The 115,343-nt window shown below is 30.3% G+C and carries 120 protein-coding genes and 3 pseudogenes (1 of these 123 running past the window's edge); 27 read left to right on the top strand and 96 right to left on the bottom strand.

The genetic code is table 11. The features are described from left to right. From HMPREF2578_RS06565 to norA, 6 genes are all read right to left on the bottom strand, one after another. Window positions 1-1,936, bottom strand: partial view of a PTS fructose transporter subunit IIABC gene (locus HMPREF2578_RS06565; protein WP_019834924.1) — the 5' portion only. 35 nt of this gene lie to the left of the window's left edge; 1,936 of the gene's 1,971 nt are visible here — the first part of the coding sequence; the start codon lies at window positions 1,934-1,936; the stop codon falls past the left edge of the window. Window positions 1,937-1,941: 5 nt separating this feature from the next. Then, window positions 1,942-2,862 carry a 1-phosphofructokinase gene (gene pfkB / locus HMPREF2578_RS06560; RefSeq protein WP_019834923.1) on the bottom strand — a complete coding sequence of 307 codons (921 nt, stop codon included), beginning with the start codon at window positions 2,860-2,862 and terminating at the stop codon, window positions 1,942-1,944. 10 nt (window positions 2,863-2,872) lie between these two features. After that, window positions 2,873-3,619 (bottom strand): DeoR/GlpR family DNA-binding transcription regulator, encoded by a 747-nt coding sequence (locus HMPREF2578_RS06555; RefSeq protein WP_048682600.1) that lies wholly within the window; start codon window positions 3,617-3,619, stop codon window positions 2,873-2,875. A gap of 147 nt (window positions 3,620-3,766) precedes the next feature. Further along, the gene (gene ybaK, locus HMPREF2578_RS06550; protein WP_172457931.1) at window positions 3,767-4,222 is read right to left on the bottom strand and encodes a Cys-tRNA(Pro) deacylase; all 456 of its coding nucleotides are present in this window, start codon (window positions 4,220-4,222) and stop codon (window positions 3,767-3,769) included. Between the two features lie 145 nt (window positions 4,223-4,367). Continuing rightward, window positions 4,368-4,853: a hypothetical protein gene (locus HMPREF2578_RS06545; RefSeq protein WP_049382110.1), complete on the bottom strand. Its 486-nt coding sequence runs from the start codon at window positions 4,851-4,853 to the stop codon at window positions 4,368-4,370. Between the two features lie 167 nt (window positions 4,854-5,020). After that, window positions 5,021-6,184, bottom strand: coding sequence for a multidrug efflux MFS transporter NorA (gene norA, locus HMPREF2578_RS06540; protein WP_061544168.1), 1,164 nt, complete (start codon window positions 6,182-6,184; stop codon window positions 5,021-5,023). Window positions 6,185-6,568: 384 nt separating this feature from the next. On the opposite strand from norA, the gene HMPREF2578_RS06535 reads away from it, so the two are divergent. Beyond that, a complete protein-coding gene (locus tag HMPREF2578_RS06535) occupies window positions 6,569-7,186 on the top strand; it encodes a DUF1361 domain-containing protein (RefSeq protein WP_019834919.1) in 618 nt (205 codons plus the stop codon). 129 nt (window positions 7,187-7,315) lie between these two features. Here HMPREF2578_RS06535 and HMPREF2578_RS06530 read toward each other — a convergent pair whose 3' ends face one another. The 3 genes from HMPREF2578_RS06530 to HMPREF2578_RS06520 all read right to left on the bottom strand — a co-directional run bounded on the left by HMPREF2578_RS06530 (window position 7,316) and on the right by HMPREF2578_RS06520 (window position 10,176). Next, window positions 7,316-8,689: a cryptochrome/photolyase family protein gene (locus tag HMPREF2578_RS06530; RefSeq protein ID WP_049379643.1), complete on the bottom strand. Its 1,374-nt coding sequence runs from the start codon at window positions 8,687-8,689 to the stop codon at window positions 7,316-7,318. A gap of 141 nt (window positions 8,690-8,830) precedes the next feature. After that, window positions 8,831-9,130 (bottom strand): hypothetical protein, encoded by a 300-nt coding sequence (locus HMPREF2578_RS06525; RefSeq protein WP_019834917.1) that lies wholly within the window; start codon window positions 9,128-9,130, stop codon window positions 8,831-8,833. Window positions 9,131-9,252: 122 nt separating this feature from the next. Next, window positions 9,253-10,176 (bottom strand): CobW family GTP-binding protein, encoded by a 924-nt coding sequence (locus HMPREF2578_RS06520; RefSeq protein ID WP_019834916.1) that lies wholly within the window; start codon window positions 10,174-10,176, stop codon window positions 9,253-9,255. Between the two features lie 222 nt (window positions 10,177-10,398). Between HMPREF2578_RS06520 and HMPREF2578_RS06515 the strand changes: the two genes are divergently transcribed. Next, entirely contained in the window at window positions 10,399-10,836 is a 438-nt protein-coding gene (locus tag HMPREF2578_RS06515; RefSeq protein ID WP_002449577.1) for a global transcriptional regulator MgrA, read from the top strand. Window positions 10,837-10,951: 115 nt separating this feature from the next. Here the strand turns inward: HMPREF2578_RS06515 and HMPREF2578_RS06510 are convergent, their stop codons facing one another. Then, complete coding sequence (locus tag HMPREF2578_RS06510; protein WP_019834915.1) at window positions 10,952-12,619, bottom strand: amino acid ABC transporter ATP-binding/permease protein; 1,668 nt, start codon at window positions 12,617-12,619, stop codon at window positions 10,952-10,954. Next, window positions 12,603-14,246, bottom strand: a complete 1,644-nt coding sequence (locus tag HMPREF2578_RS06505) for an ABC transporter ATP-binding protein/permease (RefSeq protein WP_019834914.1) — start codon at window positions 14,244-14,246, stop codon at window positions 12,603-12,605. Before HMPREF2578_RS06505 ends, HMPREF2578_RS06510 begins: the two co-directional genes overlap by 17 nt. Before the next feature lie 286 nt (window positions 14,247-14,532). Here HMPREF2578_RS06505 and HMPREF2578_RS06500 point away from each other — a divergent pair, with 286 nt between their 5' ends. From HMPREF2578_RS06500 to HMPREF2578_RS06485, 4 genes and pseudogenes are all read left to right on the top strand, one after another. After that, a complete protein-coding gene (locus HMPREF2578_RS06500; RefSeq protein ID WP_019834913.1) occupies window positions 14,533-15,402 on the top strand; it encodes an undecaprenyl-diphosphate phosphatase in 870 nt (289 codons plus the stop codon). Between the two features lie 141 nt (window positions 15,403-15,543). Beyond that, a pseudogene (locus HMPREF2578_RS06495) lies at window positions 15,544-15,996 on the top strand (hypothetical protein); the annotation flags it as partial. A 23-nt stretch (window positions 15,997-16,019) separates the two neighbouring features. Next, a complete protein-coding gene (locus HMPREF2578_RS06490) occupies window positions 16,020-16,481 on the top strand; it encodes a YaiI/YqxD family protein (protein ID WP_049382107.1) in 462 nt (153 codons plus the stop codon). Then, window positions 16,478-17,044, top strand: a complete 567-nt coding sequence (locus tag HMPREF2578_RS06485; RefSeq protein ID WP_017175980.1) for an LOG family protein — start codon at window positions 16,478-16,480, stop codon at window positions 17,042-17,044. The genes HMPREF2578_RS06490 and HMPREF2578_RS06485 overlap by 4 nt, the downstream gene beginning before the upstream one ends. Before the next feature lie 228 nt (window positions 17,045-17,272). On the opposite strand, the gene HMPREF2578_RS06480 is transcribed toward HMPREF2578_RS06485, so the two are convergent. The 4 genes from HMPREF2578_RS06480 to HMPREF2578_RS06465 all read right to left on the bottom strand — a co-directional run bounded on the left by HMPREF2578_RS06480 (window position 17,273) and on the right by HMPREF2578_RS06465 (window position 19,267). Then, complete coding sequence (locus tag HMPREF2578_RS06480; RefSeq protein WP_017175981.1) at window positions 17,273-17,818, bottom strand: GNAT family N-acetyltransferase; 546 nt, start codon at window positions 17,816-17,818, stop codon at window positions 17,273-17,275. A 100-nt stretch (window positions 17,819-17,918) separates the two neighbouring features. After that, window positions 17,919-18,215 carry a hypothetical protein gene (locus tag HMPREF2578_RS06475; RefSeq protein WP_049420405.1) on the bottom strand — a complete coding sequence of 99 codons (297 nt, stop codon included), beginning with the start codon at window positions 18,213-18,215 and terminating at the stop codon, window positions 17,919-17,921. Between the two features lie 154 nt (window positions 18,216-18,369). Further along, complete coding sequence (locus HMPREF2578_RS06470) at window positions 18,370-18,747, bottom strand: SA0632 family lipoprotein (protein ID WP_017175983.1); 378 nt, start codon at window positions 18,745-18,747, stop codon at window positions 18,370-18,372. A 67-nt stretch (window positions 18,748-18,814) separates the two neighbouring features. Beyond that, a complete protein-coding gene (locus tag HMPREF2578_RS06465) occupies window positions 18,815-19,267 on the bottom strand; it encodes a GNAT family N-acetyltransferase (protein WP_019834911.1) in 453 nt (150 codons plus the stop codon). 122 nt (window positions 19,268-19,389) lie between these two features. Here HMPREF2578_RS06465 and HMPREF2578_RS06460 point away from each other — a divergent pair, with 122 nt between their 5' ends. Further along, complete coding sequence (locus HMPREF2578_RS06460) at window positions 19,390-20,079, top strand: DUF1129 family protein (RefSeq protein ID WP_017175985.1); 690 nt, start codon at window positions 19,390-19,392, stop codon at window positions 20,077-20,079. A gap of 185 nt (window positions 20,080-20,264) precedes the next feature. Here HMPREF2578_RS06460 and HMPREF2578_RS06455 read toward each other — a convergent pair whose 3' ends face one another. The 3 genes from HMPREF2578_RS06455 to HMPREF2578_RS06445 all read right to left on the bottom strand — a co-directional run bounded on the left by HMPREF2578_RS06455 (window position 20,265) and on the right by HMPREF2578_RS06445 (window position 23,036). Beyond that, a complete protein-coding gene (locus HMPREF2578_RS06455; RefSeq protein WP_017175986.1) occupies window positions 20,265-21,485 on the bottom strand; it encodes a sugar efflux transporter in 1,221 nt (406 codons plus the stop codon). A 46-nt stretch (window positions 21,486-21,531) separates the two neighbouring features. Further along, complete coding sequence (locus HMPREF2578_RS06450; protein ID WP_017175987.1) at window positions 21,532-22,386, bottom strand: LysR family transcriptional regulator; 855 nt, start codon at window positions 22,384-22,386, stop codon at window positions 21,532-21,534. Window positions 22,387-22,478: 92 nt separating this feature from the next. Continuing rightward, complete coding sequence (locus HMPREF2578_RS06445) at window positions 22,479-23,036, bottom strand: ribonuclease FAU-1 family protein (protein ID WP_017175988.1); 558 nt, start codon at window positions 23,034-23,036, stop codon at window positions 22,479-22,481. Window positions 23,037-23,250: 214 nt separating this feature from the next. Between HMPREF2578_RS06445 and HMPREF2578_RS06440 the strand changes: the two are divergent. Next, window positions 23,251-24,354 (top strand): annotated as a pseudogene (locus HMPREF2578_RS06440) (5-methyltetrahydropteroyltriglutamate--homocysteine S-methyltransferase). 93 nt (window positions 24,355-24,447) lie between these two features. On the opposite strand, the gene HMPREF2578_RS06435 reads toward HMPREF2578_RS06440, so the two are convergent. From HMPREF2578_RS06435 to HMPREF2578_RS06415, 5 genes are all read right to left on the bottom strand, one after another. Next, window positions 24,448-24,939, bottom strand: coding sequence for a cupin domain-containing protein (locus HMPREF2578_RS06435; protein WP_017175991.1), 492 nt, complete (start codon window positions 24,937-24,939; stop codon window positions 24,448-24,450). Continuing rightward, window positions 24,939-25,655 carry a YebC/PmpR family DNA-binding transcriptional regulator gene (locus HMPREF2578_RS06430; protein WP_017175992.1) on the bottom strand — a complete coding sequence of 239 codons (717 nt, stop codon included), beginning with the start codon at window positions 25,653-25,655 and terminating at the stop codon, window positions 24,939-24,941. The genes HMPREF2578_RS06435 and HMPREF2578_RS06430 overlap by 1 nt, the downstream gene beginning before the upstream one ends. A 143-nt stretch (window positions 25,656-25,798) precedes the next feature. Continuing rightward, window positions 25,799-26,158 (bottom strand): transcriptional regulator, SarA/Rot family, encoded by a 360-nt coding sequence (locus HMPREF2578_RS06425; protein ID WP_070436490.1) that lies wholly within the window; start codon window positions 26,156-26,158, stop codon window positions 25,799-25,801. 149 nt (window positions 26,159-26,307) lie between these two features. After that, window positions 26,308-28,446, bottom strand: coding sequence for a helix-turn-helix transcriptional regulator (locus HMPREF2578_RS06420; RefSeq protein WP_070508324.1), 2,139 nt, complete (start codon window positions 28,444-28,446; stop codon window positions 26,308-26,310). Between the two features lie 302 nt (window positions 28,447-28,748). Continuing rightward, entirely contained in the window at window positions 28,749-29,417 is a 669-nt protein-coding gene (locus HMPREF2578_RS06415) for a Bax inhibitor-1/YccA family protein (RefSeq protein ID WP_017175995.1), read from the bottom strand. Between the two features lie 445 nt (window positions 29,418-29,862). Between HMPREF2578_RS06415 and HMPREF2578_RS06410 the strand changes: the two genes are divergently transcribed. Continuing rightward, window positions 29,863-30,645, top strand: coding sequence for a CHAP domain-containing protein (locus HMPREF2578_RS06410; protein ID WP_017175996.1), 783 nt, complete (start codon window positions 29,863-29,865; stop codon window positions 30,643-30,645). 69 nt (window positions 30,646-30,714) lie between these two features. Here HMPREF2578_RS06410 and HMPREF2578_RS06405 read toward each other — a convergent pair whose 3' ends face one another. The 7 genes from HMPREF2578_RS06405 to HMPREF2578_RS06375 form a co-directional block, all read right to left on the bottom strand. Continuing rightward, entirely contained in the window at window positions 30,715-31,719 is a 1,005-nt protein-coding gene (locus HMPREF2578_RS06405) for an inorganic phosphate transporter (protein ID WP_017175997.1), read from the bottom strand. Window positions 31,720-31,733: 14 nt separating this feature from the next. Next, window positions 31,734-32,351, bottom strand: a complete 618-nt coding sequence (locus HMPREF2578_RS06400; RefSeq protein WP_002449132.1) for a DUF47 domain-containing protein — start codon at window positions 32,349-32,351, stop codon at window positions 31,734-31,736. 261 nt (window positions 32,352-32,612) lie between these two features. Then, window positions 32,613-34,502: an FtsX-like permease family protein gene (locus tag HMPREF2578_RS06395; RefSeq protein WP_017175998.1), complete on the bottom strand. Its 1,890-nt coding sequence runs from the start codon at window positions 34,500-34,502 to the stop codon at window positions 32,613-32,615. Further along, window positions 34,492-35,253: an ABC transporter ATP-binding protein gene (locus HMPREF2578_RS06390; protein ID WP_017175999.1), complete on the bottom strand. Its 762-nt coding sequence runs from the start codon at window positions 35,251-35,253 to the stop codon at window positions 34,492-34,494. The genes HMPREF2578_RS06395 and HMPREF2578_RS06390 overlap by 11 nt, the downstream gene beginning before the upstream one ends. A 253-nt stretch (window positions 35,254-35,506) precedes the next feature. Beyond that, window positions 35,507-36,547 carry a sensor histidine kinase gene (locus tag HMPREF2578_RS06385; RefSeq protein ID WP_048683078.1) on the bottom strand — a complete coding sequence of 347 codons (1,041 nt, stop codon included), beginning with the start codon at window positions 36,545-36,547 and terminating at the stop codon, window positions 35,507-35,509. Then, the gene (gene graR, locus HMPREF2578_RS06380) at window positions 36,540-37,214 is read right to left on the bottom strand and encodes a response regulator transcription factor GraR/ApsR (protein WP_017176001.1); all 675 of its coding nucleotides are present in this window, start codon (window positions 37,212-37,214) and stop codon (window positions 36,540-36,542) included. Before graR ends, HMPREF2578_RS06385 begins: the two co-directional genes overlap by 8 nt. A gap of 14 nt (window positions 37,215-37,228) precedes the next feature. Next, window positions 37,229-38,152, bottom strand: a complete 924-nt coding sequence (locus HMPREF2578_RS06375) for an NAD(P)H-binding protein (protein WP_017176002.1) — start codon at window positions 38,150-38,152, stop codon at window positions 37,229-37,231. A gap of 93 nt (window positions 38,153-38,245) precedes the next feature. On the opposite strand from HMPREF2578_RS06375, the gene HMPREF2578_RS06370 reads away from it, so the two are divergent. After that, window positions 38,246-38,752, top strand: coding sequence for a GNAT family N-acetyltransferase (locus HMPREF2578_RS06370; RefSeq protein WP_017176003.1), 507 nt, complete (start codon window positions 38,246-38,248; stop codon window positions 38,750-38,752). Between the two features lie 134 nt (window positions 38,753-38,886). Here the strand turns inward: HMPREF2578_RS06370 and HMPREF2578_RS06365 are convergent, their stop codons facing one another. The 12 genes from HMPREF2578_RS06365 to HMPREF2578_RS06310 form a co-directional block, all read right to left on the bottom strand. After that, complete coding sequence (locus tag HMPREF2578_RS06365) at window positions 38,887-39,954, bottom strand: YkvI family membrane protein (protein ID WP_049415468.1); 1,068 nt, start codon at window positions 39,952-39,954, stop codon at window positions 38,887-38,889. Between the two features lie 268 nt (window positions 39,955-40,222). Then, window positions 40,223-40,726 carry a hypothetical protein gene (locus tag HMPREF2578_RS06360; protein WP_017176005.1) on the bottom strand — a complete coding sequence of 168 codons (504 nt, stop codon included), beginning with the start codon at window positions 40,724-40,726 and terminating at the stop codon, window positions 40,223-40,225. 115 nt (window positions 40,727-40,841) lie between these two features. Beyond that, window positions 40,842-41,222, bottom strand: a complete 381-nt coding sequence (gene dhaM / locus HMPREF2578_RS06355; RefSeq protein WP_017176006.1) for a dihydroxyacetone kinase phosphoryl donor subunit DhaM — start codon at window positions 41,220-41,222, stop codon at window positions 40,842-40,844. A gap of 221 nt (window positions 41,223-41,443) precedes the next feature. Then, complete coding sequence (locus HMPREF2578_RS06350) at window positions 41,444-42,235, bottom strand: ABC transporter ATP-binding protein (protein WP_017176007.1); 792 nt, start codon at window positions 42,233-42,235, stop codon at window positions 41,444-41,446. 185 nt (window positions 42,236-42,420) lie between these two features. After that, a complete protein-coding gene (locus HMPREF2578_RS06345) occupies window positions 42,421-43,254 on the bottom strand; it encodes a YitT family protein (RefSeq protein ID WP_070508323.1) in 834 nt (277 codons plus the stop codon). Between the two features lie 514 nt (window positions 43,255-43,768). Further along, a complete protein-coding gene (locus HMPREF2578_RS06340) occupies window positions 43,769-45,001 on the bottom strand; it encodes a NupC/NupG family nucleoside CNT transporter (protein ID WP_070508322.1) in 1,233 nt (410 codons plus the stop codon). A gap of 282 nt (window positions 45,002-45,283) precedes the next feature. After that, the gene (locus HMPREF2578_RS10860; protein ID WP_079118803.1) at window positions 45,284-47,455 is read right to left on the bottom strand and encodes a bifunctional glycosyltransferase/CDP-glycerol:glycerophosphate glycerophosphotransferase; all 2,172 of its coding nucleotides are present in this window, start codon (window positions 47,453-47,455) and stop codon (window positions 45,284-45,286) included. Between the two features lie 154 nt (window positions 47,456-47,609). Next, entirely contained in the window at window positions 47,610-49,337 is a 1,728-nt protein-coding gene (locus HMPREF2578_RS06330; protein WP_070508321.1) for an ABC transporter ATP-binding protein, read from the bottom strand. Window positions 49,338-49,643: 306 nt separating this feature from the next. Beyond that, on the bottom strand, window positions 49,644-50,042 hold the full coding sequence (gene tagD / locus HMPREF2578_RS06325) for a glycerol-3-phosphate cytidylyltransferase (RefSeq protein WP_070508320.1): 399 nt from the start codon (window positions 50,040-50,042) through the stop codon (window positions 49,644-49,646). Window positions 50,043-50,147: 105 nt separating this feature from the next. Beyond that, window positions 50,148-51,212: a glycosyltransferase family 2 protein gene (locus HMPREF2578_RS06320; RefSeq protein ID WP_017176013.1), complete on the bottom strand. Its 1,065-nt coding sequence runs from the start codon at window positions 51,210-51,212 to the stop codon at window positions 50,148-50,150. Then, a complete protein-coding gene (tarB, locus tag HMPREF2578_RS06315) occupies window positions 51,209-52,303 on the bottom strand; it encodes a teichoic acid glycerol-phosphate primase TarB (protein WP_025987151.1) in 1,095 nt (364 codons plus the stop codon). The genes HMPREF2578_RS06320 and tarB overlap by 4 nt, the downstream gene beginning before the upstream one ends. 222 nt (window positions 52,304-52,525) lie before the next feature. Next, the gene (locus HMPREF2578_RS06310; protein ID WP_017176015.1) at window positions 52,526-53,338 is read right to left on the bottom strand and encodes an ABC transporter permease; all 813 of its coding nucleotides are present in this window, start codon (window positions 53,336-53,338) and stop codon (window positions 52,526-52,528) included. Between the two features lie 314 nt (window positions 53,339-53,652). Between HMPREF2578_RS06310 and tagH the strand changes: the two genes are divergently transcribed. Next, window positions 53,653-54,447, top strand: coding sequence for a teichoic acids export ABC transporter ATP-binding subunit TagH (gene tagH, locus HMPREF2578_RS06305; protein WP_017176016.1), 795 nt, complete (start codon window positions 53,653-53,655; stop codon window positions 54,445-54,447). Window positions 54,448-54,494: 47 nt separating this feature from the next. Here tagH and tarA read toward each other — a convergent pair whose 3' ends face one another. Then, the gene (gene tarA / locus HMPREF2578_RS06300; protein WP_017176017.1) at window positions 54,495-55,253 is read right to left on the bottom strand and encodes an N-acetylglucosaminyldiphosphoundecaprenol N-acetyl-beta-D-mannosaminyltransferase TarA; all 759 of its coding nucleotides are present in this window, start codon (window positions 55,251-55,253) and stop codon (window positions 54,495-54,497) included. A gap of 178 nt (window positions 55,254-55,431) precedes the next feature. On the opposite strand from tarA, the gene HMPREF2578_RS06295 reads away from it, so the two are divergent. Beyond that, window positions 55,432-56,175: a M50 family metallopeptidase gene (locus HMPREF2578_RS06295; protein WP_019834901.1), complete on the top strand. Its 744-nt coding sequence runs from the start codon at window positions 55,432-55,434 to the stop codon at window positions 56,173-56,175. 41 nt (window positions 56,176-56,216) lie between these two features. Here HMPREF2578_RS06295 and HMPREF2578_RS06290 read toward each other — a convergent pair whose 3' ends face one another. The 10 genes from HMPREF2578_RS06290 to HMPREF2578_RS06245 form a co-directional block, all read right to left on the bottom strand. After that, window positions 56,217-56,864 carry a metal-dependent transcriptional regulator gene (locus HMPREF2578_RS06290; RefSeq protein WP_070508319.1) on the bottom strand — a complete coding sequence of 216 codons (648 nt, stop codon included), beginning with the start codon at window positions 56,862-56,864 and terminating at the stop codon, window positions 56,217-56,219. A 189-nt stretch (window positions 56,865-57,053) separates the two neighbouring features. Next, a complete protein-coding gene (locus HMPREF2578_RS06285) occupies window positions 57,054-59,093 on the bottom strand; it encodes a cation:proton antiporter (protein ID WP_017176020.1) in 2,040 nt (679 codons plus the stop codon). A 193-nt stretch (window positions 59,094-59,286) separates the two neighbouring features. Continuing rightward, window positions 59,287-59,787, bottom strand: coding sequence for a Na+/H+ antiporter subunit G (locus HMPREF2578_RS06280; protein ID WP_017176021.1), 501 nt, complete (start codon window positions 59,785-59,787; stop codon window positions 59,287-59,289). Then, the gene (gene mnhF2, locus HMPREF2578_RS06275) at window positions 59,762-60,064 is read right to left on the bottom strand and encodes a Na+/H+ antiporter Mnh2 subunit F (RefSeq protein WP_017176022.1); all 303 of its coding nucleotides are present in this window, start codon (window positions 60,062-60,064) and stop codon (window positions 59,762-59,764) included. Before mnhF2 ends, HMPREF2578_RS06280 begins: the two co-directional genes overlap by 26 nt. Further along, window positions 60,061-60,543 carry a Na+/H+ antiporter Mnh2 subunit E gene (gene mnhE2 / locus HMPREF2578_RS06270; protein ID WP_017176023.1) on the bottom strand — a complete coding sequence of 161 codons (483 nt, stop codon included), beginning with the start codon at window positions 60,541-60,543 and terminating at the stop codon, window positions 60,061-60,063. Before mnhE2 ends, mnhF2 begins: the two co-directional genes overlap by 4 nt. Continuing rightward, window positions 60,540-62,039, bottom strand: coding sequence for a Na+/H+ antiporter Mnh2 subunit D (gene mnhD2, locus HMPREF2578_RS06265; protein ID WP_049415487.1), 1,500 nt, complete (start codon window positions 62,037-62,039; stop codon window positions 60,540-60,542). The genes mnhE2 and mnhD2 overlap by 4 nt, the downstream gene beginning before the upstream one ends. Then, window positions 62,029-62,376, bottom strand: a complete 348-nt coding sequence (gene mnhC2 / locus HMPREF2578_RS06260) for a Na+/H+ antiporter Mnh2 subunit C (protein ID WP_002448875.1) — start codon at window positions 62,374-62,376, stop codon at window positions 62,029-62,031. The genes mnhD2 and mnhC2 overlap by 11 nt, the downstream gene beginning before the upstream one ends. Continuing rightward, complete coding sequence (mnhB2, locus tag HMPREF2578_RS06255) at window positions 62,373-62,798, bottom strand: Na+/H+ antiporter Mnh2 subunit B (protein ID WP_002455676.1); 426 nt, start codon at window positions 62,796-62,798, stop codon at window positions 62,373-62,375. The genes mnhC2 and mnhB2 overlap by 4 nt, the downstream gene beginning before the upstream one ends. Then, entirely contained in the window at window positions 62,785-65,187 is a 2,403-nt protein-coding gene (locus HMPREF2578_RS06250) for a DUF4040 family protein (RefSeq protein WP_049379659.1), read from the bottom strand. Before HMPREF2578_RS06250 ends, mnhB2 begins: the two co-directional genes overlap by 14 nt. Window positions 65,188-65,201: 14 nt before the next feature. Beyond that, window positions 65,202-65,759: a tyrosine-type recombinase/integrase gene (locus tag HMPREF2578_RS06245; protein WP_048683106.1), complete on the bottom strand. Its 558-nt coding sequence runs from the start codon at window positions 65,757-65,759 to the stop codon at window positions 65,202-65,204. Window positions 65,760-65,901: 142 nt separating this feature from the next. Here HMPREF2578_RS06245 and HMPREF2578_RS06240 point away from each other — a divergent pair, with 142 nt between their 5' ends. The 5 genes from HMPREF2578_RS06240 (at window position 65,902) to sarA (ending at window position 69,245) form a co-directional block, all read left to right on the top strand. Then, a complete protein-coding gene (locus tag HMPREF2578_RS06240) occupies window positions 65,902-66,108 on the top strand; it encodes a sigS mRNA-stabilizing protein SroA (RefSeq protein ID WP_002448893.1) in 207 nt (68 codons plus the stop codon). A 32-nt stretch (window positions 66,109-66,140) separates the two neighbouring features. After that, a complete protein-coding gene (locus tag HMPREF2578_RS06235) occupies window positions 66,141-66,362 on the top strand; it encodes a DUF2922 domain-containing protein (RefSeq protein WP_017176027.1) in 222 nt (73 codons plus the stop codon). Window positions 66,363-66,542: 180 nt separating this feature from the next. Then, the gene (locus HMPREF2578_RS06230; RefSeq protein ID WP_049434576.1) at window positions 66,543-67,469 is read left to right on the top strand and encodes a DMT family transporter; all 927 of its coding nucleotides are present in this window, start codon (window positions 66,543-66,545) and stop codon (window positions 67,467-67,469) included. A gap of 270 nt (window positions 67,470-67,739) precedes the next feature. Further along, a complete protein-coding gene (locus HMPREF2578_RS06225; RefSeq protein ID WP_228452098.1) occupies window positions 67,740-68,555 on the top strand; it encodes an efflux RND transporter periplasmic adaptor subunit in 816 nt (271 codons plus the stop codon). A 315-nt stretch (window positions 68,556-68,870) separates the two neighbouring features. Then, a complete protein-coding gene (sarA, locus tag HMPREF2578_RS06220) occupies window positions 68,871-69,245 on the top strand; it encodes a global transcriptional regulator SarA (protein ID WP_002448898.1) in 375 nt (124 codons plus the stop codon). Window positions 69,246-69,491: 246 nt separating this feature from the next. Here sarA and HMPREF2578_RS06215 read toward each other — a convergent pair whose 3' ends face one another. From HMPREF2578_RS06215 to HMPREF2578_RS06135, 18 genes are all read right to left on the bottom strand, one after another. After that, window positions 69,492-70,307, bottom strand: coding sequence for an alpha/beta fold hydrolase (locus HMPREF2578_RS06215; protein ID WP_049413752.1), 816 nt, complete (start codon window positions 70,305-70,307; stop codon window positions 69,492-69,494). Window positions 70,308-70,465: 158 nt separating this feature from the next. Next, window positions 70,466-71,182 (bottom strand): hypothetical protein, encoded by a 717-nt coding sequence (locus HMPREF2578_RS06210; protein ID WP_019834891.1) that lies wholly within the window; start codon window positions 71,180-71,182, stop codon window positions 70,466-70,468. A 205-nt stretch (window positions 71,183-71,387) separates the two neighbouring features. After that, a complete protein-coding gene (locus HMPREF2578_RS06205; protein ID WP_070508318.1) occupies window positions 71,388-71,894 on the bottom strand; it encodes an SA0570 family protein in 507 nt (168 codons plus the stop codon). A gap of 132 nt (window positions 71,895-72,026) precedes the next feature. Continuing rightward, window positions 72,027-72,821, bottom strand: coding sequence for an alpha/beta fold hydrolase (locus tag HMPREF2578_RS06200; RefSeq protein ID WP_017176033.1), 795 nt, complete (start codon window positions 72,819-72,821; stop codon window positions 72,027-72,029). Further along, window positions 72,822-73,526 (bottom strand): HAD family hydrolase, encoded by a 705-nt coding sequence (locus HMPREF2578_RS06195; protein ID WP_017176034.1) that lies wholly within the window; start codon window positions 73,524-73,526, stop codon window positions 72,822-72,824. Between the two features lie 58 nt (window positions 73,527-73,584). Continuing rightward, on the bottom strand, window positions 73,585-74,541 hold the full coding sequence (locus tag HMPREF2578_RS06190) for a FecCD family ABC transporter permease (RefSeq protein ID WP_070508317.1): 957 nt from the start codon (window positions 74,539-74,541) through the stop codon (window positions 73,585-73,587). A 190-nt stretch (window positions 74,542-74,731) separates the two neighbouring features. Further along, window positions 74,732-75,652, bottom strand: a complete 921-nt coding sequence (locus tag HMPREF2578_RS06185; RefSeq protein WP_048682710.1) for an ABC transporter substrate-binding protein — start codon at window positions 75,650-75,652, stop codon at window positions 74,732-74,734. Window positions 75,653-75,855: 203 nt separating this feature from the next. Then, on the bottom strand, window positions 75,856-76,359 hold the full coding sequence (locus tag HMPREF2578_RS06180; RefSeq protein WP_049413747.1) for a DUF805 domain-containing protein: 504 nt from the start codon (window positions 76,357-76,359) through the stop codon (window positions 75,856-75,858). Between the two features lie 75 nt (window positions 76,360-76,434). Beyond that, entirely contained in the window at window positions 76,435-77,196 is a 762-nt protein-coding gene (locus HMPREF2578_RS06175; protein ID WP_049413745.1) for a MerR family transcriptional regulator, read from the bottom strand. Between the two features lie 90 nt (window positions 77,197-77,286). Then, window positions 77,287-77,934, bottom strand: coding sequence for an endonuclease III domain-containing protein (locus tag HMPREF2578_RS06170; protein WP_070508316.1), 648 nt, complete (start codon window positions 77,932-77,934; stop codon window positions 77,287-77,289). An 80-nt stretch (window positions 77,935-78,014) separates the two neighbouring features. After that, complete coding sequence (gene argS / locus HMPREF2578_RS06165) at window positions 78,015-79,676, bottom strand: arginine--tRNA ligase (protein ID WP_070508315.1); 1,662 nt, start codon at window positions 79,674-79,676, stop codon at window positions 78,015-78,017. Then, window positions 79,673-80,089 carry a YwiB family protein gene (locus HMPREF2578_RS06160; RefSeq protein ID WP_017176040.1) on the bottom strand — a complete coding sequence of 139 codons (417 nt, stop codon included), beginning with the start codon at window positions 80,087-80,089 and terminating at the stop codon, window positions 79,673-79,675. The genes argS and HMPREF2578_RS06160 overlap by 4 nt, the downstream gene beginning before the upstream one ends. A 369-nt stretch (window positions 80,090-80,458) precedes the next feature. Further along, on the bottom strand, window positions 80,459-80,599 hold the full coding sequence (locus HMPREF2578_RS11140; protein ID WP_017176041.1) for a hypothetical protein: 141 nt from the start codon (window positions 80,597-80,599) through the stop codon (window positions 80,459-80,461). Between the two features lie 546 nt (window positions 80,600-81,145). Further along, on the bottom strand, window positions 81,146-81,652 hold the full coding sequence (locus HMPREF2578_RS06155) for a YwhD family protein (RefSeq protein WP_070508314.1): 507 nt from the start codon (window positions 81,650-81,652) through the stop codon (window positions 81,146-81,148). A 72-nt stretch (window positions 81,653-81,724) separates the two neighbouring features. After that, a complete protein-coding gene (locus tag HMPREF2578_RS06150) occupies window positions 81,725-83,029 on the bottom strand; it encodes an HD domain-containing protein (protein ID WP_172952303.1) in 1,305 nt (434 codons plus the stop codon). A 57-nt stretch (window positions 83,030-83,086) separates the two neighbouring features. Then, on the bottom strand, window positions 83,087-83,563 hold the full coding sequence (locus tag HMPREF2578_RS06145) for a GNAT family N-acetyltransferase (protein WP_002488589.1): 477 nt from the start codon (window positions 83,561-83,563) through the stop codon (window positions 83,087-83,089). 94 nt (window positions 83,564-83,657) lie between these two features. Further along, window positions 83,658-84,194, bottom strand: a complete 537-nt coding sequence (locus HMPREF2578_RS06140) for a flavodoxin family protein (protein ID WP_017176045.1) — start codon at window positions 84,192-84,194, stop codon at window positions 83,658-83,660. A gap of 148 nt (window positions 84,195-84,342) precedes the next feature. Next, entirely contained in the window at window positions 84,343-85,278 is a 936-nt protein-coding gene (locus HMPREF2578_RS06135; RefSeq protein ID WP_017176046.1) for an aldo/keto reductase, read from the bottom strand. A 156-nt stretch (window positions 85,279-85,434) separates the two neighbouring features. Here HMPREF2578_RS06135 and hypR point away from each other — a divergent pair, with 156 nt between their 5' ends. Then, window positions 85,435-85,875 carry a redox-sensitive transcriptional regulator HypR gene (gene hypR, locus HMPREF2578_RS06130; RefSeq protein WP_002488600.1) on the top strand — a complete coding sequence of 147 codons (441 nt, stop codon included), beginning with the start codon at window positions 85,435-85,437 and terminating at the stop codon, window positions 85,873-85,875. Then, window positions 85,862-87,184 carry a hypothiocyanous acid reductase MerA gene (merA, locus tag HMPREF2578_RS06125; protein ID WP_017176047.1) on the top strand — a complete coding sequence of 441 codons (1,323 nt, stop codon included), beginning with the start codon at window positions 85,862-85,864 and terminating at the stop codon, window positions 87,182-87,184. The genes hypR and merA overlap by 14 nt, the downstream gene beginning before the upstream one ends. A gap of 61 nt (window positions 87,185-87,245) precedes the next feature. On the opposite strand, the gene HMPREF2578_RS06120 is transcribed toward merA, so the two are convergent. From HMPREF2578_RS06120 to pta, 6 genes are all read right to left on the bottom strand, one after another. Next, window positions 87,246-87,587 carry a YuzB family protein gene (locus tag HMPREF2578_RS06120; protein WP_017176048.1) on the bottom strand — a complete coding sequence of 114 codons (342 nt, stop codon included), beginning with the start codon at window positions 87,585-87,587 and terminating at the stop codon, window positions 87,246-87,248. 176 nt (window positions 87,588-87,763) lie between these two features. Next, window positions 87,764-88,840: a phosphomevalonate kinase gene (locus HMPREF2578_RS06115; RefSeq protein ID WP_017176049.1), complete on the bottom strand. Its 1,077-nt coding sequence runs from the start codon at window positions 88,838-88,840 to the stop codon at window positions 87,764-87,766. Window positions 88,841-88,852: 12 nt separating this feature from the next. Beyond that, a complete protein-coding gene (gene mvaD / locus HMPREF2578_RS06110; protein ID WP_070508313.1) occupies window positions 88,853-89,836 on the bottom strand; it encodes a diphosphomevalonate decarboxylase in 984 nt (327 codons plus the stop codon). A gap of 4 nt (window positions 89,837-89,840) precedes the next feature. Further along, the gene (gene mvk / locus HMPREF2578_RS06105; RefSeq protein ID WP_048761238.1) at window positions 89,841-90,764 is read right to left on the bottom strand and encodes a mevalonate kinase; all 924 of its coding nucleotides are present in this window, start codon (window positions 90,762-90,764) and stop codon (window positions 89,841-89,843) included. Window positions 90,765-91,176: 412 nt separating this feature from the next. Then, entirely contained in the window at window positions 91,177-92,013 is an 837-nt protein-coding gene (locus HMPREF2578_RS06100; RefSeq protein WP_029376812.1) for a lipoate--protein ligase family protein, read from the bottom strand. Beyond that, the gene (gene pta / locus HMPREF2578_RS06095; RefSeq protein ID WP_070508312.1) at window positions 92,013-93,002 is read right to left on the bottom strand and encodes a phosphate acetyltransferase; all 990 of its coding nucleotides are present in this window, start codon (window positions 93,000-93,002) and stop codon (window positions 92,013-92,015) included. The genes HMPREF2578_RS06100 and pta overlap by 1 nt, the downstream gene beginning before the upstream one ends. Before the next feature lie 170 nt (window positions 93,003-93,172). On the opposite strand from pta, the gene hemQ reads away from it, so the two are divergent. The 3 genes from hemQ to HMPREF2578_RS06080 all read left to right on the top strand — a co-directional run bounded on the left by hemQ (window position 93,173) and on the right by HMPREF2578_RS06080 (window position 95,587). Beyond that, on the top strand, window positions 93,173-93,922 hold the full coding sequence (gene hemQ / locus HMPREF2578_RS06090; protein WP_002488567.1) for a hydrogen peroxide-dependent heme synthase: 750 nt from the start codon (window positions 93,173-93,175) through the stop codon (window positions 93,920-93,922). Window positions 93,923-94,354: 432 nt separating this feature from the next. Next, on the top strand, window positions 94,355-95,122 hold the full coding sequence (locus tag HMPREF2578_RS06085; RefSeq protein ID WP_029376813.1) for a threonine/serine exporter family protein: 768 nt from the start codon (window positions 94,355-94,357) through the stop codon (window positions 95,120-95,122). 12 nt (window positions 95,123-95,134) lie between these two features. Then, on the top strand, window positions 95,135-95,587 hold the full coding sequence (locus HMPREF2578_RS06080) for a threonine/serine exporter family protein (RefSeq protein ID WP_002448879.1): 453 nt from the start codon (window positions 95,135-95,137) through the stop codon (window positions 95,585-95,587). 56 nt (window positions 95,588-95,643) lie between these two features. On the opposite strand, the gene HMPREF2578_RS06075 is transcribed toward HMPREF2578_RS06080, so the two are convergent. The 4 genes from HMPREF2578_RS06075 to HMPREF2578_RS06060 all read right to left on the bottom strand — a co-directional run bounded on the left by HMPREF2578_RS06075 (window position 95,644) and on the right by HMPREF2578_RS06060 (window position 98,596). Beyond that, entirely contained in the window at window positions 95,644-97,113 is a 1,470-nt protein-coding gene (locus tag HMPREF2578_RS06075; RefSeq protein ID WP_002488598.1) for an APC family permease, read from the bottom strand. Window positions 97,114-97,183: 70 nt separating this feature from the next. Then, the gene (locus HMPREF2578_RS06070; protein ID WP_095324338.1) at window positions 97,184-97,552 is read right to left on the bottom strand and encodes a DUF423 domain-containing protein; all 369 of its coding nucleotides are present in this window, start codon (window positions 97,550-97,552) and stop codon (window positions 97,184-97,186) included. Window positions 97,553-97,585: 33 nt separating this feature from the next. Continuing rightward, window positions 97,586-97,936 (bottom strand): DUF5327 family protein, encoded by a 351-nt coding sequence (locus HMPREF2578_RS06065; RefSeq protein WP_070508311.1) that lies wholly within the window; start codon window positions 97,934-97,936, stop codon window positions 97,586-97,588. Next, complete coding sequence (locus HMPREF2578_RS06060) at window positions 97,937-98,596, bottom strand: uracil-DNA glycosylase (RefSeq protein ID WP_002488583.1); 660 nt, start codon at window positions 98,594-98,596, stop codon at window positions 97,937-97,939. A gap of 141 nt (window positions 98,597-98,737) precedes the next feature. Here HMPREF2578_RS06060 and thiD point away from each other — a divergent pair, with 141 nt between their 5' ends. Both thiD and vraX read left to right on the top strand, forming a co-directional pair. After that, on the top strand, window positions 98,738-99,568 hold the full coding sequence (thiD, locus tag HMPREF2578_RS06055; protein WP_002455702.1) for a bifunctional hydroxymethylpyrimidine kinase/phosphomethylpyrimidine kinase: 831 nt from the start codon (window positions 98,738-98,740) through the stop codon (window positions 99,566-99,568). A gap of 437 nt (window positions 99,569-100,005) precedes the next feature. Beyond that, window positions 100,006-100,167 carry a C1q-binding complement inhibitor VraX gene (gene vraX / locus HMPREF2578_RS11135; protein WP_017176053.1) on the top strand — a complete coding sequence of 54 codons (162 nt, stop codon included), beginning with the start codon at window positions 100,006-100,008 and terminating at the stop codon, window positions 100,165-100,167. A 241-nt stretch (window positions 100,168-100,408) separates the two neighbouring features. On the opposite strand, the pseudogene HMPREF2578_RS11320 reads toward vraX, so the two are convergent. From HMPREF2578_RS11320 to hxlA, 13 genes and pseudogenes are all read right to left on the bottom strand, one after another. Then, window positions 100,409-100,534: pseudogene (locus HMPREF2578_RS11320) on the bottom strand (hypothetical protein); the annotation flags it as partial. A 98-nt stretch (window positions 100,535-100,632) separates the two neighbouring features. Next, window positions 100,633-100,896, bottom strand: coding sequence for a hypothetical protein (locus HMPREF2578_RS06050; protein ID WP_019834876.1), 264 nt, complete (start codon window positions 100,894-100,896; stop codon window positions 100,633-100,635). Next, the gene (locus HMPREF2578_RS06045; RefSeq protein WP_016931405.1) at window positions 100,886-101,266 is read right to left on the bottom strand and encodes a hypothetical protein; all 381 of its coding nucleotides are present in this window, start codon (window positions 101,264-101,266) and stop codon (window positions 100,886-100,888) included. Before HMPREF2578_RS06045 ends, HMPREF2578_RS06050 begins: the two co-directional genes overlap by 11 nt. After that, the gene (locus HMPREF2578_RS06040) at window positions 101,235-102,380 is read right to left on the bottom strand and encodes a thiolase family protein (RefSeq protein ID WP_070508358.1); all 1,146 of its coding nucleotides are present in this window, start codon (window positions 102,378-102,380) and stop codon (window positions 101,235-101,237) included. Before HMPREF2578_RS06040 ends, HMPREF2578_RS06045 begins: the two co-directional genes overlap by 32 nt. Continuing rightward, complete coding sequence (locus tag HMPREF2578_RS06035) at window positions 102,380-103,762, bottom strand: AMP-binding protein (protein WP_070508310.1); 1,383 nt, start codon at window positions 103,760-103,762, stop codon at window positions 102,380-102,382. The genes HMPREF2578_RS06040 and HMPREF2578_RS06035 overlap by 1 nt, the downstream gene beginning before the upstream one ends. A gap of 119 nt (window positions 103,763-103,881) precedes the next feature. Next, the gene (locus tag HMPREF2578_RS06030) at window positions 103,882-107,172 is read right to left on the bottom strand and encodes a CapA family protein (protein WP_070508309.1); all 3,291 of its coding nucleotides are present in this window, start codon (window positions 107,170-107,172) and stop codon (window positions 103,882-103,884) included. A 346-nt stretch (window positions 107,173-107,518) separates the two neighbouring features. Further along, window positions 107,519-108,208 (bottom strand): hypothetical protein, encoded by a 690-nt coding sequence (locus HMPREF2578_RS11130; protein ID WP_218085015.1) that lies wholly within the window; start codon window positions 108,206-108,208, stop codon window positions 107,519-107,521. Continuing rightward, window positions 108,205-108,459, bottom strand: a complete 255-nt coding sequence (locus tag HMPREF2578_RS11125) for a hypothetical protein (RefSeq protein ID WP_176743741.1) — start codon at window positions 108,457-108,459, stop codon at window positions 108,205-108,207. The genes HMPREF2578_RS11130 and HMPREF2578_RS11125 overlap by 4 nt, the downstream gene beginning before the upstream one ends. Window positions 108,460-108,494: 35 nt before the next feature. Continuing rightward, window positions 108,495-108,746, bottom strand: a complete 252-nt coding sequence (locus tag HMPREF2578_RS06020; RefSeq protein ID WP_256275852.1) for a hypothetical protein — start codon at window positions 108,744-108,746, stop codon at window positions 108,495-108,497. A 163-nt stretch (window positions 108,747-108,909) separates the two neighbouring features. Next, on the bottom strand, window positions 108,910-109,239 hold the full coding sequence (locus HMPREF2578_RS06015) for a hypothetical protein (protein ID WP_141743933.1): 330 nt from the start codon (window positions 109,237-109,239) through the stop codon (window positions 108,910-108,912). Beyond that, on the bottom strand, window positions 109,229-109,420 hold the full coding sequence (locus HMPREF2578_RS06010; protein WP_070508307.1) for a hypothetical protein: 192 nt from the start codon (window positions 109,418-109,420) through the stop codon (window positions 109,229-109,231). Before HMPREF2578_RS06010 ends, HMPREF2578_RS06015 begins: the two co-directional genes overlap by 11 nt. A gap of 543 nt (window positions 109,421-109,963) precedes the next feature. Continuing rightward, a complete protein-coding gene (gene hxlB, locus HMPREF2578_RS06005) occupies window positions 109,964-110,512 on the bottom strand; it encodes a 6-phospho-3-hexuloisomerase (protein WP_070508306.1) in 549 nt (182 codons plus the stop codon). Window position 110,513: 1 nt separating this feature from the next. Then, window positions 110,514-111,146, bottom strand: coding sequence for a 3-hexulose-6-phosphate synthase (gene hxlA, locus HMPREF2578_RS06000; protein WP_002455709.1), 633 nt, complete (start codon window positions 111,144-111,146; stop codon window positions 110,514-110,516). Window positions 111,147-111,331: 185 nt separating this feature from the next. Between hxlA and HMPREF2578_RS05995 the strand changes: the two genes are divergently transcribed. From HMPREF2578_RS05995 to folE2, 3 genes are read left to right on the top strand one after another with little or no spacing between them, the layout of a single operon-like run. Next, window positions 111,332-111,694 (top strand): YojF family protein, encoded by a 363-nt coding sequence (locus tag HMPREF2578_RS05995; protein WP_002488035.1) that lies wholly within the window; start codon window positions 111,332-111,334, stop codon window positions 111,692-111,694. A gap of 13 nt (window positions 111,695-111,707) precedes the next feature. Continuing rightward, window positions 111,708-112,373, top strand: a complete 666-nt coding sequence (gene bshB2, locus HMPREF2578_RS05990) for a bacillithiol biosynthesis deacetylase BshB2 (protein ID WP_049382087.1) — start codon at window positions 111,708-111,710, stop codon at window positions 112,371-112,373. Between the two features lie 27 nt (window positions 112,374-112,400). Beyond that, complete coding sequence (folE2, locus tag HMPREF2578_RS05985) at window positions 112,401-113,279, top strand: GTP cyclohydrolase FolE2 (protein ID WP_070508305.1); 879 nt, start codon at window positions 112,401-112,403, stop codon at window positions 113,277-113,279. 51 nt (window positions 113,280-113,330) lie between these two features. Here the strand turns inward: folE2 and HMPREF2578_RS05980 are convergent, their stop codons facing one another. Both HMPREF2578_RS05980 and HMPREF2578_RS05975 read right to left on the bottom strand, forming a co-directional pair. Further along, entirely contained in the window at window positions 113,331-114,947 is a 1,617-nt protein-coding gene (locus HMPREF2578_RS05980; RefSeq protein ID WP_070508304.1) for a poly(glycerol-phosphate) alpha-glucosyltransferase, read from the bottom strand. 133 nt (window positions 114,948-115,080) lie between these two features. Beyond that, a partial coding sequence (locus tag HMPREF2578_RS05975; protein WP_141743931.1) for an LPXTG cell wall anchor domain-containing protein occupies window positions 115,081-115,343 on the bottom strand: 263 nt, incomplete at its 5' end.

Genomic DNA, 115,343 nt, shown 5'->3' with positions numbered 1-115,343 from the left:
GTTCTGTTAATTTTGGTTTCAGTAAACCATAAAGTACTGCTGAAACAAGTGTACCTATAATTAAAGCAATGATAGTTTGGATGATATGACTAAAGTCTGTTGCTGCTATAACGATGATACCACCATGTGGTGCATTAATTCTTGAACCAAGTCCTAATGCAATCGCTCCAGCAACACCTGAACCGACCATCATTGATGGAATCACACGTAATGGGTCAGCAGCTGCAAAAGGTATAGCACCTTCTGTAATGAATGATAGACCCATAACATAGTTAGGTACGATTGAGCCACGTTGCTCTTTTGTAAATTTACGTTTAAAGATAAACATTGCTGTGGCAATTGCCAATGGTGGAATCATACCACCAACCATTGCTGCTGTTATTGGTGCAGCATTACCTTCAGTTAAAGCTGCTGTCGCAAATACATAGGCCGCTTTATTGAATGGACCTCCCATATCAATTGCCATCATAGCTCCAATAACTAGTCCTAATAGCATAATGTTAGAACCAGATAAACTATTTAAACCATTTAATAATAGATTGTTTAACCATGCTGCAGGTGGATTAAATACATAAATCATTAATAATCCAGTAATCGTCACACTTAATAGTGGATAAATTAATGTTGGTTTTAAACCTTCAACTGCTTGAGGTAAATTACGAGTAATATATTTGATACCTTGTGTTAAATAACCCGCTAAGAAACCAGCAATAATACCACCGATAAATCCAGAGCCACCAGAAATTGCTAACATACCGCCAACTAGGCCAGCTGCAAAACCTGGTTTATCTGCAATACTACGAGAAATGAAACCAGCTAAGATTGGAATAATTAATGCAAAGGCACTCTTATTACCAATATTCCACAATTGTTCTGCAAACGCATTATGTTCAGGGCTTTTTGGATCAAATGAGTTGGCACCAAATAAGAATACAATCGCCATTAAGATACCACCAGCAATAACAAGTGGTAACATATTAGAAACACCATTCATTAAGTGTTTATAAAATGCTTTACCTGGACTTAATTTTTCATCATTACTATCTTTATCTGTATTTTTTTGTCCACCATGTGCTTTAAATGGTTTTCTACTTGTATCAAGTGCTGTATTGATTAACTCTTCAGGACGTTTAATCCCGTCTGCTACTGGAACCTCAACTACATTTTTACCATCGAAACGATCTGTTTCTACATGAACATCGGCAGCTACAATAATCCCAGTTGCACGTTCAATATCTTGTTGAGTTAAATGGTTTTTAATACCACTTGAACCATTTGTTTCAACTTTTATTTTAACTCCCATTTTTTCTGCTTGTTTTTTCAAAGCATCACGGGCCATATACGTATGTGCAATACCTGTTGGACACGCTGTTACAGCTAAAACGTAAGATTCGTTAGCATTATCATTCGCTGATGCACCAGTTGTTGCTTGTGCTTCAGCCTCTTGCTCTTGAGCTTCTTTTTCTTCTTCTTTAGTCGCTTCGTCATCAGCATTATCAATAATACGAAGTATTTCTTCTTCTGAATTAGCCTGTAATAAATTTTCTCTTACTTTATCGTCCATTAAAATACCTGACAATTTAGCTAATGCATCTAAATGTGTTTGTGCACCACCCTCTGGCGCTGCAATCATAAAGAATAAATGTGCAGGTTGGCCATCTAAACTTTGATAGTCCACACCTTCTTTTGATTTACCAAAAGCAATCGCAGGTGATTTCACTGCTGCTACTTTAGCATGTGGAATGGCTATTCCTTCACCAATTCCCGTTGTGCTTTGTGACTCACGATTATGAATCGCTTCCTTAAATTGAGCTATATCACTTAATTTACCAGCTGAATCTAATTGATTAACTAATTCATCAATGACGCCATTTTTATCACTAGCTGATAAATCCATAGCAATTGTTTCTTTAGTAAGTAATTCTGTTATTCTCATCTCTATCACTCCCCATCAAGTACAGAAATTGTAACTTGTGACTTGATTTTTTCTATATCTTCTTTTAATGCTAAGTCATCATTAAATGCTGTAGCCGTACCTGAAGCTACTGCTTGGCGAAATGCTTCTTCAAGTGAGAGTCCCGACTCAAGACCCGCTACCATACCTGCAACTGTACTGTCACCAGATCCTACTGTATTTACAACTTCACCTTTAGGATTTTGGGCTTTAATACTTCTTGTCTCATCAACATATATGGCACCATCTCCACCTAAAGAAATAATGACAGATTGAGATCCATTTTTTACTATTTCTCTACCATACTTAACGACATCTTGATCAGATTTAATTGTGACATCAAACATTTCTTCTAATTCATCTTTATTCGGTTTAATAAATAAAGGATGATATTCTAACACTGTATTAACTAAATCTCTTTCAGCATCCACTACTAATTTTGCACCTGTTTCTTGAGTGATTTTTGCAATTTGAGCATAAGCATCACTCGGAATACTTTTTGGAACACTTCCTGCTACAATGACAGTGTCCTCTTTAGAAGTATGTCTAATCTGATTTAATAATGCTTCAAACTGATCAGAAGTCACATTCGGACCAGGTGCATTAATTTCAGTTTCATCGCCAGATTTTAATTTAACATTAATACGAGTATCTTCATTTACTTTAATAAACTCCGTATTAATATCGCTTTGTTCCAAGATACTAGAAATAAATTCCCCAGGAAAACCTCCAGCAAATCCTAATGCCGTAGACGAAACATCTAAGGTTTTCAACACGCGAGAAACATTAATACCTTTTCCTCCAGCAAATTTGTATGTTTCTCTAGCTCTATTAAGTCCTTTTAGCTCAAATCCATCAGTAAACATGATGTAATCAATAGAGGGATTAAATGTCACTGTATATATCATAATTAACCTCCTAAAAATGGTATTTCTCTTTGTATTCGTTGTAGCGATTATGATGACGTAATTGCTCAGATACGATGTACTCAACATGGCAAGATTTGGTTGAGACATGCGCAAAATATATTTCATCTAATTTTGAATGGTCTAATAAAACATAAGATGTGGTTGCTTGATGTATTGCTCTTTCTTTAATTAATGCTTCTTTTTCATCCGGTGTGGTTAATCCATGATTCAAATCTAAGCCATTCATACCTATGAAAGCTTTATCAAAACAATAACGTCTTAAAACTTCAAGGGCACTTGCTCCTACAGTAGCAAAAGTGGTAGCTTTTACTTCTCCACCAATCATCAAAGTTTTAATACCTCGCTGAAGTAATCTTTCAACGTGAGACAATCCGTTTGTAACCACTACGATATCTTGTGCTTTTATAAATGGAATCATCTCAATTGTAGAAGAACCTGCATCCATAAAAATACAATCATTATCTTCAATGAGCAAAGCTGCCTTTCTTCCAATTTCTTTTTTTTCTTTTAGATTTGTAGACAGTTTTTCAGATAAAATGGGTTCTTGATTTCTATGACTATTAAGTGTCGCACCACCATGAACACGTTGAAGACGTCCAAGTTGTTGTAACTTTGATAAATCTCTTCTTATAGTTGAAGCACTACAACCTGTTCGTTCAATTAACTCTTGGAGTGATAAAAAATCTTTTTTCTTAAGTTCTTGTAAAATTAAACTTTGTCGTTTTTCAGAGATCATCTTTAACACTCCTTTACAACTTTTATTATAGTGTTCGCGCTTACATATTTCAATCAAAAATTATCAAAAACGTTCAAAAACGTTCAAAAAATCGAAAAATTAACAGAGTGTTCACAATGTATATCATTGCTCACTCTGCTAATACATTTAATGTTGAGTAATACGCGCTGTTTGTGCCTGTGTAACTGCAATTAAATCATTAGGTTCAAGTATAATTTGCATGCCTCGTTGACCACCACTCACATTGATTTTGTCTCGTGATAAAGCTGACTCATCAATAATCGTTGGAAACGAATGTTTCATTCCTATTGGAGAACACCCTCCTCTTATATAACCAGTAACTTTTTTTAAATCATCCATCGGCATCAAATTAAGTTTCTTTTCACCTATGACATGTGCCGCTTCTTTTAAGTCTAATGTTTCACTGACTGGTATAACACATACAAAATGATCATGATTAGCATTTTCTAATACTAATGTTTTATAAACGTCTTTCACATTCGCATGCACTAATTCCGCAATTGTTTCTCCATCTAAATGTTCTTCACCTATTTCAAATGTATTTACTGAATAATTAATCTTGGCTCTATCAAGCATTCTCATTGCATTAGTTTTCTTATGTTTCAATGTAACACCTCATTTATCTTCTTTATATATCCCATTTTACTACTCTTTTTGACTAATAAAAAATAGAGTAAGATAGAAATCTTTAGATTTCACTTTCCTACTCTAATCTTACTTTACATTTTTATTTAACATTATTTACAGAAATGATCTCAACTTTACCCATTTTATTAATTGTTATATCTTCAGCTTTTTTGTTTTTTGGATACGCTTCAAAAGTGATGGATTGATTAGTTTCATTCAAACGCTCTAACTTTACAGGCTCTTTATAATTTTGTTGCATATAATTTTCAGCTATCGTTTTACATTCCTCTGTTGAATATAAATATTTTTCTTGAGCTTTCTCATTTAACCTATAGTTAACGTTTTGATTTTGACGAATGTCTGCTTTGCGTTGTGTTTGATCTTTCTCAGAAGCTTCGGCGGTGTGATTGCTGTTTATATTTAATATATTTTCAGTTTCGACAATACTTCCAACTTTTGAAAAAGTAGAAATTGTTCGATGTACCTTAGCTAAGGCATTTTGATTCGTTGCGATAAATAATAGAAATGCCAAACAAATTGATAAAATGATAGCTACCACACTTAACAATATATTTTTTAAATTCATCTCCTTACCCACACTTCTCTTTGAATTTTTTTATATCTTAACATACAAATATAGATAAAATAATTCAATAGAAGGCAATTTAAAATAATTGTAATCTTTGTAACAGTTATATTACCTAACGACTTTTTATTGTTACATTTCTATTATATAAAATATATAAAACTTATTTAATCACATCCGCTACGATTTAACTTTAAATTTTTCTCTATGAAAATAATTACTATCCCAAATAACATTACAATAATAGACATATATAAAGGAAATTCAATATTAACATCAAATAATGAACCTGCTACCAATGGGCCTACAAAATTACCCATACTTGTAAATGTAGAATTAAGTCCTCCAGCAAAACCTTGTCGATTACCCGCTATATTTGAATAATAATTAGTTAGCGCTGGTCGAATTAAATCAAATCCAATAAAGACAATAAAACTAATTAACATAATTGACCAGTAACTATGAGCGATTATAAGACTAAATATAACAATGACAGAATATAATAATGCCCAAGTAATAAATGTAAGTTCAGTGGTATATCTCATAAATTTATCAAAAAAGAAAATTTGGAATACTGCTCCTGCAACACCACCACCTACAATAGCAATTGAAATATCGCCAGGTGCGTAGTTTGCTTTCGCTGAAGTATATAGAGAAAATAACGTCTCAAAAGAAGACAAACCAAAAGCAAGTACAAACGTTAAGATAATTGGAGTAATAAAAACACCCCATTGAATTTTAGAAAGTTCTTTTGTTTCAAAGTGAATATGATGACTTTCCACTGTATTTTGTGGTTGTCGAATCAATATTACAGATATAACAAACGCCATAACACCTAGTGCACCTGCAAAATAAAATGGAAGACGATGTGATACTTCTGCTAAAAAACCACCAATTCCTGGTCCTAAAATAAAACCAGAGTTAATAATTGCAGACATATAACCAAAATTTTTTGCTTTATCTTTAGCTTTAGAAATATCTGCAATCATTCCTGTTACACCAGGCATTACCATCCCTGCACTAAAACCTCCAAGTATTCTTGATACTATTAGAAGTATAAAAGAATGACTCATAGCAAATAAGAACTCAGAGATCGTAAAAAATACTAATCCTAAACAAATAATTAATTTTTTACCCAATTTATCAGCTAAACTTCCTCCAAAAGGAGAAATAATCATTTGGGACAATGAGAAAATGGCTACTAAAATTCCTAAATCGCTTCCTTTTAATCCTAAATCTTTCAAATATACTGGAAGAACAGGAATAACAAGGCCAATTCCAACGAATATTAAAAATATATTAAAATATAATGTAAATAATTGCTTTTTCATATAAGACCACCTCTCTTTTATCTATAATTAAATACTCTTAATGAAATTCATCTAATTCATATTCTGAGAAAAGTTAAAAATTCTAAATTTTTCATTTAGATACTATTATATATTATTTTTTATTTTAAAATATACCATCTTACTTACTTAATAGTTATTCAAAGTATTTTACATTTATGTTATGTATAATCAAATTATCTTAATGATACATATGACATCACGTATTTAAAATTATTGAGATTCTTTTCTTACAGATTACACATCCATTTTACAATTATTAATGCTTCTCTAACTTTAATTATTCTACCTTCTTTTTTCTTGATTACTTCGCCTTTAACCTTTACTATAATAATTCAACTAAATCGTTAGAAAGTAGTGCATATTATGACTTCACGTTATATTGCAAGAATCTATTTTATTATTCTTTTTGTAATATCTTTATTTGAAACACGTGTATTTAACTTTGTAAGCTTGAATTTATTTTTAGCTTACATTCCACTTGAATTATGTTTCTTATTAGATTTATTTAAACCTAGAAAAAAATTTGAATGGCCTATATTTATTATTTTTGCTCTTATTTTTATTTTATTAGTACCCAATACATTTTATATGGTTACTGATCTTATTCATCTTAATCAGTTTACATTTGATTTTTACGTTCAACTTAATTTAACAGAATGGTTATACTTTACTTTCTTACTGTTAAGTGTATTTTTTGCGATTTATTGCATGGCTCTCATATTTGTTCATTTATCTCATTTCACTTCAAAGCTATGGTTAAATCGATGTTTATTAATAACACTTATGTTTTTAAATGGTTTAGGAATATTTATGGGTAGATTTTTGAGATTTCATACTGTTCATTTAATTACCCGTCCCTTTACTATTATCACAGAAGTCATTCGTGCCTTAAATGGTAGTAGTTTAATATTTATTTCATTAATGATGCTACTTCAATTTGTCATTTTATTATTCATTAAAGGGATAAGAATGGCACATTGATATATTTCTATTTAATACAGTTTATTCATGTAGAAAAATTTTATAAGACGTTTAGTTATGTATTTAAAAAAGCTAGGGGTTGAAACATGAACTCAATGTGAACTCTGTTTCCTTCCCCTAGCTCTTTTTTTATATATTTTTAAATATTGTCATCACATATTCGCGCGCAACTTTATGATCTACAATTGGTTTAGGATAATCTTCACCTAATTGTATTCCTTTTTTTACTAATTGTGTTTGATATTGAAATGGGTGATGTAAGAATTTTGCGGGCACATTATCGAATATAGGAATATATTTTTTGATATATAAAGCGTCTTTATCAAAACGTTCACTTTGTCTAGTAGGATTAAACATCCTAAAATACGGCACAGCATCTGTCCCAGTTGAAGCTGACCATTGCCAACCATGTACATTTGAAGCTGCATCATAATCGATTAATTTTTTTCTAAAATAATCTTCGCCCCAAGCCCAATCAATAAACAAATCTTTAGTTAAAAATTGAGAGACTACCATCCGCATGCGATTATGCATAAATCCTGTCTCATTTAATTCATTCATAGCAGCATCAATAATAGGAAAACCAGTTTTACCTTCACACCAGCGATTAAACTCTTCTTTGTTATAAGACCATTGTATAGTACGGTATTTTTCATTAAATGCTTCATGTGCACTATGAGGATATTGAGCCATAAGAACATAATAAAACTCACGAAACATTACTTCTCTAATAAAACTTTCGTAATTATTTTCATTTTCCTCATATCGTTCTAATAAATCTGTAATAATTTGTTTAATATCTATCAGACCATATGCTAGAGCAATACTCAATTGACTAGTGAGTACTTCTGGAAGATACTCTCTATCCTTTTTATAGTTTTGAATACTATGATTTAAATAATCCTGCCAATTGTTTAACGCTTGATCTTCTGATTGTCCATCATGATGATAATCATTAGTTATAGTTTGTTGTGATTGGCTACATTTATTAGCGATATCACTTAAATGATATTGATACGAAGAATGCTGTCTAAGTTTTGAACGGTGTGCTTTATAAAAACTTGTAAATACTTTATATGGTTGTCCTTGCTGATTCATCGTGTTACTTGGCTTAAAATAATGATTAACGTTAATAGTTATTACGGATATATCGTGCTTTTTAAACGCTTGTTTTAAGTGTCGAATATCATATCTTTCTTGATGATAACTCATGATATCGCCCGCCATAACTATTTCTTTAATATCATGTTCAGTACAAAACATACCTAGTTCACTGTAATTGATGACATATGGCTCTATATGATGTTCTTTCAACTGATATAAAAATTTTTCTAAAGTGCCATAATAATAGTTTGCTTTTTTATCTGTACCTTCCTCTTCAAATGTTTCCTTAGGAATTATAAGATAACATTTATCAATGTCATCTTTTTGTTGATTAATATATTCGAATAATGGATTATTATTTATTCTAAATACTCTATTGAGAATGACGCCAATATTCATACTTTCACTCCTAGCCTGAGGATTTGTTAATAATTTAACTACCCTATTTATCTTAAAATTAAAAGGAGTGACTACAGAATTCAATACAAATTCTAAAGTGACTCCTTTTACTTGATTTATATGAGGTGATTCATACTTTTATTAACCAAATATTTCTCGATTAAGTCCAAAAACGTATAATAAAGTAAAGAAAGTTGCTGCACTTAAAATAGTTAAAATTAGCGTTAATATGAGTGTACGTTTGTACTTATTAATAAATGCGATAAATAATATTCCTAAATTATAAGCAAAGAACAATCCAAATAGTGTCATTGTGATTTTTATATTTGTAAAAAAGATATTTAACAATAGAATAATAATTGCAAAAATTAAATATGGGATTGTAATCCACTTAAACTCAAAGCGAATTTGTTTAGTACGTTTATCTTCATTATGATTCATTAATATATCCTCCTTATTCTATTATAAATGATTTATTTTTTTATTCTCATGACAAGACTGTGACATATTTATTAGAAATTTAGAATACTCATAACCACTCACATAAAAATTAAGGAGTCATTTTAAGTAAATTGAATCATTTCTAATTGGTTTTTCAAACGTGTTGTATCAAGCATTTCACCAATAATAACAATCGTTAATGGCACTTCTCTATCAGTTATTCCATAAGTAGGTAATCCCATTGAAAATTGGAATTCGTATATTGCATCCAATTGATCTTTAAATTTTACAAATCCTTTTAATCTGAATACTTCATCTGGCAAACGCATTATAAATTGGTAAAATAATTGTCGATCAATAGGAGCGCTAAACGTATATTTCATAGATTGTACATTATGATGGTGGACATGAACATGCCTATTAATATCAGTAGATTTATTTTTCACTACTACGTCATCTAATTTACTATATGTAGTCACGTAAATCGTTGCTTTATTATTAATAGAAGCCAATTGTTTTTTTATATTTTCTAATTCTACTTGTGTCACTAAATCCATTTTATTAAGAATAATTACATCACTATATTTAATTTGTTCTTCCATTAACTCATTCGTTTCTGCCGTATATTTCATTCTATTATTAAATCTTAACGCATCAACAAGGCCTATTATTTTAGGAATTTCCACGTCATTAACTATTGTTGGATCTTGACACGCTGCAAAGACTTCTAAAGGATGTGCAATTCCAGTCGATTCAATAAGAATGTGTTGACTTACACCTTCTTTAATCAGTGATTGTAACTGTAATACTAAATCATTATTTAAGTCACAACATACGCATCCATTGATTAATGATTTTACAGTAATATCTTCTTCGATAAGTAAACTATCAACGTCAAAAGAACCGAATTCATTCATAATAATTGTTATTTTCTTATCTTTTTTTAATAATTGGTGTATATAATTATTCAAAAATGTAGTTTTACCACTTCCTAAAAAGCCATTAATAATTGTAATAGATATTTTTTTATTTTTATTATTTATCATTTTAAAAACTCATTTCTATATAAAATGTATTTGAAATTAATATTATAAAAATGTACGTTAGATTACACTTGATTAAAATATCGTTTTCTTCTAAAATTTAAGCATACTTTAATTTTAGCATGGCATTGAAATGAAGTGTGTGATAATTTATATTTTACACAACATAGACGAACTTTAATCCGAAATAAAGAGAAACGGATAAATGTCTGGAGGAGAACTTTAATGTCTGAACAACACAATTTAAAAGAGCAACTTTGTTTTAGTTTGTACAATGCACAAAGACAAGTAAATCGCTACTATTCAAACAAAGTCTTTAAAAAGTACAATCTTACCTACCCACAATTCTTAGTTTTAAGCATTTTATGGGAAGAATCGCCTGTAAATGTTAAGAAAGTAGTCACTGAATTAGCTTTAGATACAGGTACAGTATCACCCTTACTAAAAAGAATGGAAAACGTTGATTTAATTAAACGGGAACGTTCTGAAATTGACCAACGTGAAGTATTTATTCATCTTACTGAAAAAAGTGAAAATATTAAACCTGAACTAAGTGATGCATCTCAAAAAGTTGCCATTGCTTCTTCTTTGAGTAACGATGAAGTCCATGAACTTAATCGTCTATTAGGTAAAATTATTACTGCTTTTACCGAAAACAAATAATGTGACATGCTAGTACTAAACTAATTAAAGTTATTCATTTCAAAATGTAATTTATATATTTATCAATAGTGAAAAACCTGAGATCATTCTTTAAAGCTATCTCAGGTTTTTTATTTTATAATGTATTAATATGAATCATGCGATTTAAATACCCCTTATTTTGACTTAATGATACATAATCTCCGTACTCAACAACCTCACCTTCAACCATTACGATAATGGTATCGAAATATGGAAGTAAGTCTAAATCATGTGTAGCAACAACTAATGTTTCTGCTCGCTTGTTAATTTCTTTCATTACATTGTTCGTATTATCTTCATCAAGCGCTGTAGTTGGCTCATCTAATAGCCAAATGTTAGACGATTTTAAAAATAAACGTGCTAAAGATAAACGTTGAATTTCACCGCCAGATAAAGAAGTTCCATCTAAAGTCAATTGAGTGTTCAAATTTAAGTAACTTAAATTCAACATATTTAAGACATCGATTAAGTTTTCATCTTTTTGATTAGATAATAAATTTTCTCTGACAGTACCATCAAATATTTGTTGAGATTGTAATAACGCATTGATTTCATTATATCTATCGTTTTCATTAATTTGAGTAATAGGTTGACCATACAACTCAACACTACCTTCTTCTGTTTCATATAAACCACATAGCAGTTGCATTAACGTACTTTTTCCTGAACCAGAAGGTCCAATGATAGCTACTTTTTCACCTTTATGGATGGTTAAATTAATATCGTTTAATACTAATGTTTCTTGATTAAAATATTTAAAGTTTAGATTAGAAATACTAAATACAGGTTCTTGTTTTGTCTGTACATTTAACTTAGGTGTAGTTATCGAAGAATTAAACACCTCATTAATATCCGTTAATGCTTGATCTGTATCTGCCTTATAATAAGCAAAATTACTCATTGGAATAGCCTGTTCGAACAAAGTTAAAATCATTAATATCATACTCGTTACATATATAACATCTAAATATCCATGTTCAATTTGTATCACGACTAAAGCTAAACTTAAAAAAATCGTTACAATAGAAATGAGATTCAATATATAATCATAAAATGTTAAAAATCGATTTTCTTTAGCTTGTAACCTATCATAATATTCTAATGATTTAACGACTTTCTTTTTATATGCATCTTGTTGATTAAAAGTAATTAACTCTTGATAACCCGCTTTATAATCATAAAACTCAGCCAACATTTTTTGTTCATGAGTAGTAACTTGTTGTTTAAGTATACGTACACGCTTAGCACTTAACCATGGTATAATCCATAAATAAAATAGCATACTTATGACAATTAATATAGCATGAGCAATACTAAAATAAATTAATGCAACAGCAGCAATTAGCGCAGTTAAACCTATTACAAAAGGGGGATAATATACACGTAAATATATATTTTGCAGTGACTCCACCTTATTAACCATTCTTGAGATTAAATCGCTCGATCTAAATTTACGATAAATATTAGGCACTCTTGGAAAAAGTTGCTTTACAAACTGTACTCTTATATTCCTTAACATTGTAAATGTAGTTCGATGGGATAATAATCTTTCAACATATCGCGTAATAGCACGTAAAAATCCAAATAATTTTACAGAAACGACAAGTATCATCAATGCGTAAATAGGCATGCCTAGTGCACTTTGAGTTACCATATATCCACTTAGGAAGAACATTGTAAGTGCTATTAGGCTTCCAGTAATGCTGACTAATATAGCTAAAAATAAATCTTTATCTAAATGAAATTTAATATGTGGTTTCATCTTTATTCACCACCTTATTTAATTGCGTAGAAATTTGATTATCATCTTTAATAAGATGACCTTCTTTTACATATAAACGTCGTGTTGCACGACGTATAGTCGAATTACGATGCGCGATTGTAATTGTAGTAGCATGCTTAAAGTTATGCTCTAATGTTTGTTGAACAATACGTTCAGTTTCAATATCTAAACCTGTAGTAGGCTCGTCAAATATTAGAATACTTGGACGTAGTAATAGTACTCTACAAAGTTCTATTCTTCTCATTTGACCTCCAGATAACATTTCCCCACCTTCACCAATTACAGTGTGAATTCCTTTATTTAAGCTTAAAATCTTTTCTTTAAGTCCTACTGTTTCTAAAGTTTGTAAAATTTTTTCATCTGAAACCTCATTAAACATTGTAATATTATCTTTAACAGACGCCGAAAAAATATATGGATGTTGGTTTAACATACCTATATCTGTAACTTCAGAATTAAATATAATACGACCTTTTGTAGGTGTTATCATTTGCTTAATCAGATTCGCTAGTGTGGATTTTCCAGCACCACTGGGACCAACAATTGCAATGTTTTCTCCTTGATTGATTGAAAAAGTTATATCTTTTAATGCATATAGGGTCGTATTAGGGTATTGATAACTTACTTTATCGAAGTAAATTTGATTTTGCTGATTCTGATTTATGGTAGGCGTGTTAATATTTGATTCTTCAATATTATTTAAAAAATCAAAAATAATATCACTTGCTCCTTCACTTTGTTTACCAGTATGGAAGGCTTGACCTAAATCTTTAATTGCATTGTAAAATTCTGGTGCTAAAATAATCGCAATTACAGCAATTTTAAAATTGATATGGTGAAACACGACTAAACTTAACGTCGCTTCTAGTGCAATTAAACCAATACCTAACATACTTATAAACTCAAGCATAAGACCAGATAGAAATGCACTTTTCAAAATTTTCATCGTTAAATCCCTAAAGTGTGTGCTCTCTCTATAAATACGATTTTCCGTCTCCGTTGTTCGTCTAAATAGTCTTAAAGTAATCAAACCTTTAGCTATATTTAAAAAGCGTTGGCTGAATTGATTTAAATACATCATTTGTTCTTTAGATTCGTCTCGTGTTTTCAAGCCAAAAATAATATAAAACAATGGAATAAATGGTGCAGTAACCGCCATAATAATAGCAGTATTAAGATGTATAAAACACATTACACTAATAATGACGAGTGGTATGAACATAGATTTAAACACTTGCGGCAAGTAATTATTAAAAAAGGGTGTAATTCCATCTATAACTTCAGTTAAAATGTTTGTTTGTACGCCAATTGAAGCTTTAGACTTACTTGTTATTATTTTTTGACGAAGGTCATGTTTAACTTTGTAAGCTAAAATATCCCCTAATCGTTGATTCAACATATTAAACGTTACTCTCAAAATTAATACAATTAAAATAGTAAATAACAATGAATAGATAGATGAAAGCTTGTGGTACAAGACTTGATTCAAAAACTCAGCAATTCCAATATTTTGAATCACTACACATATGGCTAACAATACACTAGTCATTCCCATAAAAATTGGAAATAATTTATATTTAAAGACTAAACTCATTAAATTTTTCAACTTTCTTCACCTAATGCTTTATTATAGAAGCTTGATCACAAATAATCATTTAATTGATTTCAAAGTTAAGTGACAATATTATGTCATTTCTTTGAATTCATCATCTTCCACACAATACAACAAAATAATATTTTATTTCAAAACAACATGACATTATTGTCATATACACCAGTAATTATTAGTAAATTATTATTTCAATATGCTATGATAATAAAGTGAATTTTTTAAAATAAAATATTTAGCATAAATAAAAGTTCATTTTTTACATAAAAGAAAGAGGTTACTTATGATAATTATTGAATTTATTAAGGCGTTAATTTTAGGTATTGTAGAAGGTCTTACTGAATTTGCTCCTGTTTCATCTACTGGACATATGATTCTTGTAGATGATATGTGGTTAAAATCGTCTCAATTTTTAGGTTCTCATTCAGCTTTTACTTTTAAAATTGTCATTCAACTAGGTTCTGTTTTTGCTGCTGCATGGGTGTTCCGTGAACGTTACTTCGAAATGTTACATATTGGAAAATACAAACACGTTGCTCATAGTGAGGGAATGCGTTCTAAACCTCGCCGATTGAACTTACTTCATGTATTAATAGGTATGATTCCAGCTGGAATTTTAGGTGTTCTTTTTGATGACTTTATTGAAGCGCATTTATTTAGTGTACCTACTGTAATGATTGGTTTATTCATTGGCGCTATTTATATGATTATTGCTGATAAATACAGTACTAAAGTAAAACATCCGCAAACAGTCGATCAAATTAATTATTTACAAGCATTTGTCATTGGTATTTCTCAAGCAGTCGCAATGTGGCCTGGTTTCAGTAGATCTGGATCAACAATTTCTACTGGGGTATTAATGAAACTCAATCATAAATCTGCTTCTGATTTCACATTTATTATGGCAGTCCCAATTATGTTAGCAGCAAGTGCATTATCATTACTTAAAAATTATCAATATATTGATCTTGCACATGTCCCATTTTATATCATTGGATTCTTAGCAGCATTTATTGTCGGTTTAATCGCTATTAAAACGTTCTTACATTTAATTAATAAAGTGAAGTTAGTACCATTTGCGATTTATCGAATCGTATTAGTTATTTTCATTGCTATTCTTTATTTCGGATTCGGTATTGGTAAAGGAATTTAATGATATGACACTAAAATTCTTTTTGAATTTTAGTGTTTTTTTATAAAAATTTTAAATCACTATTTTAATCCAGTGCAATCGTTTGAATTCCTGTATCATAGGGTAATGAAAGAGAAAGAAAATTTTATGGAGGCAACGAGTATGGACAAAAAACAAGTTATTAAAACAGTAATTAACGTGTTACCGATATTTATCGTACCACTAGTTGTAGAACGTAAAAAAATCAAGTCTCATCCAGATGTTCAAAAAGCTTCGCATGCAACTTCACATGCTACACATACAGTAGCAAATAAGGCATCTGATGTTAAAGATTACTTTGGTGATAAAAAACAAGAGTTCGATAATAAGCGCGAACTCAAAAAAATTGCTAAAGAAAATGACCCTAAATATATTAAGAAAAAAGGATCAAAATTAGCTAAAAAGAACCATAAACAATCTTCTAAATTAGAGAAAAAGCTTCAAAAAAATATTGATAAACGTCATAAAGAAGAAGAAAAAATTCAAAAACATAATGAAAAACAGCGAATTAAAGAAATGAAGAAATATGATAACTATAATGCCGACAGTATTATCACTCAAGATAAAGTGTTACATTCAGAAAAGGCTACAAATAAATAATGACAACCATATTTGTTGATGGTGATGCTTGTCCAGTCGTTAATGAAATTATTGATTTAACAGCTGAGACAGGCTTTTTTGTTACGATTTTACGGAGCTTTAGTCATATTTCTCATTCTCATTATCCAAGTCATGTAAATATATTATACGTTGATGATGGACCAGATGCAGTGGATTACAAAATTATACAACTTGTAACAACTAGCGATATTGTGATTACTCAAGATTATGGATTAGCTAGTTTGTTACTAAAGAAAGCTAGAATTATAATGCATCATAAAGGATTTATCTATAACGAAAATAATATAGATATATTACTTCAACAGCGTTATAATAATGCACAAATTAGAAAACAAGGTGGACGTCATAAAGGACCCTCCCCTTTTTCAAAAGCAGACCGACAGCATTTTTGTGATGTTTTTCAAACCTTACTTAATCAATTAATGGAGGATACAAAATGAAACGTATAGCAGTATATTGTGGAGCAAGTAAAGGGAATAATCCTATTTATGTTAAAGAAGCATATCAATTAGGAAAATATATGGCTGAACAAGGTTATGAACTCATTTTTGGAGCGGGTTCAGTAGGTATCATGGGCGCTATTCAAGATGGCGTACTAGATTACGGAGGCCGTGCAATTGGAGTGATGCCTAAAATGTTAGATGAACGTGAAATTACAAGTCAAAAAGTAAGTGAGCTCATTCTTGTAGACTCAATGCACGAACGCAAAGAAAAAATGACTGAATTAGCAGATGCTTTTGTTATGGCACCAGGAGGAGCTGGTTCTCTTGAAGAATTTTTCGAAATGTATAGCTGGGCACAAATTGGTATACATCAAAAACCAATCGGTATCTTTAATTTAAATGGATTCTTTAATCCGCTTCAAATTTTGATTGATCATATGATTGAAGAAGGTTTTATCGATAAAAAATATAAAGAGTTAGCACCTTTATATGATACTAAAGAGGCTCTAATTGATGGATTACTTAATTATAAACCTCTTGGTGTTAGAACCTATGATTGATTAATATTATAAAAAAAGATGGGCCAACGAATTCAGAAAGAATTCGTTGGCCCATCCTAATTTCGGCACCAAATGTAGAGACTTTCGTGTTGAGTGTTTCTATATTTGCGTCTAGGACTAGAAATAAATTTGTTTTTTATCGTCACATTTTTAATGTAGTCCATAACTTTTAATATGCTAAAAACCTCTAGGGTTTCTATTTATCTTCTAGTATTTATTTATTAATATTTATATGTTTAACTTTTTTTGATATCTTACATGTCTTTTAAGTGGATGATATTTACTTAGGTCAGGTAGTTCAAAATAATCAAATAATGACATCCCAATTTTTTCCATTACTTTTCGAGAGGCCAAATTCCCCTCAGCAGTAAGACTAAATACTTCTTCTATGCCTTTTTCTTTTGCATACTCTAAAACAGCCATAGCACCTTCAGTAGCAATACCATTCCCCCATACTTCAGGGATAAGTCGCCATCCAATTTCATATATAGGTAAATTTTCAAAAGGATATTTACTATCTTTTGGTAAGTAGTTTAACCCTATATATCCTAGCCATGCTCCTGTCTCTTTAAGCTCAACAGCAAACAGCCCAATTCCTTTTTCTTTTAAAATATCATCCATTCGTTGCATATCTAATTCTGAACGTCTATAACTTAATAGACTTGGAAAATAGCGTCTTACCTGAGGATTTGCATTCATTTTTTGAAAAGATAATAAATCTTTTTCTTCCCAATCACGCAATCTCAATCTTTCTGTTTCTATATAAACAACCATTTATCCACACTCCATTACCCAAATACAATTATGAAAAAAGTGTGACATGGAGTATATAACCATAACACACTTCGTTTCGTTCATTTTGATTAAAAAATTATTAATTTTTTGAAATATAACTTATTAATTCGATATGTACTGGAATTTCTTTTAACTTATTACGTTGATTTTTAGGTGCTACAAATGTTGCATCGATATAATCATTACGATGATTAAGTTTAAAAGTAGCTACAAAAGTATCACTTTCTGATTCAAAATTTGGCAAGTGTGCTACAACACGTTTAATGTCTCCAGTTGAATGAGTTACTGTACGTCCAGTAATATTTTCAATCTCTTTACCTAATTCTGGAAGTGTAAGGTCACGTCCCTCTAGAATTTGAAAATCATGTTCATGCATAGTTATCTCTCCAATACTATAAATTATGTGCTGAATTTTATTATTATATTTTTAAACTTTATTTTCAAATATATGGATATTATATTCAAAATGTATTTAAATACTATTACCCTTCTTATTCTATCGCCAAACCTGCAGCTTTTTAAAACCGATATTAGTTGTTCTCTGTAGACGAACTAGAGCTTGTATTATTACTTGATTGTTCACTATTTGAGTCACTACTTTGTTCTTCAGTACTACTAGAACTTTCATTTGATAAATTCGTTTGACTTGAGTTATCCTTTTTGGATTTTTCAGTTTCTTGTTTAACTGATTCTTTGGCAACAGAACTATCTACTTCTTTTTGTAACTTTTCTCGTTGCGCATTGAGCTTTTCTTTTTGTTTCTCTAGATTATTTTTTTCATTTTTTAAATCTTTATTTTCTTTTTCTAGCTGTTTAATATCATTTTCTAAAGATACTTTTTCTTCACTTTTACCACATGCTGACAATATTAAAGTCGCTAATAGTAAAAGTACAATCCACTTCTTCATATATTTCTCCTTTAAATATATATCAATAACACTTATTTTAACATGAAATATGGCATGATTCATTTTATTATTTTAAGTCTTTTCGCATTTTAACATGAGTTATATCATATCCTTGTTCACGATTGATATGAATCATTTGTTCATTATTCGCATCCACTGTGCTTTCGATAGAATGTGCATCTTTTTCTATCGCCCATTGTTCTAATGCCAATTTTAAATTAGTAGCTATCCCACTGTTTCGACAATGAGGGTGTGTATATAACATTTCAATCGTTACCACTTTCGTACTCGTTTCAAAATGACCCCAAATGAAAGCAGAAGGTTCTCTAAAATCATGTTTTGACTCAATAACATAAATAATATCTTGGTTCATGTTTAATCTTCTCTCAATCATTTCTTGTCTTAAAGCTATAGAGAGCGTTGTAGCATGATAATTTAATCCACTTTTTTCTAAGTAATATTCATGAATACTTGCAATATTCTCAATTAATTGATCATCAGTAATTGAAAGACTTCTCATTTTATATTCTTCCTATTTATACATTATATTCTTTACATAACTATGATATGATTATTCATATTTAATATATAATAATCAACTTTTAAAACTTTTAAACATTTTTATTTTTAAGGGGATAATAAATGAAATCGACTGCAACATTAGCCCGCGAAAACAACGTGAAATCCATGCGTTTAAATAATACGGATCGAGAAATCTTTGAAAACTATATGACTTATATTAGATCAGATTTACGTGTAAATCCGCATGATAGTGAACTCATGCTCAATCGTATTTTGAAGGAGTTACTTGCCGCAGAAAATGATGGAACTTTAGCTCTTGAATTTTTCGATCATGACCCAAAAGCACACGCTAAAAAACAACTTAAATCCCTACCAAATGAAACATTTAAAAATATTGTTAAATCTATTTTTAGAAATTTTATCTTTTTAATGGGTATATTCTTTTTCTTTAAGGGGTTTATCGGTTTTTTTGTTCCTGATAATCATAATGAAGTATATTTATATACCTTTCCTATTACGCTCATCATTGGTTTAACTATTATATTTCTCTTTATTTTAGTCGTTTTTAAAACTGTTCAATTACAGTGTTTTAATAATTCGCATTGGATTTGGTGGTTTAATTACTGTATTATTGCATTACTAGTAGTAGCACTATTTTATGTATTTTTTATTCCACAGTCATTTTTAGCATATGGACCTAGTATTCAAATTAATAATTGGGCATTTATTATCATTTCTATAATTATTACACCTATTGCTTTCTATATAGAACATCATTTTGTTGATGAAGATTCAAATACTGTGTTATAAAAATATGAAATAAGAGCCTAGAACATTATTCTCAAAAACATAACAACTCTTTGAGCTACATATAAATTAAATAATTATAAAAAAGACCCTTTTTCTATTATTTCAATAGAAAAAGTGGTCTTTTTCATTTGTCGAAGGATTTAAAGTCCCAGACTTTTATTTTCATACATAATCATTTCTTTTAATTATTGTATATTCATAGTTGAGGATGTAAACTTTTGATCTTTAGTGAACAATATTAAAATCATACCAATAAAAATAGATAAGGCAGAAACATAAAAAACGTTTTCTAATCCAACCCAATGACTCATTACGCCACCTAATAAATTTCCACATAATTGTCCTATTACCATTGCATTAGCAAATAAAGTCGACGCATAACCAGGAAAGTCAGGTAGTATATCTTGGAAATAACTAATACCCAGTCCTAATAAAATCGCTAAATAAAATGCTAAAAATACTTGTCCTATCATCATCATATATATATTTTCAAATATACCAATACTAAAATAAAATAGACCACCACTTATGGCTCCTAGTATAAGCAAAGTGCGTGTAGATAATTTGGATGCTAAAATCCCTAATATAACCATAAAAGGCACCTCTAAGCCAGCACATAAACTTGCTAAAGTACCTACATAACCTTCTCGTTCTTTCAAATATTCTGTAACGAATAATGGCATATTCATTGTATACATCCACTGACCAATATGTAGAAGTATAAAAGCAATAAATGGAATAAATAAAGCTTTATCTTTTAACATATTAGGTGCAGTTATTTCAATACTAGCAGTATCTTTAACTTGTTCGTTTATAGTCAGATTTAAATCTTTATAAAAGAATATTTGTAACAACAGTGTAAATAATAAAATGATAACTGTGCCGCCAAATAGCCCTGCGTAGCCCATAAATTGAATGAGATATGCACCAATGAGTGGACCAAATAAAAAGCCAAAAGAGAACATTGATCTTAAGACAGTATTAGCAAATTTTGCATTATTTCTGGATGAAGACGCATTAATAGATTCTCTAGCGGATGCATATAATTGGGGCATTGCAGGTGCGAATAATCCTTGAAATATCGCATATACTATAATAAATAGCCATATATGATGGATGTAAAAATATATAGAAAAACTAAGTGCTCCCATAAATAGTGCACAAATAATAAGTATTTTCCGATTAAGATGATGTGTATCTGAAAATCTAGCAACAATCGCATTTACAGTAAATTGACTGACTGCAGCCAAAGCTAAAAGAACACCAAACTGATTTGTCGACATTCCTAGTTCATTTGTTGCGAATAAAACAAAGTATGGCACTGTAATGGCAATACCCATTCCTAAGAGCATCATATTAATAAGAAATAATTTATAGTTTTTAATATGCAATAGTGCTGAAAACATATATTATACCTCTATTCTTCTTTTAAATTGCAATATTGATTAACTATTATTTAGTAAAATTAAGCATTAAAGAAACAAAAGCATCAACTTGTGGTAGTTGCAATATACTACTATCATAACTCATATACGTTGAGCGGATTAACGGAAGACCATCAATGTTGACTTTTTCAAATTCAAATACGTGATGATCAATATTCTTCATCATTATTTCTGGAAGAATAGTTACTCCTACACCACTTATTAGCATTTCTTTACATGTTGCCACTTGATCTACTGTAATGGTAGCATGATAATCTTGTCCAAATTTTTCACTATACCAATGATTAATTTGATTGATATATATTGGATCTGCTTGAAATTCAATAAATGGTAACTTTGACACATCTTCATGACGTTCTTTTGGATAAATAAAATAATGTTCATCATCAAATAAATGGATATTTTTTAAATTCATTACTTTATTCCCTCTGGTAATTAAAAGGTGATAATCTCTATGATTAGATCTAATTTGCTCTGTTGAACCCACTTGAACTTGTATTTCTACATTAGGAAATTGTGTATTATACAAACTCAATACACGGGGCAATATTGTTTGTCCAATTAAAGATGAACATCCTATAGATATGGTTCCATTTACTTCCCCTATATGTGCTTGTATTTTATCGAAAAACATTTTTTCTCGATTCAACATATCACGTGCATGTTCGATAATCATTGCACCTTCTGTAGTAGTAATTAATTGTTTTTTAGTACGAATAAATATTTCTACTCCAAACGCATGTTCAATTGCTTTTAAGCGTTGCGTGACTGCTGGTTGTGATATATATAAAATTTCAGCAGCTTTTCTTAACGTTTTCGTCTCATCTAATGTAATTAGTAATTGATAATCTTCAATTTTCATAGCTTCCCCCTTATGTTTATCCACGAATACGGCTATGATGGTAAATAAAATTGATACTATTTCATTATTGTTTTAGTATTAAAGAAATATAATTACGCTTTCTTATGCTTATTTAATTTACCTATCATCTTTTTATAACAATGCATAATTCGATGATGTATCTCTGCAAAATTGTCCTCAATCTCAATCATCAATTGATGAGCGATAATATAGGCTTCATGGTATTGTTTCTTCGTAATTTGTCCATTTTTCAAAGCTAGTTCTAAATCATGTTCATCTACTAACTCATATTCACCAGTGGATGGTAAAACCAACACATCTAAAAATAAATCTAATGTTCTCGCGTTCCCTTTTTGAGTAATATTTTTAATGTTAATATCAAAATAGTACTCTAATGGATTCCCCTTATCATCAAACATTGCAGTAATACTATAGCGTTTTTTTTCTGGCAAAATTTGTAGCCATTTATAGTTATTATCTACTACAACTACATTTTGATCGACCACCGTCACCTCTAAAGGCTCACGCACCTTTTTCATCGTGACCAAGCCAATAATACCTTTAAACCTATTATTATTTACCTTAACTTCTATGTAATCACGTTCAATTAGGCGACGCCAGTGACGTTTATCTATGTATTTAATTTTCATAAAGCCACCAACTCCTTGTCATTATTATATTAAACTAAGTAAACCATGTCATCTTATGCCATGCTTTATTACTTTTAGCATATAAATTTATTAATTTTTCAATTTCATTTTACTACAACTATTAAATTTTTAGGTAAAATTGACAAAAACACTAAGATTTGATAGTTTTATTCTATATTATCTGAAAATTCTAAATAAAAGGAGCGTTTTATATATGACAGTTAGACCTTTTCGAGCAGATCACGTGGGAAGTTTATTACGTCCTAAACGCCTAAAAGAAGCGAGATTTAAGTTTAATAATAACGAATTATCTTTAGAAGAATTAACACGTATTGAAGATGAAGAAATCGAACGTATTATTGAAAAACAAATTGAGATTGGTTTACATAGCATTACAGATGGAGAATTTCGTAGAAGTTGGTGGCACTTTGATTTTCTAGAGAATATTAATGGCGTATAAGGATATACTCCTGACCACGGATTAGAATTTGAAGGTGTAGAAACACGTGCACATAATGTGAGAATTGTGGACAAAGTATCATTTAATTCAAATCATCCACACTTTGAACACTTTAAGTTTTTATATAAAAAAGTGGCTGGTCGCGCAACTGCTAAAGTATCAATACCTAGTCCAAATCAATTATTCCACCCTAATATTTTAAATGAAACGATTTACCCTAATATAGAAGATTTTGCAAATGATATTGCCAAAGTTTATCATGAAACGCTACAAGCATTTTATGACTTAGGAGCGCGCTATATTCAATTAGATGACGTATACTGGGCTGGTTTAACTGACGGTACTCAAAAAGTGAGAGGTCGTCAACGTTCTGAAGATGAAAAACTAAAAGCACGTGATTTGGCCTATAAAGTGATTAATAAAGCGATCGAAGGACTGCCAAATGATTTAATTCTGACTACTCATATTTGTCGTGGTAACTATAAATCAACTTGGGCAATTTCTGGAGGATATGAAGCCATCGCCCCTTACCTATTTAAAGAAAATTTAAATGGTTTCTTTTTAGAGTATGATGATGAACGTTCAGGTGATTTCGAACCGCTTCGTTTCTTTAATGACAATGCTTATGCAGTTTTAGGACTTATCACCTCTAAAACAGGTGAATTGGAAAATAAAGACACAATTAAAAAAAGAATTAAAGAAGCAGAACAATATGTAAATATTGACCATATCTGTATTAGTCCACAATGTGGTTTTGCTTCTACAGAAGAAGGGAATGCTCTAACTGAACAAGAGCAATGGAACAAATTAGCTTATGTTGTAGAATTAGCTAATGAACTTTTTGGTACTGCTGAATAGAAGCATGTCAGCAATGGTGTCCTCTATCTCTTTTTAAAAAAGACACTTCATTCATGTAGTTATACTTAACTAGATGAATGAAGTGTCTAATTATTAATACTCAATGTTTTTCAATGCATATTTTTGAATCATTCGGCGATATTGTGGATATACTTCTATCAACTCATCTTGTGTGAATAATTCAAAATACTTAAATTCAAATGCAGGTTGACACATACAGCCTACTAAACTATAACCTTCCGAATGAGGTACACTCGAAGCAAAAATGGTTCCTTTGGGAACAACATATTGTAGCACTTCTCCATGGTCTACATTTGGACCTAACAAGACACTACGATACTGGCCATCTTCAGTTAACATATGTATCTCTAGTGATACACCAGCATGATAATACCATACTTCATCAGCATCTATACGATGAAAATGCGAGATATCATCTGCTTTTAATAAGAAAAGTATACTACTAAAAGATGCCCTTTCTTCTTTCTTTATACCCTCTGGTCGAATAGTTTCTTTATAATATCCACCTTCTGGATGAGATTCCAAGTCTAACGATTGTATCCAAAACGAAGCCGTGTATTTCATTATTTTAAGTCCACATTATGGAAAACATTTTGAACATCTTCTAAATCTTCAAGTGCATCAATAAGTTTTTCAAGTGTTGCTTGATCATCTGCTGAAAGTTCAATGTCAGTCTGAGGTAACATTTCAAACTCTGCAATTTTAAAGTCTTCTACACCTGATTGACGTAGTGCATCTTGTACTTGTGCAAATTGATCAGGTTCTGCATACACAATCGTCAAGCCATCTTCTTCAATAACGTCTCTTACATCTACATCTTGTTCCATCAATGTTTCTAGGACGTCATCGGCAGATTTCCCTTCGATACCAAACGTTGCAGTATGGTCAAACATATAAGCTACTGAACCAGATACACCCATATTACCACCATTTTTTCCAAATGCTGCTCTAACATCTGATGCTGTACGATTCACGTTATTAGTTAAGGCATCTACAATAATCATGGAGCCACTTGGACCAAATCCTTCATAACGTAGATGGTCATAATTTTCATCTCCACCACCTTTAGCTTTATCAATGGCTCTATCTATAATATGATTTGGAACAGAATATGTTTTTGCTCTTTCTAGCACAAGTCTTAATGCTTGATTTGATTCAGGATCTGGCTCCCCTGATTTAGCCGCTACATAAATTTCTTTACCAAATTTTGCATATATTCTACTAGTATTTTTATCTTTTTGGGCTTTTTTTTCTTTAATATTATTCCATTTACGTCCCATATTGTCATCTCGCTTTCTTACTCAATACTACTTATTATATAGTATTAATAATTTATTGTCTAAATTGAAAAAATGTTACTTCTTTAAAAAAAATAAAATACTGACAAAGCATCCCCCTGTCAGTACTCTCCCAATTCATTTAGTTAATTACTTAAAAATCTTTCTACATCATTAAATAAAGCATTAAATTGATCAATATTAGATTTGTTCATATAGATAAAAATTTTACGTTCATCTTCTGTTGATCGAACCTTACTTAATTTCTCTTTTTCTATTAGTCTGCGTATAGAAACAAGTAATTTTGTTCTACTTAATTCTAGTTCTTCAATTGCAACTTTTAAGAATGTTTGCATTAAAATTTGATCGTCTGCTGTGTATTCATAAGCTAATTTTAATAAAGCTAAATCATTTAAGGTTAGTTTGTATTCTTTGTCTATATATTCAGACAACGCTTTATATTGTTTATAGATTTTCAGCAAGCGATTTAATTCATCGTTACTCAAGCATTTGCACCTCCAATAAAAGCGAACAATTCAACATATATTATCCTTTAATTTTGGAGTTCTGTCTTTTGCATTTGTTTTGAATTTTTTGTTAAATTTACCAACAAACTCAAATATTGTTGTGCAAAACTTTTTTGAGATGAAATTTATTATTTATATATCTCAATTATATAAAGCCCGTTATAATCAAGTTTAATTTGTAATGCCTCTTTATTAAAGTCATGTTCTCTAATTTTAAAAGAAGAATGTAATAAACGATTTACTTTCTTCAAGAATGTTTTAGACCATTGATAACGATTACGTATGTCTTCAGTAATAATATGATTAATATTGCCATTATAATCATCAATCTTTTGAATTTTTATAAGATGATTTTTATTTGTCTTATGTTTAAAATCTACATATATATCAGTTTTTTCATAATTAGCATTTCGTGATTCACTTTCTAGAACACGCCAATCATATATAAATAGTATGAATTTATTTTCTTTTTCAATCACTATATAGTGATCTTTAATGTATTTTGGTTCCTGACTAAGCGTCATGATATATGCCATCATTGTCCCTAATATTGTTTTAAAACCTTTTTCATCAAAAAGATGTAAAGCATTAAATTGATGACTATCCTGTCTAAAATTGAAACCAATACCATCAAAGTGTTGAGCTGATTTAATGTTTGTTTCTACAATTAACGGGGCACTACTATTTAAGTCATTATATTCACTATTTAAAAACGCATGATTTTCAACGTTTAAAAATATGATTCTTTGATTTTCTAAATCAATGTGATTTAAAATTTCACGTATATTTTGATATCGTAATATATTCTTTACTAATAAACGATTATTATCTTCTATTAAATAGGGTTGATTTAGTTTTGAATTATCAATAAACAGAAATTGGAAATTCACTCTTTTAATTTGCGATTCTAAAGTTTTAAACAAAACTGGATTATTTAGCAAGTTACTAATTTCTAATCCAAAAGAAAACCGATTTGTTTTATGTTGTATTTTTAATATCATACGATAAATGGCTTTTAAATCAATCTTTTCTAAATCAAAAACAATCCCTAATTCGTGATTTACATCTACTTCAACTTGGTTTATTTCAAGATAATCTAATACATTTTCATATGTCATTTCAAGGAAGTCAATTAGATTTAAATCCTCAAGTTTAAAACTTATATTTAGATTTTTTCTAATAATATATTCAAATATTCGCTGAAGTTCTTTAACAGTGAAGTGTTCTTTTATTTCTTTCATATCCGCTCTTACATAAATCATTAATGACGGACTCTCGTCAAGATAATCGATATATTTCTCTAAAAATAACAGTTTTATTTCTTCAATCGTATTGATCTGTACTACACATTGATAAGGTTTAATAAACGTATCTAATTTTGAATCGATATATATTTTATGTTCTGTTTTCTTTTGATAATAATATTGTTGTGACTGAATCATATCTCTTATATTTTGTAAACTATCATCAATATGAGTTTCATAATCCATAAAAATCATTTTTTCATATTTATTACACGATCTATATTCATTTGGTGTCATTCCCATATAACTTTTGAACGTTTTAGAATAACTTGATGCATTACTAAACCCTACTTTTTCACTAATTAAACTAATCGTATCGTTTGTTTTCAATAATAATTCAAATGAATTTGCAATCTTCAAAGTGTCTACATAAGTTTTAAAACTAATATTTAACAACTGTGTAAATTGTGATGATAAATTAGATTTAGATGTAAATAGATTAGATGAAACGTCTTTTAATGTTAATTTCTTTTCAATATTTTCGTTAATATAGTCTAATACTTCACTTAACTCCCCATAATAAGCATAATTATATTGATCATTAGCAATATCTATTTCAACACTACCTTGTCTTCCAATAATTTGAACAATGTCAACTATGTATTTGTTATCTTCTGAAACAGATTTATGATTAATATGATTCATTGTTATCTGTAATAATGCTTTTTTTATTGCATTAATAGATTTAACTAAATTAATTGAATATTTATAATCAAAGAAATTAAATCCTTCTTCTTTAAACCAATCACTTGCAATATAAATCATTATTGTTTTCTCATTCTTATTAATTGAAAAAATATCTTTATTGTTTATAACGTAGATATCGTTATTAATCGTCACTTTTTTGGCAAAATGTTGAATTTCTAATGAACCTTTTATTGGGAACAGCAATATGATACCATCTTGACAACGTGTCATTTGATATTCATGCTTAGTAAGTACGTGAAAATACCCATTAGACATATACTAACCTCTTTCTAATCTTGGTAGTCCTTCTTTTAATGTGTTTATATAAAAATGCTAATTTATAAGTGTTTAAATGTAAATCTATCACAACATTAATACTAAATCAAAAATACGTATAAAATTAAATTAAGTTTAATTTTATATTAAATACATTTCATAATTATTTAAAAAAGATGCTCTATAATTGCCTTCTTACTTTAATAAAATAAACAGCTTTAGACTACTCTTTATTTAAAATGTTTTGAAAACAATGTGAGAACATCTTTTCTAAATATTCAACTTATTATAAATATGAATGTCTAGTTTTTAAAGCGATTTGCTAAATTCAATATATCTTTGATGATATTTAATAAATTAAGAAATAAATTAAAACCCATTTCTCTTGGCGTAAATCTACCATGTTTCATACGATTAAAATCAAATAATGTATATAGTAAAAACAAGACTAAACTAACCATTGTAATAACGATATGGAATATTGAATTACGAATAAATAAGCCAACTAGACTAGCAATAATAAGCGCAATTAATGTTACAAATAAATATTTACCTAAGCTAGAAGCATCATTAATGACAAAATACCCCAATATTCCAAATACAATGAACGCTATAATGGCTAACAATATATTTTTATAAAAAACGTCTGCGCCTAAATTTTGCATATACATTGAAAATGTTGCATACGATAATAAGCCAATAATAATAGCATAGATATGCGAAATAATAAGACCATATTTACGTGCTCTTTTAATAAATAACGTCGCTAATACAATAACAAATAATGTGATTGATAAAGGACGTCGCCATTCTACAGGCAAATATTGACCTAAATAACAGCCAATCCCAAAAATAAGCCAATAATATGTAAAAAATAGCCAAACTTTACGATATGCATGGTTTTGTTGAGTATTATCTTTTGAACGTGCGTTTTGATGTTGATGATTTACTAAATTTGAAGAACTCGGCATCTTATACTCCTCTTTTAAATAGTATCTTACATTAATTGTACAATATTTGTTGAGAATAAAAAAATAGTATAATTTATTTACTTTTAAGTAGGTATCTTATCAAGAAAATACAAAAATTATTACAAGTTTAAATCATTAAAAACAATTCAACTTACCTCTTACACGATACGTCCTTGCTTCAATTTTACTGTAAGAAATATTACAAATTTCTTTTTAAAGCAATTTAATTTTATCTAAATAAAACTGTTAAAAACTACTGTATCAAGGGTTTTTATCTATTTACAAAAAATCGTATTACTTTTAATCATATTACAAGATAATAACAATCCACATATTCTTATATTTTTTTGATAGTATATGCATGTGATATAAAAAGGTAAATTATACAAATTTAACAATATTAAATTCTAAAAATAAATTTTAAAATTCAAGGAGGGTACGTAGTTTGAAAAAGTTAGCTTTTACGTTATCTATTGCGTCAGGAGCTGTAGCATTTTTCTCTCATCATGCTGAAGCATCAACACAACATACTGTTCAACCTGGAGATTCTTTATGGAGTATTGCAAACAAATACAATACCACTATTGATGAGCTTAAACGAAATAATCAATTAAATGGTAATTTAATTTTTCCAGGACAAGTACTAACTATTAATGGATCGTCAACTACAACATCTACTACATCAAGTAGTTTATCAAGTAAGTCTTCTACTACTTATACTGTTCAATCTGGTGATTCACTTTCTCGTATCGCTAATAAATATGGAACTTCAGTTACTAACTTAATGAATGCAAATAATTTGAAAAATTATTTAATTTACCCTGGTCAAGTATTAAAAATTCCAAGTAGTTCGAGTACTACAAACTCATCATCTACTAATGCTTCACCAACCTTTAACCATCAAAATTTATACACTGCTGGGCAATGTACATGGTATGTGTTTAATCGTCGCGCCCAAGCTGGATTACCCATTAGTACATATTGGTCTGATGCTAAGTATTGGACTTATAATGCTGCCTCAGATGGTTATATTGTTAATCATACTCCTACTGTTGGAGCAATTATGCAATCGACTGCTGGGTATTATGGCCATGTAGCATACGTGGAGCGTGTGAATCCAGATGGTAGTATTCTAATTTCAGAAATGAATTATACATATGGCCCTTATAACACAGATACTCGTGTGATTCCTGCTTCATTAGTTTCTAACTATAACTATATTCATTAATATGATTCAAACCACAAAATAAGCTTGAGACATAAACATGTCTCAAGCTTATTTTGTGGTTATTTTACCTTAAAGAAAAATATTTAAAATCCAAAATATAATTGCTGCTAAAATAGCAGAAATTGGCAATGTAATAATCCATGTAATAATCATACGTTGAGCTGTATTCCACTTTACACCTTTTGCACGATTTGATGCACCTACACCTAAAATTGATGACGATACAACATGTGTTGTAGATAATGGAAAGTGTAATGATGAAGCAACGAAAATCGTTAATGCTGAAGATAAATCAGCAGCCGCCCCATTAGCAGGTCGTATTTTCATTATATTTCCGCCTACTGTTTTAATAATTTTCCAACCACCAATTGCAGTTCCTAGACCCATTGCTGTGGCACAAGCAATTTTAACCCATAATACTGGTTCCACATTCGATGGATCTTGTAAATTCGCTACAATCAAAGCAAGAGTAATAATACCCATTGATTTTTGAGCATCATTTGTACCATGTGAAAACGATTGAAGCGCTGCAGTAAACATTTGGAAAAAGCGGAAATTACGATTTGCTCTCGTAAGATTCGCATTTTTAAAAATAATTTTAACAATTGTATACATGATAAAACCAACACAAAATGCGATAATTGGTGAAATAATTAATACAATGATAATCTTAGTAAAACCTTGGTAATGTAATACTGTAAACCCCTGTGCAGCTATTGCAGCTCCAGCAATAGCGCCGATTAAGGCATGAGATGAAGAACTTGGTATACCATATAACCAAGTAACCAAATTCCAAACAATAGCAGCGATAATAGCCGCTAATACTACTACTAGACCATTTTGTAATTTAAATGGATCTACGATATCTTTAGTAATTGTTCCAGCTACCCCTGTAAAAGTAAGTGCACCTATAAAGTTCATAATTGCCGCTAGAAGAATAGCTGTTCTTGGTGTCAATGCACGTGTAGAAACCGCAGTAGCAATTGCATTTGCTGTATCATGAAAGCCATTGATAAAGTCAAAGACTAAAGAAAATGCAACGATAGCTATAGTGATGACTAATACATATTCCATAATTTAAAACTCCCTTAGCTATTTTTCATGATAATTGTTTCAAAGTTGTTAGCAACAGCTTGACATTTATCAGCGATATTTTCTAAGCTTTCGTAAATATCTTTAATTTTAATTAAAGTGATTGGATCGGTTTCACTATTAAAGATATGTTTAATTGATTGTCTTAATATACCATCACAATTTGTTTCAAATTCTTTAATATTAATTGAATGAATTCTCATGTGAGATAATTTTTTATCAACAAGTAAACCAACTGCTAATTTCATTTCAGCGACAGCTTTTTGAATATTGTCAACAAATTCAGCCATATATTCATCAGTATATTCAATTGAATACATTTCAAACATTCCAGATGTTTCTTCCATTGCATCAAGTACATCATCGATTGCATTACACAATGATAGAATGTCTTCTCGTTCAATAGGAGTGATAAATGTTTGATTTAAGTCGCTAATGACTTTGTGCATAAGTTCGTCACCATGTGACTCGTACGTTTTAATGTTATCAGAATAAGCTTTTAAATCTAAATGGGTATTAAAATCCATTTTTCCGAATTCTACAGCTGCACGGTCCAAATTAAATACCATTTCTTCTAATTGAACCATAAACTTATCCTTTTTCTTAGTGAACATTATAATGCCTCCATTTTAGCGATTGCTATCAATCACACGTTTATTATTTAATTTAAGACAATTTAAAAATGAGCTACATTTACAATAGCTTATTTTAAAACATTATTTAGAAAGCTTTTGTAAAATTTATGTAAATATAATGTTATACCAGTTACGATACACTTCTACTTAACGCCTAAGTTGTCTCTAATTGAAAATATCATAAATTTTTCATCTCTACAATAAATTTACAAATTCTTTACAAACTCGAAATATTCTCTCTTAAATTGAGTGATTGATCGTTCGCTTAGAATGATTATAAGCAATAAATGCAAACATACTATATACGATTGTATAAATAATCATAACGATAAAAATGGACGTTTGATTTGTGAATCCTATAAATTTCATAAATACAAGTGCTGCAAAATATGCATGAAGTAAAGCAATAGCTAAAGGTAGTCCAAAGTTAAACGCCACTTTCAATTTTAGACCTCTATCCATATCTTTTTGAGTAAAACCTAATTTACGTAATATTGAATAATTTTCTAATTCATCTTCAGTTTCATCAATTTGTTTAATATAGATAATACATCCAGTTGCTATAAGAAATGCAATACCTAAAAAAGAACTTATAAATAATAAAATTCCTGTTAAACTTGAAATTTCGCTTGCTATCTGACTTCTAGTTTTTAAATTCTGATTCATGTGATTGATAGTCTTTTCTAATCTAGGTATATCTTTTGTATGTTTTAAATCAAAACCATGTTGAGAAATGATGTCCTTATTTTTAACATGTTGTTTTATAAATTGATAATCCTCGTTATTAAGCACGAGTGTCGGTCCACCTAAATCTATACTCTCTTTAAAATAAACTTTATGAATCACTTTTCGCAGTTGAACTTTAGTATGATGTCGTTTCGTACCAATCAGTGTTGTCCCGTGTGGTCGATGTTTAGTTAATTCAGGAATAACATCTTCTGGGATAATTAAATCTGCTTGTCCTTTTTTCAAAGAAACATTTGAAAAGTAATCTTCACTTGTTACAGTCACCGAATAAGGTCTAGCTGCATTTACATCAAATAGATAATCTTTATATAAATGCGTGTACACTACTTGCTTATAATTATAGTTATATGCAATATGCTGTTGCTCTAATTGATATTTTAACTTTTCAGACAAGATGTCGTTGTTCGTTGTTACTTCATAAGGTGATTCTAATGAAATTTCTTTACTTAAAGATCCTCGACTAATTGCTGCAAAACATAGGACCGATACGGTAATAGCAGAAATAATAGAAATGATTGTTAAAGAGAAAGCATTCTTTCTAATCCTAAACATTAATGAAGAAGTGAAAATAACATCATTTACAGTTACATTTCCACTTTTAAATGATTTAATTATTTTTAATATAAGAGACACTGAACTTCTGAAAAAGAAATAAGCTCCGATCACAGTTAAAAATAAAATAATAAAAGGTAATACGATATCATCTAATAATTCAACAAATCGTGTGGATAAATAATATCCTGCCAAAATGAAAACAATACCTAAAATTCCTAGAATAATTTCTCCAAATGTAATATGTTTACCTGTTTCATCTATATATTCTTCAGACTCCATTAATTGCGTAACAGAATATTTATTTAAGAAAATGATAGCTTGAAGAATAATTAAAATATATGCAATGATTAAAATAAATAAGGTTTGAATTATAGCGTCTACACTAAAAACAAGCGAAACCGAGGTATGTATACCTAATAATTTCAATATAATCATAAGTAAAATTTTAGACCCAACAATCCCTATTATCACACCTAAAACTGCAGTGATTAAGAAAATAAACAATTGTTCTAACATAAACATATAAATAATACTTACTTTATTTAACCCCATAATCTGTAATAGTCCCAATTCGTAACTTCGTCTTTTAATAAAAAGAATATTGGTATACATAATAAAGACAACGATGATTATAAATAGAAAATAACTTCCTATTTTAGAACCCTCTCTAATCATAGATAAAGACTCATGTATATGGAGATGATGAACATATTTAATCGTAATAAAACTAAAATATAAAACGGTACTAATGACTAATGAAAACATATAAATAGCATAGTGCTTGATATTTCTTAGGAAATTTCTCCAAATAATATAGCTAAAACTCATAAATCTTGCCACCTAATATACTTTGGGCTCTTAATATTTCTTCATAAAATAATTGTTTATTATCTTGTCCTTGATAAATTTCAGTAAATATTAAGCCATCTTTCAACATTACAACACGATTAGAAAAACTTGCTGCAAGTGGATCGTGTGTAACCATAATAATAGTTACATCATAGATTTTATTTATTTTTTCAAAACGTGTGAGTAAATCCCTAGTGTTCTTAGAGTCTAAAGCGCCTGTTGGTTCATCCGCAAAAATGATTTTAGGATATGTAATAAATGCACGCGCTGCAGATGTTCGTTGACGTTGTCCCCCTGAAATTTCAGACGGATATTTGTCACTAATATCATATATATTAAGCGCTTCAGTAATTTGTCTATAACGTTTATTCATTTCTTCCTTATTTAATTTAAGTACTGATAAAGGCAACATAATATTTTCTTTTACAGTAAGTGTGTGTAATAAATTATATTCTTGAAAAATAAATCCAATATCTTTTTTTCTAATTTCTGATAGTTCCTTATTTGATAACTTTTCCAATTGTTTTCCATTTAGTATTACAGATCCTTGTGATAAATAATCAATTGAACTTAAAACATTAAGTAATGTTGTTTTACCAGATCCAGAAGGTCCCATAATTGAAACAAACTCTCCAGTTTCAATATTTAAATCAATGCCTCTTAACACTTCTTGTATCGTTTGTTTTGTCCCATATGTTTTAACAATTTGCTTTGCTTGTAATATTGTCAATTTAGAATGTCCCTCACTATCATATATTTTAACGATTGAATGATATAGATGAACCTGAGACGTCACTATAAAGTCCCAGGTTTCACTCAATGTTCTACTCACTTATTACACTAAAATGATATTTCCATAAGCTTAATTTATGTATTTACTTTAAATATTATATAAGTTTTAGTCCAAACTTTTTATAGTAAAGTCCAATATCTCCTTGCGATAAAGCGAACAATTGCACTTATATACTATTTTAACAACGTCTTTATGATAGACTTAATTTCTCTTGTGACATTCTTTCTATGACTTCGTTTTGCATAGGGAACGTTAAAATAAATGTTGTTCCTTCACCCACCGTCGACTCGACCTCTACTTCAATACCTAATGGATGTCTTACACTTTCTACTAAGTATAAACCAATTCCAGAAGAAGTTGTTTCATTACGATTTGCGGTAGAAGTATAGCCTCTTTCAAAAATACGTGGTAAATCTTTAGCACTAATCCCACGCCCATAATCAGTAATTTCTAAAGCGATATGGTCTTTTTTAGCAAACGACCGAATCACAATATCTTTTCCTTGAGAATATTTCAAAGAATTAGATAAAATCTGTCTAATCATCATGCGACACCATTTTACATCTGTAAATACTTCTGGATTCGTGTCAAATTCTAATTCATAGCCAATACCTTTAACTTGACTGATATGCCGCGTAAGTTGAATTTCTTCGATCACTAAACGTTTTAATGGTACTTTTTCGAAATACATATCTCTATTTTTAGATTCAAGACGTGTTAAATAAAGTTGCTTATCTAATAATTCATTCACTCTTGACCATTCATAAAGTAAGGCTTTCTTACGTTCCATATCTTCAACTTGATCAATTAATAATTTCATTGCTGTAACAGGTGTTTTAATATCGTGAACAAATTCAGTTAACGATTGTTCAGACGCTTGTATATGAATTTGTTGTTCAGTAGCTCTTTCTTTTTGAAACAATAATTTACGATATAAATAGTCCACCATTTCCTGTTGAAATGGATTCTCAGCTAATTCTTTATGTTTAATTTCTTCGATTTCCTTATTATTATAAAAATGTTGATATAATTTTACTTCTCTTAAAAAAGTAAAAATAAGAAATATACAAGTTAAACCTATATTTAATAAGACAATGTACGCTACACTTTCAATTGCCATATCATAGTCTATATATGCCATCCCTAAAAACACAAACTGCAAAAATATAATCCAAAATATCCAATTACTTCGTGTTTTAAGAAATAGCCAAAACCATTTCACATTACTCATGTGCCATATATCCTTTACCTACTTTTGTTTCAATTTCTGTTTCCATATCGATCTCAGATAATTTTTTTCGTAATCGATTTACATTGACTGTTAATGTGTTATCACTCACAAACGCTTCATCATCCCATAACGCTGTAATTAATGTATCTCTAGTCACAATTTGATTTTGTTTTTGAATTAACATTTCTAAAATAATCATTTCAGTTTTAGATAAATAAATGATTTTATCGCCTTTTTGAATACTATCTTTTGAAAGATCTACTAGTGCATCTTGCCAATTTAATGTACGTCTTTCTTCTGCGCCAAATTGATATACGCGTCGATAAATTGCTTGTAACTTCGCAATTAGTACGTTGGTATGAAAAGGCTTTTGCATATAATCATCTGCACCTAATTCCATACTCATCACTTGATCCATAGGATTATCACGTGACGATAAAAATAAAATAGGCACATTAGATACTTGTCTAATTTGACGACACCAATAGAATCCGTCATATTTAGGTAATTGCACATCCATTATAACGATTTCTGGTTGAACATTATGATATGTTTCCATTACGTTACTAAAATCATTGACACCATAAACAAAAAAATCCCAATTTTCTAATTCTTTCTTTAGTTGTTGAAAAAGCGTCTGATCATCTTCTACTAATAATATTTGCATGTGTTTTCATCCTATCACTTTGTATATTTCATTTTTTCTCCTGATTGCACACGTCCATTGAAATGCCTAATACGACAATCAATTTCAAACCCTCTCATAATTAAACCTTGTACGGGAGCTTGAAAAAAATAATAGAGTGGCCATAACAATTTAGGAATATAATCATATAGTTGAACAATTACTAAACGCGTTCCTTTAATTTGACGAAATTCCAATTTTCCTTGTTTTTTAGAACGTTTTTTTATAATTGAACCGCCTACTAAATTAAATGTAATTAAACTATTATCATTTACTTCTTTCTTCATTACTAATAGAGGCTTAAACTCATTACGAGTATATATTATATATCGATTTTCTATATATTTCGTGTGTAAAAATGTACCACGTGTATCATTCAGCCATTTAAAAAAATAAGCGACTAATTGTTCTAAAGACCATTTCCTAGGTAATATCATTCTTAATGCTGTCCGTATATCATTATATTTAGACACTTGTAACTCAACATTAATATGAGAGCGTTTGATATAGGTCTCAGTCGTTTCTACAGGAACACCATAGTTTTTTAAACATTGTATTGTCTCATTATCAAAGCGACTACCGCTTACGTACAAAATTTTATTTATTTTTTGTTGTGCTGCTGCTCTTGCAAAATTATCGGCTGCAATGAGATTTAAATCACGTGCAGTTGCTTGAGTAAGCTTGGCAGAATTTTTATTAGGATCTAAATAAAATACTGCAATATTCATACCTGACATTGCTGATTTAACATCTTCATAATTATAAATATCTTTTTTTAGCCATTTTATATTATGATTAAACTCTTTTTTTGTATTTGGATATTTAGATAAAGCAAACAAATTTGCATCATTTTCTATCGCACTGCTAATATTCTTACCTATATAACCACTACCACCCGCTAATAATACATTAGGTTTCATTATTCTGTTACTCCTTTTTAAAATTCTAAATATGTATATTTTTTAAATAATTGGTATAATATATGTTATATTACTATCTCAGGAGGAAGCCGAATGGCTCATATTATTCGTGAAATTAGTATAAAAGATACTGAAGCTTTGACAACATTATTAACTAAAATATATGATGAATCTGATTATACACTTTATAATCCTGGAGAATTTAACCCTAGTGTTTCTTCTATTAGTAATCTTCTAGAGCGTGTTATCACTTCTCCGAGAAATACCATATATGTAGCTGAAGAAGATGATCAACTCGTTGGATGTATATTCGTCACTACTGAAAAATACGAACGTACACAACACGAAGCAATCATTACACTTGGTGTTACTAAATTTTATCAAAAAAAAGGTATTGGACTTGCTTTAATTAATGCTGTTGAAGCTTGGGCTCTTAACCATAATATTAAACGTCTTCAAGCTTCAGTCGTTCCTGAAAATACACACGCACTCATGCTACTTAAAGGCGCTGGATTTAATATTGAAGGCGAACTTAAAAATAAATTACTGATCAACAATCAATATTTTAATAAATATATTATGGCTAAATTACTACTTTAATTACAATATGTATTATACGCTACGTTCAAAATGCAAAAAAGCAATTCGTGTTAATTACACGAATTGCTTTAGACTGTCTATGAGTTATTTAACTTTGTAGGCAGTTTTTTTATGGATTATTTATTTTATCAATTTTAAGCAATGTGGTCTTTGTTATCACTTTTACGTAAATAATATTTAATAAGCACTGCTACCACAATAAATAATCCAACTACGCCCATAATGTTATATAAGAAGTTGATTAAATCTGCAAAACCAACAAAACTTAAAATAAAGGCTGCAATCATCATAATAACAATAAATATATGATATTTTTTACTGTATGGCTCAGTGAAACGTGCAGCAAACGAATAAGTCAATCCTAAAATAGTATTATACATTACTGCTAACATAATCACTGTTAAAACTAATCCAAGCCATGGATGAATTTCGTTCGCCAATTTTAAAGTTGGAATTTGTTCATTTTTAATTTGTGAATATTCTGATTGTAGTGCAAAGTTAATCAGTGCAAGTAAAACAGTATACACTACACCGCCAAATAAAGCACCGGCACCAGATACTTGACGTTTAGATGCATCTCCACCAATCGCCACAACCGTACTAAATCCTACAGCAAAAGCTAATCCACCGTACATTAACCCTCTAATAATACCTAAGAATAAACTTGGATGATCTACTGTACTATTAACTTTACTGATAGGGATACTTCCAGCGAATAGATAATATATAGCAATAAGAACTACCATGACAATTAAGAATGGTGTAACGACCCCTAACGCTCTTACAATCTTATTAAAGTCTAATAATAGTGTTAAATAAATAACGACCGTCATAATTAACGCGCCAAGCCATGTAGGTATACCAAAGCTCTCTTCGAACGTTGCGCCTGAACCTGCAATCATCGTTACAGCAATCCCAAATAAGAAAAAGACTAGAATATAATCAAAGATTTTACTAAATTTTTGACCAAATAAATATTGTAATGTTGATTCATGGTTTGTTGCTTCAAAAGCCGTTCCAATTTTAGCGACTTGTCGCCCTATAAATCCTAAAATTAATCCTGATATTAACACGCCTATATATGACCATAAACCATAAGGCGTGAAGAATTGCATTACTTCTTGCCCTGTAGAGAATCCTGCGCCTACTACAATCCCCACATAAGCAAAACCTATTTTTATAGATTCTTTATTCAACCCCATGTATTGATTAACCTCCTTATTTTTGACACATTCAAAATTATAACGTACTAATAATAATATGCAACAGTGCATAAACGTTGTGAGACAACGCTTATCGCTTCTAAATACTAGTGTTAATACCCTTACAAACAATTTAAAAAATTTAATATTTTTAATAATTTGTCACAAAAAATTATATTTGAGTTACTAAGTAAAATATTATTAAAAAAGAGTTAGATAAAATGAATAACTATGGTTATTCATTATCTAACTCTCTTATTTCACTATATTATTTTGAACTTCCAAATTTCTTTAATTCATCAAAATTTACTATAACATTATCCATGCGTTTAGCTGAATCTTTTAACACATTTCTTGCTACATGATTATTAGGATCTAATTTTAAAATTTGTTTAGCTACTTTAAACGCTTCAGAATCTGAAATAATTGGATCAGGTATAGCATATAATAATAGCATTTGAAGCAAACTTTTTATTTCTTTACCATTTGTTAACTGAATAGAAGCATCTGCATGATAATATGCCGCTTCTAAAGCACCTTCCACTTCACTCAAAGGATAGACTAATAATAAAAATGCTAAATCATGTAATTCTGCTGTTTCATTAGCCTTCATCATATCTAATATACAAGTATAAAACATAATGTTTTCTTGTTCATGAGCACAGGATATATATACTTCTTCGAATTCCATAAAATCAATATTGGACATTATATTTTTAATTTCTTCAAATTTACCGTTCAGAACGTAAAATTTAATATCTTCTTGTAGCATAATGTCCACCTACTTTCATCATCAATATCATGCTATTTATTTTACCATATTCATTTTGGATAATCATTTTATAACCTTTTTTTTATATAAAAAAAACATCAAAATTTATCATTACTTATTTAAATGCTGTAGACTTAAATGAAGAACGATTCACTTCTTGAATCGCTTCATTAGCAGTTTTACCAACACTTAAAGACATTGCTGCTGTAAAACTTCCTTCTACAATGGGTGCATTTACTTTGTAAATATGATACTTACCTTTATACATATCAATTGCTAAATCGATATTCATTTCTGATGATCCTAAATCATAAAAACATAATGCATCATCATCTAACTGATTAATCAATTGTTCAATATCATCATATGAAGTTCCAATTTCACCATTTACTCCACCATAAGCAATCACATTTATGTCATTTGTCATTTTATTTAATAAATTTTTAGTTCCCTTAGCTATTTCTTCACTATGACTAATAATAACTATAGTTGTCATCATTTCAACTCCAGTCAATCAATTAAATAACGAATTTGATTTTTTATTAAAGTGAACCTTAATCAACGTGTGTTTTCATTATAAAATAACTTATCTGAAAGCGCGAATATTTGTGTATTAGACAAAACATTAGTCATTGACTGCCTATACATTAAAAATGACTGAGATAGGTATCCAACATCATAATAATTGTAGCTATATTGCTGAAGTTATAATCAATCTTATCTTTTTTCAAGTAAATTGTAAGTGACTAAAAGTGGTTTCCCTGTTCTAGGATCTTTTCCTAATACTGCATCTATATTAAACACACTTTCTAATATCTCTTTAGATAATACTTGGTCAGTAGGTCCATTATCTATAATGTGTCCTTCTTTCATGATTAACAAATAATCCGAAAATCGAATTGCCTGATTGATATCATGTAAGACCATAACGATCGTACACCCTAATTCTTTATTCAAATGTTGCACCAATTCTAAAATTTCTAACTGATGAGAAATATCTAAGTACGTTGTAGGTTCATCAAGAAAAATAATATCTGTTTTTTGTGCTAAAGCCATTGCTATCCATACACGTTGTCTTTGTCCCCCACTTAAATCATTAATCGATTGATGACGAAATTCTGTAATGCCTGTTACGTTTAATGACCATTCAATTTCATCTTTATCTTTTTTAGATAATCGTCCAAATCCTTTTTGATGAGGAAAACGTCCATATGAAACGAGTTCTTCAACTGTTATACTGTCAGTCACTGTTGGAGTTTGAGGTAAAATTGCAATTTTTTTAGCTACTTCTTTTGTAGATTGATGTTGAATGTTTTGATTATCAAGTAATACTTCTCCTTTTTTCACTTCAATCAGTCTTGAGAGTGCTTTCAATAATGTAGATTTCCCACAACCATTCGGTCCAATAATTGATGTGACTTTACCATCACGTATTTGAACATCTAATTCTTTTATAATTGTCGTATTTCTATATCCTATATCTACTTGAGATGCATTTAAACGATTCATATATAGGCCCTACCTTTGTACAAAAAATATTTACGACATCTATTGATAATCGTTCTCAATTAATTATTGCTATTATACCATTTATACACATTTTTGACTATTCTTTTTACTATGAGACGATTATAAAAAATAACCCTAAAAATCTGAGATATACATAAAACGCCTCAAATTTTTAGGGCCCTTTTTTATTCATCGATTAAAAAACCATTTCCATAAACATCACGCACGTCATGAATAACCAAGAAAGCATTCTTATCTATTTTTTTTATAATTCGTTTGGCACGAGTTACTTGAGTTTTAGCTACAACAACATACAAAACGTCTTTTTCTTCTCTACTATAATAACCATGTCCATTCAATATAGTAAGGCCTCTACCAACTTGTTCATCAATAGCCTTAGCTACCTCTTCAGGTTTGCTAGAAATAATTGTCATTGCTTTTTTTGTATTAAGTCCTTCTATAACATAATCCATTACTTTCGTGCCTATATAAAGTGAAATCACAGTTACCAATGCTTTACTTAACGGTAGTACTGTTAAAGAAATGGCTACTACGATTAAATCAAAAAATAATAATGCGTATGCTGTACTAACATCTAAGTATTTATTAGCTATTCTTGCTAATATTGTTGTTCCAGCTGTAGTGCCACCTGCTAAAACGATTATTCCAATACCTAGTCCAACACTTGTGCCGCCAAATACTGCATTGATGATGACATTACCTGTTTCTACGTGCCATGATTCTGTAAGACTTAAGAAAACAGAAATAAGTACAGTAGCAATAATTGTTAATATCGTACTTTTTTTACTTAAAAATTTATACCCAATAACAATCAATATTGCATTAGCAATGAAGTTAGTGAGCGCTGGTGAAATATGAAAAGCGTAATATAATACAATAGCAATACCTGTGACGCCACCTTCACCTAAATTACCTGATATAATAAATGCATTGACTCCTGCTGAAAAGATAAAAGAGCCTTGTATAACTAAAAGTATATTTTTTATATTTTTGTTCAAAAACACTCACTCCTTTTACGACTATAACGATTAAAATGTTAGCATAGTCTCATCATTCCCTACAATATGCTTTTTAAAAATAAATGTATTAATAAATTTTAAATATCTTAAAATATAAAGATTTAATTTAAATAAGATACATATTCATCTTTAAATCTAATGTACTAATAAAAAATACGTGGAAATTTTCTGAATTTTTCGTTTACTTATAAATATTAGTTTGCTATACTATGTATAACTTCTTAATTACAAGAAGTTATCTCCTTTGTGTTGTTTATAGTAACAAAACAAATTTTGCTCGAAGTACTGTGACAGTACCTAGTCCTTACCGTTACAAGTACATTAATATTCATTTCCCATAAAAACCAAGTATATAAAGTGTCTCCTCACTTTGCATGCTTGGTTTTTATCATGCAATAAAATGAATAATAAAAATAGGAGTGACATAGAATTCTTTTCGAATTCAATGTTCACTCCTAATGGTTGACTATAAAATGATTTAAATTTTAATACCTTACCATGCAAATAAACCAACAAATGCTGCAGTAAGTAGTGAAACTAAAATACCTGATAATAACATCATCGGTACATATTTTGAAACAAAATCTGATGTTTTCTTATCAACTATACCCTTTAATGTACCAACAATCATCCCAATTGTAGAGAAGTTTGCAAATGAAACTAAGAATGTTGATATCACTGCACGACGATGTGCGCTATATGTGTCAATTACTTTTGTAATTTCACCCATAACTACAAATTCGTTTGTAACGATTTTTTTGGACATCTGTTGTGCCACTATCCATGCCTCACCCCATGGTAAGCCAAGCAATAAAGCAAATGGATACATAAAGACGCCTAAGATTTGGTTTAAACCAAAACTACCTTTCATACCCATCCAACTGCCTACTAATCCAGTAATCAAATTAATAAAACGATCTAAAAAATCAGCCAACGCGACAAAACTAATAACAAAAGCGATAATAATTAATACTAATTTACCTGCATTTAATACTGAATCTCCTAAAAATGAGAAGAAAGGTTGACGTTCAATTTTTTCATCATTATTAATGCTATAGATAATATCTTCTTTTTCTTCAACAGTAACAGGATTTAAAATAGAAGCGACAATAATTGCATTAATAATATTTAAAGGAATCGCCGTTAACACTAATTCACCAGGAATCATTTGAACATAGGCACCTACAATAGCTCCAGAAATAGAACTCATTGACATCATTGCAACTGTTAATACACGCATTTCGTTCATACGCTTAAGTTGTTCATTAGAGACTGCAAGCGCCTCTGTATTTCCTAAAAACATCATTTCGATACCAAAGAATGATTCAAATTTAGGTTGACGTGTAATTTTCGCAAGTACAAAACCAATTCCTCCAATAATTTTAGGAAGAATATTAAAATACATAAGAATATCAAATAGTGGAACAACTAATAAAATTGGAAATAATGCACTCACTGCCATATCCATTTGTTTACCACTTGTAAAACTACTGAATGCAAAACCTGTTCCAGTATGAGCTGATTGAATAACCCAAGCAATGGCAGCTGCTAAACCTTCAACAATCGATCTTCCAATTTGGAAATATACAAAGAACCATGCTAAGAATACATTTAAAAGAACTAAGATTAATATAGACTTCCATTGAATATGTTTGCGATCACTAGAAAATAAAACTGCTATTCCTAAAAACACAAGTAATCCAATGATATTTATTAGTAAAAACATAAGACACCTACCCACATTTTAAAATTAATATGTATCACATTACCCTTAAATAGAACCGTACTATTTTCATAAAATAACAACTAATGTTCTGTAAAAAATACATTTAACATTATACCACGAGAAAATGTTCGTTAAAATAACATATTTAATAAAATAATTGTCTATTTTTCTTTTTTGATGTTATTTATCATAAATACCATTTAAACTTAATACGGTTATATAGAAAAAGAATGGGAAAACGAATTCAAAGTAAATTTTTCCCATTCTTTATGTCATTTGATTTTATGATTCATTTTCATGAATATCATTATGAATATAGTCTGCTATAAATTTAGAAGATTGACCTTTTTCAATTGAACAAAAATCATTATAGAACGCTTCAATTTTATCTTTATATTTTTCTTTATGTGTATCTAAATGTTTTAATTCTTCAGCAAGTTTAAATTCATCTGTAATAATTTCTCCTGGTAAATCTTCCATATAATTCATATAGAAGCCACGAAGACCTTTATCGTATTTTTCGATATCATAAGCAAAGAAAAATTGAGGACGTTTTAAAATACCATAATCAAACATCACTGACGAGTAGTCAGTAATAAGCGCATCAGATATTAAATATAATTCTGAAATATCATTATAATTTGAAACATCAATAGCAAAGTCATCGTATCCAGTTAGATCTAATGCATTTGCAATAAGATAATGCATTCTTAGTAAAATGACATAGTCATCTCCAATTTGCTCTTTTAAATTAGCTAAATTTATTTTCAAATCAAATAAATATTGACCTTTTTTAACGAATTCATCATCTCTCCAAGTTGGCGCATACATAATGACTTTTTTATCTTTTGGTAAATTTAAATCTTTTTTAATTTGTTCTATATACTCAGTATCATTTTGTCTTGTAACTAATACATCATTTCTTGGATAGCCAATTTCCCAAATTCTTTCTTCATTCATCCAAAAAGCAGACTTAAAGATATCCGTAGAATAACGGTTTGGAGATACTAAATAATTCCAACGAGATGCTTCTGTATAAAAATTCTTTTTATAATTTGCTGTTGTTGTTCCTGGCATTCTTACCACTTTCATATCATTTGCTAAACGTTTTAACGGTGTACCGTGCCAAGTTTGAATATACATTTGATTCTCTTTTTTATTTAAATACAATGGTAATCGAGCATTCGAAATCCAGTATTTCGCTTTAGCATAAGCCTCATAATATTCTTTGGATCCTTTTTTCACTTTAGTTGCATTTCCAGGAATAATATTGTTATTAGGCTTAGAAAAGACCCAAATATATTTATATTGTGGATAGTGTTGTTGCATATATTCATATATATACTTTGGACTATCACTGTAATTTTTACCACCAAATGACTCAAATATAATCGTATGTGGATCTACCATATTTTCATTATCAGTAAGTTGATATTTAGCACGTTCTTTCATTTTATTGTTTGTTAGAATACTTTTAAATAAACGTGTTTTTTTACGTAATTCATTCACATATCTTGCATTCTCAATGTCATCCATAGATAAAAACATGATTTCAAGATTATATAACAACTTACCATCTTTAATGATATTCCATTTTAGTGCTTTTACTACTTTAACTAGAGTGTGTTCTAAAGCAATATATCTTGCTTTAATATCTCTAAGCGAAGGATCAAAACCTTTTTTAATTTCATTTTTCATTCTTTGGACTAAAAATTTCTTAACTTCTTTATTTGTAGTTCTTTGTATAGCATCAAAGAAACTATTTGTATAGTCTTCAAATTTATCAATAAAATCTTGATCACTTAATGTATTACCATTAAATGGATCATATACTTCACCACGATAATAAAACGGAAAATTAACAATTCTAACAAAATGTTCAGCATATTTCAGATAATCTAATACAAATGAATTATCAATAAAAATGCTTAAATCTTCATTAAATTTAATGTCATGTGCTTTAATAATTGCATTTCTAAATAAAATATTACATGCAGTTTCTTTTCGTAAAATTGAATTAGGATATGAATGATGTGATCGATACTGCAAACGTATCTTATCTTTATCTACATATTGAGGACGTTGCATTGTAAATTTGTGTACCGGTGCAATTAATGTATCTAAACCATTAATATGATTTAAATAATATTCAATAGCATATGAGGCTAATTGATCATCCGCATCTAAAAACATCACGTATTGACCTTTTGCTAAGTCTAAAGCGATATTTCTAGCATGTGCATGACCAGTATTTGTTTCAAGTTGAATAAACGTCACATCTTTATCATAAGATGCTAACGTTTTATTTAAGATTTGTGTTGAATGATCCGTAGAACCATCATCTACAATAATGATCTCAAAATCTTGATTCCTTTGAGTTTTTAAGCTATTAATACAATCTTCAATATATTCTTCACTATTAAAATATGTAATAATTATTGATAGTTTATTCAATATCATTCTCTCCAATTTTATTTATGTTTATTCAATTAATTTTTAAGCAATGTGTTTGTGTACTAACTATATCTTATCAGTCTAAGATTTTTTCATCTACACTGTAAAATTATAGATTACTTTATCATCGTGATATTTGGATGTTCGACATCCATTATTTATTTAAATTTTGTGTAGTCACAAATTGATGATATTTCTCATGATATTTCATTAATTCGTCATGTGTACCTTCACCTGTCACACGTCCTTGATCAATAAAAATAATTTGACCTGCCTTTTTAATCGTAGACAGACGGTGTGCAATCACTATTGTTGTTCTACCTTTCATCAATACTTCTAAAGCTTCTTGAATTTTTTGTTCACTTTCACTATCAAGATTTGCAGTAGCTTCATCAAGTAACAATATGTCTGGATTTTTCACAAAACTTCTAGCGATATCAATACGTTGTCGTTGCCCCCCGGACAGTTTTAATCCACGTTCGCCCACTAATGTATCGTATCCTTCATCAAATTGCATAATAAAGTCATGACAGTTTGCTAGTTTTGCATATTTAATTAGTTCTTCATCAGAGACATTACGGTTAATACCATATAAGATATTATCTCGAATTGTTCCTGTCATCATAGAGTTTGACTGCATGACATATCCAATTTTGCTACGCCAATTTGTAATTGGAATATCGTAAATACTTTCATTACCATATGTAATATCACCATTATCGATATCATACATACGTTCAATTAAATTAAAAATAGTGCTTTTCCCAGAACCTGAAGGACCAACAAACGCACTAATATCGCCCTGAGGTATACGAAATGATACATGATCAAGAATCGTTTTTACATCATATTTAAATTCTACGTTATTAAATTCAAGTGCTCCATTCTCAATGTTGATATTAGCAATGGGTTTTAACTGTTCCATCGGTTCCACGGGTTCTTGCATAATTTCATAAATACGTTGACTTGCGCCTACAGCTTTTTTGTAATCAGTAACGAGTGTAGATAAGTTCATAAGCGGCATAGATAACTGCATCACATAAAAAATCATAGCTATTAAAGCACCTGCTGTAATAGCACCAGTAGCAATTCTAATGGCACCAAATCCTAAAATAATGGCTATCATTAATAACATAATTACACTTGAAATAGGTTGAATAATCGCTACTATTTTTGCTTGTCTTAAACCTAATTTATATATTTCATTTAAGTTATAATGTGCATTATTTAATTCTTTTTGTTCAGTATTAGAAATTTTTACTAAACGCATTTCTGTCAATACACGACCTAATAACCCACTAAAATTGGCAATTTCTGCTTGGGTATATTTTGAAATTTTTTGCATACGTCTTCCAAGTGGAATCATAATACCCATAAATATTGGAATAGCTATGAAAGTCAGTAAAGTCATTTGCCAGTCCATAATAAACAGCATAATAATAGAACCAATCAATGTGATAATAGCTGGTAGTAATTGTGGTAATTTTTGAGAGATAAAATCGTTAATGACCTTAGTATCATCAGTTAAACGACTCATCAACTGACCACTTTCATTTTTGTCAAAAAATGGCATTTTCAGTTTAATCATGTGCTCCCACAATAATGAACGAATACCATAAATCATTTTTTCTCCAATTTTACTTAAGAGGTAAATACCTAAACCGCTAAGTAATGCATTAATGATAAATATACTTGCAAATAGAACGACAATATTCCAATTAATATTATTAGTAGAAAATTTATCTACTAAGCGACCTGTAAACAGTGGAATCAATAATCCGCTAAGACTTCCTAACGAAGAAATGATAACAGCAGTTATTATTAAACCATAAGGCCAAGACAATCGTTTAAATAGAAAAAATAATGGATTGTGTTGTTTCATAAATAAACCTCTTTAATCATCAATTTGTATTTGTATTTTTGATATTATATTTAGTGTTTATCCTAATTTAAATGTACATTAAAATGTATTTTAACTGGTAATTTGATTGATTGTTCTTAGTATAGCATTTTATTTAAAATGTTTTATTACATAAAAATAGGAGTGCCCTAGAATTCGTTTTGAATTCACTGTTCACTCCCAAAAGGATGAGTCAAATCAAACAAATTATTGTTATCTACTTGATTTAATCAAAGATTGAGACATAGCTAAACTTCTAAGGCGTTTATATATGCCTTCAATACATTATTATTTTGCATCTTTTCCGTATAGCTCTTGTTTAATTTTAGTTGTTGAAATACCCTCCGTGCGTTTTAGGTATACAACTTCACATTTGTCTTTTAGGAAGTCAAATTGACTTTCCCAGTCATGGCCCATAACAAACACATCAACATCATAACGATCAACGTCTGTTTCTTTTTGACCCCATCCATCTTCTGGAATCACTAAATCAACGTAACGAATAGATTCTAACATCATTTTACGTTGTTCAAAATCATAATAAGATTTTTTATTTTTAATTTGGTTAAATTCATCTGTAGATAAAGCTACAATTAAATAATCACCCATTTCACGAGCTCTTCTTAGTAATTCTATATGACCATAATGTAATAAATCATATGTACCATATGTAATGACTCTTCTCATATTTCCTTTCTCCTTTACAAATATTTAACATTAATTAATAATCTTAATTTAGCATAAATATATTTAACATACCATTAATTTTATATTGACCAGACCCTTTCTCATTTACTTATTCATTATACGTTTCAATGATTGCTTTCCACTGAATGCTAATTTTTTAGGCATTACTTGTGCTTGAAAACGTAAAAAACCAGGTCTCCCAATTCCTACATCAATAAGTGTATGTCTCCATAACTCATAGGTCTCACGTGTCCAATGAGTCGCACTTTGCTCTACGGCTTGTACTATTCTAAACAACGCTTCTCCAGAATAATTTGTATGTTGCATATCTCTGATATATTGAGTGATTTTGTCTATAATTTGAAGTGTCACTTTACTGTATTTTATTAAATATGCTTGAATGAGATAGCTGACAATTAAGTCATCCATTCGATAACTATAATATGCTTTTTCGTTGACAAGTAATAACATATCCATGACTTCACATCGAACTTTTCTAGCATCTTCTAAGTAAGATATAAACGTATCTGCACGTTGATCTGTAATAGAACCTTCTCGCTCATTGTATCCATATACTATAAAAGGAACTAGTTGGATATCCCTTGCCATTAAATAAGCACGAGTGACAAATGTATGTTCTTCACAAAATACTACATCTTCATCGAATCTTAGTGTATTAAATTTAGCTTTGAATAACTTGCCACCTGGTCCAATAGATTGAAGTATTTCTGGCGCTTCTGCTAAAGAAACTATTGCTTCACGATGAATGTCTTCGTGTGTTGGAATAACTTTCCAGTCGCCATTCAATCCTCTACCGATTTGCCCAATCACAATATCTAGATGCTCATTTTTTTCATAATATTGAATCATTTGATCCATTTTTCCAGGTAAAAATTGATCATCTGCATCTAAGAACATAAACGCATCGATATCATCTGACATTGCAGAAAGACCCATATTTCTACTTTTTGCCGCTCCTTGATTGTCTTGATGATAAACAATGAGATGTTTAACTTCTTTTTGCAATTCAGTTAACACTTGTTTTGTACGATCTGTTGATCCATCGTTAATACAAATAATTTCTACGTCATGTGTTGTATCAATCGATTTAACTGCTTTTCGAATTGTATTTTCAGCATTGTATACTGGAATAATAACCGCTAATTTCATTCTTTCACCAACTTTTCAATAAATTTCAATACGTTTTCTAAGCTTTTTTCACTATTATATTTATGCCAATTTTTAAATAATGGTTTTATTTCTTTTTCATTATATTTAATCTTAGTCACTAATTCATCTATATGTTTCACTTTATAAAATGTTGGAATATCGCGATAAAATTGATTCAATCCACGTACCTCTTCATACTCTTCTTCGTCAAATACATAAAATAATGTAGGCTTATTGAGTAAACTAGCTTCTATTGGTAGAGAGCTATAATCACTAATAATAATATCAGCCATCATTATTAGTTCTGATGTTGGCGCAATATGCTCACTATTAGGGATTGATGGATGAAGTTGATTAATGAGAGTATAGTTGGGTAATTGCTTTTCAAAATATACTTTATCAATTTGACGATTATCCATTTGATTTTCACGATAAGTAGGCACATATAATGCTAATTTATTAGGAATATTATAATATTTTTTTAACTTTTTTTGCTCCGTCTTAAGGTCTAGTTTAAAATATTTGGTTAATCGAGGTAGACCCAACTTAAGCATTTGAGTGCGCTTAGCGTCAAAAGCACTTTCAAAACATTTACTCATCTCTTCTCCACCGACTAAATAATAATCAGTAGCCTTATAAACGCTTTTATATTGTTGAACCATTTTTTTATTATTTAAATCTACTTGATGATCCGTTAAACCAAAATTTTTTAAAGCACCTGAAGCATGCCATGTTTGGATGATGGTCTGTCCTTTTTTCTTATGATACCCTCCGAGCATAAGATAATATGTATCAATCACAATCACTTTTGCTGTACTTATCGTCTTGATATGTCTCACTATATGATTATTTCCTGCAGGAACAAAAGATACATTTTTAAATTGCTTTAGCTTAGCCCATTCTTTTTCTTTAGCAATGACTGTTAATTCATAACCTTTCTGATTTAATTGCTCAATTATTGGCATAACGTCTTCGGGAAATGTCATTAAAATCGCAATATGATTCGATTTTAGTCGTTTAAATCTAAAAATTTGGTTTACGATAGTAATAAGTGTCATATAAATATTTTTTATCACTACTCTTGTCATCATTTAATCCCCTTACTCGTTAATAAAATAATTTATAAAGAAAGAGTAGGACAGAAATACATTGATTTTGTCTCTACTCCTTATCCTTTTCACATACATCTCTATCGACATCGTCGATATTTTATATTTATTCATGATATATATACTAAAGAGCTTGAAATGCAATCTAATACATTTCAGGCTCTCTACTAATAAATGTAAGTATTGATTTATCTAGCACACATTTTATAAGAAATCTGCAAAATGATCTCGATATCTACGATGTAATATAGACCCTAATACAAAGAATACTAAAATAATAATAATATTATAAAGAAGTAATCTCCAATGTTCAATAAAGTACCATTGATGGAATAAAATTGCTGCACGGTAAGACTCAGCTAAAAAGTATACAGGGTTAAATTTCATAATGTCATTAATTACGCTACTAATTCCAGTATCTTTTGGTATCCATAAAATAGGAGACATATAGAATAAAATTCTTAGTAATGCTTGCATAATCATCTGTGTGTCACGAACAATGATTCCAAGTGTTGAAGTAAAAAGTGCTACAGAAGCCACAAAGAAAAATGTTAGTGGTACGTAAATTAACAATTGTACAATATGGATAGACGGCATAATACCATTTCCCATACAAATTGCAATAATAAGTGCTAATAAGCCAATATGGCCATAAAATTTACTTGTTACGATATAAGTTGGAATAATTGATAAAGGAAAATTCATTTTCGCTACTTGGTTAAACTTCATAGATACTGATTTCGTACCTTCAAGAATACCTTGGTTAACAAAGAACCACATGCTAATTCCTACTAGTAACCATAAAATAAATGGAATGCCATGTATCGGTTGATTACTACGAATTCCCATACCGAAGACAAACCAATACACCATAATTTGAAGTGCTGGGTTAAGTAATTCCCAAGCCATACCTAAGTAATTATTTGTATTTGTTATTTTAATTTGAAATTGTGCAAGTCGTTGCACTAAATAAAAGTTTTTTATATGTTCTTTAAAAACAGTTCCTACTGCCGACATTGAAATAAACCACACTTTCAATTGTAAATTCATAATGGCTTTTAATTTCTTTAACTACTGATTAAAATCGTTTTATTATAAAATTTCTAAATCAACGTTTAAAATGATTCATATAAATCCATTATATATTTACGCAACTTATTCGTCGAAAATTTTATTAGGATAGATTTAATTCAGAAAAGAAAGTAAAATTAATATATTGTTTACAAAAAAGATACAAAATCTCATATACACTTTACACTAGGTTAATAAATTTAACAACTATTGAGTGATGTATTATAATCTATATAATAAATCATAAGAAAGGAAAAATCATGAGCGTATCTGTTAACATAAATCATGTGACAAAAGAATATCGAATATATCGCAATAATAAAGAACGTATCAAAGATGCGTTAATTCCTAAAAATAAAAACAAAACCTTCTTTGCTTTAAATGATGTGTCTATTACTGCTTATGAAGGTGATGTGATTGGTTTAGTAGGTATAAATGGTTCAGGAAAATCCACGTTAAGCAATATGATTGGTGGTTCATTATCTCCAAGTTCTGGAAATATAGATCGTCATGGTGAAGTAAGTGTCATCGCCATTAATGCCGGTTTAAATGGGAGACTGACGGGCATTGAAAATATTGAATTTAAAATGCTTTGTATGGGGTTTAAAAAGAAAGAAATTAAAAGACTTATGCCTCAAGTTATTGAATTTAGTGAGCTTGGCGAATTCATTTATCAACCTGTTAAAAACTATTCAAGCGGTATGCGTGCGAAACTTGGTTTCTCTATCAATGTAACGATTAATCCTGACATTTTAGTTATCGATGAAGCACTATCTGTTGGCGATCAAACATTTACTCAAAAATGTTTAGATAAAATATATGAGTTTAAAGAAGCAAATAAAACGATTTTCTTTGTAAGTCATAATATCAGACAAGTGCGTGAATTCTGTACTAAAATCGCTTGGATTGAAGGTGGAAAGCTAAAAGAATTTGGTGAATTAGATACAGTGTTACCTAAATATGAGCAATTTTTAAAAGATTTTAAGAAAAAATCTAAAAAAGATCAAAAAGCATTTAGACAACAACTTGATGAAAAACGGTTTGTTGTAAAGTAAAAGAGGTAGAGACCTAAGCGATTCATAGGCTTAAGTCTCATCCTCTTTTATTTTTTCTTCTTATTCTGCAATTTCCAAACTTTAAACATAAATTTAGGAATACTTTTTATACGACCTATTCGCTTCCAGTCAATAAGTAATCGGTATACCCATTCAATATTTAAATTCCTAAAAAGACGGGGCGCTCTTTTTTTAGTACCACTAAACACTTCTAACGAGCCACCTACCCCCATCATTACTGTATGCTTAAAATTACTTTCATTTTTTTGAATCCATTCTTCTTGTTTTGGAAAGCCCATTCCAACAAACAAATAGTCAGGATTGAAACGTTGAATTCTTTTCACTACAGTTTCATCTGACAGATCAATATACCCATGATGATACTCAAAAGTAACATTAGGATATTTCTGTTGTAATTTATGTTGTGCTTGCGCAACAATTTCATTTTTTGATCCTAACAAGTATACCTTTTGACTTTGCTCGTGTGCAAATTTAATACATTCTTCCATAAGTTCAATACCTGGTACACGTCGCTTTAATGGTTGTTTTAATCTATTAGAAGCTTTAACTACACCTGTACCATCCGCAATGATATAACTTGCACTATTTATAAGCTTTCTATAGGTTACATGTTCAGAAGCATACACTACGATTTCAGGATTAGCAGTTACAATAAACAAGTTATCATTTGTATTATTTTCAAAAAAATGTTTAATATTTTCAACCATATCCAACATTGTCACATTATCGAATTGTACGCCTAATATATCTACTTTATCGTTTTTTTTCTTTTTTGAACTATACATTTACGTTAACTCCCTGCTTTCTTACCCTCTTTATATGTTGTAATGAATTTATAATAACCTCAACTTATTCATCATATATTATTTTTATCATTGTATTCAAAAATACGTCTAAAGTCTAAAGGTCCAGTTTATCTTAATGATTTATAATAGAAGTCATACTATTAACGTGAGGTTGATTATGGATTATTTGCAACAATTTTTAACTACGACTGTTATCTTAAATATTTATTTAGTCATTATTATAGCAATATTTTATATAATTATTCATCAAAATCGACATTGTTCTTTTAGTCAATATTTAGATATTTACTTAAATTATATTCCAGTACTGACTCATGAAATGGGTCACATTCTATTTAATAAGTTAAGTGGGGGGCATGCTAAAGATCTTGTCATTGTTGTACGCCCTAGTGAACGTAAAGAAACGTTACAACAAGGCTATGCAATAACACAATCTAAATCAGTTACTGGACAATGTATTACGACATTAGGTGGATATGTCATGCCACCAATCATGTTAATGATAGGTTTTTGGACCATTCATTTTAACTATCCAAGCTTATTTTTAATCTTATATAGTTTGATATTTATGTATTACCTTATTTTAACATCTCGAAAATTGTCTCCCATTATCGTTTTAATCATTTTAATTTCATTATTGTATTTTTTATTGCAAGACAATAATCAATTTATGATTTTTTATATCGTAGTCCTCCTATGCCATCTTATCTTAGGTGTCCTATTAGGAGAAGTTTTGCAATCTAGTTGGACAATTATATTATTGACTTTCCAAAGAGTAAAAACACATTGGGATGGTAATACTTTAGCTGAATTGACACATTTACCAACATTATTTTATAGTCTATTTTGGATTATGATTAACGGTTTCTCTTTATATTTAATATACAAATTTATGATTTAAAAACGGCTCATCATATTCAAATTGAATAGATGACGGTTTGTTTAATTTTTCTCTACAAATATATTCATTGCATTATCATAACTTAGAATCGTCATAGTTGTATTATTATTTATAATCATGACTTTATTGGTTTTATCTTTGGATACTATTTCAATGTTATCTCCAATTGAAATATGCTTACTGGATAGATAAACAAGTAAATCCGTTCTATCGCGAACACGTTTAATGTTTACTATGTCTCCTTCATCATATTCAAGTAATGAGTCATTATACTTTTCTTTATAAATATAATTTCTTGGAATAATTCCTCCATGCGGACAAGTTTCAGGATAATTTAACAGTTTATCTATCCTTTCTAAAAATAAGTCAGAAATTTTATGCTCCAAAATTTCCGCTTCTTGATGTACTTCTTCCCAATTATAATTTAACACTTCAATTAAAAATTGTTCTAATAAACGATGTCTTTTTATAATATCGAGTGTATGAGAGAGACCTTCTTTAGAGAGTTTTACCCCTTTATAATGTTTAGTTTCAACAAATCCAGCTTTTTCTAAACGATTTACCATTTCACTTACAGAAGGTGGTTTTATATCTAAATATTGAGATAGTATTTTATTTGAAACAAAAGCGCTATCACCACCATTAGTTAGAATTGCTTTGAGATAATCCTCTTTTTCTTCAGTTAACATGATTTCACCTCATAAACAGTTTCATCTTATTGTATCACGAATGGTTGAGTAATGTAGTTGTCTTCTATCATCTTACAATAAGAGGAATACATCTTAAATTTCAATTTTAAACCTTCCATTTATACTAAAAAAACCTAAGACATAGCGAGTTGTCTTAGGTTTAGTATTAATCATTATTGAATTATTAAATTAATCAGTTAAACTGTCTACAATAACCATTTCATCATAGTTAATTGCCTCACGTAATTTTAAAGCTGTCGCTTCTGTAATCTCTTCATCACTAATAAGTTCAGTTAAAATACGACGTTGCTCTCTTAAAGCATTCAACTTAATTTTAGTAATTGAATCTTCAGAACGTGTGTTAAAGAAGTTAGATGGTGATAAGTTGTCTATTCTCATTAAATATCCATCACATATCATACCCACTTCTAATTTATTATCTTCATTTGCCTCTTTAACAAGTCGGCTTACAACATTATAATGGACTCTTTTATTGATTTTAGAAAGTTCCATTAAGTTTTCAGTAACACTTAATGATGAAGCTGCATTTGTACGTGTACGAATATGACGTTTCAAAAGTAATCCTCTAATTCCAACAATAATACGACGACTGAGTGAAGCTTGTCTATAAACTTGTGTACGTTCAGCAAATCGCATATAGTTTTCTAACATGCTTTCCGTAATTTCGCCTTCATCTGCTAATTTTTCAAGCGTTTTTGTTTCTACGTTAAAAGCAATTCGTTGTAAACGTTCCAGCTCTTTTGAATTCTCGTCATCTTTTTCTACTGATTTTAGGAAAGTTAATTTATCATGATATTCTTTAATAACATTTCCATATCGATAGCTTGTTTCAAATGAGGAACGTTTGTTTAAATAATCAATCACGTGTTCTAAAATATAAATTCTTGCTTCTTTAAAATTCATACTTCCTATTTTAGGTTGAGGTGCATTTTTCGTAACAAAAGGTAAAATGATTTGTGCAATCACTAAGCTTAAGATAACCATACCTGAAGAAATAAAGAGTAAGTCATTACGATACTTAAATGACTCATGATTTTCTAAATAGTAAGGTAACGTTAATGCGATTGCGAGTGAAATTGTTCCATGAACACCACAAAAAGTCATAATTAACGCATACATACTTCGTTTAGGGGGTTTCTCTTTCGTATTTGTTCCATCATCATTCATTAATTTTTGGAATGGACTGACTGATAGATAAAATAAAGGATATAGTACATAAACCCAAATAAATCTAAATACATATACAGCCAATGCTACTAATAAAGTAATTCCTATTAAGAAAAGTAAGTTATGTGGTTCACTTTTAATAATTTTTACAATGACTTCCGGCACTAAGAAACCAAGTATCGAGAATACAAAACCATTTAACGCATAGCCTAAAATATTCCACGTATGGTTATAACTTAGTTGAAGGCGTGTACGTGTTTGAGCAATACGGTCACGTTCAAAACCATGAACAAGTCCAGCCACTACAGCAGCAATAATACCTGAAGCATGGAATAGTTCTGCCACAAGATAGGTTACAAATGGTGTTAACAATTGAAGAAATACAAACATATTAATATTTTCAATACCACGTCGTGTTAATGTTAGACGAAATCGAACAAGTAATATACCGATTAACAATCCTACAATGGCCCCTCCGATTGAAGCAATTAAGAATTGTTGAATCGCTTCAAATAATGAGAAAGCGCCAGTAACAAGTACCCCTACTGCTATTTTAAATGAAATGATACCTGCAGCATCATTTAATAAAGACTCACCTTCTAAAATCGTCATTGCACCTTTTGGTAATACTTTACCTTGAGTAATAGCTTGCACTGCCGGAGCATCGGTAGGACAGAGAATTGCGGCAATCGCAAACGCTGCACCAATTGGTAAATCTGGCCATACTAAGTGAATAAATAACCCTACACCTATGACGGTAGTAATTACTAAACCTAATGCCATTAACATGACAGGTTTAATATATCTTCGTAAATGTACCCTAGATACATTAACACCTTCAACAAATAATAAAGGTGCAATGGTAGCTAGCATAAAGAGTTCAGAATCAAAATTGAATTCAACTGGTACAGGCAATATAAAGAGGATCATTCCTAATATGATTTGAATAAATGCAAGAGGTACTTTAGGAATAAAAGTATGAACAAAGGAGCTTACAATAACAACAGCTAGAAATATGAGAATCGTTTCAAATATTTCCAAACTTTCACCCCATTATTTCATATTTAATTTGAGATATAAGATACATTATCATCTTATTTATTTTAAACGTATGTAGTTATTATCTACCGTTCTTATGCTCTCAATTTAATATCAATTTTATCATTAAAATATATTCAGATTAACTAACTTGCACTTTCAAAATAATTCACTTAAAAACTATTAAGATATGCAATTATTCTTCTAAATCTTCAATATTTTTATCACCATGTTGTTTTCTTTCTTCAGCTCTATAGTTTTTAATATCATAATACAGTTTTTCTCGTTGTTCTTCTCTTTTTTTAGCACGACTTTTTAACTCATCTGTTGTATTAAATTCTTTTGAACTTAATAAAATGGAAGATTGTCTTGGTGCATCATCTTTTCTATACATGTATGCTCCAGTTCGATAAGCTGCTCTAGCAACAAGGTGCATACCAACAGCAGATGTTAAATTAATAAAGACAATGGATAATAATAAACGAACACTAAAGAGACCTTGCGCCGTCGTAAAGTATATTAATACCCCGATTAAAGTAAGTAATACAGAAAGCGTTGAGCTTTTCGTAGAAGCATGACTTCGTAAAAAAACATCTTGAAATTTTACAATGCCTATTGCACTAATTACTGCAATAATACTTCCTAGAAAAATAAGAATAGACGCAATCAACTCAGTGACGCTTTTTATGAGTTCCATTGAATACCCGACCTCCTCCAATAAATCTAGAAATAGATACAGAGCTTACAAATGAAATGATCGCAATTAACATAATTGAATCTAAGTACGCATCAGTATCATAAATCACGCTAACTACCCCAACAATGCACATAATGACGGCACTAGCTGCATCAAATGCTACGACTCTGTCTGCTGTTGTAGGACCTTTAATCAAACGAAACAATCCAATAATAAATGCAATACCAAATAATATTAAAGCTCCTGTACTAAAAAAGTTAGTCATCGCTTGGATCATCGTGACACCTCCATAATTAAACGTTCATATTGTTTAATACTTTTTAACAAATTAGCTTTTTCATTTTCAGAAATGTCTATACTATGAATAAAAAATTTATTGGTTAATTTTGAAATTCTAATCACTGTCGATCCAGGCGTAATAATAATTAAAATGGTTAAAAATGTAATGGCCCAATCACTTTTTAACTCTGTTTCATATGTGAGAAGACCAGGATTCATATCTTTTGTTTTAAATAAAATGTATTTAATGATACTAAGACTTGAAGTAATTAACTGATACAAATATATACCTAAAAACTTAATAGCTACCCATATTTTTACTAAATAAAATTCTTGACCAAAGAATCGGTGCAGTATATAAATCACAATTAATCCTATAAGATAGCCAGATACAAAGGTAGAGAATAAAAAAGAACCTTGGTCTTGAAAGAGTACCCATAGAAAAGCAATTAAGATATTCAATACAATTTGTCTCATTTATTCTCCTCCTTTAAATGTGGATTAACTAAGTGATGAAAGTAAGCATCATTTGTATTTAACTCTGTTGCATTTTTAGTAACATTCATAACAATTGGTGCTGCAAGACCCATAACTACTACAGCTACAGTTAATATGCCAATCATACCTTTTCGATGAGCAGGCAATGGATTGTAATCAACTTGCTCGCCATCTGCATCTCCAAAGTACATAATAAATAGTATTCTAAATAGACTATACATTGCTAAAAGACTTGTTAAAATCATGAGTGCTAATCCGATATAATTACCATTTTGAACCGCACCTTGGAAAATAAGCACTTTACCAGGGAATCCACTAAAAGGAGGAACCCCGCCAATCGCGAAAATCATAACGATAAATGCTACGCCAAAGAAAGGCTCTCTCTTTGCCAAACCATATAAATACTTATATTCTCTATAACCAGACATATAAACTAAACTACCAATAATAAAGAATAATAATGTTTTTACTACAATATCGTTTGTTAGATAAAAAATAGCACCATGAATTCCAGCAAATGTATTTGATCCTAAGCCTAAAATAATAAAACCAATTGATAAAATAACTTGATATGCTGCAATTTTCTTTATGTCTTTAAATGCAATGACTCCAAAAGCACCAATAATCATTGTAATACAAGACATAAATACAAGTATTGGGTGTGTAATATTTGGATGTTGATCAAATAATAAAGTGAAGAAACGAATTAAAGCATATGCTCCCACTTTCGTCATTAAAGCTGCAAATAAAGCTGCGAGCTCAGTATTTAATACTGCATAAGCTTTAGGTAACCACATAAATAACACTAACGATGCTTTTGAACCAAATGCAATCATAAATACAATTGCAATGACAACCACCATTTCATTATTGTGAATATCATCTAAGCGTAAGGCAACTTGAGAAAAGTTTAATGTTCCTACTAATTTGTAAAGTAAGCCAATACCTAATAAAAATAACCAAGACCCAATAATATTTAAAACAACATAGACAATGGCTGCTCTTAATTGTTCTATTGATTGTCCTAATGTTACAAGCACAAATGATGCAAGTAACATAATTTCGAACATCACATAGAGGTTAAATAAATCAGAAGTTAAAAAAGCACCAATCACACCGGTAGTTAAAAATAAAATAAATGTTGGTAAATAATAGCGATTCACACGTTTTTCAGCAGATCCAAATCCATACGCCATAATTAAAGTCACTACAAAAGAAGCGACTGTTACCATGAGTAAACTTAAAGTATCACCTAAAAATTGAATACCAAAAGGTGCTTTCCAACCACCAAAATCTAAAGTGATTGGTTTATGATTCATCACATAAATCAATAAAGCTAGCGAAATAAGCGTATTAACCGTCATTGTTCCAATATATAAAATCTTCGAAACTCTATTTTTATTCTTCGTAAATACAAGTAATAATGCACAAAGAAGTGGTAAGAGAATCGGAAGGATTAATAAGTTACTGTTCATCATCTTCATCCTCCCTAAGCACATCAATTTCTGATTCTTTTGTAACACGATATGTTCGATAAACTAATACAAGTAAGAAAGCTGTCATACCAAATCCAATAACAATTGCAGTTAAAACAAGTGCTTGCAATAATGGATCGACATAGTTGGTATTTGAACCACGAATAAGCGGTTCTGTTACGTGGTCACTATAGTGACCCATACTCATAATAATCAAATTACCCGCATGCGTATAAATCGAAATCCCTACAATAATACGAATTAAATTTAAAGATAATATCATGTATGTCGCTAAGAATACGAGAAATCCTATAATTAGTAATAAAATAAGATTCATGATTTACCTCCACTCAATGCCAACATAATTGTGACAATCACACCCACTACTGAAAGTACTATGCCTAATTCGAAAATCGTCACTGTAGTAATATGCATTTCATTAAATATTGGTAAATGAAGTGTAAATTCACTTTGATATAAAAATGATTTGCCAAAAAAGGTAGGCGCAATAGCTGTGATTAAAGAAATAAGCGCTCCAATAATCATTAATTTTCTAAAGTCGATAGGTAAACTATCCAATACTTTTTTTACGTCGAAAGCTAAAAACATCAAGATAAAAGCTGAGCTAAAGACGAGACCACCAATAAATCCTCCTCCTGGATTATTATGACCCGCTAAATAAATGTAGAAACCAAAAGTAAGTAAAATGAATACAACAATTTTAGTTACTGTTTTTAAGACTACGTCATTTTCTTTCATCTTGACCCCTCCGATCTTTGTAATTTAATAATGTATAAATACCTAAACCAGCAATAATTAATACCAAGCCTTCAAACATAGTATCAAGTGCTCTAAAATCACCTAAAATGGCATTCACAATATTTTTACCACCTGTGAGTTCTTTTGCATTCATATAATATTTAGAAATAGTTTCTAAACCATCACCTTGTTGTGCCATAAATACAAGTGTTACCACTGCGCCTGCAAAAATGAATGCTACAACAATTTTCATCATTTCTTTTTTCTTATCTGCTTTCTTACGAGAAATATTTGGTAAGCGTGAAAAACTAACAATGAATAATATTGTAGTCATCGTCTCTACTACAAGTTGGGTTAAAGCTAAATCAGGTGCCCTCATGATTAAATAAAATAATGCAACTGAATAGCCAATAATTCCATTTAATATTACCATCGTTAAACGTTGTCTTATAAAGACAAGTGCTATACCAACAACACTGATTGAAATCGCAAGCAGCACTTCTAAAGGCCCAAAGTCAGTAACATGCATTAGATGTAGTTTAGGAAACCCTACTCTTAAAAAGCCATACGCTACAAATAGTGAAAACACTAAAAGCGTAATCACATTGTAGTAATTTAATCGGTTCGTCATTACACCACGAATACTACAACCAGCATAATGTTCAAATATGCTATAAGCTTTACGATAGGAATTTGTAATCGATGCTGTTTTGATTAAGCGGTGCGTTAACACTTTCCAATTTACTTTTGTTGCTAAAATAATTCCTAAAATAATAACAATGATACTAAAAATAAGCGGTAAATTAATACCATGCCACTGGGATACATGTGGTGCCATCTTATCAACTTGGATACCTAAGTTTGTGACATTTCTTAATGCAGGTAAAACAATCGGATGCGTAAAGGTATTTGGGATAAAGAAGATAACAGGTAGCATCACAGCAAAGATCATTGCTGGTAAACTGAACAACCACGGCTCATGAATATGCTTTTTAGGAACTTCTTTTTCATTAAATTCTCCCCAATATGTTTCTTTTAGCATGTAAACTGCATAGACAAACGTGAATATACTTGCAATCACGCCTAATGCCACAATTATGATGGTTAAAGTTAAACTAAATTGCTCTAATTCAATAGATTTAACTAAAGAATCAAAAAACATTTCTTTACTTAAAAAACCATTTAAAAATGGTACTCCCGCCATTGATAATGCTGCAAGCGTCATACTCACGTGCATTTTAGGAAAGAATTTTCTCATACCATTTAATTTTTTAATATCTCTTGTGCCCGCTTCATGATCAATAATACCTACGCCCATAAATAACGTACATTTAAATAACGCATGATTCATGACATGGAACAACCCTGCAAATAAAACTAATGTGTAAATTTTAGCCATTGGTCCACTTGGATGCTGCGCAATACCTCCACCTAAACCAACCATTGTCATAATCATCCCAAGTTGACTAACTGTAGAATAGGCAAGAATTCCTTTCAAATCATATTGTCTTAAAGCTGTAAGAGATCCAAACATCATTGTGATTAATCCTACAAAAGTAACAATATAAATATAACTATTACTTAAGCCTAATACAGGTGTGAATCTAAATAGTAAAAATATACCTGCTTTAACCATTGTTGCTGAATGTAGATAGGCACTTACAGGGGTTGGCGCAGCCATAGCTTTAGGTAACCAAATATGAAATGGAAATTGAGCTGATTTTGTGAAAGCTCCAATAAGCATCATAATGATCATTGGAATAAATAAAGGTTGCTCACTAATATGATGACTTTGCGATAAAATTTCAGTAATTGTATTCGTACCTGTCATTATGTACAACATAATAAAACCTGTTAATAATGCTAAGCCGCCAAATACCGTAATCATAAATGACTGTATTGCACCTAGCTGACTATTTGCATTACTATACCAATACGAAATAAGTAAGAAAGATGAAACACTTGTGAGTTCCCAGAAGATATACATAAGAATGGTATTATTAGATATTACTATACCTAACATACTAAACATAAATAAAAGTAAGTATATGAAAAATCTAGGTAAGTTATCACCATTAGGCGTTAAATATTGAGTAGCGTAAAAGAAAACAGCTATCCCTATAATAGAAATAATTAAAGCAAACATTAATCCAAGTCCATCTAGTCTTAAATCTAAATTCAAATCGATAGCTGGCATCCAAGCTAGTTTAAAAGAAATCACTTTCTGATGAAGTACACTAGGAATTTGAGATAAGAAATAAACAGAAGCAATTACTGGAGCAAATAGGGAAATATATCCCGCATAGCGTCTTAGAGGTCTAATAAATAAAGTGATTAGAACCATACCTATGATTAGTAAAAGTGCCCCTAGTAAATAAATTAAACTCATCAAAACCCTCCTTTTTATAAATTCAAAGCAATAATTGTATGATGATCTTCTTTAGGTGACAAACCAATAAATTTCAAAGTTTCATGCGTAGTCTGGTGTCCTAAATATTTTTGAATAATCGCAATAGAAATACCCGATTTATAAGCATGATATGCAAAAGTTTTACGTAGAGTAGTTAAACCAATATGTAAAAGGCCTAATTCTTTAGCTGCGTGGTGAATAATTCGATAAGCTTGCTGACGTGAAAGTTCTTTATGTGTACGAAGAGACTGAAATAAAAGATGATCATCTTTCAACTGATTTTCATAGATATATGTATCAATTTCATTTCTTAAATCAGAAGGAAGCATAATTTTGATAAATGGGGCACTTTGTTGAATCCAAGCTGTCTTTATTTCTTTATTTTCTTTATTCTTTATATCTTCAACTTTAAGATGTAATAAGTCAGTAAGTCGCATACCTGTATGTATAGCCAGTTTAAATAAAAGATAATCTCTGTCTGATTTCATTTGTAACACGTGATACATCTTCTTAATATCATTCTTTTTCTTAATAGGTTCTACATAATTCATTTATCCACCTCAAAAAAGTTTCTTATTTAATGATATATCATATTTTAGTAACATTAAAATATTTCGCTCAATTATTTTTGACTTCAAGTTACTTTTTTTAAAAATATTTTCGATATATAAAGTGTAAGGAGGTGAAAGTAAGATGAACGAAATTACTCAGTTATCTGTTATTTGTACTCACGTTACACATGATACAAATGGAAAAGCTAAAGAAATTAAACGTCGATTTAATAACATTAATACACGTGCTTCTGAAGCAGACATCAAATCATTTGTAACAACAATTTCAAATTTGATTGAAGAATCTTTCGATAAAGTTGAAGTTGTAAAAACTCAAGGATTAGTTTAATGAATGATTTTATTAAAAAGGAGGTATGAACAATGTCAAAAACGTTAGAACTTATATTTAAGACAAATCTAAACAAAACAGCTAAGTTACAATTACCACAAATTTCAGCAACAATAACAGAAGCTAATGTACAATCAGCAATGGAAAATATCATTAAGTTAGATGTTTTAAGATTTACCAGTGGCGCTCCAAGTAAAGTCGCTTCAGCTCAGATTGTAGATAAAACAACAACTGTTTTATTTGAATTAAATTAATTGACATAGTAGACGTAAGTTACAATATCAAATTTTACTTCACGTCTTCTAAACAGTAGATTGAGAATGGATGAAGAGTTCTAACAGAATTCTATCCGTTCTCTTTTTTAGTATAGAATTTTTTTATAAATTTACGTATAATAATCATATTTGATAGTAAAAATAATGGAGGAATTAAGTTTGCTTTTTCTATTTGTACTTGGAATTATTGCTGGTATGATGGTGCCTATTCAAACATCGATTAATTCTAGATTAGGTCGATTTACAGAATCATCTTTTTATGCCTCTACGATTTCTTTTTTTGTAGGCACTCTATTTTTATTAATACTTAATATCATTTTTAATATCCAAATGTTCTCAAGCTCATTTTATGCTGGTCACTCTATTGATTATCATTGGTGGGTTGGTGGCTTGCTTGGTGTATGTTTCTTAACAGGTAACTTATTACTTCTTCCAAGATTAGGTGCAGCACTTACGGTTGTGATGACAGTTGCTGGTCAAATCATAATGGGTGTTATTATTGATACATTGGGATTACTTGGAGCCAATCAAACATCTTTTACTTTTTTAAAAGGTGTGGGAATTATTGTTTTATTATTCGGAATTCTTCTTATGAATCATATACCTAAAAATAAACTTAAAGATAAAAGAAATATCTCACTTTATATTTGGTTGTTCATTGGCTTTATTTTCGGATTTGCGCCTCCACTACAAACTACAATCAATAGCGGACTTTCAAATCAAATGCATTCTTCTTTATTCGCTGCACTAGTTTCTTTTACTGTTGGAACTATTGCGTTATTTATTCTAACAATCATATTTAATAGAAGTTTAAAAATGAAACTATCACAACATCATTTCGGTCGTATTAAACCGCTCTATTTTATTGGTGGAATTTTAGGTGTCGTATTCGTTACATCTAATATTATATTAATGCCCTATTTAGGTGCTGCTCTTACAACTATTGTCGCAATGCTTGGTCAAATGATAATGGGCGTCATTATTGATCACTTTGGCATTGGTGTACCTAAAAATGAAATGACTTTCCGTAAATTTATAGGATTAATCGCTATAGCAATTGGTATTGTTTTATTACGTTTATTTTAATGGCTAATAAAATTAAACTTTTATCTAAATCTTCGTCTTCTTAATGAAATAATTGAGAAGACTTTTTTGATGTCATCATTTAATTATGTTGTATTTAGCTCTAAACTTGTATAATAAATGCATATTAATGTTTAGAGGTGATTATATTTGAAAAAGTTTTTATCCCCTTTACCAATACTGGTAACCCTCCTCCTTCTCCTTATTATTTCGTTTGGATTTTATATTTATTCTAAGATTCCTAAAACTACTCATTTAAGCAAAATAGAAACGATGACTGTAAAACCACATTACTCTCTTTCTTTTCAAGGCGTTCAGCAAGCTAAACAAAGTTATACACTTTATTATGAGCCCTCATTAGGTATTAGTTCAGATATTCTAGTAAAAAATAACGAAACGATATCTAAAGATACACCCATATTTAAATATTATAATCCACACATTGAAAAACATATTCTTGCAAAAAAGAATCTTTTATCTTCAATACAACACTCAAATAAAATATCCTCCGATAACTTCAACCAACAAGTTCAATTATCTAATGATATACTCAACTTACAGCAACAACTTCAAACACGTATTTATGCTCCTATTAAAGGTCGAGTCACTGTACTTCACCCTTTCCCTTCAAAATCTCATACTGAAATTATGCAAATTAATAGTGATGAACGAATCATTCGTGCTAAAATCAATGAATCTCAACTCAAACAGCTTAAAAATAATCAACTTGTTCAAGTTTCTATTAAAAATACTAGGCAATTTGAAGGAAAAATTTTATCTATTTCTTCTATTCCTTATAAAACTGAGACATCTTCCTCTTTTTATAACGTAGATATTTCTACAGATCCTTCCTACCCTATTGGATACCATTTTAATCTTCACTTAGGAACAACAGAATATGAATTACCCAATAAAGTCATTTACAATAAAAATTATGTTCTAGTTATACATAATAAAAAAATTATAAAAAGAAACATTAAATATATTAAAAGTAAAAAAAGTGGGTATATTATGGTATCCAATGGATTAAATATTGGTGATAAAATTATTACGCATCCTTCTACATCTTTATTAGAAAGCACCGAATAATCTTTTATTTTAGTATATTAAACTTTAATTTTATAATATGGAGTATCATAATAATTGTTCTTAATTAAATCTTTTATAAAATTTGCTTATTTTTATAAACAAAGTATTAATTAATCAAAATATTGTTTTATTAAGTGCATTTTCGTTTACTTTCTAATTTTATTTAGTTATAATTAACTAAATAAAATAGAATTAAATTAATTTATTTAATCTAAATTATTAATAGCTTTTTTAAACTAATAGTTGACGTTATATATAGATAAATTTAACGGATGCATAAAAAATAGAAAGAATATTAATTGGGGAGGTCTTAAAATGGCTATTTCAAAAATTAATGACTGCTTTGAATTATTAGCAATGATTACTTATGCAGATAAATTAAAAAGCATTATTAAAAAAGAATTTTCAATTAGCTTTGAAGAATTTGCTGTTTTAACTTATATTAGTCAAAGTAAAGAAGAAGAATATTATTTAAAAGATATTATTAATCACTTAAACTACAAGCAACCTCAAGTAGTAAAAGCAGTGAAAAATTTATCTCAAGAAGATTACTTCGATAAAAAACGTAATGAGCATGATGAAAGAACAGTATTGATTCTTGTAAATGCAACGCAACGTACAAAAATTGATGAATTACTTAATAGAGTTAACAAACGAATCGAAGAAGCTAATAAAGAAACAGAATTATAATAGTAAACCCTAAAGAGACTAGAACTTTAAAAAACCTAGAATAATAGCCCGTAGATAACATTCGTCTACGGGCCTCTTTTATAGCCATAATTCATATTATATGATGTTGTTTTCTGTAGAATAACTTCATTCTAATATTTATAAACATTGTTTAATAATTTTTTTATATCTAGAACCCCACCCTTTAGGTTGTTCTGTTTCCTTAGATATTCTATTGTAGATAATTTTGACTCTATGCTTATAATTTTATATCAATAAATTTGTAGTATGAGATGCATCATTTTTTTCTACAAAATTTAAATATAATGTTAAAAATTTCTCTTCTTCTTCTATATGAGGTGCATGCCCTGAGTCATTAAATAAAACATAATTTATATTTTTAAATTGATTTTCAAATTGTTGATTCTCTTTATTGATAATAATTGGGTCATAACGTCCTTCTACTATCATAGTTGGAACATTGATATCATGTGTGACTGTATTTGATTGATTCTCTGTATCTAATAAGGCTCTTGATGCTACTGCACTATCTTCATCGTCTTGTTTACTATATAAACGTTGACGTTGAAACCACTTCATTGCAACGTCACTTTTTTTGTAAATATATGGAAATAATATAAGTAACGCTTCAGATTTATTAAACCCCGCTACTTTATCTTGGTGCTCAATCATTAATTTTGTAAAACCATGGACAATATCTTCAGATTTAGAAGATATAATTGTTAAAGATCGCACTTTCTCTTTATATTTTTCGGTAAAAGCTTGTGCAATAATTCCACCCATATCATGTCCTAATAAATGTGCGCTTTTAATACCTAATTGTTGCATTAACATAATTAAATCTTTAATGTGATCATTTAAGTTATAACTCGTAGGATGTGTAGATTTCCCATGACCTCTCACATCGTAAACAATGACTCTATAGTGTTTTTTCAACTCTTTTTTTAATGAGTAAAACCCAGCTAAATTACCATCTAAACCATGAATTAAAATAACGGGAATGCCTGTACCTGCATCTTGATAAGCTATCTTTATTTGATTAGACGTTTCAATTTTTTTCATATCGGCACCTCCCTTAGTATTTACTATACCCACTAAAACATATTTAACGCTATAAACATGTATACAATTAATTATTTTTTTATTTAAAAATTTTTATATAATTTAAATAAAAAAACTCAACCCTATTAATCAGGGTTGAGTTAAAATCATATATTTTATTAAATACTTCTTCTAGATGATAATCGTATAGTATATGTAACAATTAGTACGACGATAATAATCCAAATGATAAGTGAAACAGTTTGAGCGACATTTGAATTTACAATAACAGCATCAATCGTCTTTTGAGAGAATAATAAACCTACTGCTGTATATTCTAATCTTTTAAAAATAACCCCGCATAAACTCATTATAAGTCCCATAAAGAAAATAAATTGATGACTATACATAGTAATAGGAACAATGCCTATAGTGAGATTAAATGCACGCATAATAATAAGAATTAAAGCAATAATTGCAATCATATAGCCTATGATTATCTCTGTGCGATTACTATATAAATATTTTTTTCGAGCAATTTGTATATGAATAAAAATAGTAATCGGGAAAATAACAATACAATAAAACAAAGATAATATAGTTGCAGCTTGGAATGGAACGTATTGCTTATCATATAAATATGAAATTAAAATAAAATTGATAATAAAAAATATAATAGGATTCAATTGTAAACCAAATAAATTTCGTTGAATAATTAGGATAATTTGAGCCGTTGATTTCCCTCTAAAATCAAGATAATCTTGCTTTTTTTCTTCAGATTTTTTAAAGTCATTACGTATATTTTCTTTAATGTCATCGATAAGTTTAGGGGGCATGCCTTTATGAGTAAAATAATCATTCACATTTTCAAGTAATACTTTATCGTTTGATCGCATATGTTGCTCCTTTATCAAATGTAAGTTTTAAAATACATTCAATTTATTCATTTCAACATTTTATCATAGATTTCAATTGATTTCTTTTCATAAAAAGAAGTAGGATAACGAATCCCAGATTGAATTCGTTATCCTACTTCTATATATTTCATTACCTTTTAAATGAAATGGATTATACGTCACTTTAACTAACTACTTCATTACATTATTTATTAATATCAATACGATATAATTTTAATACTTTGTCTTTAGGTGAGCTTGAACCAAATTGATAGCTTGTTTTACCGTTTTGAATATAAGCAAAATTGCCACTTACACTATTATATTGAACACGTTTAATGGCTTTTTTACCTACGCTTTGTGCTACTTTTTGATAAGTTGGACCATTGGCTTGATTATAAGTCATTGATACTCTAGTCACATAACCAGTATTTTTTTTACCGATGGCAGTAACAACTAATACGCCTTTATTTGTATGGAATTCATAATATTTTTCTTGATTATTTGGATTATATGAATAAATAGGTGTGCCATAGTGATTAATAACATTTTTAATTGATTCACCTATTGTCACATTTTCTAATGTTTTTTGATCTTGAGTTAATTGTTGTACAGTCTGAATCGAATTACCACTAGCTGCTTCAGCATGATTATAGCCTACTCCTGTCATTACTAGTCCTGAAACTAATAGGGCTGTTGCTAACTTTTTCATAAGCACTCGCTCCTTTTTCTTTTATGCTTAATTACAGTATACCCTATCCATTACAAAAATAACAGAAATATTACAAAAACATTACAAAATATTTCTTTTTTATAATCCATTCATTTTGGTAAATAATATTATTTAGTGTTGAGGCATATGTTTTTTTATAAAAGGTGTCACATCATGGATAAACTTCTCTTGTTCTTCTTCAAAAGGATACATGCTTGACTTCGAATACACTTCAAAATGTACATTTCCTATTAAATCTGCTACTTCTTTAGATTCAAGAGATGTTATTCTTTCTCCATACGCACTTGCAACTATAAATGTGGGTTTAGTGATGTACTCAAATACTTCTGCAATTCCTCTTTGTTTAAATACTTCATCTACTGCTTCTGTCTCTTCTTTAGTAGAAATTGAATTAGTATCTTCGACATTTTTTAAGAACTTATTCACTTTACGATGTTTATAATAGCGATGTTTATCTAAAAACTTCTCTTGTTTATCTTCATTCCAGTTACGGATTTTATGTGCGTATTTTCTAAACAATCGTTCTTCTGGTAACTCTCCTTCAATAGATGTCGGATTGATCATTGTTAACGAAGAGACATACTCTGGATATTGCTTTGATAAATGCGCAATAATTGTAGCACCCATTTCATGGCCAATAAAAGCCGCTTGATCTATGTAGAGATAATCTAATAATAAAATAATATCATCTGCAAATTCATTGAATTTAATATGTCGTGGTTTATCTGAATATCCATGACCACGTAAATCCAATAATACGACTTGAAATGTTTTTGAAAGTGCATGAGCTAAATTTTGAAAAATTGAAGCATTTTCAAACGCAGTATGTACAAGCACTACTGGGTATCCTTGTCCCATAGTATTGTAATTTAATGTAAATCCACCTTTTCTTGTAAATAATTCCATTTAATTATCTCCTTTTTTTTGTTTATTTATGGATAAAATCGTTAAGAGCTCTTCTATTGTTGTAATGATATAATCTACTTCTTCTTCTAAAGGTTCTAATTCAGCATTTTCTTGTTTATACCAAACGCTTACCATTCCCATAGCACGTGCAGGAGCAACATCATTTAAGGCATCATCTCCAACATACATAATTTCTTCTGGTAAAACGCCGAGTTGATCAATCATATCTTCAAAAATACGTGGGTGAGGTTTGCGATAACCTACTGTTTCAGAAGTTGATAAATAATTAATCACGTGTTCTATTCCTAATGAATAAATCCGAAATTGTTTAATCTTTGATTTCCCGTTTGCAATTACACCGAGTAAATAATCATGCTCTGACAACTTTTCAAGTGTGTATAATGTATCGTAGTATGGAAATACATATCGATAGAAATGCATTTCGAAATCATGAAATAAATCTTTCCATTTCAATCTATCGATGTGAAATTGTTTTATTATCTCCTTATATACATAAGGTTTATCGTTATCTTCATCATCATCTAATTCTATAAATTTATGTTTAAAGTCAGCAAGTTGTACATGTACAAAATAATCATGAAAACGTTCATATTGTTCTTCTATAAATTTATCTCGAGACTTAGTTCTATCCAATAATGTGCCTTCTAAATCGAACACAACTGCTTTGATTTGGCTTAAGTCCATTTTTATTTACCTCTTATCACTATAATTATTCTTATTTTAATAATTTTTGTTCACTTCACTAACGTGTTGTATTAGATTGAGTGACTAAAATATAAAATAATATGGGTATCCCAACAAGTGATAAAATAATACTTGCTGGAATTTGCACTGGATTGATAACAATCTTCCCTACAACATCAGCGAATAGCATCGTTAATGCACCTATCAATATGTTTAATGTCATTTGTATAGCAAGACTATATTGAAAATAATATCGTTTAATTAATTGAGGTACAATGATGCCAATAAAACCTATAACACCTATAAACGCTACTGCTATAGCTGTCATAATAGATGTTAACAAAAGTACAATAAATGTTATCCATTGCACATTTAACCCTAGAGACTTACTTTTAGCTTCTCCTAATTGCAAGAGCTTAATTGGTGTAACTAAACTATATATCACAATAATGATTGGCAAAGAAACCATTGTAATATAAACGAGCTCATTCATTTCGGCATTCGCAAATCCTCCGAAATAATAGGCTAACATACGATTCGTACGTTCTGGTTTAATGAGTGTAAGTATATATATTAATGCATTAAAAAAAGCGCCTACCATAAGTCCAGATATGATGAGTACTCTAATTGGAAAATTTCTAGACAATACGATTGTCATTATAACAACAAGTAAAAGTGTCGTGATACTAAAAATGATAGAAAAAATTGGAATAAATAGAAAAGATACACCTAAAAATATAGCTAAACTTGATCCAAAAGTCGCTCCACTCGCTAAACCAAGTGTAAAGCTATCTGCTAAAGGATTATTTAATACCGTTTGAAATAATTGACCCGTCAACGTTAATATGGCTCCTACCATAAGTGCCTCAAATGTTCTAGGAACTCTAACCTTAAAAAAAATCATTTGATTAAATGCTTGATGTAATGACCCTAAACCCCAAAAAAGACTTATAGCTATTATAATACATAAGCAAAGTGTCCAAACTGAAAATGTTAAATATAGATGTCGTTTCATTTCCACTCACATTTCAATTATTATTTATTTCTTATATTACAATGAATATATCCTTACTACTAATTAAAATAAGATTACAAAATGATTCTTTCTCTGCTTTGCTAAACTTACAAGAATATATGTTGTATAAAAAGCCTACAACATTGTCAATATCGTTGTAGGCTTTTGAAAAGTCTCTCATCTTAACGTTTTAACGTTTATAAATTGCATCACGTAATTCTTTCATACCCTCATCAATACGAGGTCCTGGTCGTGAAATTTCGTCACCATTGACTGTTTCCACACGTTCATTTTTTACTGCGTTGACTTCAGAGAAACCATCACGTTCTTTAATCACTTCATAATATTCTTCTTTTGAAATACCTTCAGTTGAAATTAAAATATCAGGATTTTTTCTAATAATACTTTCTTTATCTACTGCTTTCCATCCACTAACATTTGAAAATACATTTTTTGTATCTAGTTTTTCTATCATATCATTGAAAAAGGTTTCTTTTCCTGCTGTATATATTTCAGGTTTTGAAGACACTTCTATAAAAACACTCTGTTTTTTATGATGTGCTGGAATTGATTCAATTACTTTTTGAACATTATCTTTTGTTTCTTTGACTAACTGTTTCGCCTCTTTTTCACGATGCGTTACTTTACCTACTTGCTCAAATGAATCGTAGACTTGATTTAAAGACTGAGCGTCTTTAACATATACTACCTTCACACCACTATCAGCTAAACTATCAAGTGTTTTTTTAGCAGATGATTTTTGAGATTCATGAGCTAAAATCAAATCAGGTTTAGCTTTTAAGAGTGCTTCCTTATTTAAGTTCATTGCATCAAATTGTTGCTTGCCTTTTTTCACGTTTTTTGGATAATCATCAACTGTTGATACACCTATAATATTTTTTCCAAGACCAAGTCTATATAATATTTCAGTATTACTTGGAATCAAAGATATAATACGATGATATGTATGAGTATTATTATTGTGATCCGTTGTTTTTTGCTCAGTTGAATGCGTAGAATGATGTCCTTTTTCACTCGATTGATTTTGTCCACATGCTGCTAAAACTAATACTAATGTAAATAAAATAATCCACAGCTTCTTATTGTTCATTTATAAACAATACCTTCCTTTCACAATTTTGTTTATTTCATATATTTATCATACCAAATTATTTATATCATTAATTTAATTCTATAAATTTTTATTGTGTAATTTTATATTATTGGTTAAACTTAATGATTTAATTCTATTTCAAAATAAAAAAAGAAGGAAACAGATTTCAAAATACATTCTGTATCCTTCCTGTTTTCATACTATACAGTAGCTATTTTAGGATTTGGGCCATACTTATTTGTCCCCTCATCACTATCTTTTATTGTAAATGCAAAAGTAATCACAAGAATAATAAGTAAGACTAAAGACATCGCTGCCACCATAATTCCTAATTCAAGCGCAATCATTCCGTTGAAAAAACCATCAATTGAAATACCGTATGTTCTATCTACAATACTTGAAATTTTTCTGATTGATGTAAAAATTAAAATAATAAGAGGTAGAACCATTGTGTGCCCTGTATCATGTAAACGACGTACCGTCATCGTAAACGTTCCTATAAAAATAATGATATCAATGATTTCATACACAATATCAAAAAATGTATGCCCTCCATTTAACCCCAAAGTAATGATATTAAAAAGTAAACTAATAATCACTAAAATAATACAATTAGCTAAAATAGCAAACCAATAATGGCGTCTTCTAGTTCGACTTTTTATATTAAAATAATTTTGCCAAAATAATTTGAACGCTTCTATCATGTTTAAGCTCCTTTTATTCATCAGATATATTATATATATATCATCACATATTATAGAACTTAAAAACATCTTTTATTAAATATCATTCCGAACCGCATCAGCAATATACTGATTTAAATTATCGTGTCGTTTGTTATTAATTGTTTTAGCAAATCGCTCATCATTCTCATAAATCGAGGCAATATATTCTAAAAATTGTTCATCTACGTTAGGTACTTGTGTTTGAAGAATATCTTTTAGTTCAGAAATTGCTTGTTTAACCTGTACATGATTTATTTTATAGTTTGCAATAAATAATTCATTCATTTTATCAAAGAATGAATGTAACCTCTCCATTGTTTTCTTATTTTTTTGTTGTTTTTCTGTAGAATTCAATCGTTTTTGATTCTCTTTAAAAGCTTGATAATAAGGAGTATGACTATATTTCATTTCAGCTTCTTTCTCATATTGATTCTGTATATTATCATTATTCCATTTACTCATATTAATCTCCTCTTTTCTATGATTAACGAGATGATGATTAAGAAAATGAATCATTTTGTTTAATTGATCTCTTTGTGCAACAATACGCTGATAATTATTTTCTAATATTATATTTTTCTCTTCTATACTGTTACTAAAATAAAGTTGAATATCTGCTAATGATAAATTCAGTTCCCTTAGAAATTGAATGGTCTGTAATTTAGAGATGTCCTTAGAAGAATAATAACGATAACCATTAGATGCAATATAAGTGGGCACAAGCAACTCGATTTCATGGTAATAATGAAGTGTGCGTTTAGTTACTTCGGTAATTTGACTCACGTCATTGGGTGTAAAATATGCCTGATTTTCCATTCTGACATCCTGCCTTTTTCTTAATCTATTTGATTCACTACTCTTTTCATCTCTCTATAAAAGAGACTAAGCTATGACGTCACGTCAAGGTCAATCCATTTTTGTAAAATATGGATCTAAGAAATGATATCTTTGTTCAATGGAACCATTAAAATAATTTTTTCCAAAGTTATCTAGTAAAGCATGAAATTCATTTGCATCTTGATTTGTAAAGTTTGAAGGTAATTCTACATATCTTTTTAATTTATCGTAATTCTCAGTATTGGCATAACCGAGTTTTTTATATAATCGACGTGTATAATGATCAGGAATAAATTCGACCCTCTCAAAAATATAAACTAGCAATACATCTGCTGTTTCACTTCCAATACCGTGTAGCTTAAGTAATTCATTTCTTAAATGTTCTCCATATACTTCATTAATCTTGCAATAATCAAACTGATATTGATTTAACCAGTTGAATAATGTAGAAATTGCTTTTGATTTATTGTTATAGAAACCACTAGAGCGGATTAATATTTTTAGTTCTTCTATCGGCAGATTTAATATGTTTTGCGGTTCAAAATGGGTTGCTTCTTTCAGCCGTCTAAGAGAAAGTGCAGCATTATTCCAGTTTGTATTTTGAACTAATATAGCACCTAATATCATCTCTTCACGTGTATCTGCTGGCCACCATCCTTGAGGCCCCATATGTTTTAATAATGCTTTGTAAAGTTGTTCTGTAGTCATCATTGACATCTTTTTACCTTTCTATAAAAAATAAACACCTTCACAAATAAGTATTCGTAAAGGTGCTTTTTAACTTAAAAGTATCTATATTACATTGATTCTGGTGCTGATACACCCACTAATGCTAATGCATTGTGTAATGTAATTTTAACAGCTTCAATAAGAGCAACATGTGCTTTTGTTTTTTCAATATCATCAGATAATACCTTTTCAGCATTATAGAATTTATGGAATGCTGAAGCTAGGTCTTGAATATAATTAGTTAATCGATGTGGTGCACGACTTTCAGCAGCACTTTCAATTGTAGGCTCAAACTCTGCTACTTTCTTCAACAAATCAATCGCTTTTTCATTTGTAATGGTACTAAAATCAGCGTTTTTGTCTATTTCAATACCTTTTTCTTTAGCTTGTTTTAAAATTGAACAAATACGTGCATGTGCATATTGTGCATAATAAATTGGATTATCTTGCGATTGCTCTTTTGCAAGTTCCAAATCAAAATCAAAGTGCGAATCAGGACTACGCATTGTTAAGAAATAGCGCGCCGCATCAATGCCTACTTCATCCATAATTTCACGTAACGTAATTGCATTACCTGTACGTTTACTCATTTTAACTTCTTCGCCATTTTGCATTAAACGAACCATTTGCATAATTTGAATTTCTAAACGATCGCTATCTACACCAAATGTTTCTAAACTTGCTTTTAAACGATTAATATAACCATGATGATCTGCACCCATTAAATCAATTAAAATATCATTGCCACGATCAATTTTATTGTAGTGATACGCTGTATCAGGTGTAAAGTACGTATAGTTACCATCTTTTTTGATTAGTACTCTATCTTTATCATCCTTAAAGTCTGACGTACGTAACCAAGTGGCACCATCTGCTTCATACGTATAGCCTAACTCATGCATTTTTTCTAATGTATTATCAATCGCACCATTTTCGTATAGTGATGTTTCACTAAACCAATTATCAAAATGAACATTGAAATCTGATAAATCTTTTTTCAATTTATCCATTTCATAATCAACACCCAGTTGTCTAAATGTTTTTAAGCGTTCTTCATCAGAGTAATCTTTCATTTCTGGATGTTTTTTGGCTAAGTCTTTACCAATTTCGACTATGTCTTTACCATTATACCCATCAGCTGGCATTTCATGACTTGTATCCCCTAATGCCTCAAAGAAGCGTGTTTCAATTGAACGTGCTAAATTTGTAATTTGATTACCAGCATCATTAATATAATATTCACGTGTTACATCGTAACCTGCTGCAATTAAAATATTTGCTAGTGAATCACCTACAGCAGCATTTCGAGCATGTCCAATATGTAAGTCACCAGTTGGATTTGCTGATACATATTCTAATAATATTTTTTTGTTTTTTGGTTCTTCCGCATAACCAAATTTATCCCCTTTTTGAATTGCTTCTGAGATGACAGCTGTTAAATATTGATTATCTAAATAGAAGTTGATAAATCCTGGACCAGCGATATCTACTTGTTTTACGTTTGCTTTACTTGTATCTAAATTGTCTACAATAGCTTGAGCAATATCGCGTGGATTACGTTTAGCAATTTTAGTTAAGACCATTGCAATATTAGTAGAATAGTCTCCATTTTTAGTATCTTTAGGGATTTCAACTTTAATTTCAGGAATATCTTCTGCTAGATTTGCTTTTTTAATACTTGCTTCAATTTCTTGTATTAAAGTTTTCTTTACTTTTTCAATAATATTCATTCGCCTATCTCCTTATACTTAAGTTCATATTGATATGAGCCCATTTTTTCGTCATTTTGATGTAATTCGTATTGTATTTTTAATTTTCCACCATTTTCATTTACAAAATGTAAAATACTCTTAGTTCTTACTATTAATGGAATGCGTCCTGCTGGTATAGTGTAAAGTGTTGTAGTGTCCTTACCTTCAACGAAGTGTAAGTTCATATTGATATCACCTTTACGTATCAACTTCACGCCATTGTCTTCAATTTTAATTGTTACATTAACAACTGCACTTTCAATTTGTTCTTGATATCGAATATAATCGGCATGTTTTTGTTGCCATGATCCTTGAGAAGAAAATTCAAATGTTTGTTTTTCTCCATTTTGTTTTAAGACTTGTTTCGTTTGAATGTGTATATTCTTATCCAACGTCTGACTCACCTTAATCTTTAAAATATTACACCACATTATAGCATAAATCCTATAGCGCTTGAAGTTAACAAAATTCTATCAACATTAGTTCAATAGTTATCATAAAAACGAGAGTGGAACAAAAGTCATTTTGCGTTTATTGTCCCATTTAAGTCCTTTCCCCAACTTACGTTACCCGTTGACTTTCTCTTCGAAAGTCTTTGTGTTGGGGCCCCGCTACAATTAAAAAATCTTGGTATCCTATGTTTTTAATTTAATTATCTACCTCTATGTAATGAAAAAGAGTCTAAGACGCTTATGTTTTAAGTCTCAGACTCTATTTTTCCAACCTATTATGTTTTGAATGTCACCATTAGTATCATGGTATTACTTTTTTCTTTCTAATATGTCTGCTTTTGATTCAAGTTCAACAATATCATAATGATACTTTTCTAAAAGTGTTCTATATTTATAGAAGAAAATGATGCCGAAACCGATTGATGCTACAAATAATAAGATATTTTTCATTTGTTGTCCTCTTTACTCCATAAATTAGATATAATCTTTTAAATAATTATATCATTAAATAACATTTTTATACATTTCTTAATAACTAAATGAGATTAGCTGTACCTTATTTCCCAGAAATAAATACTTTTGCTTCATTATCTTCTGGATAATAATACCCATTAAGGATCGCTTGCAATCAATCAATGCCTTAAAAGGCGATTTGATATAAACGCTTTTACTGTCTTTAGTACCTTCATAAGTTGAATTATCATGTGTTTCAGACAAAGGCTCGGCTCTTGCACGCTTGGCCTCTTCGAGTACATCTTCAATGTAATTTACCATTAATGATATATGATTAAAGTCTAAATCGTCGAATTTAAGCAGAAATTTTAATATGACGATTTAAGAGTTATTAGTAAACAAACTGAACAATCTCTTCAACAGATTTATCATAATGTAATGAAATCAGTTTATCAGTTTTATAATGTTGGAGATACTTTAAAAAAATAAAAACTCGAGATACTCAGTCATTGAATATGCACTGCTGAGTGTCTCAAGTTTTTTCTAATCAAATGCCTTAAATAACGCCTCGTTTGAGTTATTCCACATTGTTTCATTATGGGATATTAAAAAATCTTTTAATACTTTTTTATTTTCTCCACCAATTTGATCAATAATAACTTGATGTTTCATAGACTTATCCATCATATTGACATGTTCTGGCATACTCTTATAACCTCGACGAATACTTTTATTTACAAGTAAATAACATGCAGTGACGCCCGCGTAATAAGGACCATTTTCACCACGTTCAGTAGTCACCCAACATAACCAATATTCTTTAGCCTCTGGACCTTCCACTGATTCTTTATCAGTAATCCACTTTACGCCTTTTTCTACTTCCGCACGTGCATGCATACCGCCAATATCAACAAATGCTTCTTTATTTGCAATATCGATAAATACAGGTGCAATATTATCTAAACTAATCGCTCCTATATTTGTACCTTTATGACCATCTAGAGGATCATTTTTTATAATATTAAATTTAAACCCTTTATTTTCTGCCACGATGATTCCTCCAATACTTCTTTACCTTTTCACACTCGCTATTAAATCATAGCGTATATTATCATCAAATATTTAATTTAATTCATTCAATAAATTAATAATTGAACCTTTCACTTCCGAATCTTTAATATTAAGAATCATTTCTTTAGGATAGTATAGTTTATAGTCTTCTCGATTAATACCAGTAATACTTGAAATGACTAACGATTGGCTACTAATTTCTTTAATACTACCATTTCGTCTTAACAAATGGATGGGTTGTCGATTAGAACCAGGTCGATCATAATCATATGGTAAATCTGAAAATGCTTCACTAACAAAATAATATTCCGGGTCAATGCCACCTTCAATAAATAAATCCTGTAATTCAGTAATTGTAATAATCGAACCATCAAATGGAATATACTTAAAGAGATCACGATTAATAAATCGACGCGCTAAATCACTTAAGATCTCATCTTCTTCATGTATCCATTTCTTCAAATAAAATAATACAGTTACTTCATCTAATTCTACATACTGATCAATTGTCATTGTACCTTCAAAAAATGGAATAAATTCTTTTGGATACATTTTAAATTGATAGTCTTCCTTATAAAGCTGTTTGACTCGCTTAAGACAATTATTTAATAGTACTTCTCCACCACGACTTACGGGATGAAAATAGATTTGCCAATACATTTGGTAACGACTCATAATAAAATTTTCTACAGCATGCATACCACTTTCTTTAATAAGTACTTCATCTTTTGATGGTCTCATTAATCGAAGTATACGCTCCATATCAAATGTACCATAAGATACACCGGTGAAATAAGCATCACGTTGCAAATAGTCCATACGATCAGCATCAATTTGAGATGAAATCATGGAAATGACTAATTTATTTTTATGCGTTTTATTAATAACATCGGCTACTTCCTGAGGAAAGGTCTCAGACACTCTACTTAATACTTCGTTAACCTCAGTGTTTCCAGTAATAATTTCTTGAGTAAACGCTTCGTGATCCGTATTAAATATCTTCTCAAAACTATGTGAAAACGGCCCATGACCCAAATCATGTAATAAAGCTGCACATAAAGCAAGGGGGCGATCTTTATTATTCCATGCTTCACGCCCAACAAATGATTCATCAATCATACGTCTTACAATTTCATAGACTCCTAAAGAGTGTCCAAAACGACTGTGTTCTGCAGTATGAAAGGCAAGGTATAATGTACCTAATTGCTTAATACGACGCAAGCGCTGAAATTCTTTAGTTTTAATTAAATCCCATATTAGTTGATCTTTAACATGAACATACTTATGAATTGGATCTTTAAATACTTTTTCTTCAGCTAATTTTTTAGTTACATAAGATGATTGTGTCAAGTTCATCCTCCTCTTTCATACTTGCTTTCATCAGTAGTAATATGAATTTAAGTTGATTAATTCTTATAATACTTTCTTCATTAATGCTAAATCTAATTGTTCACCATACATTTCTGGTTGATATGAACGAACTATTTCAAAACCATGATGTTGATAATAATGAATAGCTTCTTTGTTCTTATTATCAACTTCTAAAAAGACCGTATCATATTCATTTTCAAATTCATGTAATCCTTCTTCAAGTAAACTTGTTCCATAACCTTTATGTTGTACACCTGGGTGAACATAATGTGCGGCTAAGTATAATTCTTTACCATAGATAAAGTTAGCAAATCCTACAATTTCATTATTTTCTTCAACAACTAAAAAAAGTTGATCTTCTAATCGCTTTTTTAAATGGTGTTCATTATACGAAGCTGCTAATAATTCATTAATTGTTGATACTGCATAAATATTTAAATACGTATTATACCAAGCTTTTGTAGCTACATCTCTTATTGCTATAACGTCATTAGTTGTCGCTTTTCTAACTGTATACATGCTTCATTCTCCTGACATTTTATTGTAATTTAATAACAAAATTATATCATAGTATATTAATAAACGCTTTCACTCAACTTTAAGATGCATCTTATTAAGACAGTACTGCATTCCATTCCTGTGCTCTTTCTAGAGCATATACATCTTTCATAACATCTCCAGGTCTTTCTGCTGTACCAATAATATAACCATTTAGTTTTGCTCCGAGAAAATCTAAACTATATTCTAACTGTTTAATGCAAGGTTTCGCTTTTACTTTCGGACAATCTCCCCCAACTAAGATTAATCTAAAATCAATGTTAGACATTTTAGTTTTAAAATCCTGATATTTAGGATCGATTAATGATTCTGACCAATGATCGATAAATGCTTTTACAGATGCTGACACACTATACCAATACACAGGTGATGCAAAAATAACTGTATCACTTTCAAGCACTTGGTCAATAATCAATTGATAATCATCTATGTATGACTCAATTTGCTTTGATTCATGTCTATAATCTCTTACAGGTTTAAAATGATATTGTGTTAAATCAATCCAATTATATTGTTTTCCTTCTAGAGCATATTGTGTTAATTGAGCAGTATTTCCTTGTGGACGACTTCCACCAAATAATACAGTAATCATGTATCTTACCTCTTTTTTAATTTATATTATTAATGTGTTTTTTCTATTTACTTATTATGTACCCCATCTTTTTACTTTTATTTATAATAAAAACTCCTACACCTATATAAACGGTGTAGGAGCCATTATTACTTTTATTTAACGTACTTTATTCAACTGGGAATAAATCATCTATTTTCTTAATTTCTTCTTCAGTCAGTTCAATATTTGCTGCTTCAATGTTTTCTACAACTTGATCAGCACGTTTCGCACCAGGAATAACAACATCAAGTGATGGACGTGTTAAGTAGAATGCTAATACAATATTAGCAATACTTGTATTATGAGTTTCAGCAATACTTGATAATTCTTTTACTCGACGTACGTTATCATTGAACACTTCTGGTTGGAAATCACGACGAGTTGCACGATGATCATCGAAAGTTTGATTTTCTTCATACTTACCAGCTAAAATACCAGAAGCTAATGGGAAATATGGTACAAAAGTAATATCATTTTCAGCTGCGTATTTCATTACTTCTTCATTTTCACGATGTAGTAAATTATATTCTAATTGAACAACATCCACATATCCGTCTTTATTCGCCTCTTTAAGTTGATCTAACGTAAAGTTTGAAACACCTATTGCTTTAATTTTTCCTTCTTTTTTAAGTTCTTGTAATGCTGCCACAGCTTCATCTTTTGGTGTATCCTCATCAGGAAAATGAATGTAATACAAGTCAATATAATCCACTTGCAAGCGTTCTAAGCTCTCTTCAACTTGTTGTTTTAAATAATCAGGTTGGTTATTTTGAACAACATCGCCATTATCTTTAATAACATGTGATCCTTTAGTTGCAATTTGAACTTTTTCACGAGGATATTCCTTTACAACTTCTCCTACAAGTTCTTCTGAGCGTTTAGGTCCATAAATAAACGCAGTATCAATTAAAGTAATACCATTATCAATAGCTTTTCTAACGACATCTTTTCCTTGCTCTTCATCTAAATTGGGATATAAATTATGTCCTCCGACTGCATTTGCACCTAATGCAACTGGAAATACATGAACATCAGATTTTCCTAATTGTACAAATTCTGCCATGATATTCACCACTCCTTAAAAATGTAGTTTCTATTTATAGTTTACCCGATTAGTAATGATAAATTCATTCAGTAGTGTTTAAAACATTAAATTTGACATATGTTTTATTTTATATTTAAATGTAACTAATAAAGTTACATTTAGGAGGTGCATCATTTGAATTTAGAATTTAACATTGCCGTTCACGTACTTAGTTTTTTAGTAAAGCACGACAACCAACAATTCAGTAGTCAATCTTTAGCAAAATTAACTTGCCTCAATCCAGTTCAATTACGTAGAGTGACTACTGTTTTAAATCAATACCAGTTTATTAATACTTCCCGTGGTAAAAATGGTGGATATAGTGCAAATCATTCAACTGCTAGCATTAAACTATCAGTACTATATCGTATATTTGTGCTTGAAAAAGATAGCCAACAGCGTATTTTCACAGGTCATGAGCAGAGCGATTGTGAAATATCAAGAAACATAGCAAAGACCATGTCACACTATAATCAAAAGGAACATCGTGTTATTTTAAATTTTTATGATACCCTCACAATTAATGATGTAATTAATGATACACTTCAGGAGGATACAACATATGACACATTATAATTTAATCGTTATTGGTTTTGGTAAAGCCGGAAAAACACTTGCCAAATATGCATCATCACAAGGACAACAGGTTGCTTTAATTGAACAGTTTACAGAAAGCTATGGCGGTACATGCATAAACCATGGCTGTATTCCATCTAAAGTGCTTGTTAATGATGGTATTAAACATGTCGATTTTTCAACTGCCTTTTCAAGAAAAAAAGAAGTAGTCAAAGCATTAAATCAAAAAAACTATTTAAACTTAGAAAATGATGAAAATATTACCTTGTTAAACTTTAAAGCACAATTTAAATCTAATACAGAAGTAGAATTAATTGATGAAAATGGTAAGTTAGTTCAAACACTGACAGCAGATAAAATTTTAATTAATACAGGTGCAAAATCTAATATTCCAAATATTGAAGGTATAGACTCAGCACAAAATGTATATGATTCAAAAGGACTATTAAATATTTCTTATCAACCTAAAGAATTAGTGATTATTGGTGGAGGATATATTGCATTAGAATTTGCCTCAATGTTTCAAAGCTTTGGTACAAACGTAACTGTACTAGAATATAATAAACAATTTATGGCCAGAGAAGATCAAGAAATAGTCACACACATGATTAATGATTTTAAAGATAAAGGCGTACGTTTAATTACTAATGTTGAAACAAAAGCATTAAAAAATGAAGGTGATTTGACAACAGTTGAAACCTCACAAGGAAACTTTACTGGTGATGCAATCTTACTTGCTACGGGACGTGTACCAAATACAGATTTAGCTCTGAACAATACAGATATTGAGTTAGGCACTCACGGAGAAATAAAAGTAAACAACCATCTACAAACCTCTGTATCACATATTTATGCTGCCGGAGATGTAAAAGGTGGATTACAATTCACTTATATTTCTTTAGATGACTTTAGAATCTTGAAATCTGAATTGTTCGGTGATCGTTCACGACATACTGAAAATCGTGGTATTATCCCTTATACAGTATTTATCGATCCACCACTTTCTCGTGTTGGTATCACCGCTTCAGAAGCACAACAATTAAATTATAATTACGTTGAAAACACTTTATTTATTAATACTATACCAAAACACAAAATTAATAACGATGGTCGCGGTCTTTTCAAAGTTGTAATCAATAAAGATAATAATGAAATATTAGGTGCTACTTTATATGGTAAAGGTTCTGAAGAAATTATTAATTTAATTAAACTTGCTATCGATCAACATATTCCTTATCAAGTATTACGCGATAATATTTATACTCATCCAACAATAGCTGAATCATTTAATGACTTATTTAATATTTAATAAAAAAGCTCGTAAACCCATTTTTAAATGAGTTTACGAGCTTCTTTATCATCGATATTTATTATTTATTTGCTTTACGCTTTGCTAATTTTTCTTTTAATTTTCTATCTTGTTCTTCTTTACGACGCTTACGTTCTTCATTACGTTTTCTCAAACGTTCTTCTTCTTCAGGATCACGTGGTTTTTTTAATTGTGCAGTCACTTTTTCCATAAGTTCATCTTCAGTCAATGCAGCAAGTGGGCGATTATTAACAAAAGCAAATGTCTTACGACGACCTGGACCACAGTATGACTGACAGCCTATTTCAATTTCAGCATCAGGATCTAATTTTTCTAATTTTTTCTTTAATGATTTTAAGTTAACTGCCTGACATTCGTCACAAATCAAAAATTTATTCTTCACTTCGCTACCCACCTTTACATTATTTTCTCTCATATTGACTTCCATTCATTTATTACAACTCTAATTATTTTACTCTTTTTAATTAAAAATTCAAGCACTAAAAAAGATTTGCTATAAATAAAAAGCAAGACATATATTTTCTTAATAAAATGTCTCGCTTCATCATAATAGTAGTCTTATTGTCCGTGATATATTTTAAATTTCAAAGGTTTAATTCCCTCTTTTTCCCATACTTCATAAATAGAGTGCTTATCAACTCTATTATCGATAATTGTAATGCCACAATCTCCTCCACCAGCTCCAGAAGTTTTTGCTGCACCACCAAAACGTTCACCAATATCACATAATAATTTTAATTTTTTTGTTTCAATATCAACCGTAGCCTCTTTATCCATTTGCTGAATAATACTACGATTTTGACGAATCATTTTTTGTACACCTTTTATATTATTCGTTTTAAAAGCATAGATTAAATTTTCCACACACGTATTTGATTGATCAAGAAACTTACCATAAAAAATAGGGTCAGATTTTAAACGCTTGACTTCGCTTACTAAGTGAGGTGACGAAGCAGGAGAACCGGTCCATCCTATGAGAACTTCCATATTTTCAGGCGCTTGTAAAGGTTCTATATGAAGACCTGGCCAGTTTTTTTCTAATACTTCATCTACAGATGTTTCTTTCATTTGTTGTTTTACCCATTCGTGATCAAACGTACTATAGGCAAGCCATCCACTATAAACACTAACAGCAATATCTCCGCATGAACTTAAACTTTGTAATCTCATATTTGAAATAACCGCAAGCTTATAAATATAAAGATTGGATAACTCCATTTCATAAAATTCATTTAGAACCTTAATCACAGATACTAAAACTGCAGCACTAGAACCTAAACCATACTTTTGTCCTGATGCATCTGCAAGATTACTATCAATAGTAAGATGAAAATGTTTTAATTTTATATTACAACTTTTCGCATACTGCTCAAACACTTCAATAGCAGTAACTACATATTTGAGTTGATTGGCTGCATGTACATCTGATATTTCTATTTTATCTTCATTACGATTAAATGTGACAGGTTTATAGTGTAATGTTTTAGAATGAATCGTACCTGTGATTTCATTTGAAGCTTCAATAGCAGCCGTGACAAAACGATCTACTGCAATTAACACTGATTTATATCCCGGCTCGGTTACAGCATATTCGCCCGCTATATACAGTTTTCCTGGCGCTTTTGCCTGAATCATTATATCTCTTCCCTACTTAATTATTTCGACTCCTGCGTGTGTAATATCACTTGTTATAATTTGATCTTTATTAAATACTTCTAAAAATTGATTCACAATCGCTTGTTGATGTTTCTTTTCTATTAGAACTTTTACATTTGGTCCTGCATCCATAGTAAAATAACAAGGTAATCCTGCTTCTCTACATTCATGTACAATTCTCATAGCTTCGTAGCTTTCCGGCACAAGATATGTAAATGGTGGCTGTGCACCTAAATTTGTTGCGTGCATTCTCAAACCGTTTGCCTCAATCACTTCACCCATTCGTTTAAAATCTTTTTGGGCAATCGCTTGTTTTGTGACTTTTAAATCTTCCTCTACATGATCTAACCAGTATTGATAAAAACGTGAGGTATCACGAGTTAAAGACATACCTGAACGACTTGATACTTTCTTTGATTTATTGTTAATAACTACAAAAATCATAGCTAAGTCATTCTCGAAGCCATCTGACTCAATTTGATGGGCGTAAGACGTTTTATCATCATAACCTTTTTCCCATTCAGCAAAACCACCATAAATACTTCTTGATGCTGATCCAGAACCACGACGAGCAAGGCGAGATAAATCTTTATCTGATAGGTTTAAATCAAGCGCTTCATTGCAAGCACCAGCTAAAGCTGCATATGCACTAGCTGAAGAAGCTAAACCAGCAGCAGTAGGCACAAAATTATCACTTTCTATTAGTGCATACGTTGAAATATCAGCTTCTTTTCGAATCATATCCATATAACGTTGAATTTTAGCACTTTCTTTAGCATTAACAGCTTCTTTATTTAAAATAAGTTGATCTTCTGTTAATGAATCATCAAACGTTACACGTGTTTCTGTATAGAAACGCTCTAATGTCACTGATAAACTATTATTCATAGGAATAATTAGATTTTCATCTGCTTTTCCCCAATATTTTATTAGAGCAATATTCGTATGGGCGCGTGCGTTACCACTTTTTTTCAAAGATTTATCCTCCTAACTTTTCAATCCAAGTATGTTGTGCTCCATCTTTTTCGGCTGCTGCAACAATAGTTTTAGCAGTCACTTCTTCTTTAGTTAGAATTAACATGCTACCACCTCGTCCACCACCAGTTAATTTACCAGCTACTGCACCATGTTGTCTTCCAATTTCGAGTAAAGTTTCGATTTTATCGTGACTGACTGTCAATGTTCTTAAATCGTCTTGACATTGATTAAATATATTAGCAAGTTGATCAAAGCTATGATGGTTAATTGCATCACTAGCTAAATAAACAAGAGAGCCAATATGTTCAATGACATTCATATATGACTCATCGTTATCACATAAACGATGTACATCTTCAACTGCTTGTTTTGTAGAGCCTTTAACTCCTGTATCAATAACAACCATATAGCCATCTAAATCAAGAGACTTTAAAATTTCAACTTCTCCTTTTTGATACCAAACGGGTTGATTCGTTACAATCGTTTTTGTATCAATACCACTTGGTTTACCATGAGCAATGCGTTCAGCCCAGTCTGCATTTTCTAGTAATTCTTTATCAGATAGCGGCAATTCTAAATAATCATAACTTGCTCTTATAAAAGCTACTGCTACTGCTGCACTCGAACCTAAACCTCGAGAAGGTGGTAAATTAGCTTGAATTTTAATCAACAATGGTTCTTCAACATGTTTGCTTTCTACGAAGTGTGTAATAAGTGATTTCAAATGATCAGGTGCATCGTATAAAGGACCATCATAAACATCACTCTGAATTGCTGAATAATTACCTTTTTCTAAGCTTTCAATAAGCACTTTTACTTTTCCTGAAGTAAATGGAATGGCGATTGCTGGCTGGCCAAAAGTTACAGCATGCTCACCAATCAATATAATTTTTCCGTTAGATTCTCCATAGCCACGTCGTACCATGATCTCTCACCTTTAATATTCTTTCTAAAATGATTTCAACATTCATTAATGTTGTTTTAAAATTGAACATATTTATACATTTGTACATGTCATGTCACACATATGTTTATACTCATTTACTTCAAATCTTGCATTTGTGTTAATACATCAATAAATAGTATAAAACTTTGTCAAAAATAGTTCAAAACTTTGAAATATTTATATCCTAAAAAATGTTATAATCAACATAATTATGGTTAAATTATCGTTCTTAAATGAATCCACCTCATCTATATTACTATAAAAAATAATAAGAATGTAGCAATTTTTATATTTTTGAAGGTAAATATATACTTTAGTTGTATGATTGCATGCTAAAAAGGGAGTAAGCTAAAATTCACTTAGAATTTTTCTTACTCCCTTTTATCTTATTTTAATCTAAGGAACGATTCATTTTCTCATTACGTTCAATCATTTTATCGAAATATCCTTCATAACGTTGCCACTCATCCTCTGTAATTGGATCCATATTTAGCTGACCACCTAAGTCTTTAATCGCATAAAGTAATTGGAACATCACATCTTGAACTTTAATGTCTCGATGAAGTAATGTCTCCAAAGATGCCATACATTCTGGTTTAATATCCGGATATTTAAATTTTGTAACTTCACCTTTCAAGGCACGTTGATAAAATTCATGCATCATTTCAGCTCTTTCTTCACCAGAGCCTTCAACACATAAATAAATTTGAACTGCAATACCTCCACGTACCCGTCGTTGTGAAATACCAGCAAATTTTTTTCCATCAATACTTAGATCAAATCTTCCAGGACAATATGAATGCTCTATTTCTTTAGTATCTATATCTACATTTTCATTTTCGAACATTTTACAAATAAGTAAATACATAACTGTGAATGCTTCATCAATGGTTGTCTCAGTCTGTCCTTTAAAAATAAGCGAAATATTTAAAACACCTTGGTCTAATACAACCCCAAGACCACCAGAATTTCTAACGATTGCATTATAACCGATCTCGTCAGTTAAGTATTGAATACCGTCTTTTAAAAATGGTAAACGTGAATCATGTATACCTAAAATGACAGTGTGTTGGTGAATCCATGTTCTTACAACGTTACAAGATATATCTTTTCCTACACTTTCTGAAAACGTGTCATCAAATGCAAATGACTGCATTGGCGCTAAACCTGAAGAATGGTCTATATAGCGCCAATGAATGTCATTAAAATACTTACTCGCTAAATCCATTATTGTAATGTTTGAGCAGCAGTAATAATTGATAAGTTATAAACGTCTTCAGTAGAGCAACCACGAGATAAATCATTTACAGGTGAATTAAGACCTTGTAAAACTGGACCAATCGCTTCAAATCCACCTAAACGTTGTGCAATTTTGTAGCCAATATTACCTGCTTCTAAACTTGGGAATACAAATACATTTGCGTCACCTTGAATTTTTGCTCCAGGTGCTTTTTTCTCTGCAACTGCAGGTACAATCGCAGCATCAAATTGAAATTCTCCATCAACCACTACATTATCTAAACCTTCAGATTCCACTTTTTCTTGTGCTAATTTTACTGCGTTAGCGACTTTTTCTACATCATCTGATTTAGCTGAACCTTTAGTTGAGAAACTTAACATAGCAACACGTGGGTCCATACCAAAACTTTTTGCTGATTTTGCACTTTCTACGGCAATTTCTGCTAAATCAGAAGATTCTAATGTTGGATTGATAGCGCAATCACCAAATATATATTGTTTATCTTCTTTAATCATAAAGAAGATACCAGATGTTCTAGATACGCCAGGTTTTGTTTTAATAATTTGTAAGGCAGGACGGACAGTATCTCCAGTTGAATGTGCAGCACCACTTACTAATCCATCAGCATGACCAGCGTATACTAACATTGTTCCGAAATAGTTGACATTGTTTAATAATTCTTGAGCTTGTTCTTCAGTAGCTTTACCTTTACGACGTTCTACGAAAGATTTGACTAATTCAGGTTTCAAATCACTTTTAGAAGGATCGATAACTTGAATATTAGAGATATCTAATCCTTTATCTTGAGCTAAAGTATTTACTTTTTCTTCATTACCTAATACTAAAGGTGTAACATAGTCAGTTGCTTGTAACTTTGTAGCCGCTGTTAATACTCGTTCATCTTCACCTTCCGGTAATACAATTCTAACGTTTTTTCCTGAAAGTTTTTCTTGTAATACATCTAATAAACTAGACATAATGCCCTCCTCAAATTTTTTAAATAATAGTATTTTCACCTTAATTATACTTTATTTCTTTTAATATTTCTATTTCATTAATTTGTAATCTTTTAAGTATGTGTGACAATTCTCTTTATGATAAAATTTAATCTGTATTGATAGAAAATATAGTTAAAGGAGCGATAGATATGAGTGAAGCAGCTGAAACATTAGATGGTTGGTATAGCCTTCATTTATTTTACGCTGTCGATTGGGCAACTTTTAGATTGGTGCCAGAAGATGAGCGCGAAGCAATGATTAATGAATTTAAAGTATTTATCAAAAATAAAGCCACTGCCAGAGAAAAACAAGCTGGAGATTATGCTTTATATAATATTACAGGTCAAAAAGCAGATATTTTATTATGGTATTTACGTCCAGAAATGAAAGAATTGAATGAAATTGAAAATGAATTAAATAAATTAAGAATTGCTGATTTCTTCATTCAAACTTATTCATATGTATCTGTGATTGAGTTAGGTAACTATTTAGCCGGTAAATCAGACGAAGATCCTTATGAAAATCCACATATTAAAGCAAGATTATATCCAGAATTGCCTAGAACAGAATATATTTGTTTCTATCCAATGGATAAACGTCGTAATGAAACATATAACTGGTATATGTTACCAATGGAAGATCGTAAAAAACTAATGTATAACCATGGTATGATTGGACGCAAATTCGCTGGTAAAATTAAACAATTTATTACTGGTTCAGTAGGTTTTGATGATTTTGAATGGGGCGTCACATTATTCTCAGATGATGTTCTACAATTCAAGAAAATTGTTTATGAAATGCGTTTTGATGAAACGACTGCTCGCTATGGCGACTTTGGTAGTTTCTATATCGGCCATATTTTAACTACTGATCATTTCGATCAATTTTTTGCAATTTAATATATAAATGGAGCAAAGACTAGCATAGTAAACGCCAGTCTTTGCTCCATTTTTCAATAAATTAATATATTTATATAAGACAATTAGTTTCCGAGATAAAGTACACTTTTTACAAAGTGTACTTCAAGTAGTATGGTTTGGGAGAACTTCATTACTACTCTGAACATTAACAAATCACAAAAGTGCTGTCGCTACCCAGCACAATTTTGACTTGTTAACTATTATTATTTAACCGAATTGTAATGTTCTGAAACATTATTGTTATAAATTAATTGTTTTTTAACATTAAATTTTATTTTCATTAAAATATATTTACCTACTATTGAGGTATAATGGTAATCATATTATGATTGTTAAGTTTTATAATATAAGGTAGTTATTTTCATGTACTTCTACTATAATAATGATTACATCTTAACGAATGGTGATGAAATGGAAAATACAAATAAACAAGAACATATAGATGAAACTTTAATCAAAGACGTCGTCATGATGGCTGGACGTATATTACTTGAATCTGGCGCGGAAGGAACACGTGTAGAAGATACGATGACACGTATTGCCCGAAAACTAGGATATCCTGAAAGCAATAGCTTCGTTACAAATACAGTCATTCAATTTACTTTACATAACGAATCTTACCCCCGAATATTTAGAATTAATTCCCGTGATACTAATCTCATTAAAATTTCACAAGCAAATGAAATATCACGATTAATCACAAAAGGGGATATCTCTTTAGAAGATGCAAAAGAGCGATTAGAAAAAATATATATTGCAAAACGAGATAGTAGCTTAACATTTAAAGGGATTGCTGCTGCCATTATTGCAATTAGTTTCCTATATTTGCAAGGTGGCCAATTTATCGATGTGATTACTGCTCTACTTGCAGGTAGTATTGGGTATCTGGTTGTTGAAATTCTAGATCGTCGATTACACGCACAATTTATTCCAGAATTCGTCGGATCCTTAGTTATTGGTATTATCGCAGTATTCGGTCATTGGTTAGCGCCAAGTGGTGATTTAGCTACTATTATTATTGCTGCAGTCATGCCTATTGTACCTGGAGTACTGATTACGAATGCTATACAAGATTTATTTGGTGGTCATATGATGATGTTTACCACTAAGTCTTTAGAAGCACTTGTCACCGCATTTGGTATTGGTGCCGGCGTAGGTTCGATATTAATATTAGTTTAGGAGTACGCATAAATGTTTTGGTTATTTAATTTTATATTTAGTTATACAGCTTCTCTCTTTTTCTGTGTAATCTTTGACGCTCCTAGAAAGCTGTATTTATCGTGTGGTTTTGTTGGAGCTTGTGGATGGATGGTATATATTTTATTCTACCAAGGTTTGAATATACATACGATTTATTCAAGTTTTTTCGGTAGCTTTACATTGGGTTTAATCAGTCATTACATGGCTCGTAAAAAACGTGAACCTGCAATCATTTTCATGGTTACTGGTATTATTCCATTAGTTCCTGGTGGACTTGCTTTTGATGCAACTAAAAATCTAGTCTTATTACAATTTGGTAAAGCAATCAACACAATGCTCGAAGTCACACTTATCGCTGGTGCGATTGCATTAGGATTATTATTCGCAGATCAAATTTCAAAAATCATCGTTTCTGGTTTCGCTCGACGACGTAAACGTATATAACAATAAAACGCGAGAGATTGTTGGTAATTAACCCTCATCTCTCGCGTTTACGTATATTATTTTTTATCTTGTATCATTTCTTTAACTTCTCGTTCTGATTGATTTAAAATCAGACGACTTAATTCGTCATTATTCATATTTTTTAATTTAGGGTATCGAACTACAAAGAAAATAAGACCAATCACTAACCAACTACCCAATGCAATATATGAAGGCATTGAAAGTGAAGCTGGTGATCCTGGAACTAATAATAAAAGTAAAAAGATAAATGAAACAATAGAACCCAAAATAGCAAAGGTCTTATAAATAGGACCATACGTGTTACTTTGTTTATTGTAACTAAATAGCTTAGCAGCAGATAAACAAGTAATAAAATAAGCAATAGATACACCTGTTGAAGACATATCAACAATCCATGTTAATGCGGTACGTCCTAACCATGGCGCAATTAAAGTAATAGCTACTAAAAAGATAATGGCTACATATGGTGTTTTATATTTTGGATGTAATTTACTAAACGCTTTAGGCATGATACCAGCACGCCCCATTGAGAATAGTAATCGACTTGAACTCATTAAGAATCCGTTTAATCCAGTAAAAATCCCCATAATAATAGCAATCGCTAATACTCCTAAGCCAATATAACCAAAAGCAGTTTGTGTTTCAGCGCCTGTTAACCATAAATTTCCGTTAAAATTCGCATTATTCGTACCCAACCACCCTGTGTATAAAATCATAATGACATAAGTTAAAGCTGCCGCTAATAAACTGTATACAATCAGTTTGAACGTTTTATTTGGCGAGAAATTAAACTCTTCTGCTGTTTGTGGAATATTATCAAATCCCACATAAGCCCATGGTGCAATAGCTACAATCATAATAATGGAATTAAACCATCCAAGTTCTTTACTTGCTAAAGGTTGTAAGTTACTTAACGAAAAGTTATTTCCGAAAAATGAACCTACAAACATAAGCACAACAACAATGACCATTGCTATACAAAAATAATATTGGAGTGTACCAGAAACACTTGCACCACGAATTGCAATAAACATAAATACTAATAATAATACCGTAGCAATAACTATTTCTGTTATGTAAACATCCCATCCAGCAATCGTATATAACCTTCCATTATTCAAAATGTTTGGCAGTAAAAACTTAATTAATAAACTAAATGCTGTCGCATTTAACGCTACTACACAAACATAACCGAATGTTAAGAACCATGATGAAAAGAAACTCACATATCTTCCAAAACTTAAATAACTAAACGCGAATGCACCGCCTGACACAGGAAAACGTTCGACTAATGCGCCATAACTTACAGCAATTAATATCATCAATAAAGCACCAATGACAATACCAATAGATGAAGCAATCGGACCTGATTGTTTAATCCAATCACCGGGTAGTATAAATGCTCCCCATCCGATACACGAGCCATAAGCAATCGCCCAAACAAATTTTTCAGAGAGATTTTGTTTTAAATCTCCTCTATCTATCTCTCGATTTTTATTATTCATAAAATAAACTCACCTCAGGTACTTAACATACCCAAAAAGGTGAGTTTACTAACCAAAATATAAAATATTATTATCCAGCAAATTTAAATGTTGCAATAATTAACATTAACCATCCCACAATAAAGAGTACGCCCCCTATTGGTGTAATAGCTCCTAAAATACGAATTTGAGTCAATGCAAGAATATATAATGAGCCACTAAATAGAACAATACCAAAGAACAGAAGCCATCCTGCCCAATTCACATTAATAGAAGTTGTACCACTAATGATGCCAATCATAATTAATCCTAGACCATGATACATTTGATAATTCACTGCTTTTTCCCATACTGACATATATTTATCAGAGAGTTTTCCTTCAAGTCCATGTGCACCAAATGCGCCCGTACCAACAGACATCATCGTACACAATGCACCTAAAATTATAAATACTTTCATCATAATATTTTAGTTCTCCTAACTTAATTTTAATTAAAAATCAAATATTGATTCACCATTTCCAATTTCATCATCCGTCACCATCATATTAGACGATTTAGTTTGATGCTTCATTGTTTGTGGAACTTTACCACCCATCGCTTCAATTTCTGCAGCAGTAATCGCTGAATGATTTGAAGGCTTATTTGAAAACGAAGATTCAGAAGTTACAATATTAGTAAAATCATGTTTTGATTTTTTAGAAGGTCGTTTTGAAACATCGGAATAAAGAGATGTTAAAGTATGAATCGCATACATATGCTTTTCAAACTGTTGTTCATCTTGAGCTTCATCTGCCTGCACTAATTCGTGTTCTATAAGTTGAATTAATTGTTCTTTGTTCAATTAAGATTCCCCACTTTCACACCATTGTATTGGCGTTTTACCTTTAGATTCTAAATAATCATTTGTACGAGAATAAGGTTTAGACCCAAAGAAACCTCGATAAGCAGATAATGGACTTGGATGAACAGATTTAATGATATGATGCTTTGCTGTATCAATTAATTTTATCTTTTGCTGCGCAGGTTTTCCCCATAAGATAAAGACAACATCTTCGCGATAATCTGAAATAGCTTTAATGACTTCATCTGTAAATATTTCCCATCCAATGTCCTTATGGGAATGTGCTTCACCTTTACGTACAGTTAATACAGTATTTAATAACAGAACACCTTCACGTGCCCAGTCCTGTAGATGTGGAGAAGTTCTATGACAGCCGATATCATCTTCTAATTCTTGATACATATTTCTTAAAGATGGTGGGAATTTAGCATTGGGTTGAACTGAAAATGCTAACCCATGTGCTTGGTTAGGTCCATGATATGGATCTTGACCCAAAATAACAACTTTAATATCTTCAAATGGTGTTAAATCAAAAGCTTGATAAATATTTTCTCTATCTGGATAGACGATTTGTGTCGTATATTCTTTTTCTAAAAAATCATGCATTGCTTTAAAATCATGTTTTGTTGTAATGTCATGAAAAATGTCTGACCATTCCATCGTTTTCACCTCACTTCTATTTTAACATATGACCCCTTTGGAACGTGATATAAATCGCCTTACTATCTTCATGCTAGAACAATAGTTGAGTTACATGATATGATAAATAAAGATGTAAATAATTGACAGGAGTGATAATACATGGCATTAAAAAAAGTATTAACAATTGCCGGTTCTGATACAAGCGCTGGCGCAGGTATGCAAGCCGACCTTAAAACATTTCAAGAACTAAACACTTACGGTATGGTAGCTTTAACAGCTGTTGTAACAATGGACAAAGAAACTTGGTCTCACGATGTGACACCACTTCCAATGGATGTATTCGAAAAACAATTAGAAACAGTCATTTCAATTGGTCCAGATGCTGTTAAAACAGGTATGCTTGGAACTGAAGAAATCATTAAACGTGCTGGCGAAGCATTTGAACAATCAGGTGCAAAATATTTCGTAGTAGACCCAGTTATGGTATGTAAAGGGGAAGACGAAGTACTTAACCCAGGAAATACAGATGCAATGATTAAATATTTATTACCTAAAGCAACGGTCGTAACACCTAATTTATTTGAAGCTGGTCAATTATCTGGATTAGGTAAATTAACGTCAATTGAAGATATGAAAAAAGCTGCAAAAATTATTTATGATCAAGGTGCTCAACATATTATTATTAAAGGTGGTAAAGCATTAGATCAAGATAAATCTTATGACTTATATTATGATGGTCAAACATATTATCAATTAACAACTGATATGTTCCAACAAAGTTATAACCACGGTGCAGGTTGTACATTTGCAGCAGCTACAACAGCTTACTTGGCAAATGGTAAATCACCTAAAGAAGCTGTTATTAGCGCTAAAGCATTTGTGGCATCAGCAATTAAAAATGGTTGGAAAATGAATGACTTTGTAGGCCCAGTTGATCACGGCGCATATAACCGCGTAGAACACATCGACGTCGACGTCAAAGAAGTTTAAAGAAGTACTGCATTTTTGAAAAAAATGCTAGTACTTCTTATGCAAAAGACACTAGTCTTTTGTAACCCTTAATTAGATTTCATTGTCCTTCCCCGACGCCCCAACTCGCGTTCATCGTTGACTTTCTTTTTGAAAGTCTCTTTGTCGGGGCCCCAGCATTAGAGTTGAAAGAAGCTCATCAGCGTACTTTCAATTCAATCAGCTACTGTCTGTACTGCATTTTTTAAAGAAATATAAGCACTTCTAAAGCTTTTAATCTTGTGTATAATAGTTTGGTCACACTAAGATTAAAAGCTTTTCTTATATCTTCTAGGCATTTAGTCGTAGTATGCTCTACACAGTCCGTTGCAATAAAAGTTAGTACCATAGACTCATGTTTTTTATAATCAAATCCATTACTATATTAAGTGTAGAGAGACAAAGGAGGAATTAACAACATGATTATCTACAAGCAAAATATAGAAAACGGTATCCCAATATACGAAATCATTACAAAGACCTTCAAGACGATTACGGTAAAATTCGATGAAACGTTTAGTAAAAATGACATCTATAAATTGCTCTCTCTACTAGAAAGTGACGTTGATAACATGAATTAAGTTATTCATCACATTTCAAAAATTAAAAAGTGTTTTTCGTAATTGAATACGAAAACAAACGAATATTTCAAAATCTTTTTTAAAGTTAAGATGCCCCTAATACTCAAAACTTTAAAAAGTCATTAATTATTCAAAAGCTCACCCTAATAAAATAGCGTTAATGTTAGCCAAGAATGTCCCCTTTTGGAAACTTAGAGAGAAACTTTAAGTTATACTAACATTAACGCTATCGTTTTATTTATGCTGTAATATAGGCATAGACACCAAATTCAAACCACTCCATAGCATTACCAATACTTGTTGCGAAAACAGTTTTTCTCGCTTTTTGAGCACTAACTATGTTCATTTTATCTTTATTAACATTCATGGATATAAATTCTCCACTTGTATGTTACATAATTAATAAATGATTAAAAAATATAAATACTAATAACCAAAAATAAAAATAGTTATCATCAAGAAAAATTAAGATTTCTTAACAATAACTATTTTTTCTTCACCATTTAAACCAAAGACGTTTATTTCATTATGACTCACTTTTTTGAAGGTCACTTCTTCATCTATATCTATAGTCCTTTTATACTTAACATTAAATTGTGTCCACTCTATTTGAAAATACGCTAATACACAATCCACTACCAGTTGACCAGGAACAATGGTTGAATGAAGCTCATTTTTATCATTAACAAGTCGAAGGTAATGACTTACTTTATCATGACTAAACTTCATCATTTACCTCCTTTTTTATAAACGTTTGCCTAATAAATATACATTGTCTATTATCTTTATATATTTTTAACTCGTAGATATATTGGATATATGTTTTAAACTTTTTCGTACTTTTATGTGTTAAGTACGCCTCGTATTTTAGCCTACATTTTAATGGTTCAAATTCTTCACATGTTGTTCGCACAAGAAGAATATGTTCTTGTTCAAACTTTTGAAACAACTTAAATTTTGGCCAGACGTTTGCACACATGAGTAAAGGCACCACGCCTTTATACGTTCTTTCAACTACTTCGCAATACGCTCTTACTTCTTGTTCACTAAAATATATTTCTATTTTCTCACAAGCCCCATCGTTCGAAGAGTATCGCATTCCCCATTCCTCCTCCAATCCCCATCGTAGCAACTCCCCGCTTCCAATGTGTCATATTTAATAACCTAGTGATTAATGCTACGCCACTTGCGCTATAAGGATGACCAGACGCAATGGCTCCCCCCCACTGATTGACTTGATTAATATTTAATTTTAACTCTTGAATTGAAGATAAAACTTGTGAACTAAATGCCTCATTAAGTTCTATTGCATCAATGTCACTTATTTTTAAATTTTGTTTTTTAAGTAATTTTGTTACGGCAGGTACTGGTCCAATACCGAGTCGTTTCGGATTGACACCTATTGTCACTGCATCTGTAAACATCATTCCCTCTGATATTCCGTATTGTAATGCCGTTTCTTGATTCATAACGAGTGCAAGCGCAGCGCCGTCATTTTTCATACAACTATTTCCAACCGTTACTGTTCCGTTAGCTAGTAAAGGACGTAATCGATTTAATCGTTGTTCAGTAAGTGTTGGCTTAATACTTTCATCTTTATCAAATAAATGACCTTTGATGTTTAAAGATACAATTTCATTACTTATACTTCCATTCTTATAATATTGATGTGTGAGATGATGACTACGTATCGCAAAGGCATCTTGTTGTTTACGCGTAATATGATAATATTGCGCAACATTTTCAGCTGCCTCTATCATACTTGGATCTTGACCTTTTGGTGCAAAAGAGGCACGCTCATAAAATTCTGGTAATTGGGTATCATACACTGATTGAGGCCGTTTAATCTTCCAAGGAGCACGACTCGTGCTTTCTACTCCTCCAGCTATATAAATATGACCTGCACCAGCTTGAACCATTCGACATGCATATATAATACTTTCTAACCCTGACCCACATTGACGGTCCATTGTAACACCTGGAATACTCTCAGCTAGACCTGCTTCTAATAAGGCTTTACGAGCAATATTTCCACCATTACCTACGATATTTCCAATCACTACATCATCGATATCAGGTATTATTTTAGGAAAAGTTGAATTCATTTCTTCAAATAAGGGCATGAGTAATGTTTCGGGTTCTAAATGTTTCAATTTCCCACCGTATTTGCCAAAAGGTGTACGTTTCGCCCATATAATGACCGGTTGGTTCATCATTTAAAGTCTCCTTTTACATAGGCAGTACGCATTTTATTTCGAGCAACTTTGCCACTTTGGGTATATTGCATACTGTCTACTTTTATCAATTTGGAAGGTACATCATATCGTGATAGAACTTTCATAATATGTTGTCTCACAGTTTGGTACTCAAGTTCTATCGATCCTGTATATAGTAAAACCGCTATTTCCCCAAAACGTGGATGCGGTTCTCCTATAACAATTGCTTCTTCTACTCCATCAATATTTTTTATCATTTGTTCAATAACTTGAGGATAAACATTTTTACCTCCAATAATTAATCGTTCATTTTGACGACTCACTAAATATAATTGATTATCTTTAATATAAGCGTAATCGCCTGTTTTAATCCATGTTTCAGGTAATACGACAGATTGATTTACATATCCAGAGAATATCATATTACTTTTTACATTTAATAACCCTATATGATTCTTGTCTTTTTCCTCTAAACCAATCGTTACATTTTGAAATATGTATCCCACTGAATCAACAGAAGCTTTACGGTTAATGTTATAACTAATAAAACTTGCTTCTGACGTTCCAAAAAATTCAATAATATTAGCATGCTGAAATGTTTCGGCTATACGCTTAAACAACGAAGAAGAGAGTTTCGCCCCACTACTTAAAATAGTCGTTAAATGTAGGTGATCGTGATTTATTTTTGTTATTGCATGTAGCATTGTTGGAACAAGAAATAATGCACTATTTGTTGTTTGTTGTTTCATTTTGCTAACGAGCTTAGTCGCATTAAAACGGGTTTGTCCAATAAATGTTCTCCCTGTATATAACGCATAAATACAAGTGTATAAAGACAATGAATGTGCAAGTGGTCCCGGTGCTACAAGTATGTTTTCTTTATGACGAAGTAGCTTTTCATTTTCTTTGTATGACGCAAGCCAAGATGGTTCATTTCGATAATATGCTTTAGGTAACCCTGTTGTCCCAGATGTAAAACCAATATGTAATAGTTGATGGACTTGTGACTGCTCATTTAAATATGTTGGATATGTTTCAGAAGACGTTGTCTTTATCAGTCTATGCTGTTCATCAACAAGATAGTCAATATGATACGTTTCAATCAGTTGATGAATTGTTACTTCAGACCATTGATCATCTAAAAAACATGGAATACTTCCTTGCTCTAATATTGCAAAATAATTCAACATATTATGTAAAGGACTTTTACTTAACAATCCTACTCGGGACCCTTTCGGTAAATGCATGAAGACTGATTTTAATTGCTGTATTGCTGTATAAAGTTCTTGATATGTCAATACATCTTCTTCGAACGATAGTGCAATCATATCTGGTTGTTCTACTGAATAGTGATTTAATTTATTTAGTATTTCTAACATATGACCCTCTCTAAATGTTAACTATATTAATTATTATATTAACATTATATAGAATATAACACATAAAAAAATCACTCTAACTATTAGTTCTTTTAACTAACAATTAGAGTGCTTTTTCATCAAAGCGGAATATCGTAATAATAATGTTGGTCATAACCTGTTTTAATAGTTTCAATTGAACCGTATTGTTTAAGCATTTGACTACAATGTTTAAACTCATCTTCAGTTAAAAAACGTGGTTGCCAAAATGTTTCTTTATTATTGCTATAAATTGGATAAAGTTTCAAGGATAAGTCATTTTCAGGAGTGATAGTAAGACGTGCAATAAAACTGTATGGAGGTACAAAACGTTGATCATATTCTCCATTACTATTGAATATTCCATTGCCGATACTATACACCACAGTAGTTCGATTAATTTTCTCAATACTTTGCATCATATGTGCACCGTGACCAATAATTAAATCTGCTCCCGCTTCTTCTAATAACTGTGCATATTCACGTTGTTTTATCTGAACTTTACCAAAATCGACACCCCAGTGAGCAATGACAATCACTTTAGCACCTTCTTCTTTCACTTTAGAAATTTGCTTATACAAAGAAGGATTGATACAAGCCACACCGGGTTTATTTCCTATTGCATAAAAATCATATTCTCTATACATAGGACGTCGATACCAATACGCATTAAATATTGTATATTTTTGACCATTATAGTTAAGTACAAAAGGCTTCTCTGCTTCTTCTTGAGTATTTCCAGCACCTATTGTATATATATTCTCTGCTTCAAACTGTTTAATTGTTCGATTTAATCCTTCTATGTTGCAGTCCATTAAATGATTATTAGCAAGTGTGGCTAAATGAATATATTCTTTTTTTAAAGCACGAGCTGTTTCTTCCTCAGAAGCATGTAAAACATAAGGTTTACGTTGTTTTAAATAAGCATTATCATCATCAGAAATAGCTGCCTCGAAATTACATATATTAAAATCTCCTGTTTTTAAGAAATCACGAATACCATCAAAACTGTAATGTCGACCTTTAGATGTTAATGCATCATCGATATCTTTTGCTTGGCGTTTTTTAGTGTAATATTCGCCAAAATAAGTATCCCCGATAATGTTCATTTCAAATGGTGATTTCCGTTTCTTACGAATCGAATCATGTTTAGTATGTTTAGACTTTCCCTGTGTCACATGCATAATTGAATTATAAATTAATTCATCTCTATGAAACGCATCTTTAGCACCTAACACGACTGTAATATATTCTTCACCATTTATTTTAGACAATACTGTACCGATAGAGTGATCTTGACCGTAGAAGAAACCATGCGTAATTATTCCATAATTAAACAAATTAGATTCAGATTTATAAAACTTATCTTTGAACACATAATTATTCTTTGTTAATATATCTTTAATAAAGGGATATTTGTTAAATAATAATTTACTTGCTAAATATAAATCATTCAAACTTAATTCTTGTATCTTATTACTTATTCTTCTTCCCGTTATATTCAGTGCACTTCTCGGATTTGCTCCTATTTCCTTAATAGTTTCTTTTATATATTTCAAACTATCATTATTACTACCTATAACTGTATTTGCTAGCATTAAAATAGCATTTGGTGAGGAAGTAACAATAGCTGAAGTCAATAGTTGATTTAAAGTAATTTCATCTTTTTTATTTAATGGAATAGATCTTGGATTTTTACTTTCTTTAATTGCTTGTTTGTCAGGCTTATATACATCACTCAGTGATAATCTTTTTGAGAAAATTAAATCAAGAATATGATGAATAATTAAAATACCACCTAATCCTTGGTTTTGAATTACATCTTGATTTCCAATATAAGAAACTTTCTTATTTGTTTTCACACTAAAAGTTGCTACTCCATAACCTTTACTAGGAACTTTGTGCGCATTAACTTTATGGGTAGTATTTGAATTAGCATATAAAATGAGATGTTTTTTTACATTTTTAAAATTACTATTTCTTACGGATCCTTTAATTAATATCAAATCATCATCTTCTATAATATTAGCAACTTCGTATGCTAGTAGCTCTGCACTTTCATAATATCCACCTATCATATGCTTAGGTAATTTTTTCATAGCATATTTCATTTCTTTACCATGCCCATAAACTAAATCAATATTTGAATTAATTAGTTCTTCCGCAATAAGCTCATGCTGGCGTTTTGCTTCTTTTTCATTCTTATCTAATCCAATTATTCTACCTAAAATCGCAATAGTTTTACCTTTATAAAAACGAGATTTAGTTTTTAAAACTTTAATACCTTCAAGCATTGATATTCCCATTGCATTCCATGAATCATTAATTAACGTATATGTAACACCATTATTTTTTTTGTAATGCTCAAAATTTTGTACACCATTGTTAGGTTGATAATTTTCTAATTTATACATAATACTTTCAAGTGGTATATCTAATAATTTTATTATCGTCAAAACACCAATAATATTCTCAATCATTGCTTTACCAGATAGAAACGTGTTAAATGATACTGGTTCCCCTAATATAGAAGCTTCAACATGAGTATAGTCTTTATACTCCTCAAACCTTTCAATAATCGAGTCTGACTCATTATTAAAACCATAAGTCACTATATTCTTATTATATTTTTCAATTGTACTTTTAACAGTGAAATATTCATTCATATCTCTATTTAATATTACTTTCCCATTATGATGCATACCTTCAGCGATTTTAGACTTTAAAATAGCTGTTTCATATGGTGTTTTATTTTGTCCACCATCTATTGAAGTTATTAATGCTAAATCTGGAATATATGTTTTGGCTATTCCTCCACTTTTCATCCATAAACTCGATATTGCCATTTCAAGAACTAAATAATCAGGGTTGTTAATAGCATTAGCAACTGTAAGAGGCACTCCAGTTCTTGTATTATGATTACCTCTAGTAGAATTAACTGTATGATTCACTTCTAACAATTCATTTAGTAAAGTTTTACATGTAGATTTACCAGCGGTACCAGTAATTCCTATCATTTTTCCTTTAAATAAGGAAAATGAAAATTCCCCTAGTTTTTTTATTGCACTATAGGTATCTTTCATAATAAATTGTGGAATATCTTCATCTAAATATTCAATCGGTCTACTGGCTATTACGCCACTCATAAAATATTTGTATTCTTCTAAATTTTTATGTGTATCTTCCCATCCAGCATAAATGCCAGTATTTCCTGATCCTTTATGCCATGTTTCTGAATCCATAGCTATAAATAAAGTTTTATAACCTTTTTGACAATATTTCATCATTTGTTGTTTATTAATATCTATATTATCAACGTACCACTCTTCTTTTGGTTCTCGATACCAGTAACCTTCTAGTAATTGTTCAATTCGTTCTTTATCATAAATCATAAGTTCTCTCCTCTCTAAATTTTATAATTTATTTATATAGAAATATTAAAATAGTATTGATTATCATGTTCATAGGTATATTAGGTAACATTCCGTATTTTTTCAGTAGAGTATCTTACATCTTTTAAACGCTGCTCTAAGCATGTGTTTTCAATATTAAATATTGATGATTCTAACATACATATATTGAAGTCCGCTTCTTCTAGTAATGGTCTAATCTCCTTAAAACTATGCGTTGGAGTCCCATGTATTAAAAAGTTATTTAAACTTTCATCATTTGTATGATTCACATATGAATCACTAAAATAAGTATCGTCTAATAAATTTATTTTATAAGTCGATTTTCTTATTTTTCTAATTTTGTTTCTTGAATATCAGAATTCATTATTTTAGATAATGTTTGATATATCATAGCATCTCTATAGAATGCACTTCTAACTCTTAAAGCAACAGTAATATAGGTTTCTCCATTAATTTTTGAAGGAACAATACTAATAGAATCATTGACACCATAGAATAATCCATACGTAATTAATCCATAATCATATAAATTACTTTTTGTTCTATATGTGCTATTTTTAAATGTATAACTAGAAAGAGATAGTATATCTCTTACAGCTGGATAATTCGTAAACAACAAGTTACCTAAAGTTAATTTTTGAAGTCTATCTTCTACTGGTTCACCAGTAATATTTTCTGCAATAGAACTGTTTATACTTAAAGCATTTACCATGCTTTTAACCATTTTCAAACTATTTTCACTAGACCCTAATACACTATTTGCCAACATAATGAATACATTAGGAGCGTCACTAATGATTGCCGCTGATAAAAGATGTTCCAAAGTAACTTCATCATTTTTTTCGAGCGGAATAGCATTTTTTAGTTGGCTTGCAGTAATCGCTTCATTATCTGGTGTGAAGGTTTGACTTCGGTGTAATTTTTTAGCAAACAATAAGTTTAAAACACGATGTATAATTAATAAATTACCTGCACCTTGATTACCATATTGAGCCATTTTTCTTCCTGTTTTCATATTAAAATTGCTGCACCATATCCCTCACTAGGAGGCATAACATCTTTAATATTTAAAGATTCAATAGGCTGTGCCGCATATTTAATAATTAAATCTTGTAATAATGAACATTCTTTTGAAGAGTCATTACCTTTAATTAAAATATTATCCTCATTTTTCAAAATAGCCGCTGTTACTTGCGCCAATTGATTAACAGATGTATATACTCCTAATACTTTTATTTCAGACAAATGTTTTAAGCAGTATGACATTCCTCCCCAAATCCAATGACTAACTCAATATCGGCTTAAAGTATTTCTTCTGCTAATACTTGATATTGACTCTCCTCATTTTCCCTAGTTAATCCGGAAATACCTCCAATAATGGCAATAGTTCTTCCATTTGAAATAATACGTTGTTTATGTAACATGCTTAATGAATCAACCATTCTCTCTATAGTTGGTAGAGCATCGCTATCTACAATATTATAAATATCCCCACTAAACGTATTATACTGAATGGCTTGTTGACGATCTTCTAATGGTATAGAATCTTTCAAATAATTTACTACTCTATAAAGAGGAATATGTATTATTTTTAGAGTGGCAAGCCCACTAAGTATGTACCGTAAATTATCTAGATCGTTAGTTTAGTTTGAAAATCTAAATTTTCTTCTATAATCTTTGCTTTAATTTGTGAATGTTCTCCTAACTGTCTATTTCTCATGATAAAAGCATCTGCATTAGGAATAATTCCATAAGTAATTTTAATCTTTCTATTTTAGAATAAACTTTTTCAACACCGTCACTATCACCATCTAAAACAACAATGCTATCAACAAACATATTTTCAAGGAGACAAGTATATAAGTATACATTATTATCTATTGTTTGATTTTTTGTTTCTTCTATAGAAGAAACAATAGCAATATCTGGAATATACTTATCAAATTGCTGTGTATTTGATATTAATACACGATTGCTTGCATTAGAAATAATATACTCTGTGTGTTCAGATGCGCTTGCTAAAGCTATTAACATGTTAAGACTCACAAGCTCTTTTTTTCTTAATTACTATTTGATTCTTATTTTTTAATAGTAGTTCTTCAAATAATGCATTAATCATATAAATACCCTTATTATTCGTACCAACAGTAACGATTAAAGTAGCATCAGACGTATCATATGAAGTAAGTGCTAATTTATTTAGTGCATCATAAATATCTTGTACCACAAATTGAAGAATGTCTTCGTTAAGCTAAGGAATTGGAATTTTTACGATAATACCTGAAATATATGGCAAAACATGTAAAATGGTATTATGCGTATCACTCCAATCTTCTGTATTTTTGATATGCGTATTCCAAGTATCATTATCTATTGCAATAAATAAAGATTGTCGTTGATAGCGATAATCTTCACGTGCTTGAGCATAACTTGCTACAACATTATTAACTTGCCAGTTTTATGAAGGTTCATTAACCCAATGACCTTCTAATATCTCCTCAATACGCTTTTTATTAAACACTATCATAAAACTCCTACCTTATAAAATTAAAATGTGTTATTAATATTTAATGTAATTGGTATATTTTAACATAATATGTATTATACATCTTAATCATTAATTTATTACATTTTTTACAAGTTCATAATTCACTATTTATTATATATCTTTTTTTATTGTATATATATATTTATGGTTAATTTTATTAAAATGATACACAAAAATAGGAATTTCTAAATTAGAAATCCCTACTCTCTTAATCATATTAATTTATTCTAAATTAGCATGATTGTCTTGCATTGCTTCTTCATTAATATTAAAGGCATCCATTAATCCAATCACGACACTATCTAAAAAGATGAGTGAAGATTGTTCAAATAGACTACCTAATGGCTGTTCAGAGCCTTTTGCTTCATGTTTCGTTCCTGCAGGTAAAGCAATCACTGTATCAGCGACGTCGCCAATTTTAGATTCTGTTTTAGTTGTTATTAAAGCAATTTTAGCACCAACTGAATGCGCCTTCTCAGCTAATAATCTTAAGTGTTCTGTTGATCCAGAACCGGAAATAATAATTAATAAATCATGCTCTTTAATAGATGGTGTTGTTGCTTCACCTATTGCAGATGCATCTTTTCCTAGTTGGTTCAAACGCATTGCAAAGCTATTAGCAACATATCCAGAGCGACCTTTACCAGCTGTAAAGATACGAGATGCGCCAACTACTTCATTCGCAAAACGTCCATAATCATTATCATCAAGATGTGATAACGTGTTATCTATTTCTTCAAGAATTAAATGATAATTGTTAAAAGTTGGCATTTTATTTACCTTCAATCGCTTCACGACATTGTTTAGCTGCTTCTACAGGGTCATCTGCGTTAGCAATACCGCCACCAACAATAACTAAGTCAGGTTCTTCTGCTACAATTTCTTTAATTGTTTCAGGTTTAATACCGCCAGCTACGGCTACTTTAGAATTTTTAATGACTGATTTAACTGTACGTAAGCTTTCTAATGGAGATTGTCCTTCAGCTTGTAAATCGTAACCAGTATGAACAGCGATATAATCAGCGCCCATTTCATCTAATTCTTTCGCACGTTTTTCTAAATCTTGTACGGCAATCATATCAACTAACAATTGTTTACCATGTTTATGTGCTTCTTCAACCGCACCTTTAATTGAAGCATCTTCTGCAACACCTAAGATAGTCACAACATCTGCGCCAAATTTAATAGCTTGGCTTACTTCATAGTCTGCTGCATCCATAATTTTTAAATCAGCTAACACTTTAGCATTATTGATATTTTCATTTAAATGTTGAACAGCTGGTAATCCTTCATTAATAACGATAGGTGTACCAATTTCTACAATATCCACATATTCTTCAACTTTTTTAGCTAATTTTGCTGCTTCTTCTTTATTTAGTAAATCGATTGCTAATTGTAATTCCATTACAAACATCCTTTCGTATCATTGTCATACTAGTATGAATACCCATATTAAATATTTTTAAACACTTAAATCACTTCGAATTATTTTCTTTCATTTATAAATAAATTGAGCATAGGTGTACAATTCAGTCGTTCTTTTTAGTAAAATAGATAGATAAACACATTGTATGGTTGCAAGGAGTGAACGTGTTGGAACCAATTAAAGCTGAAGAAGTACAACGATTATTAACTACATTTGAAAACAAACCTGTCTATTTGCATGTTGAAACGACGAATGGTGCATATGCTAATCATTTTGATCAACGTGTGTTTAATGCAGGTACGTTTTTACGAAATATACAAGTCACATATGAACATGCGCAACTAAAGGGCGGAGATAAAGATCCATTTCGTGTTGGGTTGAAACTTCGTGATGGAGGTTGGGTATATGTTCAAGGTCTGACTCACTATGAAATCAATGATAATAATGAATTTTTAATAGCTGGATTTAATTACGAAGGACAGTTGGCTGCAACGATTGAAATCAGTGAACAGCCATTCACAGTATAGAGGAGGAAGATTCATGAAAGATGAAAGACATGTACTAATGATATTTCCACATCCCGATGATGAAACCTTCTCATCTGCTGGGACGATCGCAAGTTATATTGAAAACGGAGTGCCTGTCACTTATGCCTGTCTCACATTAGGACAAATGGGACGTAATTTAGGCAATCCCCCTTTTGCGACAAGGGAGTCACTACCTTATATTCGCGAAAAAGAATTAGAAGATGCTATGAAAGTGATTGGTATTACTGATTTACGTAAAATGGGTTTAAGAGATAAAACAGTAGAATTTGAGCCACATGAGCAAATGGATGATATGGTAAAAACATTGATTGAGGAGACAAATCCATCAGTGATTATTTCATTTTATCCAAAATTTGCTGTACATCCAGACCATGAAGCAACAGCTGAAGCTGTCGTAAGAACAGTAGGACGTATGCCTAAAGAAGAGCGTCCAAGACTTCAACTCGTAGCATTTAGTAATGATGCACCGGATATTTTAGGTGAACCTGATATATTAAATGACATTAGTCAATATAAAGAGATTAAATTAAAAGCGTTTGAAGCTCATAAATCTCAAACAGGTCCTTTCTTAAAACAATTAGCTAGCCCTGAAGTTGGCGGAGAAACACAAAGTTTTCTAGAAGTCGAACCTTATTGGACGTATCATTTCGATAATTAAAATCATTAGAGGAGGTACAATAAACGAATGACTGAATTTGATTTATCTACTCGAGAAGGTCGCTGGAAACATTTTGGTTCAGTAGACCCTATTAAAGGTACAAAACCTACAACTAAAAATGAAATGACTGACTTACAAAGTACACATAAAAACTTCTTATTTGAAATTGAAGAAGTGGGTATTAAAAATTTAGTATATCCTGTTAAAATTGATCAATTTCAAACAGCAGGTACATTTAGTTTCTCAACAAGCTTAAATAAAGATGAAAAAGGGATTAACATGAGTCGTATCTTAGAAAGTGTTGAGAAACATTATAATAATGGTTTAGAACTGGATTTCGATACACTATATCAAGTATTACGTACATTACAAGACAATATGAAACAGAATGCTGCGGGAGTAGACGTTTCAGGTAAGTGGTTCTTTGATCGTTATAGTCCTGTAACTCATATCAAAGCAGTAGGTCATGCTGATGTTACTTACGGTTTAGCAATTCATAAAGATCAAGTAACGCGTAAAGAACTTACCCTCACAGCTACTGTAACGACACTTTGCCCTTGCTCTAAAGAAATTAGCGAATACTCTGCTCATAATCAACGGGGTGTTGTAACAGTAAAAGTGTATTTAGATAAACATTCTGAAATGACAGATGATTACAAAGAAAAGATTTTAGATGCAATGGAAGCAAATGCAAGCTCTATTCTTTATCCAATTTTAAAACGTCCTGATGAAAAACGCGTAACAGAACGTGCATATGAAAATCCACGTTTCGTTGAAGATTTAATTCGTTTAATTGCCGCAGATTTAGTAGATTTTGACTGGATTGATGGCTTTGACATTGAATGTCGAAACGAAGAATCCATTCACCAACACGATGCTTTCGCAAGACTAAAATATAGAAAATAAATAATACCCCTATATTTAGTGTATATGTTCACTAAATATAAGGGGTATATTTTATTTTTTAAAAGCTTTTTGAAATTGAACATAACCTGAAACATAATGTTCAATATCATCAATTCTGACTCGATATCCATGATGTTTGATAAAGAAACTACCCAGAATACGACTTGGATTTTTAAAATACATTGCTACTTCTGGATAGAAAAATCCAACACGTTGATACTCTGCCCTTGTATAAATCACATCAATCAGTTGTTGCTCATCTATTAAATGTTGAACGATATGTTCGAAACCTGTTTCCTTAGCTTTCTGTATTAATTTATAAGTTGCCATTAACATTTCTAAAAATGTTGGAAATGTCGTTTCACGTTGTTCAATATAATCTAAATGTGTATTGACATTTTTTATACCAAATTTAAAATATTTTTCTTTAGGATCAATTTGTACTAGTTCATTCGTGCAATACCCAAGCCAATGATCATGATACTGCCAATAACGATTTTCTATAAAGTAATTCATTAATTTCTTTACTGTATATAGCCATATTTCATTATGGTCTTGTTGATATAATCTTAATAATGCTAAACATGCTTCACCATCATAATAAACAATTCTAAATTTTTCTTTTACTGTCAAATCAGGATAATTTAAAACATGTGTGGTTTCATACGTGTCTTTATTAATCATTGAAATGATACCTTTTGCTACTCTTTGCGCAACTTTAAGATATTTTTCATTGGGATGTACTTTTAAATATTCACATATTGCAAAAATAAAAGATGCATTTTGTCCTAATTTAATTTCATTTATATCTTTAGTATCATCGAATACATAGCCTTTATTACCATCTTCGTACACGTAGTTATCTATAATATAATCAATTGCTTTCTCAATAGGCTTTAAATCTCTTCTTAAATAAGTTAATCCCTCTATTAACGCATATGTTGATGACGAATGTCTTAATATATTATAGAATCCAATCTCTTTATCAAAATGTGGAAAATAACCATAATTATAACGACCATTGTCATATAACATTCCTTGTAAGTAATCTACACTGCTAACTATTAAGTCATCTACTTCTTGATATAAATCGTCTACTTTTCTTAACCCTTTTTTATATCCTGACTCATACAGTTCATAAATTTCATCATTATCTAATATATATCCTTTGGTCCAAAATTTAATAACTTTTTTATTTTTAAAAAATTGATGAGAATAACCATTTTTGTGTGTGGTATATTTTCTTAAATAATTATTAATATTATCTTCTGACAAAAACATTTTTTTAGTCTTCTTATCAGGTCTTACAAATGCATTCGCATTAATTTCTTCAGGTAAAAAAGTCATATTCCAATAAGGATCGAAAGCGATACCAAAATCAATATAATTACGACGTGTTTCAATTAATTGTTTTTTGACAGTATCAAAAGGCACTGTTTCTGTATGAGTGACAACATCTAATTTAACCCATTCGGGTAATTGACCAGACTTTTTCTTGAAATTTTGACAATGTTTTAAAATATCTCTTTTAGTGTAACGTGCATTTTTTAAAAGCTTAATTTGAGCTTTTACATTTGGTTTCCCTAAACTGAGAAAAATATATTTTTCTTCTAATTCATCTACATTAGCTTTTTCTATTAATGTTTGAACTTTAGATTCTAAATTCATATGCCCCTCCATTGTTTAAATTATTTATATATATTATATCAATAATAACGTTTCTAATGTTTTTTACATAACAATAGCCAGGTCTTAGTTTCGACCTGGCTATAAATATACTCTGTTTAGCTATTAAAGATTATTATTTATCTTCTTTTTTATTACGACGGCGTTTGCCAGCTAAGAATAATGAGCCAGCCGCTGCGAATAATGAGCCGAATAATGTACCATTTGATTCTTCATTATTTCCAGTTTCTGGTAATTGTACTTTTTCATGATGATTTCCATTTGAATGAGTACCTTTATTACCATGATTATTGTGACCATTATTTGCATTACTATGCGTAGAATTGTCAGTGTTATGGTCTGAATTGCTATCGCTGTCAGAGTCTGAATCTGAGTCGC

Origin of the sequence: Staphylococcus sp. HMSC072H03, assembly GCF_001809305.1 — a bacterium.
Taxonomy (GTDB): Bacteria; Bacillota; Bacilli; order Staphylococcales; family Staphylococcaceae; genus Staphylococcus; species Staphylococcus hominis.
Note: the sequence above shows the minus strand (reverse complement) of the source record. Positions and strands in the feature narration are given on the sequence as shown.

Excerpts from the sequence above, each read along its gene's own strand:
- pfkB (WP_019834923.1), bottom strand. The coding sequence starts at position 2,862 with ATGATATATACAGTGACATTTAATCCCTCTATTGATTACATCATGTTT.
- HMPREF2578_RS06555 (WP_048682600.1), bottom strand. The coding sequence starts at position 3,619 with ATGATCTCTGAAAAACGACAAAGTTTAATTTTACAAGAACTTAAGAAA.
- ybaK (WP_172457931.1), bottom strand. The coding sequence starts at position 4,222 with ATGAGAATGCTTGATAGAGCCAAGATTAATTATTCAGTAAATACATTT.
- HMPREF2578_RS06545 (WP_049382110.1), bottom strand. The coding sequence starts at position 4,853 with ATGAATTTAAAAAATATATTGTTAAGTGTGGTAGCTATCATTTTATCA.
- norA (WP_061544168.1), bottom strand. The coding sequence starts at position 6,184 with ATGAAAAAGCAATTATTTACATTATATTTTAATATATTTTTAATATTC.
- HMPREF2578_RS06535 (WP_019834919.1), top strand. The coding sequence starts at position 6,569 with ATGACTTCACGTTATATTGCAAGAATCTATTTTATTATTCTTTTTGTA.
- HMPREF2578_RS06530 (WP_049379643.1), bottom strand. The coding sequence starts at position 8,689 with ATGAATATTGGCGTCATTCTCAATAGAGTATTTAGAATAAATAATAAT.
- HMPREF2578_RS06525 (WP_019834917.1), bottom strand. The coding sequence starts at position 9,130 with ATGAATCATAATGAAGATAAACGTACTAAACAAATTCGCTTTGAGTTT.
- HMPREF2578_RS06520 (WP_019834916.1), bottom strand. The coding sequence starts at position 10,176 with ATGATAAATAATAAAAATAAAAAAATATCTATTACAATTATTAATGGC.
- HMPREF2578_RS06515 (WP_002449577.1), top strand. The coding sequence starts at position 10,399 with ATGTCTGAACAACACAATTTAAAAGAGCAACTTTGTTTTAGTTTGTAC.
- HMPREF2578_RS06510 (WP_019834915.1), bottom strand. The coding sequence starts at position 12,619 with ATGAAACCACATATTAAATTTCATTTAGATAAAGATTTATTTTTAGCT.
- HMPREF2578_RS06500 (WP_019834913.1), top strand. The coding sequence starts at position 14,533 with ATGATAATTATTGAATTTATTAAGGCGTTAATTTTAGGTATTGTAGAA.
- HMPREF2578_RS06490 (WP_049382107.1), top strand. The coding sequence starts at position 16,020 with ATGACAACCATATTTGTTGATGGTGATGCTTGTCCAGTCGTTAATGAA.
- HMPREF2578_RS06485 (WP_017175980.1), top strand. The coding sequence starts at position 16,478 with ATGAAACGTATAGCAGTATATTGTGGAGCAAGTAAAGGGAATAATCCT.
- HMPREF2578_RS06480 (WP_017175981.1), bottom strand. The coding sequence starts at position 17,818 with ATGGTTGTTTATATAGAAACAGAAAGATTGAGATTGCGTGATTGGGAA.
- HMPREF2578_RS06475 (WP_049420405.1), bottom strand. The coding sequence starts at position 18,215 with ATGCATGAACATGATTTTCAAATTCTAGAGGGACGTGACCTTACACTT.
- HMPREF2578_RS06470 (WP_017175983.1), bottom strand. The coding sequence starts at position 18,747 with ATGAAGAAGTGGATTGTACTTTTACTATTAGCGACTTTAATATTGTCA.
- HMPREF2578_RS06465 (WP_019834911.1), bottom strand. The coding sequence starts at position 19,267 with ATGAGAAGTCTTTCAATTACTGATGATCAATTAATTGAGAATATTGCA.
- HMPREF2578_RS06460 (WP_017175985.1), top strand. The coding sequence starts at position 19,390 with ATGAAATCGACTGCAACATTAGCCCGCGAAAACAACGTGAAATCCATG.
- HMPREF2578_RS06455 (WP_017175986.1), bottom strand. The coding sequence starts at position 21,485 with ATGTTTTCAGCACTATTGCATATTAAAAACTATAAATTATTTCTTATT.
- HMPREF2578_RS06450 (WP_017175987.1), bottom strand. The coding sequence starts at position 22,386 with ATGAAAATTGAAGATTATCAATTACTAATTACATTAGATGAGACGAAA.
- HMPREF2578_RS06445 (WP_017175988.1), bottom strand. The coding sequence starts at position 23,036 with ATGAAAATTAAATACATAGATAAACGTCACTGGCGTCGCCTAATTGAA.
- HMPREF2578_RS06435 (WP_017175991.1), bottom strand. The coding sequence starts at position 24,939 with ATGAAATACACGGCTTCGTTTTGGATACAATCGTTAGACTTGGAATCT.
- HMPREF2578_RS06430 (WP_017175992.1), bottom strand. The coding sequence starts at position 25,655 with ATGGGACGTAAATGGAATAATATTAAAGAAAAAAAAGCCCAAAAAGAT.
- HMPREF2578_RS06420 (WP_070508324.1), bottom strand. The coding sequence starts at position 28,446 with ATGTCTAATGGGTATTTTCACGTACTTACTAAGCATGAATATCAAATG.
- HMPREF2578_RS06415 (WP_017175995.1), bottom strand. The coding sequence starts at position 29,417 with ATGCCGAGTTCTTCAAATTTAGTAAATCATCAACATCAAAACGCACGT.
- HMPREF2578_RS06405 (WP_017175997.1), bottom strand. The coding sequence starts at position 31,719 with ATGGAATATGTATTAGTCATCACTATAGCTATCGTTGCATTTTCTTTA.
- HMPREF2578_RS06400 (WP_002449132.1), bottom strand. The coding sequence starts at position 32,351 with ATGTTCACTAAGAAAAAGGATAAGTTTATGGTTCAATTAGAAGAAATG.
- HMPREF2578_RS06395 (WP_017175998.1), bottom strand. The coding sequence starts at position 34,502 with ATGAGTTTTAGCTATATTATTTGGAGAAATTTCCTAAGAAATATCAAG.
- HMPREF2578_RS06385 (WP_048683078.1), bottom strand. The coding sequence starts at position 36,547 with ATGAGTAATGTGAAATGGTTTTGGCTATTTCTTAAAACACGAAGTAAT.
- graR (WP_017176001.1), bottom strand. The coding sequence starts at position 37,214 with ATGCAAATATTATTAGTAGAAGATGATCAGACGCTTTTTCAACAACTA.
- HMPREF2578_RS06375 (WP_017176002.1), bottom strand. The coding sequence starts at position 38,152 with ATGAAACCTAATGTATTATTAGCGGGTGGTAGTGGTTATATAGGTAAG.
- HMPREF2578_RS06370 (WP_017176003.1), top strand. The coding sequence starts at position 38,246 with ATGGCTCATATTATTCGTGAAATTAGTATAAAAGATACTGAAGCTTTG.
- HMPREF2578_RS06365 (WP_049415468.1), bottom strand. The coding sequence starts at position 39,954 with ATGGGGTTGAATAAAGAATCTATAAAAATAGGTTTTGCTTATGTGGGG.
- HMPREF2578_RS06360 (WP_017176005.1), bottom strand. The coding sequence starts at position 40,726 with ATGCTACAAGAAGATATTAAATTTTACGTTCTGAACGGTAAATTTGAA.
- dhaM (WP_017176006.1), bottom strand. The coding sequence starts at position 41,222 with ATGACAACTATAGTTATTATTAGTCATAGTGAAGAAATAGCTAAGGGA.
- HMPREF2578_RS06350 (WP_017176007.1), bottom strand. The coding sequence starts at position 42,235 with ATGAATCGTTTAAATGCATCTCAAGTAGATATAGGATATAGAAATACG.
- HMPREF2578_RS06340 (WP_070508322.1), bottom strand. The coding sequence starts at position 45,001 with ATGTTTTTACTAATAAATATCATTGGATTACTTGTGTTTTTAGGAATA.
- HMPREF2578_RS06330 (WP_070508321.1), bottom strand. The coding sequence starts at position 49,337 with ATGAAACAACACAATCCATTATTTTTTCTATTTAAACGATTGTCTTGG.
- tagD (WP_070508320.1), bottom strand. The coding sequence starts at position 50,042 with ATGAGAAGAGTCATTACATATGGTACATATGATTTATTACATTATGGT.
- HMPREF2578_RS06320 (WP_017176013.1), bottom strand. The coding sequence starts at position 51,212 with ATGAAATTAGCGGTTATTATTCCAGTATACAATGCTGAAAATACAATT.
- tarB (WP_025987151.1), bottom strand. The coding sequence starts at position 52,303 with ATGATGACAAGAGTAGTGATAAAAAATATTTATATGACACTTATTACT.
- HMPREF2578_RS06310 (WP_017176015.1), bottom strand. The coding sequence starts at position 53,338 with ATGTCGGCAGTAGGAACTGTTTTTAAAGAACATATAAAAAACTTTTAT.
- tagH (WP_017176016.1), top strand. The coding sequence starts at position 53,653 with ATGAGCGTATCTGTTAACATAAATCATGTGACAAAAGAATATCGAATA.
- tarA (WP_017176017.1), bottom strand. The coding sequence starts at position 55,253 with ATGTATAGTTCAAAAAAGAAAAAAAACGATAAAGTAGATATATTAGGC.
- HMPREF2578_RS06295 (WP_019834901.1), top strand. The coding sequence starts at position 55,432 with ATGGATTATTTGCAACAATTTTTAACTACGACTGTTATCTTAAATATT.
- HMPREF2578_RS06290 (WP_070508319.1), bottom strand. The coding sequence starts at position 56,864 with ATGTTAACTGAAGAAAAAGAGGATTATCTCAAAGCAATTCTAACTAAT.
- HMPREF2578_RS06280 (WP_017176021.1), bottom strand. The coding sequence starts at position 59,787 with ATGGAACTCATAAAAAGCGTCACTGAGTTGATTGCGTCTATTCTTATT.
- mnhF2 (WP_017176022.1), bottom strand. The coding sequence starts at position 60,064 with ATGATCCAAGCGATGACTAACTTTTTTAGTACAGGAGCTTTAATATTA.
- mnhE2 (WP_017176023.1), bottom strand. The coding sequence starts at position 60,543 with ATGAGACAAATTGTATTGAATATCTTAATTGCTTTTCTATGGGTACTC.
- mnhD2 (WP_049415487.1), bottom strand. The coding sequence starts at position 62,039 with ATGAACAGTAACTTATTAATCCTTCCGATTCTCTTACCACTTCTTTGT.
- mnhC2 (WP_002448875.1), bottom strand. The coding sequence starts at position 62,376 with ATGAATCTTATTTTATTACTAATTATAGGATTTCTCGTATTCTTAGCG.
- mnhB2 (WP_002455676.1), bottom strand. The coding sequence starts at position 62,798 with ATGAAAGAAAATGACGTAGTCTTAAAAACAGTAACTAAAATTGTTGTA.
- HMPREF2578_RS06250 (WP_049379659.1), bottom strand. The coding sequence starts at position 65,187 with ATGAGTTTAATTTATTTACTAGGGGCACTTTTACTAATCATAGGTATG.
- HMPREF2578_RS06245 (WP_048683106.1), bottom strand. The coding sequence starts at position 65,759 with ATGAATTATGTAGAACCTATTAAGAAAAAGAATGATATTAAGAAGATG.
- HMPREF2578_RS06240 (WP_002448893.1), top strand. The coding sequence starts at position 65,902 with ATGAACGAAATTACTCAGTTATCTGTTATTTGTACTCACGTTACACAT.
- HMPREF2578_RS06235 (WP_017176027.1), top strand. The coding sequence starts at position 66,141 with ATGTCAAAAACGTTAGAACTTATATTTAAGACAAATCTAAACAAAACA.
- HMPREF2578_RS06225 (WP_228452098.1), top strand. The coding sequence starts at position 67,740 with ATGACTGTAAAACCACATTACTCTCTTTCTTTTCAAGGCGTTCAGCAA.
- sarA (WP_002448898.1), top strand. The coding sequence starts at position 68,871 with ATGGCTATTTCAAAAATTAATGACTGCTTTGAATTATTAGCAATGATT.
- HMPREF2578_RS06215 (WP_049413752.1), bottom strand. The coding sequence starts at position 70,307 with ATGAAAAAAATTGAAACGTCTAATCAAATAAAGATAGCTTATCAAGAT.
- HMPREF2578_RS06210 (WP_019834891.1), bottom strand. The coding sequence starts at position 71,182 with ATGCGATCAAACGATAAAGTATTACTTGAAAATGTGAATGATTATTTT.
- HMPREF2578_RS06205 (WP_070508318.1), bottom strand. The coding sequence starts at position 71,894 with ATGAAAAAGTTAGCAACAGCCCTATTAGTTTCAGGACTAGTAATGACA.
- HMPREF2578_RS06200 (WP_017176033.1), bottom strand. The coding sequence starts at position 72,821 with ATGGAATTATTTACAAGAAAAGGTGGATTTACATTAAATTACAATACT.
- HMPREF2578_RS06195 (WP_017176034.1), bottom strand. The coding sequence starts at position 73,526 with ATGGACTTAAGCCAAATCAAAGCAGTTGTGTTCGATTTAGAAGGCACA.
- HMPREF2578_RS06190 (WP_070508317.1), bottom strand. The coding sequence starts at position 74,541 with ATGAAACGACATCTATATTTAACATTTTCAGTTTGGACACTTTGCTTA.
- HMPREF2578_RS06185 (WP_048682710.1), bottom strand. The coding sequence starts at position 75,652 with ATGAACAATAAGAAGCTGTGGATTATTTTATTTACATTAGTATTAGTT.
- HMPREF2578_RS06180 (WP_049413747.1), bottom strand. The coding sequence starts at position 76,359 with ATGATAGAAGCGTTCAAATTATTTTGGCAAAATTATTTTAATATAAAA.
- HMPREF2578_RS06175 (WP_049413745.1), bottom strand. The coding sequence starts at position 77,196 with ATGGAAAATCAGGCATATTTTACACCCAATGACGTGAGTCAAATTACC.
- HMPREF2578_RS06170 (WP_070508316.1), bottom strand. The coding sequence starts at position 77,934 with ATGTCAATGATGACTACAGAACAACTTTACAAAGCATTATTAAAACAT.
- argS (WP_070508315.1), bottom strand. The coding sequence starts at position 79,676 with ATGAATATTATTGAAAAAGTAAAGAAAACTTTAATACAAGAAATTGAA.
- HMPREF2578_RS11140 (WP_017176041.1), bottom strand. The coding sequence starts at position 80,599 with ATGAAAAATATCTTATTATTTGTAGCATCAATCGGTTTCGGCATCATT.
- HMPREF2578_RS06150 (WP_172952303.1), bottom strand. The coding sequence starts at position 83,029 with ATGAACTTGACACAATCATCTTATGTAACTAAAAAATTAGCTGAAGAA.
- HMPREF2578_RS06145 (WP_002488589.1), bottom strand. The coding sequence starts at position 83,563 with ATGTATACAGTTAGAAAAGCGACAACTAATGACGTTATAGCAATAAGA.
- HMPREF2578_RS06140 (WP_017176045.1), bottom strand. The coding sequence starts at position 84,194 with ATGATTACTGTATTATTTGGTGGAAGTCGTCCACAAGGAAATACTGCT.
- HMPREF2578_RS06135 (WP_017176046.1), bottom strand. The coding sequence starts at position 85,278 with ATGGCAGAATTTGTACAATTAGGAAAATCTGATGTTCATGTATTTCCA.
- merA (WP_017176047.1), top strand. The coding sequence starts at position 85,862 with ATGACACATTATAATTTAATCGTTATTGGTTTTGGTAAAGCCGGAAAA.
- HMPREF2578_RS06115 (WP_017176049.1), bottom strand. The coding sequence starts at position 88,840 with ATGATTCAGGCAAAAGCGCCAGGAAAACTGTATATAGCGGGCGAATAT.
- mvk (WP_048761238.1), bottom strand. The coding sequence starts at position 90,764 with ATGGTACGACGTGGCTATGGAGAATCTAACGGAAAAATTATATTGATT.
- HMPREF2578_RS06100 (WP_029376812.1), bottom strand. The coding sequence starts at position 92,013 with ATGGATTTAGCGAGTAAGTATTTTAATGACATTCATTGGCGCTATATA.
- pta (WP_070508312.1), bottom strand. The coding sequence starts at position 93,002 with ATGTCTAGTTTATTAGATGTATTACAAGAAAAACTTTCAGGAAAAAAC.
- hemQ (WP_002488567.1), top strand. The coding sequence starts at position 93,173 with ATGAGTGAAGCAGCTGAAACATTAGATGGTTGGTATAGCCTTCATTTA.
- HMPREF2578_RS06085 (WP_029376813.1), top strand. The coding sequence starts at position 94,355 with ATGGAAAATACAAATAAACAAGAACATATAGATGAAACTTTAATCAAA.
- HMPREF2578_RS06080 (WP_002448879.1), top strand. The coding sequence starts at position 95,135 with ATGTTTTGGTTATTTAATTTTATATTTAGTTATACAGCTTCTCTCTTT.
- HMPREF2578_RS06075 (WP_002488598.1), bottom strand. The coding sequence starts at position 97,113 with ATGAATAATAAAAATCGAGAGATAGATAGAGGAGATTTAAAACAAAAT.
- HMPREF2578_RS06070 (WP_095324338.1), bottom strand. The coding sequence starts at position 97,552 with ATGAAAGTATTTATAATTTTAGGTGCATTGTGTACGATGATGTCTGTT.
- HMPREF2578_RS06060 (WP_002488583.1), bottom strand. The coding sequence starts at position 98,596 with ATGGAATGGTCAGACATTTTTCATGACATTACAACAAAACATGATTTT.
- thiD (WP_002455702.1), top strand. The coding sequence starts at position 98,738 with ATGGCATTAAAAAAAGTATTAACAATTGCCGGTTCTGATACAAGCGCT.
- vraX (WP_017176053.1), top strand. The coding sequence starts at position 100,006 with ATGATTATCTACAAGCAAAATATAGAAAACGGTATCCCAATATACGAA.
- HMPREF2578_RS06050 (WP_019834876.1), bottom strand. The coding sequence starts at position 100,896 with ATGAAGTTTAGTCATGATAAAGTAAGTCATTACCTTCGACTTGTTAAT.
- HMPREF2578_RS06045 (WP_016931405.1), bottom strand. The coding sequence starts at position 101,266 with ATGCGATACTCTTCGAACGATGGGGCTTGTGAGAAAATAGAAATATAT.
- HMPREF2578_RS06040 (WP_070508358.1), bottom strand. The coding sequence starts at position 102,380 with ATGAACCAACCGGTCATTATATGGGCGAAACGTACACCTTTTGGCAAA.
- HMPREF2578_RS06035 (WP_070508310.1), bottom strand. The coding sequence starts at position 103,762 with ATGTTAGAAATACTAAATAAATTAAATCACTATTCAGTAGAACAACCA.
- HMPREF2578_RS06030 (WP_070508309.1), bottom strand. The coding sequence starts at position 107,172 with ATGATTTATGATAAAGAACGAATTGAACAATTACTAGAAGGTTACTGG.
- HMPREF2578_RS11130 (WP_218085015.1), bottom strand. The coding sequence starts at position 108,208 with ATGAAAACAGGAAGAAAAATGGCTCAATATGGTAATCAAGGTGCAGGT.
- HMPREF2578_RS11125 (WP_176743741.1), bottom strand. The coding sequence starts at position 108,459 with ATGTCATACTGCTTAAAACATTTGTCTGAAATAAAAGTATTAGGAGTA.
- hxlB (WP_070508306.1), bottom strand. The coding sequence starts at position 110,512 with ATGCCAACTTTTAACAATTATCATTTAATTCTTGAAGAAATAGATAAC.
- hxlA (WP_002455709.1), bottom strand. The coding sequence starts at position 111,146 with ATGGAATTACAATTAGCAATCGATTTACTAAATAAAGAAGAAGCAGCA.
- bshB2 (WP_049382087.1), top strand. The coding sequence starts at position 111,708 with ATGAAAGATGAAAGACATGTACTAATGATATTTCCACATCCCGATGAT.
- folE2 (WP_070508305.1), top strand. The coding sequence starts at position 112,401 with ATGACTGAATTTGATTTATCTACTCGAGAAGGTCGCTGGAAACATTTT.
- HMPREF2578_RS05980 (WP_070508304.1), bottom strand. The coding sequence starts at position 114,947 with ATGAATTTAGAATCTAAAGTTCAAACATTAATAGAAAAAGCTAATGTA.